Source organism: Treponema vincentii, assembly GCF_010365865.1.
Lineage (GTDB): Bacteria > Spirochaetota > Spirochaetia > Treponematales > Treponemataceae > Treponema.
Window position 1 is genome coordinate 2,647,093 of record NZ_CP048020.1, and the last position, 114,827, is coordinate 2,761,919.

Genomic DNA, 114,827 nt, shown 5'->3' on the forward strand with positions numbered 1-114,827 from the left:
CCGGTGAATCGCACACTCAGGCCGACGCGGGCAAAGCGCAAACAAACACATTTTCTCCTCAAGAGGCGCGGACGTATATTGACGGCTTGCTTCATTTCGGCTTATACGATATGGTCTATCCCCGCATTGTTGCCGTGTATCCGTCGATTTCCGCTGAAGAAGCACTACAAATCGCCCGCACGTTGGCTAGTGAAGGCCGCTATGCCGATTCGATACGGGTGATCCGCTTCTCGTTAAAAAATCAGGAAGATGCGGCAACAAAGGAGCAGCTTGAGCTGTTGTATCCCCGTCCGTGGGGTGAACTTGTCTCGAAATACGCCGCGGAATATGGGCTGCCGGAATATCTGTTGTATGCGTTAATAAGAAGCGAGAGCTTTTTTCAGCATCAGGTCGTATCAGGGGCAGGCGCTATCGGTCTTACACAGCTGATGCCCGCTACAGCTGCGGATATCGCAAAGAAGTTAAAGGTTGCAGATTACAGCCTTACCGATCCTGAAATAAATATCAGATTCGGTGCCTATTATCTTGCGGAAATGATCCGCCGATCCGATAACCGTATTATGCCTGCCTGCTTTGCGTACAATGCGGGCATCTCGCGCGTGCGCGGATGGCAAAAAAAAGCGCAAGGCCTGCCGGAAGATCTCTTTTTGGAAAGTTTGGAATACGCCGAAACACGGGATTACGGACGAAAACTACTGTCCGCTGCAACGGTATACGGAGTACTCTATTATTCGGAAGAGCCGGAGGATATTGTGCGGCTCTTTTTTAAGGAACTGTTATGACGATTATACAAGCAATTTTTCTCGGCGCCGTCCAAGGCGTTGCCGAATTTCTTCCTATTTCAAGCTCCGGCCATCTCGCCGTAGCCGAGTACTTTTTGGGACATACCGATGTTCCCATCATTTTCGATATTCTGCTGCATATCGCGACCCTCGGCGCAGTTTGTATCGTATTTTACAAACAGATATGGCGGCTTTTAACCGTACTCGGCCGGTTTATTATCAGGAAAAATACGATAGAAGACAGCGCAGACCTTAAACTAATCGGTGCGCTGCTCATTTCTACCGTTGTTACCGGCGTTATCGGTATCGTTCTGAAAGATATTGTGCAGGCAAAAAACATGCTGTTTATCGCAGTTTGTTTTATTATTACCGGTATTGTGCTCTTGCTTTCGGCCAAACTGCAACCGAAAAAAAACGTTGCCGTGCCGTCCGTGCTGCAAGCGGTGATTATCGGAGCAGCGCAGGGTATCGGTGTACTGCCGGGTATTTCACGCTCAGGGTCTACCATCGCAGCGGCGCTTTTAACCGGCGTAAACCGCGAAAAAGCCGGAGAGTATTCGTTTCTTCTATCTATTCCAGCCATCCTCGCCGCGTTTATCTTTGAACTGAAATCAGCCGATACCATAAGCGGTTCAATCGGCATCGCAGCACTGATTGCGGGGATGCTGACCTCTTTTATCGTAGGCTTTTTTTCATTGACCTTTTTACTCAAATTGATAAAAGGGGGAAAGCTCGGCTTATTCACCTACTATCTTATCCCCGCGGGGATTATATTATTCGCTGCAGTCGGCATTTTACATTTATAAAAGGCGTTCACGGGAGGGGAGATAACATTAATGGGAAACCGAGAGAATCGATTTAGAGTTTTAGCGGTCATTTTAAGCGTGCTGTTCTTTTGTGCCGGTATTGTCTTGACGCTTGGCATTTTTTTACCGATTGCCGGATTTACTGCATCGCACTATGCGTTATTTGCGATGGGGCAGCGGGTCTTTTCCGTGTATGGGTTCTCTTCTTTTTTAATTCCTCTCCTTTTTTTGTACGGAGCGGTGTTACTGCTTATCCCCGGCTGGTCGCGCGAATCCAAAGCGGTGTTGCTTGGCGTGCCGTTCTATTTTGTTACCGCGATTATCGGTGAGCGGCTCATCTATGCTTTTGTTCCGTCCGTTTCGATTCCGCTTATCCGACAGTTTGTAACCGTTTCAATACTGATCTGTGCGTTGCTGCTTGTCTGTTTTGAAATTTTTTTAATGCTGACGCTGAGTGAAAAACTATCCGGCCGTCATCCCTCTTTAGGCGGTATCCCGGAGGAAGGTAGTGTCCTGGAAAATAAAGAAACAAGCGGCGGCAATACGGACACGGAGGAAGCGTCAGCTTTACCGGAAGATACAACGACCGAGGCATCATCTCCACAGGCACAGGCACAGACAACGGATACGGATACCGAAACTCCTTCGGAACCGGATGCCGCCACAGAATCGGACGGTATTCTCTGCGAGGCGACCGGAACCGGCATTTCGGACATTACAGATGCACAAAGCGAAATACTGCAGCGTGAGCAGATGCTGCCGATTCAATCGGGAGACAGCGCAGAATCGTCGGCTACAGAGGAAGAACTGCCGTTACTGGAAAGGGTCGATGATGAAGACTTGAGCCCTGAGTTTTCCGAACAAGAAATCGAGGTTAACACGCCTAAACCGGAAAAGGATGACAAAACGATAGTAAGAACCGAAGAGCAACCGCTTCCGCTGTCAACACCGTTATCGGCTGTTATGGATATACAGGAACAAGAGGTTGTCCGTCCGGTATTTGACCCATCCGATCCGAACAACCTGTTTGCAAGTTTGGAGGAAATCACCGCTCCCGTTGAGCGCATTAAACAGACTGATCATTCAGAAGCGCAATCTAATCCCTTGCCGCAGGAAGACGAAGCGTCGCCTACACCACCGGTCGAAAATGCACCGACTATGGCAGATAGCCCCGAAGCTCCTGCTCCAGTAGAAGGAGAAACGCTACCACCAGAGAACGATGCACCGGCTACAGCGGAAGAGGTCGCAGACGCCGTTTCTCAAATAGATATTATTCCGGAAGAAACAATTTCGGAAAATGAAACTATAGCAGATGTCTCTCAAACGGAGAGTGATTTTTCGGATACCGATATAACGGCGGAACCGATATCACAGTCGGATATAACCGTAGCAACGGCTGCCGTACCGGAAGCATCCTCTATGCCGCCGGTTGAGAGCACGCCTGCTTCGACGGATAGTCCTGTCTCCGCAGCCGCTTCGTCGGAAGAAGAAACTGCGACCGCGCCGGAGAACTCTGCAGCCGCTGCCGTTCAAACGGAACCTGAGCTACCGCTCGTGTTTGTAAACGGCGTACCTCTACCGAACGGGCGTTCGGATTTACTCGACACAATGGTTGTCATCGATTCAGCAGAAACGGATATTGGAGCCGAAGCACCGATCGTACCGGATGAAAATATGACCGAAGAGAATATCACCCTTGACGACCTCGATGCACAAAATGAGGATGGCATTGCAAGCAACGAAGCCGAAACAGATGCTGAAAGTGACAAAGCGGAAATCGAAAGCGACACATCGAATACCGATGATGAGTTCTTGGAAACCATCGAACAAACCGTACCGATCATTCCGGCGAAACCGGCACCTCCCCCGCCGCCGCGGAAAAAATATGCCATCCCGTTTGATCTTTTAACGAATTATCCCGACGGCGAATATTGGATTGTTGACGATGCAACAAGGCGAGCAGCGCTGATGCTGAAATCGACCTTTAACGAATTTAAAATCGATGTATCCATCACCGGTATCCGTAAAGGGACTGTCGTAACGATGTTTGAAATGCTGCCTTCGCCGGGTATCAAACTATCAAAGATTACCAATCTACAGGATAATATCGCATTGCGTCTTGCTGCTTCCAGCGTTCGTATTGTCGCACCCATACCGGGTAAACATGCAGTCGGTATCGAAGTCCCCAATAAGAAGCGTTCGATTGTCAGCTTTCGGGAACTGATAGAAACCGATTTGCCGGAAGCCGCTAAGATGGCGATCCCCGTTGCCCTCGGAAAAGATGTAACGGGAAATCCGCAAGTCCTTGACCTTGCACAAACACCGCATCTGCTCATTGCCGGTGCGACCGGTTCGGGAAAATCGGTCTGCGTTAATTCAATCATTTTGTCGATTCTCTATAACCGTCGTCCCGATGAGGTAAAGCTGATTTTGGTCGATCCCAAAATCGTCGAGCTGAAACTCTATAACGATATTGCGCATCTTTTAACCCCCGTTATTACCGAACCGAAGCGGGCGTTCCAAGCGTTGCAATATGCGCTCTGCGAAATGGAGCGGCGCTATGCCTTGCTCGATAATATGGGCGTGCGCGACATAAAGACCTTCAATGCGAAAATCAAATCGGAGCATATTGCAACTGAGACGTTGCCCTATATCGTCATCATCATCGATGAATTTGCAGACCTTATGGCCACATCGGGGAAAGAGCTTGAAGCTACAGTCGCGCGCTTGTGCGCAATGAGCCGCGCAGTCGGTATTCATCTGGTGCTTGCAACACAACGGCCGTCCATCGACGTCATCACCGGTTTGATTAAGGCAAATATTCCGAGCAGAATTGCTTTTATGGTTGCATCAAAAACAGATAGCCGAATCATCTTGGATGAGATGGGTGCGGAAAAACTGCTGGGGAAAGGCGATATGCTGTATGTAAGCGCTGCTCGTCCGTTCCCGACCCGTATACAGGGCGCTTTTGTTTCCGAACAGGAAGTAGAGCGAGTCGTTGCCTGTGTAAAAGAATATTGCGAGCCTGAATATATCGATGAAGAAATCTTTGTCGATGATGATGACGAGCCCTATGATAACGCCGTGTTCTCCGACGATAATGATCCGCTCTACGATCAAGCGTTGGAAATTGTTACCTTTGCAGGCAAAGCGTCCGCTTCTTATGTGCAGCGCAAACTGAAAATCGGGTACAACCGCGCGGCACGTCTTATCGAAGAGATGGAAGCCCGCGGCATCGTTGGCCCTGCAAACGGTTCAAAACCCCGCGAAGTTATCAGACACGTGTAGTTTTTTCTTGCTGGACACCTGTAGGTAAAAGGTCTATACTTTTATGTACATAGGGAGAGATCAATAATGAAAAAACGCTTTTCTATTCGATATAAACTTATTCTCATTTTTGGGTTTCTTATTGTGACGGCTTTAACAATAGAAAGTGTTCTAGCCGTCCACACAGCACGCAAAGCTGTAATAAAAAATATTGAAGCGCATCTGCTGGATAAGGCGCATGATACAGCCGAAATACTGGACGGCAGAATTGAGCAGTGGTTTCAATTGCTTGAAGGTATTGCCCAGATGCCGGCATTACAAAGTACCGAATTATCGTATTTTGAAAAGGCGGTATTGTTAAAAGAACTCGCTGATAAAAATACTTCTTTCCAAATACTCAATATTATCACTCAAAACGGAATCGGTTATTTAGCTAACGGGCGAACAAGTGATATTTCTTCTACCGCTTGGTTTAAAAGTTATCGAGGAAAACCTTTGATGTGCGAGCCTTTTATGTCCCTTATCAGCGGTAAAATGATTATCATTATTGCTGTTCCGATTTATGATGATAATAATCAAGCACATGATATACTTGCAGCAACAATCGACGGATTCGCGATGTATGATGCTGTAAAAGATATCGTTATCGGACAAACCGGTAATTGTTCTATGATAGGAGATACAGGGATAGTCATTGCTGATCAAGATACGGAGTTGATAAAGAATCAGTTTAACCCAATAGAAGAAGCTAAAAAGAATCCGGCTTTTACTTCTCTTGCAGTATTTTTGCAAACAGCGCTTGAAGCAAAGGATTCTACAATCGGGTATTATGAATACGACAAAGTACGGAAAATTGCGGCGTACGCTGTAATGAAAACGACCGGATGGACAGTGCTTGTCAATGCACCGGCAGAGGAGTTTATGGGCACTGTCAACACCTTACGCGGAACTATGGTGATTATGGGGCTTATCATTTTGCTGCTGGCAATCGTTATTGTATATATTATCGCCCGTACAATGGTAAAGCCGGTACAGACGGCTGTTAATGCTTTAAAAAATATTGCACAAGGTGAAGGTGATTTGACAGTACGGCTACCGGTGATCGGCAATGATGAGGTAACCGATTTATCCGAATATTTTAACGAAACAATTACTAAAATCGGCGCTTCAATACAAGCGGTTGGTAGAAACAGCAATGAAATGGAAGAAATAGGAAATGAATTATCTACTAATATGATTGAAACAGCCGGCGCAGTGAATGAAATTAGCGCAAATATAGATGGAGTAAAGCAGCAGGTGCTTACCCAAGCAGCAAGTGTTACCGAAACAGCTGCTACCATCGAAGAGATTGTCCGAACGATAAAGCAGCTGAACACCAGCATCGAAACTCAAACGACAAGTGTTGCACAATCTTCTTCTTCCGTAGAAGAAATGGTCGCAAATATTGCTTCAATCGGGCAAACGCTCGGTAAAACCGACGATGTAATCAGGACACTCACTGCAGCGACCGGCGATGGCAAAGCTACGCTAGTTTCCTCCAATACTGTAACACAAAAGATTGCCGAAGAATCCGGTTCGTTGATGGATGCCTCCAGCGTTATTCAACATATTGCGTCACAGACAAACCTATTGGCTATGAACGCTGCGATAGAAGCTGCGCATGCCGGGGAAGCGGGTAAAGGCTTTGCCGTCGTTGCCGATGAAATCCGTAAACTCGCAGAAGAATCCTCCGCGCAAGGTAAAACTATTACTACAACGTTGAAAACGCTCAGCGGAGAAATTGAAATGCTTGCAACCTCTTCAAAAACGGTAGAAGAAAAATTCAATGTAATTTTTACCTTAGCCGAACAGGTAAAATCGATGAGTGATCGACTTACCGAAGCAATGAGGGAGCAAGAAAACGGCAGCAGAGAGGTACTCACTGCTATTAAGAGCATTAACACGGTAACAATAGAAGTGCAGGCAGGTTCTGAAGAAATGTTGAAAGGCGGAGAGAGTGTCGCGCAGGAAATGCGTAAATTAGATGATCTTACCCGCATTATCACTGACAGTATGAATGAAATGGCGGCTGGCGCAGTACAAATTAACAATGCGGTACAGGAAGTCAATCAGATTACGCAGAAGAATAAACACAGTATCGAAAGCTTGGCTCAAGAAGTGGGAAAATTTAAGGTCAATTAGAGGGGATATCTCTTCTATTTGTACCCAACCAGTATCATGGTTCGAGCACGTTCATTATAGGGTGAGCGGTCAAAGTCGCCGTATATTTCGACTGAGGTAAAACCGGCAGACAGCATAAGCTGCCGTAATTCGGTAGCGGCATAGAGGCGCTGCACAAAGGTATGATCGGCTTTGAGGCCGTCTTTTGAATAGAGCTGCCAATGCGATCGTAGTCCTTCCCATGCCCCTTCTACCATAAAATCGGTGAGCACGGTATAACCGGCCCGCTCAAACCATTCTCCGGCGGTGAAGTCCCGCACGGCAATTTCGCGCCCTAACATTTCGAGGATAAAACAGCCACCTTCTTTTAAGGATTGCGCAATATTGCTGATAATAAGGGCATCTTCTTCAATCGTTTTGCAGTAGCCAAAGCTCGTATACATATTGATCGCAATATCGAAGGCCCCCGGCCGTATAAACTCCCGTAAATCGGCTCGCACCCATTCTATCGTTACGTTCTCCGCCGCTGCCGCCTCTGACGCTGCATCTAAAAATGGTTTAATAAGATCGACACCGGTAACCCGCGCACCGAGAATAGCAAGCTCAACGGCAATGCGACCTAAACCACATCCCGCATCAAAAATTTTTAATTCCTGCGGCTGTCGTCCCGTCCCGGCAAGTTTAAAAATACCTTCGGCAACGGCAGGCGCCTCCTTCCATCGTGAAGTGTCAAACATGATAGGGGCATACTGTACCCAAAAAGATTCATTTTCAAACCAATCGTCCATATTGCGACCTTTCGATTCTCCTTTTTAAACCCCACCCTGCTGTTCGTACTACTGCGGATTGGTATCTGTGCCGTTTTGCAAAATAGTATCTAAACCGGAATTCCGATTAACACTGCCGTCGGCAATAAGTTTTTGTTTTAGTACATTTGCTCGGTGGTTTTCAGAATCGAGTTTCAACGACTGATTCAACAATGCGATTGCTTCCGGCATCCCATTGTGTTCGGCATATATCCGTGCAGCTTCGTAGAGCATCTTACTTTTTACACGGTTATCGGAAAGCAACTCTGCAGCATGGGAAAAATACTTAATTGCCATATCCGGTTCATTGCGTGCATCATAGATATAAGCTTGATCAACCACCGCAGGAATTGTATAGCGGTGTTCGTTTTCCACCTCGGTAAAATTCTTTAGTGCTGCAGTCGAGTATCCCTGCACTGCATGCCGGATACCGTTGTAGAATATATCTTCATCATGGTTGTCTGCTTTGTCGATTCCAAGGCAGGCATTAAAATCGCCCGAAGAAGCAAAGTACCAGCGTGCATACGCCTTTACCAGCGGATTATGGGGATGGGCTTCTAGAATTTTCCACATCTCTCCGTTTCCCTGTGCATAGTTTTTCGGCTGCACATAACGGTATCGAAATTCTTCTAGCTGAAACCGTATATCGTCGCTATCGGCAGCCATGGCTTCCTCAAGCACTTGCTCCGCAGAAAGCGTAAAAGCCGAAGACACAAACAAGCCTTTTTCCATCTGTAATGAGAAAAAATCTTTGCTTTGCAGATATTCGTCTAAGGGATTTTTTTGATCATGCCCCGCATTGATAGCGGACCAAGCGCGGACATACTGTGCCACCGCCGGATAATATCCCGGATTTTGCGAAATACACTCGATCAATATCTCTGCTTTTTCGTCTTGGGTAGGAGCGGTCATCGCTAAGTTATAAAAAACTTCGCTTGAAGAATCCGCATAACGGTCGACATATATGTGCCAAAAACCACGCGCCTGCTCCATATCACCGAGCCCCGCACTTGCATCAGCGGCAAGCAAGAGATGACGGCGGGCATATTCAAAAACCTTAGGATTGTTTTCAGGGAGCCCCGCCATGTCGGCATACGCAAGTGAATAGACTAAATCATCCAGTACCGGTTGGAAATTCCCCATATCATAAGCTAAGCACGACCAAAAATAGGGAGACCGAAGCGCTTCTTCTTTAGCAATTCGGAAACGGAGTGCGGCTGCCTGTGCAATGTCTCCTTGGTGAGCAAGCATTACGGCAGCATTCTCCAAGAAAATATGTTCGCCCGTAAGCCGAAAACTTTCTTGCCAAAAAGAAGCAGGCGTCTGATATGTTTGTTTTTCCTTATCTATATGGATAAGAGCCTCCGCCCCAATACCAACATAAGAGGAGCCACGCAAAGATTCGGCTGCTGCTGCAGCATCTTCTATCCGTCCTTCCTGCATCAATGTATGAGTAAGGGCAGCGTTAAGCATCGGGTCATCAGGATACTTTTTTAGACCGGTCTGAATTGATTGTAGAGCTTGTACAGGATAATGCAACTGTAATTCCCGTTTTGCAATGCTTAAATAGTGAATGGGGATCTGTGCTTTTTTACGCAATGCACGTAAGTTATTCAGGGCTTTTTGAGTATTTCCCTCTTGCATAACACCGTCAATGACATTCAGTTTTTGTTGAAAAAGCTCATTTTTATCTGTTTTTGAACATGCTGCGGCAATAACGCAGAGGAAAAGACTTCCTATAAGAAAGAGATTAGTTTTTGTCCTTTTCATAAGAGCAGTCTAAACACTCTCGTTTAATGCTGTCAAGTACTGCGTTTACAAACTTAAAGGAATCATCGGTGCCATACGTGCGGGCAATAGTAACCGCTTCGTTAATTACGATCCTGGGATCGGTGTCTTGTTGAAAAAGGAGTGAATAAGTACTGAGGCGGAGAATTGCCTTGTCGACCAATTTAAGCCGATTAAAATCCCAGTTTTCCAAGTTCTTGGTGATGAGGGTATCGATTTTATTGATATGCTCAACAGTACCTAAAAAAAGAAGCTGTGAAAATAATAGATCTTCGTCATGCACCTCTTTACTGGTACGTTCCGCCCATGGGAAGCGCAATAAATCATCAGGCGAAAGCGATCCCGCATCCCAAGCAAACAGCGCTTGAAACGCAAGAATCCTTCCGCGTCGTCTCCCGATCGCCATTTTTACCACGAAAGAGCTTTTTCAAGATCGGTGCCGGTTTTAAATATGACGAAATTTTCCGATTTACGGAGCTCATTGGTTACCGAAACCAGCGCGTTGTTAAGTGCTTCATTTTGGCGCTGCATAATCACCATCTTTTTTATATATTCGTAGAGACTGACATTTCCGCCCGGTTCTACTACATCACTTAAACCGAGTATCTTCGCATCTTTTTTCGCTAGGACGACAAAACACTGGTAATTAGCACCTGTTTCCGTTATCGGAGACACATCTCCTACCTTCATGTTAAAGATTTTGAGAAGTTCGTCCATCGGAATACCGAGCTGCTCAGCTGCTAATGAGGTTTTACTGACAAAAATCTCTCCGGCCTGATAACCTGAATTCTTTTCCTGCGATTTTGCCCGAATATCGGCGGTAGCCTTCGAGTTTGCCGTCAGTTTTTTTTGAATATCTTTTATCGTTTTTTCCGCAGTACTTGCTTTGTCGCCTTTCGGGGCTACCACAAGGAAAAGCTGTACTGTGTCAGGCTGCACAAAAGACTGTTTATTCACCTCATAATACGAACGGATTTGATCATCGCTCGGACTTGGAATCGATTGCAGCTCTTTTTGTTTCTTCTGCATCACATATCTTTGCGCAGTCAGTTGGGTTCGTAAAAAGCTCTTAAACTCTGCAAGGGTCATGCCATTTTGTGCTTTCATATATTCATCCAGCGACATATTGGTCTTTTCTTTAATCAGTTTTGCAAAATCTGCTTCGGACACCTGCTGCCCCAATTGATTGGATACGTATTCGGTGAAGTAATTATTTACTTCCGAATCCATGATTTTTATTCCGTCTTTTTCGGCAGCCTGTACGATTAAACGCTCATTGATAAGACCGTCCAGCGTTTGCTGCCGCTCTTCTAAAGTCATCTTCCGTCCGATTTCTTTTTCCAAGGCAGAAACACGAGTTTTTAGCTGACCAAGAGTAATCGGTGTCCTTCCTGTAAGCTTCACTTCTGCAATAGGCTGCAAATTGGTTTGGGCAAAGACGCCGCTTATAGACAAACTTAATACAATAAACAACATGATTACAGTTTTCTTCATCGTATCCTCTTCAAGTTTTGATATTTGTAAACAAATGAACCACCGATAAGTTACTTACCGGTGGTTCACATATCTCATTTTATAAGTACCGCACGGATACGCCTGATACCCGCCGATGACGATTGTTCTTTTTGGATTACGAACTTACCCAATACACCGGTGTGTTCTACGTGTGGGCCACCACATACCTCTTTTGAAAAGTTCCCGATGGAGTACACTTTTACGGTATCTTCGTATTTTTCTCCAAAGAGTGCCATCGCCCCTGCACGCTTTGCTTCTTCGAGCGACATTATTTCCATCGTAACCGGTAAATCTGCTTGGATCTGCTCGTTGACAATACGTTCTACTTCCGCCTTTTCTTCGGCAGTCATCGGCTGCGGATGAGAAAAGTCGAAGCGGAGTCGCTCTGCCGTAATATTAGACCCTTTTTGCGCAACATGATCGCCAAGTACCATCCTGAGCGCTTTATGCAAAAGATGCGTCGCGGTGTGGTACGCGGTGGTCTGCTCGGAGTGATCTGCCAAACCACCTTTAAAAATCTGTTCGCTTCCGGCGCGAGAGAGCGCTTGGTGTTTTTTAAAGGCTTCTTCAAATTCCTCTTTATCAACGGTTAAGCCCGATTCCCGCGCAAGCTCTTCGGTAAGCTCAATAGGGAAGCCGTAGGTATCGTAGAGTTTAAAGGCGAGCCTGCCCGGGATAATCTTTTTAGGATTTTTTAACAGGTTTGGCTTCATTTTTTCGTACTCAGTCTCGCCTTTTTTGAGGGTCTCGAGGAAGCGTTTTTCTTCGGCTTCAAGCTCGGCGGTGATGGTTGCTTCTTTCTCTTTTAATTCGGGATACGCGCCCTTGTATTGTTCGATGACAACCTTTGCCGGAATTGCGAGGAAAGTTCCCTCGATACCAAGCTTCCTGCCATGGCGGACAGCTCGTCTGATAATACGGCGAAGTACGTACCCTGCACCGACATTGGATGGCACCACAGTTTTCGGATCTCCCAAGATAACGGTAGCCGCCCGGATGTGGTCACAGATAATACGGACGGATACATCTTTTTCAGCATCGCTGCCGTATTGGTAGCCGGTAATCTTTTCAATTGCGGCAATCAGCGGGGTAAAAATCTCGGTTTCGTACACGGATTTCTTGCCTTGCAGCATTGCAACGGTACGTTCAATTCCCATACCGGTATCGACACAGTGCCGCTCCAACGTGTGATAGGAACCGTCTTGCTCTTTGCGGTACTGCATAAAGACATCGTTCCATATTTCAACGTACTTACCGCAGCTGCAACCCGGGCGACATTCGGCGCCGCACGCAGGCTTTTCCGTGTCGATGAACATTTCCGTGTCGGGATGCGGTGCGTTTCACCAGTTATCCTCGCGGGGTAAAAAGTGAATCCGTTCTTTCGGGATACCGTGTTTTTCCCAAATCTCCGCCGATTCGGTGTCGCGTGGCACTTTATCATCGCCTGCAAAAACGGTTACGGAAAGGAGATCAACCGGAATGTTAAGATATTGTGGGCTTGTCAAAAATTCAAAGCTGAATCCAATAGCTTCTTTTTTAAAGTAATCGCCAAGCGACCAGTTTCCCAGCATTTCAAAAAAGGTGAGGTGAGAAGCATCCCCTACCGCATCGATGTCGCCGGTGCGGATACACTTTTGATAGTCCGTTAAACGTGTCCCCGCAGGATGCGGTTCACCCATCAGATAGGGAACAAGCGGGTGCATACCTGCGGTGGTAAATAGTACGGTAGGATCGTTTTCGGGGATAACCGACTTACCGGAAATTTCCGTATGGCCTTTACTTTTAAAAAAATGCGATATACTTGGAACGGAGTTCGTCTGCTGTAATGTGTTTATTCATATCTTACCATAGTAAGAAAAGCTATTAAGCCTGTCAACTGTACTTTTGAAAATAGGTGGCACATCTGCGTTGTCGCTTAACAAAAAACAGTCCTCGACGTACAACAAGTACGCCTGCGGGTGTTTTTTGTACGCTCCTAGCATCTGTACCGCCTATTTTCAAAAGCGCTGGCTATGCAGAACGGACACGGCTGTCCGGGGTTTTACACAGCAGCGAAAAAAAAGATGGTGGCAGTTCCGGTACACGGTTTCGCATAAGTGTTCTACCGAACACTGCCGGTATTTGCTTGCAGCCTGATAGGTATACGAAATATTCAACGGGGTGTTTACCTCTCGTCTAACCGGTTGAGGGGCGAGGTACGGGGCATCCGTCTCCAATAGTAGTTTATCGTCAGGCACCATGCGTACCAATTCCGCTATTGTGGAAGCTGTTTTCGCATTGTCAGTGTATGTGATGGTACCCGGAAATGAAAGATACCAGCCCCGTTCTAAAAAAGCCTCGGCTTCTTTCTTCCCGTACGAAAAACAATGAATAACGCCTCGGTGCCAGCCTACTTCGTCGATACAACGGAGCGTCGGTTCAAAGCCGTCGCGTGAATGAATAATCACAGCCAATCCGTACCGTTTGGCAAGAGCAAGCTGTTCTTTAAACAGCGTTTCTTCACCGGCGAGATCATCGGTTCCCGTACCCGTTGCTCCGGCATGGTTCCAATACCGGTCTATACCGCATTCTCCGACTGCCGTATACAGCTGCCCGCTTTTAAGAATCGCTTGAATATCGGCTTCAAGCCTTTGCAATGCCTCTGCCGGATGTTCAATAGCGGCACGCCCCGGCCACAATCCCGCAGAAAAATGGATAAAATCGGGTATAGAGCCGTCTTTGCCGCAAGCTTCCGCAACGGTGTTATACCGTGGCGTAAAATCTCCGGCATCGGTTCCGATATCCATTATAAAAGGATACCCTTCTTCCTGCATCGCTTTCAGTATCAGCGGAAAGTGTGCCGCTTTTTGAGAAATATGATGTAAATGACAATGAGAGTCTGTAAACAATCTTGACCGCCTCTATAAATTCCGGTATAGTATATCATCTTTGCCGGAGTGGTGGAATTGGTAGACACCAGGGACTTAAAATCCCTTGACTGGTAACGGTCGTACGAGTTCAAGTCTCGTCTCCGGCACTTCTTTTCATGGAAGTCCCGAGCAACCCCGCTTTTTAATATATTTTCTTATCTGTGCTTTATTCTATGTCTTGAACTATTATACGCGACTGCGTCTAATCTATTGTGAACTTATCGATGGTACGTTTCTGCATTCCATTAAAAATCTCTTCCGACTTTTGCACTTAATTTTTTTTCTTGTTTTCCGATATTGTCTGTATGAAGCTATGGGAGGATCTTATGAGAAAATACCATGTACTGTCAGCTCTAGTGGGGGCATTGTTGTTATTACCCCTTGGAGCGGAAGAATTACTCACAGCAGAAACTTATGCATCTTATTACGGAGAGGCTTTTAACGGCCGGCCGACGTCAAGCGGCGAAATTTTCGATATGAATGCCTATACGGCAGCCCACAAAACACTGCCGTTCGGAACTTTTCTTGAAGTAACCAATCTTGAAAACGGGAAAAAAGTGGTGGTACGCGTAAACGACCGCGGCCCATTTGTCCCAAACCGCGAGATAGATTTATCAAAAGCTGCAGCTAAATCCTTGGGGATGATTAGCCGCGGTATCACACGAGTTTCGATTAAAAGGGTTGATTCGCTTGATCATGCAGCACTCGTTGCAACAACTGATGTTTACAGCGACACAACGACGGAATCCGCACCGAAAGGAGCTCATCCCGTTACCGATTCCCAGCCTGAAGCGGTGCCTGTTCAGAAGGAGGCGGTGTCCGATATACCTGCTAAAGGTTCCGACACAGCGGCAGAAACGGCGCCGTCTAAAGTAACACAAGCTCAAGCATCACAGCCTAACACAACACAAAGACAACCGTCATCTGTAGATCAACAAACAGCAAAGCCTGATACCGTTAAAGGTGTTGCAAACCGTTCAGCTTCCGCACAACCGGCACAAACTCCGGCTCCGGTTTATTCACAAGGTACTTCAGGCGTGTTGTGGAGAATTCAGCTGGGCGCTTTTGCACGGGAAGAAAATGCACTGCGGCTTGTTGTCCAACTGAGAAAAGCAGGGTTCGACCCTGCGTATGAGCGTACTGAAAAATCGGTACGGGTTGTCCTTCCGGGTATACAACCAGACGATCTTGAAAAAGTAAAAGAGGCGCTGGCGAATCATTCTTTCACCGATTACGTAATCAGACAGGAAAGCTGGTAAGCCGATTTTTTTATCAAAGTAAACGTATCAGACAAATCGACAACTCCACGACGCAAGGTGCCGGGGTTGTCGATTGTTATGTGCTATAGCGACCATTAGTGATGAGTGTTGCATCATTTCTTCTTGCTAATACGGCATAGTACATATCAATTCCCGCCAAAAAGCGCTTGAAACGGCTATATAGGTCAGTACAATTTCTATTCGTTGTTTCCTCTTTACTCATCTTCTTCAGCGCTCATTGCTGGAGTTGATTCGCCTAACCACTCACCGCCGGCTTGCTCCGGCAGCGTTTGTACCGGTATGTCGTTACTCATCACATACAACAATATCAGAACCCGCCTGCGTAGCCGGTGTCACGTATCATTTTTTTCGATTTTAATGAAAGTTTTTTGCAGCCTTCAAACACGGAATCATCGTCATATCGAATTTTATGCGAAGGCATTGTAACGGTTGTCAAGTTTTCGCAGTTCTTAAAAGCGCCGGTTCCGATGGATTTTACGGAGTTCGGAATTTCAAGCGTTTCTATCTTCGATTTAGTAAACGCACCCGATTCAATCGTTTCCAATCCTTCCCATAAGGCTACCGACGATACATTGATGCCAGCAAAACACATAAAAAGGGATGGTCGTTTGAGTATTCGGCCATCGTATCGCTTCAAGTGCATTGCAATTTCCTAAGAAGCACATAAGATAGCTGCAATAGCGCGGAAAAAAGATTTTTTTTACCGTATCGGCAAAGGATGTATCTATATAGGTGATCGTGTCGGGAAAGATAACCGACGTAATCGGCGTTTTGACATTTTCGTTATCAAATCCGCATCCAACCGAAACAACGGGAAAATCCTCAATGCTGTCGGGGATGACGATATCACCGCCTTTTCCGACGTACTTTAGGATAACTACTCCCGTACCGTCTCCATTTAAGTCGTACTCAAAGTCCGAAACGGGAGAGACGCTCTGCGCCAATACCGGTATCAAACCGGTACCGCTGATCAAAACAGCAAGCAGTACCGCCATAGAAAAAGGTTTTTTGTTCATTTTTATAGCTCCTTATACAGTAGGTAATGATTCCGGTAAATCGCTATTACAGTACCGGCATTTAACGGCGGCTTTTTTTATATCTTCTCCGCAGTACGGGCAGGTTTTGTATTCATCAGGATGCGTATGTGCATTGTGTTCGGTATTTTCCGCTGCGGGTTGTGTAGGATGCGGCTCGGATAGGTTGCTGTTGCAGTAGCGGCACACGACGGCAATCTTTTTTATTTGTTCGCCACAGTAAGGGCAGATTTTTACATCGTTGTTCGGAGCGTTTTGAGTACCATCCGCTTGAGTTTGCGCGGCTTGTTTTGCCTGCTTCTCTTTTTGAATTGCTTTGTATCGCCATACGGCGCCGTCGGGGTTATCCGCCTGTAAAGAACATTTAGACACATATCCCGACTTTATCAGTTTCTCTTTAAGCCAGTCGTTGCCTTTTATGCCGTAATAAACCGACACACCGAGTAATCCCAGAGCCCTTCCCCAATTAGTTCCCACAACCCCTAACAAAGAAAGTATGGTGAGTGCTATTCCCGTTACGGCTTGCGGAGTTAAATCGTGATACAGTGCCCAAAAACCGTCTAACCAAAATGCCGGATGCGACCAGCCTTTTTTTACCGCCTTAATGTCTCCCGAAGGATGTTCATAAATGACAAATTCTTTCATCGGTATCTCCCGTTTAAAAATAAGCAAGACGACTTATCCGCCTGCCTGATATTCCGTATTCTCTACACATCCCGTTTACAGTACCGGCACTTAATGGCAATCTTTTTTATCTGCTCGCCGCAGTAGGGACAGGTTTTGTATTCGGCATCGGAGATTCCGCTATTTATACCGGCTGCTGTATGTCCACTGCCCTGATCGGACTGTACAGATGATTCTTCCGCTGTACCGATACTTGGTTCTGCAGCTGTCGGGGCATTTTTAAATTCCATAATGGCAATGCCCGCAGTATTGGCTTGCATAATGCCTGCAAATTGGTACCCTTCTTTTAACAGTTTTGTTTTGATCCATGTATTGCCGGTGGCTCCGCAAAAAAAAGCTAAGCACATTGCTACCATGACTAAATACAGAATTGGCGGGTCGTTTACTAGCGCTATAATATATATTAACCACCACGACGAACCGATAAAACCCATTATTATGTATCGCCTAGGCAGCTGTTCACGCAGCGCCCAAAAGCCTCCAACCCAAAATGCCCGATGTGACCAGCCTTTTTTTACCGCCTTAATGTCTCCCGAATCGGGGTGGACATACATAAAAAAATCTTGCATCGTTATCTCCTTATAAATAGTTTTTGCATATTTTATCGCTAATAGGAATCATATCTTCGCCCCCTGTTATACTTGACTGCATCATCGTATTCGATAATGAAATATTTTCCGTATGAGCCGATATCAAAGCCGTTCTTAATAGCTGCAAGTGCTTGATAAGCATCACACTCTTTTTTTGAATCCGACACATAGTTATTATAACTGTTCGCGTGAAAATTATTTGAAAACAATCCGCTGAACGGAATATTGGTAACGGCGGTTCCTTTGGCTGCGTGGGCACGATATTCCGGCCGATAGGTTATAAGAAGGGTAAATCCGTATTCCTGCGTGTATACCAATCTGTCTTTTGCATACTTTCCATCGTAGTCTATACCGAAGTGTTTATATAAAAAGGCGGATATGATGCAACCGAATATTACAACGCCGAATGCCGTAATGCGCCTACGCCGCTTTCGCTCTTCCTGTTCGGCATTTTTAGCCTTGGTATATGCGTTGATTTTATCGGGTGGAATAAACCCCGGATGCGAAATATTCCGTATCTGAGCCGGCTGCGTGTTTTGTGTTGCATGTTGCGCAGTTGTCTGTGCCGCTGCACTTCGGTGTTCCGGTTGTACCGGTGTTTCATTTTGTACTTCAACTTTTTCTACCGCCTCTGCTGTTTTTACAGTTTCTGCCGCAGTTTCAATTGGTGCAGCCGATTCTTCCTTGGGTAAGTCGCTATTACAGTACCTGCACAGCATGGCAATCTTTTTTATCTGCTCACCGCAGTAGGGGCAGATTTTGTATTCGGCACTTTGTTCCATCATTGTATCTCCTCTGTTATAAATCGTATCAAATAGGATTACCGGACTCTTTGACTCGCAAAAATATGTATACGAGTTCGACGATTTTTATATAATGGTGTTTGATCTGCTATTTATACAGATAATAAATAGTTGTTTTATACTGCCGCCATTTTGCAAAATATTCATTTATCACAACATACTCATAATCGACGGTTGCAATGAGCGCCACGCTGACATCGCAGCCGCGCTGTGTCATTAAAGCCTTTACGGAAGATGCCAAATCGGTATTGGGGTTATACACTTCTATATTGTCAAAATCGATAACGTACCCGAGTTGCTCAACCCAGCGAGGGACAATATTGTTGTATATGTCGGAAGCATCTCCGTCATGATATGTTATCGTATCGTACAGCCAGTAATGCAATTTATATCCTTGCACAATCGCATAACCGTCTTGTTCGCAGTATGAATCGGCAAACGTGTCCGATAGCCATGAATCAGCCTTTGCACCGTAAAAACGCCGACCATTCAGAGTTACTACTTCGGTATATGCCCAGTCATACATCGGTGATGCTTCTTGCGCAAAGCATAACGCTGTAATTACAATAAACAGTGCAATCATTATTCGATTTTTCATCTTTAATCTTTCCTCATATAACTTGAATTAACTGTTATCTTATCCCCTGCATCATCTTCTATTTTGACACAGATTATAAAGCCTTCTCTTATACCGGAATCAGGGGCGGTCGTATCTATTAAAATACTGTACACTTCATTTTTGGCGAGATAATATTCCTTAAGCGCTTCGCTAAACAGCCATATTATTTCTTTGGACAATTTCCGAGTATTGTGAACGCTATATCCTAGCCCGCGTGCTCCAGCTTGTAGCATATCCACCGTGCTATCAAGTAAATTACCATCCGTATCATCTCCGATGAAAGTGATTGAAGCTTCTCCGGAATATCCTGTTTCGTCGTCGTAATAGTATTTCCAGTTTTTAGCATGCGCCGTTCCGATGAAAGCAAGCAGACACATGCATGCGATAATCTTTTTCATAGCAACGCCTCCTTTATAGTAAAATTATTTGCCTCCTATCTCCGCTTATTTTGTAATTCACGGATTTTTTCGTTTAGCCCTTTCTGACCGGGAATTCTGATAGTCGGGCCTATTTTTACTGCAAAATTCTTACTGGTGGGATGGAACATTGATGCCCTCAGAAAGTATGCAGAAGCACTGTCAACAGGTATTTCGGAAGAAGTAATGAATGACCCTATGCCGAATGTCCCTATAACGGAAATGCTTATTCCGACACTGCGGGTAAAATAATATTTAAGGTCCAAATCGATCGGTACGGTAAAAGAAATAAAAGATGACTTGCCGAATATACTGACAGAAAGACCAATGCCGCCGGCAGGTGTAAGATAAAAATCTTTTACATTAAAAGTATAACCGATAAGAAGATATCCAGACAAAACCGACGAAAATGCCGCATACGGTTCTCCCCATTGCTTATGAAAAGGTTTCTTTAATGTTTCAACTATTTTGCTGCCTAGCGCCAAATCGGCACCTACCATATATGACCAGCGGATAGGGGGCTGCGCGACCTGCAACCAGTCTATACCGAACGTAAATTGGTTAGTTTTTCGTGAAGCATTGAGGCTATAGTAAGAATAATTATACCCTATGGAAGGAGTAAGCAGAAGGACGCTGTTATTTGTTAATAAATCCGGTGCGGGATATTCTTTTCGCATTTCACGATTAGGAAGATGTCCGTTTTTCACAACATAGTTAAACAGTTTCATATTAGCTGGGCTGACAAAACGACCTGCTTCACCGTATGCATTCCATTCATCGATATCCATGATTATATTATCAGGATGCGTATTGATCTGTTTTATAAAAAGCCCATTTTTAGAAAGCTCCCAACCGTGCATTGCAACAACATATACGGTTCCTTCGCCACTTTGCGGTTCAACATCAACGGCATGGCCGCGGATATTCAGTTGATTATATGCATGGTGCAAGGTGGGATTACCGACGAGCTTGCAATCAATGCGATAATACTTGCACAGCGCATAAAAAAGGAGAGCATAATCCTGACAGTCCACGAATTTATCGTAGTTCATATTGTTGGCGGTTTTAACTGTACGGAAATACTGCGCTGCTTGCGGATTATTTGTACCGGAGGGATTAGTGTACTCGAGCACTTCGGCAATATACGGAAGAATCTTATCTTCTATAATATTATGCTCTTTTATTGCTTTCGGCGTATCAATAAGAAAAGCACCGCGCCTATCTACTGTCATACAGGATATTGCTAAAAGGCAGTATATTACTGCAAGCACTGCCATCATCATCCAGCGCTTTAGTGTTTTCATAACGTTCTTCCTTATAGTTGCTTACTACCTATTTCTTAACCTTCCCGTTCGGAAATTCGGTTAATCAACAATCCACATACGAACGGATACCGAGTCTTAACTAAAACCACCTAAATCCCGATAGAAAAAAAGTATTTCCTACCAGGATTAGTTCATTAAAGGAGACAAAGCTTCTCGCAGTATTTTTCAGCCGTTATTTTTTATACGACTAACAATAAACATTTATTTCTTAGCCGCTTGACCTTTTCCTCCAAGTCTAAACGAGGGGCCTACTTTTAAATTGAAGATATTGGCACTTCCGACCGGCAGGCCTAAAAAAACGGAAGGAATCTCGTTAATCGAAACACCGATACCGATCATATTCGTAAAAAAAAGTATTCAAAACCAACATGAAAAGCCAAGCCTACCGTAATTGCTGTGGATACAGCTTTTGCCTCCGTAACTTCATAACCGAAGGTACCTACGGCAAGTCCGCCTGCTAAACGGAGATATGCATTGTCTTTTGCAAACTTAAACGTATATCCCGGCATTATCCGCGAATTCCATGCTAGCCCCTTACTCACGCTCAGACCTACAGAGTTACCATCAACCTTAGTTGTTACTTTTCCAAAATACTGAAAATCATTATCCATGCAAAGCGTAAAGCCCGAATCCGTCAGGTACGAAAAGTCAAAACCGACCCCAAAGGGAACCATAGACACAGAAGACTTTTCCCCTGTTGAGCCGGAATAATAGCTAAGTCCAAGTCCCGGCACCATAACAAATTCTGCAAACGCATGTGCAGAAACCAACGCAAGACAGAAAAGCATAATAGCAATTTTCTTCATTTAAAAAAAACTCCTTTTTGGTATTAACCATACCGTAAAAAATTATAGACAACCTCTATTCCTATTTTAGAGGTTGTCATTGTAACTGCAAAAATATGTTACGTTTCGACGTAAAATACCCTAGGCCTTTTTAAATTTAAATATGAGAGTATCCATTACATCATCCGATAGTGTAAGGATATTCCCTTCAATCTTGTATTTAAATTTTCTGTTGAAAGGCGTCCCCACGCCTTGAAACCTGGTCAATTTTATTATATCACCGTTTATTGTGTATTTACCGCTGTCCGATGTTTTGATTCCGTATGCAGTAACTGTGACTGTGGCATCCCCACCATTAAGCAGTAAGGTCATGTTACCGGTAGCATCCTCCTCCCACGTAATACCCTCGATACTTGATGCAGTATTTCCGCCTCCGGAGCCTCCGCTACCCCCTCCGGGAATAGCACCGCCTCCGGAGCCTCCGCTACCCCCTCCGGGAATAGCACCGCCTCCGGAACCTAAACCACCCCCTCCGGGAATGCCGCTCCCTCCGGCGGGAGCCCCCTGCCAGCACGCGGTAACCACGAATGCTGTACCGATAAGAGCCGCAAACAGCGCGGCTGTTAAACTAGGTTTTTTGCTTTTCATATAAAGCTCCTTTCAAAATACTTTCTTCCATATTACCTCAAAGTCAAGAGGAAAATTCAAGATAGGCAGGGCAAATATAACGGAAATACTTAAAGCAGACGTATTCTTTCTATATGAAATTTCGGAGGTGTAAGGGGAGCAGCAGTAAAGTTAGCGAGAAAGTTCGATTTCTTGACAATTATTACGTGTATTATTATATTTTATACGTAGGAGAAGGCTATGCAAAAAAAGCTGACACTTAATATCGATGATGAACTCATTAACTTCGCCCATACGTATTCCCGTCAAAACGGTTTATCCATTTCAAAGTTATTTGAACAATATTTAAGCAAATTAAAAACAAATAATCAAACACAGCCGCTCCAGTCAAAGGTGCAGGCTTTATACGGAATCTTTCATAACTCACCCATTCCGGATAAAAACGAATTAAGGCAAATATTCAATGAAAAAAGTACTCATTGATTTAAATATCATTCTTGATTTTTTAAACAAACGAAATTTTCATCAAGAAGCTGCGCGACTCATTAATATGTGCGCTGAAAGTGTATTAACGGGCTACATTTGTGCACATGAAGTTACAACATTATCATATTTCTTATTCAAAGAACAAAAAGATAAAAATAAAGTAGTAACTACTATTTCAACATTGTTTGATATTTTTCAGATTATTCCAATTGATGAAACAATACTGAAAGCTTCATTACTATCACCAATAACGGATTATCAAGACGCAGTAATCGAAGTCAGTGCCGTTAAATTCAATATTGATTATATACTTTCTCGTAATATCTCCAATTTTAAATTATCACGCATTCCGACATGCACACCTGAACAATTTTTTTTATTCGTACGGAGGGTTTAATACCCCGACGCTTGCGTCGTAACAAAGGGTATTAAAGCCGACTGCAACCACCTTATGAGAACAACAACCCCGACGCTTGCGTCGGGGTTGTTGATTGTGATGGGGAATGGATATGCCGGCATCGTCTATTTCCGAAATGCAACTTCCAAGTGCCTTTTTCCTTTTACACAATCCTTTAGATAATAATTAATTATATTCTGATACGGCATACCTGTTTCCTCTGCCATATTTTTAAAATAATTAATTACTTCGTCATCAAGACGGATGGTAATCTGTTTCTTTAATTTATCTGCATAGGGATTTTTGATTCCGTTTGAAAAATCATAATCGTCTCTCATATTAATTACCTCCGTATTGTTTTGATTCCTGCAAATTTGCTTTTACCGGATCCCATTCAAAAATTATTGAATCCATAATTATATTATAATTCCCCCTTTGCTTTCGTCAATATAAAAAGAGCTGTTCCATGATCTGCCGATTATCGATGTAATACCGTATGATAACTTCGGTAAAGGAAACTTGAAGCTACGGAAACAAAATTATCAAACTGCCGGACATCTTGTTTTTGCGCTGATGAGACTGTTTGTTCGCAATTAATTCTTAATTCTGCACCAAGGGAAAATGCTAAAAGATAGGCAAAAACGCTCATTTTGGGGCGTTTTTAGTACATATTTTTAACTTGTTATCTTACACTTTGTCTTACAAAAACATTGTGCTCTCTAACTGTCCTCATACTAAGCTATGCACGCGCTCTTGTCAAGTGTATTTTTATGTTTTTGGTATCTTTTTTGATGATTTTTATCGGTTTTTAGGCCTTTTTAGATGCTTTTTGCAAATTATTTGCATATATCTTACCTGTCAGGCGCATCCGGTGCCGTTCAATAGGGGAGAAACTTTGTATGTGTTAAGTCGTTCTATAGCAGTTTACGCTACAAGACGCTCAATATCGGCGACCGCTTGATACTTGAGTTTATCCATATCAGGGGTGTAGTGGTCGGTGTAACGGTGTACTTCTACTATGCTGTCATGCCGCGTCAGAAACCGGAGCTGCTCTTCCGAATATCCGGCCATGCGTAAAAAAGTCGCAAATGTATGCCGGTAACTGTGAATGGTTAACTTCGTTTTTTTTATACCGAGCTTAATCATCGTCTTGTTAAAATTCTTGTTGATACTTTCGTAACAGAGCGGGATATGGGCACTTTTTGCGGAGCTAAAAACAAACGCTGTCGGCATGTCTTTAAATGGGCTTTTTTCAATGTGCGCTAATAGCTTGGCAGCAAGATCCGCAGCGATTGGTACAATATCTCTTCGTTCCGTTTTCGTACTTTTAATTCGTTTCCCTGCTCTGCAATAGTTTTTATCAATCTTAAGTACATAGCCTTGCTCTGTTTTAGTAACATCCTGCATCTGGAGAGCTTGCAACTCCCCGATACGGCAGCCGGTTTTAAAAAGCAGTTCATTGATCAGTCTGTAAGTTTCAGAATGGAAAGGGTTGTCATTGGCATTAAAAAGCCGCTGTATCTCTTCTTTTGTGAAGATAGCTTTTTCTGCTTCTTTCTTGGCTTTCTTCCGTGTATTTTTTGAAACAGGGGTTATCTGCTGCGCAACGTCACGGGCAAGCAGATTGTTTCGATAGGCAAAATGCAGGGGTTGAATAAAAATATAGCTGATATTTTTCATGGTTTGCTCTTTGAGCTTACCGGCATTTCTAATCGCGCCGAGCGCAATGTCAATCTTTGCGCCGGTAATTTCAGTAAGCGGGCAAGAAGGAATATATGCGGCGTATTTTTTTAATACGCCGGTTGACTGGCGGAAGCGTTCGGGGTTCGGCGGGGTTTCGCCTTTGTTGATGCGCTCTTTTATATCAGGGCTTTCGTCATAGTTCCAATACAGCAAGAGATAGTCATAAAAGGTGAGGGTTGAAAGCCGATCTAATAACGGCTTAACCTCTTCCGGCGCATCTTCGTACTCTGCTGCTGATACGGAATATGGCCGCTGTGTGTTTTTACTACATTGGGTACCCTGCAACGCTTGAGCGATAGCATCTTGACAGGCTGACTGTACCAGTGTGGCTATGTCAGGATTAGGCGGCCGTTTTTCATGGGAAAGGGTTATCATTGAAACATTCTTAACCCATTCGGTGTATTCGGTTGCAATGCCGCTATCAAACTCCATCGCCCGCCGATAGGCTATAAGCGTCGCTTCGTTCAGGTCTTTTGTACCGGTGCTTTTGGCGGTACAATACCGCTTGTTGCTGTAGTCATACAGCTGCGTCTGATAAATACCGTTTCTTTTGTGCATACTCCACGGTTTACGCATAAGGGATACCTCCTAAAAGTAGACATCCCCTCCCAAACCGCATATCGGCATAAGGGGTGATATTCTTTATGGAACTATGGTATCTTTCACTTCTTTAACCGTTTTGAATGCGTTCCACATCCGCACCATCATGGTATTTTCTGCTAAATACTGTAAGCCCTGAAGCGTCAAGCTGATTTCCGATATGTCAATATCGATCTCGCCGTTTATATAATCATCAATTCTTACGCCGGTGATATAACCGGCATCGTTAAGCATTTTGATATAAGCGTTCCATCGATTTTCGGTAATTTTGAGCGCTTTGGGGCTAATTTCTTTTTCGGCGTCAAAATCTTCATAGTCAAGGCCTTTTTCAAGCCGGTTAAGAAGGGTATAAATTGTTTTAAATGCCTTTGTCATATTGGCATTGTAACACACAATCGTATTTTTTGCAGTGTTTTTCATAAAGACCTCCGCATAGTTATGTAAGTTCTTCGTCATACCCCTATAGTCAGGCTGGAGGCAAGAGAACCGGTGCTATAAGCGCAAAATAAGCCCTTGCGCTCCCGCCTTTCTCGCGCTATACTATCAAATGAGGTGCGTTGTATATCCCCTCTCTAAAAATTAGCATTATGACAAAAGAAGATACGTTGAAATTATTAGAAGACTTAAACAATAAAATCTCTCACATGACTGCTAAGGAAGTTCTGGCAAAAGCACAAGAAACTAATGCTTTGCAATATTTTTGCGATAATGATTCTTGCGAATGTATCGGCGAGGGCATACACTAAATAATACAAAGAGGTTGTTTATGGGACTATTCTTTAATTATAAAAAATACGCAGAAGCGCTCCCTATCGTTTTACCAAATATCGATCCTGATGATTACAGAAGATTATCAAAAAATCAGATTTTAGGAGCAATAAAACTCTATCTTATAAATAATATGAAGATTGTGCATGATTGCGCAGAAATCGTCAATAAAACTGAAAATATTGAAACATTCTTAAATCGCTATGATTTATTGCTAAAGGTGTTATATAATATTACTATAGTTGCTAAATGTCCTGTAAATTATCTAAGCGGTGATCTTCAAAAAGATTATGATAGGATTATAGAAAGAAGAAGTGCAACTGAAAAATCAGCATTAGATAGATATATAAACAAAGAGAAAGCAAGTGTCGAGTCTCTTGCTACAGAAAAAAGAAAAGCACAAAAACTTAGCCAATTATACGAAAAACTAACAATGCTCGCTCCCAATTTCACCCTAGAAAATCAAGAATATATAAAGTCTATGGCAAGCGAGATTAGTGAAGCAGTAATATCTGCTATATTAAAAAGTTTCGATTTAGATACATGGTTTTATTCAACATTTGATAAGGATGAGATTGAAATAATTTTAGAAACTTGCCCTTATTTTACGAACGAAATTACAGCTTTTAATTTCAACTCATCGGCTCTTTTACTTGCGTATTGTATACAATGTTTTACCAGCGAGCCTAATTATTCTATATGTAGAAAGTTTGCAAACAAGATAGATGATATCTTAAACATAAAGAAGCCTAAAGCTGAATCATTGCATTTCATTTATATGTTTCTTATTTCTTTTTTTTATAAATATCGAGAGCAAGACGATTGCCTAGATAAAGCAATAGAATATTGTAATAAACAAATAGCAATAGCCAAAAGAGCAAAAAAAGCGCTTGGAGATGTAGAACATCCGGGGTATAAACAGCTTGCTATTATCGAGAAAAAAATTAAAAATTGGTCTCGCGTTATCGAACTTTGCAATCAGGCGAAACAAGAAGGTTGGGCTGGCGATTGGGACAAACGCATCGCCGAAGCAGAAAAAAGCCTTGCAAAAAAAATAGACGCATAAGTTTTATCACGTTCACATATAAGGAGTTTGACCTATGAAAAAGATTGCTGTTTTATTGCTGCTGGTGTTAGCGCTGGCGGGGTGTGGGAAAAAAACAGCAACGTTTGTTGTTCATAATCACTCTGATTGGAGAGTAGTCGTATCTATCACAAATGTAAAAGAATTTGGTAAAAAAGTTGATAAATCGTTGTATACAATACTAAAACGTAACGATCCCTATAGTAGCTCTGCACATTCAAACAGAGTTGTTTTTGAAGTCTATGAGGGCAGTGTATGTGAATTGATTAGTGTAAACGGAGCTAAAATAAAAACACAGACAAGCAATATACTTGTTCTTGAGAATAGTCCGCCTATGAACGTGTTTGTCGTAAACGAAACAGGTAGAAATATACTTCTTAAAAATGATGCCTGTATAAGAAATAATTTAGAAGATTATTTTTATTGTGGAGATCGTGAAACAAGAGACCCTGTAACAAATAAGATCATAACGCTACCGCGGTATTATTATGTGCCTTTGTTCACCACTCAATCAATAACTACTCAAAATACAATCACAAATCCTGTTCCTATTCAGTTTTACGCTTGGCAATTATCGCAGATAACCGATATGTCCGATCAAAAAACGTCAGAAGCTATAAACCAACTTGCTACAGAAACTGTTAAAATAACTGATAATTGGAAACCGTTAAAAACCTATTGGAAAAAAACGGGTGATAAATTATATCTGTTTTTAACTAACTAATTTTTAAAAACTCCCCGTCTCTCCATACAATACCAGAGCCTTTCGGTTTTTGGTTTGGTATATTTTCAATAGTCATAACATAATTTGTCTGTTTCGCACCGATATAGGCGATGAAGTTTAGCATGTCATTTGTTTGCTGTGGAATATATACATCGTTTACATCTTTGCTCCAATAACCATTCTTTTTAAAATTCCAATATACAAGAACAGGTGCCACATCAGGCATATCAGGATAATTTTTATAATGTATTGTATGTATTTCGGCTGCATTGTCATAGAGAGTTAGGGTATATTTTACGGTTTTTAAATTTGCTTCTTCCCAAAAGGGAGAAGGTGCTAATCCTCTTGGATTAAAACATAAACACCACATTTTATTTTTTTCCGTCTTTGTTGTTTGTATTTTATTGAACGCCTTTCCGCCATAAGTACCAAGCACATTAAAAGTATTAAACCCGTTTCGTTCACAAAAAGATTTTACAGTTTCTGTTTCGCTGCAAAAGGGTCTGCCGGCACTCCAATAAGGCAGGTGTTTAAAAAATATATTATTACCCATCAATATACTGCCATCTGGTGCAATTCTGAATATTACATTGTTTTCGTTCTTTATCTTCAACCCATTATCTTTATCAAACCATGCTTCAAAATCCTGATCAGTTGTATCATCGCTATCGATGTGCAACTTTTGTACAATAAGATTTTCAATAAACGTCTTTTTTGCGGCTAATTCAAGGACGTTTATATAGTCTGCTTTAAGCTTCCCATTTACAAAAATATTATCGGACTTGAACTGTATCTGATCCGCCTCAAGGCTTATTTGACTTGCCAGCAAGGCGGCGCGGCGGGCGTCTTCCCAGAGCGGTTTTATCGCAGCTCCGGCATCCGGTTTAATACCGTAATAGTCGGTATCTTTTACCTTGGCGTATACGGCGTTGACTTTTTCTAGGGTGCTTGCTTTTATGAGTTTTTCGCGGGTTGCCTCGTCAATCATAACAGGGAGGTTGAGGGTTAATGCCATTTGTCCCGTTGCCCCGCCGCCTTTTACGAGGGCGTGGATTGCCCCTGCCTGCACGTTTAAAAGGGCGGTAAGCTCGCGGCGCATATCGTCGGCTTTTGCAAGGATTTCGTCTTTAGTAATACCGATAAAGGATTGTAAGCCCTCTTCCGTGTCCGATACCTTCAGTAGTATTTCGTCTTTGGTAATGCTCAATCCGTCTTTGGCGTTGCGGGCGTCCTCGTCCATCTTGTCAATTAAATTTTCAAGAGAGGTTCCATACCCGTTTAGTTGAAAGACATCGGAAAAAGTATCGCCGCGGGCTATTACATCAATCGCTGCTTGAGCGGCTTTTGCGGCCGCTTCAAGGGCTGCTTGCTTTACCGCCTGCTCGTTTACCTTTTTCAATTCGTCGCGGGTTACGTATCCTTTATCGGAAGGGTGCGGTTTAGGGTTTCCATCGGGGATATCGGTAATATTGCTTTTATACTCCGGCAGTTTCCCGTATTCGTAAAGAGCGGGGTTGTAGTCTTTTAAGGTTAAGCTATAGCCGTGGTCTGCCGGTTCTATGTTTACGATTTTCATCGTACGGGTAACCGCTTGAAAGCCGCCATCTGTATCGAGGATCCCAAAACTCAACACATCACCTGCGTGCGGAATACTATCGGCAGACTGCCGCACTTTTGAAACGACCTTGAGTGTGTCGGTTTTTCCGACGCCTGCAACTTCAACAGCACAAATACCATGCCCTTTGTTATCGATGCAATGAATAAGAACGCCGCACCGTTTCCCTTGCGGAAAATCGACGTATCCGTCAAGGGTGATTGTTTTTAATAAGCCGCCCCACCATTTAACCTCTTTAACGGTCGAATGAGAAAGACCGACGGGCAAGGCTCTATGCTGTACTTCAACGCGGCTAAAAAGCGGATAGTATGCGCCCTCTGCTCCAACCTTTACGACGACAGTACGGGGGTGCGCAGCCTCTTCCGCCATCTGCCGCCAGATGTATTTATACGCCATCTTATAATCGGTGATATACTTTAAAGCGGTTATGCTGATGGTGTCGGTTTCGGGGTTGTACTCTTTACCGCTTCGCATAAAAACGACGCTATCGGCGTCGTATCCTGCGTCGCGGTTTATGTAGGTAACTTTTTTACCGTCGGTTTTCCGTTTGAAGTCTTTGCTTGTCTGGATACTGATAATGTTTTCACTATTAAGAAGCGCAACCGAATAAGGCCGGCCGTTATCGATTGCCGCTTCAATCTTGCCGGTAAACTCGTTATAGACTAAGGCGGCGTTTCCGTTTTGGCAGAGGGTATCGATCGTGTTTTCCTTTTTCTCACCGCGGGTGATAACGCCATCGGCATAAAAACCTTCTTTTTCGCAATACTCATACCATGCGCCGAACGAAGCTAGATCAAGTTCCTCATCCTTGTACTGGCTCGGTTTATGGTGGGGGCTGGTAAGGATTTCAAGTACCCATGAAGCGAGGTTCCGTGTCGGCACTTTTGCATCGCTCCAGCGCTTTGCGTTTTTATCCCAGACGCGGACGAGGCCGGATTGAATAACGGAAAAGCTATCGAGCATATCGGCGGTGTTTTCATTCGCGACAACACGGATACCGATCCTTGTACACTTGTCGCGTTTATCGGCTTCTAACAGTTGAGCCGCGACTAATGCTGCTGCGCTTGACTTTTTCGCATCGTAGCAGGTGGTCTGCACGGCTAAAAGAATAACATTTTCTTGACTGTTACTCTTTGCCTTGGGGGTAACGCGCTTAACTCTTACGCTGATTTTCTTGCCATAACTTTGGGAAGCGGTAAAGGTTTGCGTTGCACAATAGCGCATCTGCTTTTTCGTGTTGTACTCGAATGTATTTGAGGCGGTGCCGTTCTGGATAAAGCCTGAATCAAAAGCGTTCCATGTCGGCTCCGCATCTTCGGGGTTGTTTGTCCATTCTGCCTGAAGTGTTACGCTTTGCGATTTCCACACATCCTCTTCAAACTTACGGAGGCCGTCAAAAAGAACAATAACCTCTACCGCCATAGGGTTTGATGCTAATTCCTGAACGACGCCCGCTTTCCATTCTTTTTCAATGCGCGCGTTCTCTTCCGCATCCTCCCCTGCGTGTTCGTGCGGTATCTGCTTATTTACGCTTACGCCGATAATCTTTTTATTAAAGGCATCGATGGCAAAATCTCCGGCTTGCCTAATTTCGATACGGTTGCGGCTATCATAATAGGTACCGGCATCAAAATGGAATACGCCGTTTTGCGGGGTTTCGGTGTCCCACGTTTTAACGGACGTGTTTTTCATTTGAAGCTTTTTAATAAGAATATCATTAAAGCCGCATTCTAAAACCAGATTTAAATACTGATCCTCTCCGCGCGCACCTTCAATAGTGTAATGCGGTGGGCATAAAAGGTAGGGAGTGAATAACGATTCGCCGATGGTGTACGGGAAATACTGACCGGTTGCGGCTCTATTTTGTGCGCCTTTAACAAAAGGGAGACGCTCTATAGCGTTCTTTGCTTTTGCATTTTTCTGTGCTTTCTGCAATGCCTCAAGCTGCTCCCGCTGCTGGTACAGTTTAACACCGACAGCGACACCGGCTGCAATACCGGCAACGGCAAGCACGACAGAAACTGCAATCAGAGCTGAAACGGGATCTTTGGGCAGTTTTCTGATAAAGATAATGTCATCATCCTGCGCTTCATAATCGCATGGAATCGCCTTGCCTGCTTTCAAAATTATCGCGTGTTCCCAATCGATATTGTTAAGCACATCTTTTAAAACGCCGCTTGCTTCATACGTTGTTACGTCCTGCCCGATGCTATTATAAACGTGTATCAATGCCATAAATGCCCCTTATTTTAAAAGTCCCGATACGATTAACCCGACAGCCGAGCCGCGTCATGTGAATAAATTCGGTTTCGTTTAAACAGACGCCGAGATGTAAATCTGTCCCCGATTCCGTGTGTGTTTCCATCTCTAAAAGCGCGCCCTCTTTTGGCGTGTCGATTTTATGCACGTTAAGCGTCGGCGCATAAAGATGGCTTAAATGTACGCTGTGATCTTCATAGTACACGTCGTCTAAGCGGTACCCCGCGCGGCGGGCGACTTCGATACAAAGACCGTAACAGTCATACCCTGATTTATCCCTCCCGTGGTCTTTATACGATGCGCCGATTAAATCGTTTACTTCTATCATACTGATATAGTCATTCTCTTACGCGTTTCCGCGGTTATTGTCGGCGTCAAATATAAACGGCGGGAAATTCATTTCAAGCCTATCATCATTGGCAAAGGAAATAACAACCTTCAAACCGTTGTCGGTGGTAACGGTACCGTATTGATGGTGAAAATAACGGATCGGCGTTATGTCCCCTGCGGCGTCAAGAACGCCGATAACATCAACGGTGAATAGCTCATCGCTTGCCTCTACCATATCGAGGGCGCACGTTTTAACGCCGGTAATTTCAAGGGTTCCGTTCTGGAGAACTCCGCCGACTGTTTTAGGGCGGGTATATTTAAAGGCGGAAGCTTCATACGTTACACCGTGATAGGTTACGTCTTCATTATTATTGATATAGTGCGCCGTCCCGACGTTCGGATGGTGGATTGTAATTAAATACGGCAGGGCATACGCACCGCCTTGCGACAGCGATTGAAAAAGTTCAGCCTTTGTCATACTTCTATCCATTCCATCGATATTGTTTTATACGCTTGCCCCTCAATCGTCGGTGGGCTATCCATCCGGTATACTGTTTGTACTCCCGATCCTTCGAGGTTCGGGGCGCTAAAGGGCTGCCCGTTACCGCCGAGGGTTTTGGTGTACCATTCGTCAAAAATTTGAGCCTGCGCGCGTGTTACGGAGCAGGATACGGCATACTTGCGCTTTACCACCGTATTTTTTTGCCATGCGACGACGCGCCCGGAATCATATTGCTGCTTTACGGCATTATCGACGTATCCGGTTTGAACGCCGTATAGTTTCGTAATGGAAAAGGGAAAGGTTATCATTGAATATTTACCCCCGCGTTTCGTCCTTGCATACCGGCAAAGCCTTTATCATACGTGCCGTCTGCAAAGCCTTTATTGATATGCTTATCGATAATTTCTATAAACACTTCGCCATTACGCTCTTGAGCATACGCGCTGACACGGTTTGACTGCGTATTGTTGACGGTGATAGGGAAAGAGGGCTTATATTGTGCATCTCCGTTCAGCATTGCCCATAATCGTTTCTGCTGCGGAAAGTTGGTAACTATCTCGCCTGAATCAAGATTTGCGTTGATATTATCTCCGTAATAGCTGGAGCCTCCCACTATACCGCCGTGTGCAAAATTCGGAGGTATCGGCTTACTTGCGACGATAGAAGCAATTTGTACCGCGCCGGCCGCTGCAACAATCGGAGCGGTGGCAAGCCCGATAGGAAAGCCGAGCGCAATGGTTTTACTTACCCCCTCGGCAATATTTGCGACGGCGGCAAGCATAGAAGCCGTCCATTGAAACATCTTAACTTTGTATTCTTCTTGCGCCGCTTTCTTTTTTATCTCTTTCATTTTCGCGGTGTACTCGGTTTCTGACATTTCGCCTTTTTCGTACTTTTCGTCGAGGGCGGCAAGTTCTAACTTTTGCTCATTCTGAATGGATTCAAGCATCAGCTTTGCGGCATCTTGCGCAACCTGTAGCGCCTGCTGCGTGTACTGATTGACTTGCTCCATAACGGTGCGGGCGCGCTCTATTTTTGCTTGCGCATATTTTTCGTCTATCTCGTCCTTGGCTTTTTCCTTTTCCTCTTTGCTTAAAACCTCGCTTGCATCGATTGCTTCTTTCAATTTTAGCCGCTGCTCTTGCTGTGCTTTATACTCATCAAACTCACTTTTTCTTATCCCAGCGATTGTCCGTATCTTTTCTTTTTCAAGGGCAATCTCTTTTTCTTTCAGCTGCTCTAATAGCTGTTCCTTCGTATATTTTGTATCGTTTCCTTCTTGCGCTTTTTCGATTGTTGCGTCATCTAAGCCCTTTATTTTATCTCGCAGGGTTTTATACTGCGCAAGCTGCTCGTCGAACCCCTCTAGCGGCGTCGGTGCTATTTTTATATCTTTGATGGTGTTCATTACCGCATGGGTTGTTTCAATCGCAGCCTTTAATTTTTCCTCTGCATCCGTTTGTGCATCAACAGCAGCCTTCGCCTTTTTTACCTGCTCTAATCGCTTTTGTGCAACAGGATAACCCTCTTTGATTTTCCCTTCCGTGTTCGTGAGTAAGTCGATATAAGATTTCAGATAGACATTGAAAAGGTCTTGCGCCTTGACGTTTTCACCCTTTGCCGCTGCTTCAAGCTCAAGGGCTTTAATGTTGTTTTCAAGCTGCTTATTGCTTGCCTCTGCGTAATCGTCGGCGGTCTTTTGTGCTTTCGCTTGATCTTCTGCTGTTTTTGCCGCGGCGTTTTCGGTCGCAATTCTATCTTTTTCGACTTTTTCTTTTTGTGCTAAAAGTGCCGTCGATTTTTCTAAAAGTTCTTGTTCTTTTTCTCCCAACTTCCCTGTAAGCTCTATTTTTAACTGTAGCTGCTCGATTATTTTTTCAAGCTCCTCAATAGAAGAATCTTCAAGCCTTTTTGTAGGCGTTGCTTTTTTATACCATTTTTCAACCGCTTTATATGCCGCCGCTCCGCTGTCAAGCGCATCATTGGGATCGGGTTTGTACATATCCCGCTTCCGTTGCTTTTCTGCTTCCTTTATAGGATCATAATCCATCCGCTCAAGCATATTATGCAAAAAAGCATCGTTATCAGTATTGATAAAGTCAAGCCGTTTTTTTAGCCATTTCATTGCGGCGGCGCCTTTTTCATAAAACCCTTTCCAGAAACGATCCCATAAATCAACGGCTGGAGCAATAAGGGCGCCGACCATCTCTTTAAAATCTCCCTTCGCCCCTTCTGCCTGTACCTTTACATCTGCAAGGTTTTCAGCTAATCCTTTATATTTTTCTGCAACGACTTTGACCGCCTCTCCGTTTTTTAACTGCTCTTCGGTAAGCCCTTTTAATCCGGTTATCTGCTTGCCCAAAAGCCCCGCCGATCCTGAATAGGTTGCGTTTAAGGTTTGAACCGCGCTTTGTATGTCCGTGCCGGTTCCTGCCGCGTAATCGGCGGCCGCTTTCATAATGTCGCGGATTTGCGATTCGGTACGCCCTGCGGCGGCAAGCTGCGCCATCAGTTTAATGCTTGCCTCGTCTCCGATTTCGCTCACCGATTGTAATTCACTTGCGAATGCTTTTAATCCTGCGACTGCTTGCCCGTCTAAATACGGGTTGTTCCGTGCTGCAACCTCAAGGGCTTTCTCTGCCTTTTCCTGTACCTTGTATGCGTCGGTACATTCCCGCATTACCTCGCCGATTTTCTTTGTTGCGGCGATTGCCCCGACGGCCGCGGCAACGTAGAGACCGTTAGAGGAGGCGGCGTTACTGATTTTATTAGCGAAACCGGAGGCGGTGCTTGACGCTTCCTGCATAACGGTATCAAGTTTTTTAAAGTTTCCCGCCGTTTTTTTTGTTGTCTTTTCCGCTTCTTTTTCAATCTTATTTATTTCTTGATTGATCTTTTTAACGCCTTTTTCAACACCTTCGGTAGTGAGCTTCCCATCAATCTCAACGCTTCCATCGGGCATTATTTTTTTCTCCTCTTTTTCTGCAAGCCGTTCAGCCTCGCTTCAAACTCGGCAAGGGCGGCATCTTCGGCATTATCCTTTACTTCAATTTCCCATGCGTCGTGGAGCTTTTGCATTGCGCGGGTGTATTCGTCCTTTTTACCGCTCGTGTTTTCCCAGAGCCTAAAACCGATAACATCATTTAACTTGGTGTCCCGTAAGCCTGCTAACAGTGCGCTAAACTGGTGCCAATGGAGAGGCTCGGTACTTAAATCAATATGATACTGCTGCATAAAGGCGGCATAAATTAAATCGGCGTCAAGGGTGTAGTCGAGTACCGGCGCGCCTGCATCCTCGCGCTTACTCTTGCGGGGTAAAGTGTGCGGCGGGTTCATAAAAGCAACAAGCGCCTTTACGCCCGCTATTTTATCGGGGGGTAACTCTTGAATAAACATAAAATCGCAGTCGTTCGGCTTCATGCCTTTCTCATTGAGCACCTGTTCCAAACGGATAAAATAGCGGAAATCGGTATGAATGCGGTAAAAGGCCCCCGAAACTTCTATCGCTTCGGGGAGCTTTGCTTTAGTTAAATCGATCACTGAACGCCCTTAACTTGCGGGGGTAAACGTATCGCCTGTCCACTCCCCCTTGATAAATTCGGGCTTGCCGCTTGCAAAGGAAAGAGCGCCGATAACGATTTTATTGAACGAAAGGTCAAAATTGATGCTTTCGTCTACCGTATCCATCTGGCTGATTTTTACCAAGGCGTCAACCTTCCATGCCTTGTAAACATCGTCGCTGCCGTTTTTCCCTTTCTCTTGGTAAAAAGCGACCATTACATCGCGGTGTGCATTTTCACCCGTCGGCAACTTAAAGAGCATACCGAAAAACTCTTCATAGTCATCGGAGTTTTTCCACATGGTGAGACTCTGTGCAAGGCTCGGCTGATATCCGGTGATCTCCTCTTCCGGTATATCACTTGAAATGTAATCGTAGGTTTTTACCTGCGGATTGGTCGAAAGGGTGAACGTTTTTGATTTTTCAATACGCCGCCAATCGGGTGCGCTGTCGGTTCCTACGTTGACAAACGGCACGACGTGCGTTTTACGTACTAGTTTCTTTTTTGCCATAGTCTTTCTCTTCCTCCTCTTTGGCATTATTCTTCCAGATAACTACAGGCAATCGCTGCGCTGTAGGTGGTAAAGTCTTTATCATCCTTGCCGATAAATTGCGGCAGGGTGAGCGCTTCGCATGTAATGTCTACATCTTCCCCTTCTATCTCCACTCCGTCTAAGGCGCTGGTAATGGTATAAGCATACTCGCGGGCTTTCTCGGCATCTTTACAGCGGATATAGTAGGTAAGGTTCCATCTTACGAAGCGTGAGCCGTCGGTATAGCGTTGCTGTGCTGCGGGGGCTGGATCGTGCCGGAGCGCTGCCCCGTCTTTGTCGGCGTAAGGAATAAGGTCGTTATAGACGGTAAAAGGAATGAGCCCTTTTTTTTCAACCCACTGATTAACCCGTTCAGCTATTTTTAAGCATTTCATTCACAAACCTCACCCATTTTGAATGCCATCGTGCCTTTGCCGCCTCGAACCATTTCGCGCACGCGTTCGGGTTGCGCTGCTTGCTGTGGTCGAATTTCTCCCCATAATACTGTGCCCGTGCATACGGTGTCTGCCAGATTAATAGCCCGCTTCCCATCGTTGTATTGATGATAGCCGACTTTTGCAGGACGCTTGTTTCAAGCGGGCAAAAGTAGTTACTGTCTTTGACAACAAGGTAATCAAGGTAGCCTTGCACACTTTCAATGCGTTGTACGACATTCGCTTTTATGATTTTGCCGTCTTGGTCAAGCCGCTTTACTTTAAATTCGATCGTCATACAAGCGACACTTCCCAATGATGCACCAGCGAACCGCTTCCAGCGGTGTAGCATGGAGTTACAGCGCGGACGGTGTATTGTTGTCCTTGCCAAAATACCGCGCTGTCGGTTTTGGGTATAAACCCGCGCGGGGCGCTGTTTTCCCCGTCGATAAAAAGAAGTAATTTATCATCCTTTTCTTTACCGACGGCTCCGCGCCTTACGCTGTATGCCGGCACTATCCGCACGTGTTCGAGTAAGATACTTTCCGCATACTCCGCGCCGCCGTCGCGGTTTAACCCGCTTACCTCTTTCACGGTGCAGGAATGGATTAAAAGGTGTCTACCGATCATCGCATTATCCCCTATCGCACTCCGCCGGTGATATGGCAAAAGAGTTTAAGCCATTCGTACTTTTTCGCCTCAAGGCTCTTTTTTGTGCCGCTCCACGAATAGCCGCCGATGCTTTCGCTCGTCGTTACGGTGTCATTGCCGCCCGCCTGATAATCTATTTCAATCATCATACAGATAGCCTTTACGATGCCGTCCGCTTCGCGCTCTACAATAAGACCGTCGTCATACAACCCTTTGACAAAGAGAACGTTTTTTAGGCGGTATGTGTTAAACTCCGCCGCTGATGGGATAACCGCTCGCCCTAATTCGTCCGAGTAAAAATCGTAGGTTACTTTATCAAAGGGAGTCATTGATTGCTTATTCCTTTTTCCCGCCCTTTTTGACGGGATCGTCTTTCGGTTCCGGCGGTGTCGGTGTTCCGGTTCCGTCGTCTTTTGGCTCCGGCGGTGTCGGCGGTTCCGGCGGTGTCGGTGTTCCGCCCTGCTTCGTTACCTTCTGCTTCGCGCCCTCTTCGGGGATATATCCTACTGTACGCATTCTTATTGCCTCCTTTTAAATCTTTTAATAGGGCGAATGAGCGGACGGTTTACCGCCCGCCTCTTTTCCATTACGCTGCCGTATGCAGGTAGATACCGTTCTTCTTGTTTTCGTACACGTCGGCAATACCGTACGAGCGGTAATTGAACGCCCAGCCGTCGGCAAGCTGATTTTCTTCCGGTCTGAAAATGCTTACAACGACATGCTTTGAAAACTGGATAAGGGCGCTTTTATGAATGATCATAAAGTTGACATCCTTCGCGCTGGTATTTTTCTTATACCCGCCTTTTTCCTCTCCGCTGCCCTTGCCGTTCAGCTGGTCAATAGCAGTGTAGAACCGCGCTTGCGGAACTTTGATAATGCGTTTTTCAAATGTCGCTAAAAGCTCTCTTGACTTGGTGGTGTCAAGCGAATGAATAGCGTTAAAATGCGCGGGGGTAAGGAAAAGGTAGCGCCCTTCCTCCGGCACTTCCGCATCATCGAGCGTACCGATCGCCGCGGTAATCGCTTGCATGACAGCTGCTCCATCAGCAAGGGCGGCGGCTTTCTTTGTTCCTGCCTTCAGTGCGTATTTAGCAAACCGGTACGCATCGAGTTCAGGGGTAACCTTGGTACGGATAAACTCGGCGGCAAGGCGGCCGAATGCAACCCCTGCCGTTTCCTCGTTATCCATTGCGTCAACGGTAAAACGCCGCCCGCGGTCAAAGTCGCATTTGACCGTTTCGTTTTTAAGGTCAACACCGCCGGAGACATACCCATCATTACGGCTATAGTCGCCCAGTCCGTCCATATCCAGCTTCGGAATGACAAACTCTCCGGCGTTTGCCCCTTGCGTTATGAGCGCGGGGTTTGTTTCCAATACGGCCGTTTTGGACGAAAGTTTGTACACATCGTCAAGTTGATCGATGTACTTCTTAAAGGTTAAAATAGTATTAGCCATGTTCTTTTCTTCTCCTTATTGAGGCTAGTCTTTTTCAGGCGGTAAGCCCATTACCGCCCGTGCTGCCGCCCGCTCATCGGCTGCGTGCGAGCCGCCTTTCATGCTGCCTTGTACCGGTGGTGCGGGAGCGGTATCGTCGGCAAGGATGTTTTTTTGATCCTTCGTAAGGGCGGCAAATAAATCATCAAGCGATTTGCCCTTCGCCTCTTCACTGCCGAGCTGCTCGGTGAGCTTTGCCGCAAGAGCGTCGCGGGTAATATCATTGACAAACTTTTTGCTGCTTAAAAAATCCTTTACTTGCGCGGAGCGTTCAAGGCTTGCGATCTTTGCTGCCGCTTCCTTTTTTGCCGTCTCCGCTTCCGCTTTGTATTTTTCAACATCGGATTTCGTCTGATCGTAGTCTTTGAAACCTTCAATCGTTTTATTCGCGCTTTCAAGCTGCGCCTTAGTGGCCTTAGCCTCTTCTTGAGCGGCGAGCGTCTTTTGCTTTTCGCGCTCTATGTCCTTGCCGTTCTCTGCCATAATCTGATCGATAACGGCGGCTTCAAGGTTAAGCCCTTCTAAAAATTCTCGCTTCATACATCTCCTCTTTTGTGTTCTTCACGTTACGCATCGTTTTACGGCGTTGCCCGCCGATTGTGAGTGCTGATCTTTTTATTACGCGCCTAGCAGCATCTGCGCATTACACCTTTATAGTCAGATTGCCGGTGTGTTTTTACGGTAAAAACGGAAAAAATCTTTTTAATTTTACGATTGCAAAAACGATAGCTCCAACAAGAGCCGTTGAAAGCATTATAACGGTAACCGTAAGCCGGTGTGTTTTTCGCCTTTGTTTATCTATCACCGTTTGCATCTCCGCTATCTGTCTTGCTGCCTCTTTTTCGTATGCGCTGTAGGATGCTCGCAAATTCTTCAAGGCGTCCCTCTCCGCCTGTAATTGACTGTTCAAGTTTTTCGCTTTGCTCTCGGCTTTCTGTAAGCTCGCCGCTAAGGTTTTCGCTTTGCTCTCTTGCGCCCTCAATCGCTCCGCTAAGCCGCTCGCTTGAGACTGCAGATCCAGTTTGCTTATCTGTAAGCTCTGCGATATGCTCTCTAACTGCGTCAGCTCCGTCTCCGTTACCGTATACTGCCGCTCTTGTGCAGCAACTGGAAAGAGTAAACAGCAAAAAACAGATACTACAAACAATAAAAATCTTCTTTTCATACATTAACTACTCCTTTTGATTTATCGTATTTTTTATACACAGCCATCGCTCTGTATTCTCGAAAATCTTACACAGCTGCTCCGACAAGCCGAAACGTTGCTTGTTGATTTCGATAGATTTTAAAACATCGCCGTCATTATGCCGTTCACTCGCAGCTTTCCAATCAAAAAACATTTTAACTAAATCGGCAAGCGTAAAGTCATCTATTCCATTTTCATAATGCTCAGGGTGATGACTGTTATGAGAATAATGGTGATCAAGGGCAGGTTTCAATTCTGCCAATGCTTGTTTATACTCTTCGCTACCATATGTTAAAGTTTTTAACCGCGGTGTCATTTTATCAAAAAACATTTTTTCCGGTTCATGCAATTTCGATTCATCGTGTGTTACAGCCCTGTTTATCAGCTCTTGCAAGAACTGCAAAAGTAAGGCATTAACACGCTTTATGTGTAGCAATGTGTCTTTAGCAGAATCGTATTGCTGCTCATTCATCAACCGCTCCTTGGTGATTTTCATTTGTACCTATCCCTTCATAAGCTCAAAATGTGGGTTATCCCATCCTTTTCCCCAGACCTGTCCGTATCCGCCTGCACACCAGTCAAGCCCGCATGCTTCACCAATAGCGCCGATTTCTTTCCATACCTGTTCCGGTGCATTCCACCAGACGCGCCCGTCTTTTACCGGCGCAATATCAACGGCATTGCCGCCAAAATGTCTTGACTGCGTCGTCTTTGTTACAATGCGTTTATTCTCGGCTTCCGTTAAAAGGTACAACCCTGCTTTTTTACGCAAGGCGTTTACCTCTTCAAGCGGCTTGCGCCCTTGCGCGTAATAGGCCGTCTGCGTATCGACCGTACGATCTGTTTCAAGGACGATTACCTCTATACCGCGCTTTTTCAGTTCTGTTAAAAAAGCGCGTGTCCTCTTCGCAAGTTCTGGCTTGAGCCGGTCAATATCCCGTATCACTCCCATCGTTAAACCTCCTCAATTTTTTTAGCTTCCAGTTCATGGAGCACTTCAAGCAGCGCATCCGCCTGCTTTATTTTCTTTTCTCGCTTTTCTTTGCAAAATTCAACACGGATAGCATCTCCCAGTTTTCCAAAAAGCGGCTGGTAGGACTCATACATCATCACCTTGCTCTTTACCTCACGTAAATAAATCGCTGCTGCCCTGCGGGTGAACTCTTTTGCTATTGCGTATGTTTTGCTCTTTTCTATCGGTTCAGGCGGGTGCGCGGTGCATCGTCCCGCGTTGTGTATTTCGCGCTGTAGGTGGCTATAGAGTTCCTCGTTCAGTTGTTCGATATAGCCGTTAACCGTCTGAACGGTTAAATCTTCAAATCCGTTTTTGTACAACCGTTTATTAAGGATCGCCTCTGCTCGGTACATACAACAGGAAAGGCGGCTGATGCCGGTTAATAAATACGATATGTCCGGCAATATATCTTCTGCTCGTTCTTTACGGAGTAGCTCTATCCGCTCGCAGGCGTCTTTCATGAGATACATAAGCCCGATGGTGTCTACGGTCTGTTTTTTACCGGCAATCGGAACTTCTAATGTTTGCCCAAAAAGGGTATATTTCCCGCCCTTTTTTATCATTAGAATAAAAGCCAATATGATAACGCCGATGACGATTAGCTCTTTATGCTGGAGTGCCTCTATACTCATGGTTTATTCTGCCTTCGGATAGCGCTGTTTTATTTCTGCTATCTTTGCAAGCCACACGGCTTTGTCTATGTCTCCGCGCATTACCTGCATACCCAGCGGATCCGCTTCTTGTCGATAGGCGGCTTGCCTTAGATTGTCGATGTAAAGATTGTATTCTTCTTTTGACAGCTTACCTTCATCGTAAAGTTCTTTTTTTGATTTTTTTACAATATAATCACCTTCAATTTTTTCATCGGCCTTGAGCTGAATAAGACCGGCGGAAACCTTTTCGGCGTCCGTCATATCGACAAAATCCGTACCGGCTTCATTGAGCTTTTTCCCTTCCGGCACCGGTACGAGCCCTTCTTTAACCAGCTGCGCAAGCGGCTTTTTAATGCCTGTCTGTAAGTCAGTGTACAGACGGACATCATCGCCGATATTGGCCGCACAATTTTCGACGATCCGATACTCAATTGCAGGGTTGTTCTTTTCCGGTATTGCCCCGCAATAGTGTCCCGTAATGATATTGCTTTTGATTTCGATGTATTCCATAACTTCTTACCCCTCTATTTTCTCTAGTTTCCAAATGATAAAGGTTCTATTACGCGTCCGGTTTTCTTCGGCAGTCGGAACGATCCGACTGGCATCAAAGCAAGTAGATTCTGTGGTATATTCCTGCGCGGAAGTTTGCCACGCTTCAACATTCTTAGGCGAAGGGCTTTCTATATAAAAAGGCCCGCCCCGAAGGATTTACACCTCCTTCAATCCCTACAAGCCCTTTAATATTCCTTATTGCATCCCCCCTGTTCATCCCCGTTAAATGGATTAGCATCTTTCCCTTTAGCCCGGAAGAAACAGCCGTCATAGTTTACCTCTGCCCAGCGGTACCCCTTGAAGGAGAAAACCGTCTCGGGTTTCGGCATCCACGGCCACTGAATATACCCATTTTGAAAGATTTTGATTAACAAATCATTGATATAGCGCTTCGCATCGGCAAGCATATCCATATCGCCCTGCGCCCTTGCTTGTGTTTCTGCTTGCACATTCTGATCTGCGTATTTTTTAGCGGCCTGCAATGTATTGGTATCGCCGGTATCAATGCGCTGCTTGACCGCCCCAATCGCATCATCGGTATACTGATTCGCTGATGCGACCGATTGGCTTATATGCTGTTTTACCTCTTCAGTAAGTGCGACATTACCCGTTTCGCCTTTCAAGTTTTTAAAAATAAAGCTGACATTTTTTTTAGCGCCCGCATCCGTTTCGACTATTTCTACGCTCGGCGTTCCAACATTACTATCAACACTTGCCCGTATCTCGTTTATGCCTTCACAGCCAGATCCCACCTTTCCGTTTTTTACTACGAATTGCTGTTGCGTATGATTGGTAAGCGTTACCGTAAAGACATTATCTCCGCCGGATTCGTCGCTTACCTTTGTCTGTTCGATACTCTGGATAAATACACCCGTCGGGTATATCGTTGGTATAAGATTTCCGTATTGCATAGCCTACCCCGCAAAACAAACGTTGATTATCTTGTCAGCCTCAAGGCATGTAACTCGTACCCCTGTTACTGTGCTGGCAATGGTAACGTTTGTATTCTCTGTATATTCGGTATGCGTTTCGTCCGGCGGATCCCAGTAGCCGCCAGTTCCGTCTTGTCCAATATTCCAAGGGCTGCTATAAGTTGTTTCAATGGTAAAACGGGCATGTCCTTCAGGGATGTGAACCGAAACAGTAACCATCGAAACTCTATCAGGAGGTGTTGAAAAAAGCCCTTGTCCTGCTGCAATATTTTCATCTACATTCCATTTACTCGCTCCAATATTGCCCCGCGGAATTCCTTTTATATATTTCATTCGGCGTCCCCCTCATTCTCGCTTTCAAGCGTTTCACTAGGCAGCGTATCGTTATCTTCTGCCTGCTTACTTAATAAGAGTTTTGGAAAAAGAGATACCTTTTCATCTTTTACAAAATGCGCAATAAGTGCCGCATATAAATCATCTGTGATTATTCTCATACCCTTATAGTTAGGCTGAAATGAAAAAACCCGCAAAAAGATGCGGGTTTTTGAAAGAAAAGTGTATTTTTTTTGTTATAAATATTTAAAGTTGTTTTTGAGCTTTGCTATTTTGTCCGTCGACGGTGGTATACATAGCCATGTTTTTTCATTGCCTCTTCCCATTCTTTTTCGTAGCGCTCTCTATCTTCCTGTGTTTCTTCTATCATGTTTCCCATTGTTGAGATATGTCCGGTTGTTTTCCCCGTCCGTGTGTCGTATGTTTCAATGTCGCCGTCTCTTGAATATCTTATGCCTATATGATTTTCTTTACTCATTCACTGCCTCCTAATAAAATTAGTTTTGTACGGTTTAGTATAACCATGTAGTCAGCACGGAACGGGCTTGGGACTGCACGTATTACGTCGTATCCCATAAGCGAGGCAAGAACGCCCTTATCACGATTCCGCCAGCCGTTACTGATGATTTTATCGTTTATTTCTCTTGTTGAATAGCCTTGAGCCTTTAGCTCTTGCGTATATCGGTAAATAAATTCATTTACGACATTCGCTTCATCAATGATCCTTGCACTCGGATCTATTGTCAGTGTTTCGGTCATGGTGTAATGCTCTCCGCGCTGGATCGCTCCGAGATTTTGATAATGCGTCATCTCATCAATCACACGGCGTAAGTCTTTACCTTTCGTATAATCCGCTGCTGCATACATTCCTTTCCCGTGGGCTCTGCCGCCTGTTCTACAGTCGACATAAAAATCGCCGCTTCGCAGCATATTGATATACTCATCAAGTTTGTCTTTGCTCGGTGCGGTGTATGTCCGTTGCGCTATAAAGGTGTCATCTTTTACTGCCTTTAGAAATTCGGTTTTGTTAAGTACGGTTGGCTTGCCGTCAAATCCTTGCGCTTTTAATACCTCGTTTATATCTTTGAGGTCTCGTTTAACAAATAGCTTCCCTGCTAAATCCGTTCCTTCTACCGGCCGCGTTTTTTGTAGGGCTGTCATTGTTTGCGTATGTTGTGCTTTTGTAACAAGATTATCTAGGTTGCTACTTGCAGCATAGAATGTATCAGCCGTGGCGTTCATGTCCGCTATCTTTTGTACAACTGCTTGATTGACCGGTTGGGATTGTGTAAATACGTGCCCTACTTGCGGCTTCAGCGCTTTCGGCTGTTTTTCTCCGTTCGGCATTCCGATATACTCTCTCGCCCTGTCGCGTCTAATACCGGTTTGCTCGGTAAAGTCTCGCGCCTTTGCCTGCCATTCGCCGATTTTACGGCGGGCGGCGGTGTTATCAATTCCCATTGCATCCTGTGTTGCCGCTTCTTTTTTGTAGTGCCGTATTGTCCGTTCAATATGCCGTAATTGCTGTTCCCCTTCATAGCGGCTGTAGCTTTTGCCGTTGTAGTCTACCGTCTCCTTGCTCATTTCGTCTAAATCGTCTTGGCTGTAGTGTTTTTCCATCCCTTCAAAATACGGATAAAAGGAATGTCGGCAGTTGATACCGCAAATACCATCGGCTTCACCGTAACCGCATACACTAAACGGCGGGTATTTTTCGCTTTTGCCGCTTACGCTGTATACCTTACCCTGCCATTCTTCATGTTCAGGTCTTGCTCCTATATGCGCGGTAACCTCTACTAAATCGCAGTCGAGCGCTTCGCAGTTATTCATCGTTTGCCGTGAAGCGGTTTGATTAACGCCGGTTAGGATATTCATACGAACGGCGCTTTCAAGGCTGCGTCTTACGGGCTTGGCATTGTTCGTATAGGTTATCATTGTTGTTACGCCGTTTTTCGCTATTTCATTTGCGGCCATCTTCATTGCCGTATCGTAATCGAATGCGCCGCTTGTTACTTGCATATAGGCGGCATTTGCCTGTTTGAGAAAGGTTTTATTCGTTACCTCGGCGCTGGTAAGCGTAAGACGTGATAAATCTTCATGCGTTTTTTTCATTGTCGCAAGCATCAACTGCGCGTTGTTATCGCTTATGGTGCGGCCGGTCGCTTCGGCAAAAATGCGATTGTCTGCGCGGGCGTTTTTTATTAGGGCGTCGTTAAAGATTTCCTGTATCTCTTGAACAATGCGCTTATCGTATTTATGCAATATCCGCGCAATATCCTGTTTTAATCCGCCCGCCTCGGTTAATACTTGCGCTTGCCATTTGGTTGCCTCGGTGATTTTACCTACCCGTGCAAGACGCCGCGCCATATCGCGGAGTATGTCAATTTCAAGTTGTGAATAAATTTCTACGAGGTCATCCGAAAGACCGGCAAGGTAACGGGGTGAGAGCATGGGTAGGAGGCTTTACTGGTGTTGAGTGTCGCGGTGGAGTTCTTCGTCTGCATATTGCTTTTCATCGTCAACAGACCGCACTGCACACTCTAATGAATCTTGCGCCATGTCTTTCACTTTATGAAAAACGTCCGGTTCATAAAAAATACTATCCCAATCCGGCTCTAATGAGACTAAAAACAAATCCAGTGCAAAATACAAACGCGCAATAAACCATAGCAGCTTCGGCGTGTTCCTTTTAATTCCTGTTCTTCCCGCTTGTTCACCGGCTTTAATACGCTTAAATTTCATTGCTTCTGCCAATACGTTTACGCATTCATTTAGCAATTTTTCAAGTACTTCCGCGTCGCCCCTTGCCTTAATGACTTTCTCTAACTTTTCTACGTGCTGTACGCGTTTTTCAAGGTAGGCGGCAACATCGCGGCATATATCTTCCGTTACGACATTGCTGGTACAGACACATTCATTTTTGTGTTCGTCGGCGCATTTTCGTAACGCATAAATAGCCTCTTCTAAGTTTTTTTCTGTAATTTCCATTTTATACCTCTTTAATTTACGCTAAATCAAACGTACTGGATTGTACCGGCTCAATCGGTACATTCGCTTTAGCAATCATTTCATCTTCTCCGAAAAAGTCCCGCCTGTACTCCCATTTATCTCGTATACCGGCGCTAATCTCTTGCATTTCCAGCTGCTTGGCTTGCATCGTGTCTTTCCGCGTAGCATCGTCGTTCCATGTAACGGTAATATGGCTATCATTGCTCCCGAGGCCGTATGCGGCTGCCATATACGCAAAGACATCGGCGCATTGCTGGTACTTTACCTCTATTTCATCTTCTATGCGGTCAATGATTGCATAGAGTTCCTGCCTGCCGCCTGAATACTGCGTTGCTGTTTGCTGAACGCTTTCCATATCGGAAATCGTCCCCTTGCCGATGTTGCAGGTAAGTTCAATGCGGCGGAGAATTTGTTGAAACATTTCATTCTGTGAAGCGGTGCGGAGGTCGGGGGCGTGTTCGGTAATCTTCTTGCCGTCGGGGCTTCCGTCCCCGTCTATCATCGTAACGAGCCGATCGAGGCTTTTTGTCATTTTCACTCCAACCGTACCGCCGTCCCTTATCACCCGCTTTTCAAACATGTCGCGGTCGGCAAATACCCGAAGCTCTCCGCCTTCCTGCTCCCAGTTCATCCGCTCATACTGTTCGTCTGCATCTCGGATCAGATTTTCAGAACCGGCAATAATTGCAACCGGTACATTTGAGCCGTCAATCTTATTGGTGCTGTGATTGCGAAACTCAATAATCATTGGCTGCTTAACATGCTGCCATGTATAGGAAGGCGTTATGTCGGCGGTTTGCTGGCAATCGGTTAAATTGACCTTGTGCATACTTCCGAGGTCGTTACGGTATAAGGTGCATTCAACCGAATGCGCACCGTCTTTGTAGGTGTGTTGCTCTACCAATAAATACAGCTTCTTGCCGTCTACAATCTGCTTGAATATCAGCGCGCCGGTAAGTGTGCCGTCAAAATCGTAGCTTGTCGGTAAATAGTTTCCTAATGGCAGTGCTTCATATTGGAGTTTTCCCGCGCTGTAAATCGGCCGGATAAGAGCGCTGCCCAAAAGCGTAATATACTCAACGATTTTATCGATGTTTGCGTCTAAATGCTCCAATACCGGCTTAATGGCATCGCTTCGCACTTCTATGGCAATTTCACGCAATACCATCATTGCAAGCCGTCCCGCTATCTGGTCAAGCACACCGCACGGCGGGGCTTTCTCGTTCCATGGAGCCTGTCCCGCGGCCATGTCAGCCCAGAGTTTAATACGTTCGTACATCGCGCTTGAAATATGCGTATCGATACCGGTTACGTCTTTGATGGAGTAACTTTTAAAGAGGTTCAGTATGTTCATAAAAAATCCTTTTATCGCTTCAAACATTGTGCGCCTACACTCCCTATAGTCATCTTACGCCCCCGCCCGCCGGTATACTTTTTCCATTGCATACCGCACCGCGTCCATACAGTGATCCGGTTGCCCGTCTGGATAGCCACTCATTACATCTCCGCTTCGCTTGTCTATTTCGTACTCATAAAGGGTAAACTCATCGGCGGCGTGTGGACATCGTATCGGATCGATAATGATAGCGTCTAAGCCTTGCAGCCACTTAAAACCGGCATCCCTGCTACCCGCTCCCTTTATTGCCCCGCGCATATCAGCTCCGAACGCCCGAAAGTCTGCGATGCTTTTCGGCTCCGCACTATCGGCGGTAATGCGCTCTAGTGCAATCCTGTCTTGCTCACCCTCTTGCCGCGTATCGTACCGGTACCGGTCATACTGTGTATTCATGTGGTCTTTTAAGGCATCGAACGCTTCTATGTTTCCGTGCTTGTAAAGCCGCATTTCATCAAAAACATAGAGCGTCGCTTTTTGGTATGCGACTGCTACATACTGGAACGGATCGGGATAATAGCCCCAGTCAACACCTCGATAGACATAATCAAATGCCTTTATCTGATCGTCCGTAATCGGTTGTAGTTTGATATTTTCAAAGACGTTTAAGCCGGTACCGGTTGCCTCTCCAAGGTAGATATTCCGGTATGCCCGCTCGTTCGTCTCTTTTGTATGCGCTATATCGTGCAGGATTGCTTCTCCCAGCCATGCCGCCGGTATGTCGAGATAGGTGGTGTGTATTACCATGCGGTTGCTATCGGGTGTGCGTGCTTCAATATTACACCAATGCCGCGTTGCACTTGGCGGGTTATAACTTTCAAAGATATAAAATGTCTTGCCGCCGCGTAGTACCGATATACGGACATTGTGTAACTCACCTGCTGAAAATTCAGTCTTTTCTTCTATCCAGAGAATAGCAAAATACCCCAATGCTGTTTTAAGTGATTTTATCTTTTCAGGATTATCACAACCCGCAAACAATATCCGTTGACGTATGCCATTCCCTCGATTATAGATAATCGGTAGGGCGGCAGTTATGCTATTTGGTATTTTAAAGCGATGCTCAAGGTGTAAAATATGTATTGCCCAGACAATTTGTTCAAATACAGACTGTCGCAAGGTTTTAGCGGTCTTTCGGATGACGAGTGCGTTATACTCTGGAAACATAACAATCAATAGGACAATGCAAATCGAGATAAATGATGATTTACAGCTTGTCCGCCCGCCGGTAAATGTATACCGCTCTTTTTTATGCGCCATAATTGCCTTAAATGCGCTATTGTATGCTTTTGCAAAAAGGGTACTACTCTGTAGTGTCATCTATCTCTATCCTCAACGTGTTGTCTTCTGGAGCAGTGCTTTCAGGCGGAGGTGTGTCTCCATACCCCCGCGCCCGTCCTTTGGTTGCAAGGATAAAGCGGATCATTGCTCCGTCTCCGCCCCGCGCTTGCTCGAATGCCTTACCCTCTACGAGGTCAAGCCCTGTTTCAAGCTCATCCCTATACGCCTCCCGTGTTTCTTCGTGCCGGTCTATATTCGCTTTTGCCGTATGCCAATCACAACCGAGCTTGGCGGCAACGGTTGTAATTATGCCTCCCGAACCTTTGACAGCAGTAAGTATCTCGCCTTTTTTGTAGTGCTTTTTCTTTCTGCCGCCCATGCCTACCCCTTCGGAATTTCGGATTTATGAAATGATTTTTGAGCGGATAAAACCTTGTATACCATACCCTTATAGTCATGCTCGATGCGGATTTTTAGGATATTTTTAGATTTATTTACTCCTTTATCCTTTTAAATTCCTAATCAGATCCACTACTTAGCTAAAATGTATATTTCCGTCTTTCTCGAAACCTATAAAAAGTAATAAACCTAAAAAACCACTTTAAATAAATACTTACGCCCTTCTTTATTGAATAACAATCACTGCTATCATCATCACAAATTTCTGCCAAACATTTAGGGCAATAGACACTATATTCTGAACCGTTATAATAATCATAAGAAGTTTCCACTAAACGTAAATCTTTAGAAATTCCTTTATACCCACATTCACTACATTGGAAAGGCCAATAACGCGTTTTATGTAGTTCATTAAACTTTTCAAGTTCTTTTTCTAACATAGAGTTCTTCATTTTTTCTTATATCCCTTTAATCCTTTCTCCTATCCAACGCATGACAGGGACTGCCATGCTATTTCCTCGCTTACCGTATAAGCCCGCTTCTTTACGGGTTGAAAGACAAGCCTTCCTGTTTTAAAAAGGCGAATGCATCTTCAACTAACCGCTCCGGTGTTGTTACCAGCACGGTTGTATCCCTGTTCTTCCAAACAGCAGGGCGCCATTGCAGTGAGCCTTCCGGACTCGGAAGCTGCTCCCATCCGGCGAAAAGAGCCGGACATGTAGAAAAGTCTTCAAGGATAACGATGTGCGACATATAGGGAATCCGCTGCATTAAAGCGACGATAGATGGATTAAGCGTGAAAAATATGCAGAAGTCATAGTTACCTTCGGCTAAAGTACATTCGAGACCGAAAAATTAAAAGGGAGCTGCTGTAAAGCTATAACGAGTTCCCCTGAAAGCCCGTTTATTCAATGCTTGTAGCAGTGTTATTATTTCATCGGTTTGCTGTTCGTCTTTTGTGCGGTCGTCATGATATACGCAGATATTGATTGTCATATTGTACCTCGTTTTTTTATGCGCCTTGATGCGGTTTAGTCTCTGCAAAACCTACAGGCGTAAACCCTAACGGTTCCCATGCAACGCTTACCGCTTCAATACCGGAGCAGACGGATAGATAGGTCATATCATATCCCTAACTTTTTGCATTTTTCTTTATATTCCGTCCAATCTAAATTAATTCCGCAACAAGGACATTGAGTTATTTTGTCGCAATAAAGGGATAGTTCCTTACCTCTGTTTGCAGCCAAGCAAATAGGACAAACACATTTAACTGAATCAAAGGCATCAAACACAGGATTATAACCTACCGAAAGAATAGGTTTTACTTTTATTTCTGTTTCAGGGAAAAGAATCCTTCCATCGTAGTCATCTTGTATAATAGTCAAATTGAGATAAGGATTAACAATTTTTTCTTCAATCATTTACTCCTCCACCAATTCCCCGCAGGGACTGCCATCGTCGGCAAAAACATAATGTTCCAACAGAAAAGAAAAAGGCTCCCAGTATTCGTGGCCAATAATAGTAAATTTTTTTGATTTTAAAGCTCCAATTAAAAAATATCCTTGGGTTGTTTTTGATTTTATCCACCCGCCGTGTTTCCTTATTGCCTCCATCGCTTTTTCAATGCTTTCAAACGGCTTGTACTTCGGTTCGGCGGGCGGTTCGATGAGATAGGCGTAATTATATGTATAAAATCCATCAGAAAACTGAATATCGCCGTAGTCTTCGACGCATCCGTATAGGCCGGTGAATTTTCGTACAACATCTACCGTGTCTCCTGTTTCTACTTCCTCGCGCAAAGCCTTTACCGTATCAGCAAAAACACACTTACTCCCAATCGGTAACTCATCCGCATTAAGCACGGTGTATACTCTCGATTTGTCAAATTCCATTGTTTATTCCTCCTCGCTTTTGTAAAAATCTTCGTTACAACGAGCGAACGCCCCTTGTCCGTCAGCTTTTATTGGAAGATCTCCTTCACATTCAGCCAGCCCTAGAACTTCCGTATATTCACGGTCTGCAAAGCAAGAATCAAAGATCTCATCAGCGGAACATTCAAATATTTTATAGGCATCTTCAATGTTCCTTGCCCACACTTCAACTTCATTAGTAACGATCAGTTTCTCGATAACCCCTGTGTATCGCTTAAACCCTTTTGCTTTCATTTCTTCGATTGTCATTTTGTTTTTTCTCTTATTGTTTTATTCTGTTTCTTATTTGGTGCAGATATGCCGTTGGTAAAAATACATGTTGAAGCATACATTCAGAACTGCAATAGTACAGTGGAATACGCAGTTTCCCATCAGCTGATACCCATTCGCCGCTTTCTTGCTTTCCTTTCGGAATAGGACTGCCACAGATTGTGCAATATCGTTGTTTCATCATTTTTACTTTACCTCCGTAACATTAGTGATATGTATGGCATACACCGGTTTATCGATATGTAAATCCGTATCTTTACCGTCTACAATTTCAATCTTTGTAATCCATGCCTTTAGTATTTCTTTTGTATAGCCTAAGCGAAAAATACAGGGGGCAGGAAAATTATCAAAGATATGTGGCTTCTTATCAAAATCCCAATGATGTTCCCCATATTTTAAAACAGTGAGGGAAATCCTTTGCGTCCAATACGGTTTTATTTCCCGATACTCTACCGTCTTCTCACCGCTTTTGATTTTTTCATACCATTCTTTTTTCAGTGGAAAAGTTAGCATTTTATTTTTCTCCCTCCTCGTCTTAAATCGCTCCCGCTTCCCGTAGCTTCGGTCTGTAACTTTCCCAGTCGAAATTGAACGACTTGCCCTTTTCTTTTAGCCGATCGATTACCGAGCTGTCGAGTATGGTTTTTACCCACTCGTAATTACAGTTCCCTGCAAGCCACAGCGGGCGCTTTCGCTCATGCCGTTCGCGGCAAATAAGCGACAAACAGCGCATCTTTGCATCTTCATTCTTGCCCTTCTCAACTTCATCGATAACAAGAAATGGAAGGGTGCAATAATGAGTAATAAGCTCGTATTCTGTTTTCTTTGCTGCGAAACTATTAAACGTTGAACGAATTTCCATATCTAAAAATTCCCATGTCGTATATACTCCCTTGTTGAGCATCACCGCCGCACTTGCAAGGTGGCTTTTGCCCGTGCCGCTTTTCCCATAGAGCAATACGAACGTATCGCGCGGATTTTTAGCAAGTTCGTAAAGATCGTGAAGATATTGCGCTGCTTTTTCATTTTGAGGAATGTAGTTTGCAAAACTTGCGTTTAAATGTTTGTCGCGAATGCCCATTGCCGTGAGCTGTTTTATTCGCTGCTCTTCAAACTTTTCCCGCTTTTCTTGTTCTTCACGCTCCTGTATACACAAAGGGCATTCAAGAGGCTCGATTGATCCGGCTAGGTGCATTACCTGTACATCCCCATGTTTTTCGCAGTGAAAGGTTTCCTCTCTGCCGCGAAAGCACGGAATATAGTTTTTTGCTTGCTTTATTTCACATGTGCGCATAATTCCTCCTTGAGCTTAAAACGGCATCTCTTCTTGACCGCCGGCTTCGTTGTAGTCGAATCGCTTATTCTTTCCTTCCGGTGGAGAGCGGGTGTATTGCTGTTGCATTTGCAAAAATACCTGCGGATATTTTTCTCGCAGCTTTGAACCGGATATGATATTTGGACACCAGAAGTTCCCCGCCGTTTTAGCCCAACGGATTACTTTTTCAATGTCTTCATAGCTGCGTTTATCAATGCGACTGAGTTTTTCGATATCCCTCGCCCATTGCTCAATATGCTTTTGACTGGTAGTGAAGTGAGGATCTACCTGCCGGTGGAGGTCATAGAGTAGGTGCGCTAAACGCTCCGCTTGTTCCGGAATTGTTTGCGTTTTTTTAACAGGCGCTGGGTTTACATCCCCGTCCGGTTCTTCCGGCGGGGATACTATTTCATCAACATCACCATTAACATCTACATCTACATCTACATCAAGGTTTTCGATATTTGCGTTGGGTTTTTGATATTCAAAAGGGGTTTTTGATATTTGCATAGGGTTTTCGATATTTGCAGAGGGTTTTTGATATTCTTTATCAAAAACTTCTTTTTTGATATATGAGATGCTTGACTGCGCTATATCGTATTTTGCTGCAATTCCTTTTTGTGTCATCCCTGCTTGCAAATCTTCACAGACTGCCTGTTGTATTTCTTGCGGTATTTCAGGCCGTCCGCCTCTTTTCCCGTCTTCGGTGTTTTTTATACGGCGGGCTTTGGCATTGTCTATCGATTCCTGTATTGGAAGCCATGCGCACGCCTCAAGCCCTGTAAAATCAGGCTCCGTACCATAAAGCCCATATTCAATAATCGCTTCATAAAACCGATAGCGCAATTCTTTGTCTAATAGTTTTAATTGTTTTGCAAAGGTTTCATAAAAGATAAAACTCATCGCCATCTTTAAGCTCCCTTAAATTTTATTGTTTACGCATTGATTAACGCTGCTGCGCGGCGTGCTTGCTTTCCTTTTTCTTGCCGCTCTAATTCTGCTTGAATAAATAAATCTCCTTGCGCAAGCGGCAAGAGCTTTTCATAAAAGCCTTTGACATACTCTCGCTTTATTTCAAAGCCGTATCCTTTTCGCCCGAGGTTTTTACAGGCGAGTAATGTTGTACCGCTTCCGGCGCACGGATCGATTACGACATCGTTTATGTCGGTAAAGATATTGATATAATTGTTGAACCCGTACTGCTTAGCCGCTTCAATCAATTCAAACTGCTGCTCAAACGCGCAAAACAAAATCATACACGGCGCCTTCCCTTTTGCTTTCGGCTCTTTGATTAAAAGGTTGTTGCAGAAGTGGAAAAATTCAGCAATTCTAAAACCCGCCTTGCTATCGGTGTCAAAAAATGAATAACGTGCGTTTTTACTTTCTCCATTTTTATTATCCCCTCCAATGTACCAACTTGGATTAGAACCGTATGCGTTCGCTCCGAGCTGGTACGGTAAATCGGATAATACGAGCTGTGCTTTTTCTATATAGTGCGCTTTCCAATTTTGAAATGAATCATGATAGAGTAGTATCCGTTCCATTTATTCGTATCCATTCACTTATTTTGAAATACTCCCTGCCGATATGAAAGCAGCAGGGAGTAAAGGTGTTAAGCAATTACCGATACTTTGATATGTTCTTTCAAGTATCCTGCAATCCGTAAACGCGCTTCATTACGCCACACCCCACCATCAGCCTCGAATAAGGCAACTTCCGCATTTCCTCTGTCGTCGGTGCGGATACGCAATAAAAACTGACTCTCCGGCTGTTCGATCTCTCTGAATGTTCGGTACGGAGAAAGTCGAACAATCGGCTTAGTCATACTTGATTCCTTCAATGCACCGCTTATACCCTTTTTCACCGTTACGTGCTGTGTAATGCCATCATCGAGTGTGTCCGCAGTATTTGCCTGCGTTACTTTTGAAACGATCATTGCCACATATTCAAAATCATCGCCCTCTTTCTCCTCAAAAAGAGAATGCAGCTTGATGATAAATTCTTCTTGTGGCATGAAAGTTCCGAACGGAAATGTTTTCATGTTACTATCAAGGCTTGCAGTTAAAAGAATTTCGCGCTCTCTCTGTTGATCTAAAAGAGTAGAACACAAAGCGACCGATTGCGGACTGTCGATAACGGCAATGTAGGAATTGATTAAATCAAGTTCATCAATATTCCGTTCGACAAAATCGACAAACCCCGTAAGCGTTGCAACACCAACCGCTTTTGCTTTCGGTTCATACAACACAGGATTCAAATCCCGCGCGCTGTACGTTTTGCCGTCTACTTGTACGATAAAGCTGTCCCTTACCAAACTTTCAATCTTTTCGATTGCTTCTTTCCCAAAATCCATACGTTTAAACTCCTATTGCGGAAATATTTCCGCTTGTAAAATCTAATGTGTGCTGCTCAGGGTTATCCTCATAAGCCGCAAGAATGCCATCGTCGCTATCAAGATAGAGGGTGCTTTCTGCCGGTTTTATCGGGGCAAGGTGGCTTGATACCGAAATGCGGCACTCTGCGTCTCTGCGTGTTTTGCCCGGTTTTACCTCAATCTTAATTGTGATACTTCGCGATGTAGTAGGACTGGTGTTTTCGTCGTTGATATTTGCAAGCATTTTTTCAAACTCAACATTGAATAAGTCGATTACTGCACCGCTTTTCAGGGTTTGCAATGAAACCTTTTCCATAGATTACTCCTTTCAGCGTCTGTTCCGCTGTGTCATATATGTTTTACAATCGCAAAAAAACAGAATTAGATTTTCCCGCTTTCTTCATTACGGACGAAGAATGAAGCATGGCGCATTTCTGCGATTTTATTTTGATAGTGCCGATACACATTCCGCCAAAAGATGTACATATTTTTATCTTCATGGAAGTAATTCATTTGCCGTATCGCATTATCACGATATGCAATTAAATAAGCCTGTGTCATACATTCCCCCTTCGCTATGAATAAAGCGCGTTTGTCATATCGCAGTAGATAATCGCTGCGTCGATTTTCCGATGATAAAAAAGTTCATACTGGACTCTTTTATACAGGTATGCCGTATAGCTTTTTTTTATGTAGAACGTCGGCCGCTTTAAGTATTGTTCGATAATGTAGCTTGAGGCGCTATGCGCTTTCTCGCTCCGCTCCATCCGCGCAAGGCTTTGAAGGTGCCGATTCGATCCAGCAAACTTGTTAATCATTTTAAGCGCAACTCTCACACCGAGCTGGTACATATCGGCGAGCGCTTTTGTATCGTTATCTATGATGTAGCGTTTTTGCATATTCATAAATCTTTGATTGTCTGTTTGCGCTTCGCTGTAGTACGGAATATCGAACAATAGCGAAAGCTGCCTACTGTCTACCCGTTTGATATTTGAGCGCCTCCCGCTCGTAAATCGCTTTACAAAGCGCAATACAAGCGCCCTCGTTTCGGCTAATGTCAAGCGCACCATTGCACCGCAGGCTACACGTCATGCCGATATTTAAAATATGGTCGATAATAAAATCGCCGTATTTCGCACGGTTTGATTTTGTGTTTCCGATCCGGTGCGCCCCTTGCAACGCTCCACATAAAGGACGCTGCCCGCATACTTCACATACCCCGCTGCTTTTTGCCAGTGCATAGCGACGCTGTTTTTCTTGCTGCTCTGTCATCTGTTATTCCTCTTTTAGGATAATGCCTAAGTCAGCGGCTAATAAATGCGCTGCTTCTATTAGATACGCGCATTCCTCCGTACTCGCTTTTGATTCACCTTGCGGAACGATTACACCCTGGAACTCGGTATACGGATAGCCAAAACTTTCGCAGGCGATCATTTTAACCTTCGCCTTTACCGTTTCGTAATCGTTGCCGGTGTCCGCGCATATTTGCATGATATGCCCGTTTAGATGATGGTTTTGCGAGTGGTCTCCCGTACTACGCGGCCGACGCGGAGGCGTCAGGGTAACGCTGACATAATCGTTTTTCTTATCGCGGCAATAAGAAAGGATTTGCCGTATTCCTTCCTTGTCTGCGAGGTTATTGGGAAGCTCAAAGCAGAGATGCCCTTTATTAAAAACTCTATGCAGCGTTACCGTGATGCTTTTCATTTCCGCATTTCCTTAGTACAGGTCTTCGCGCGGCGGCTCATCGTTCTCGCAACGCTTTACCATCTCGTCATAAACGATAGCAATAAGCTCTTTTGCTGTTTTATCTTTCCGCATGGTACTGAATGCCTGTATATCACTGCGTGTAAACACCGGTTGTCCGTTCTGGTGTTTGTAACGGAACATTTCATCAAGCTGTTTCCGCTCATCCGGTGTTGCCTCTCCGCCCTTTGGTGTAAACTCTTGCGGGGCTGCTTGCTGTTTTTGAGGTGTATTCGGTTGGCGTTGTGCTTGTGGTTCGCTATTTGACGGCTCCGGCGAGTCGGTATACCTTGTTCCATCCCATCTGCCCTCATAGATTGCCGCCGCAACGCCAAGCATTTTAAGGCTGGTACTAAAGGCATCCGTTATCGCCATCTTAAACCCTTCATCATTGCTCACCAGCTGCCCTTTCTCAAGTTGTACGAGCTTTGAACCGCCAACACCGATAATCGGATCGCTCCATGTATCGCCGGTTTTAACGTATACGGCAACTTGCGCAAAACCTAATACTTCGCCGCCCGCTCCGGTCTCCGTCCAAAGACGCATGATTTCATATTTCCAACCAGTGCCTACCATGCCGAAAGTTTCAGTCATTGCCCTATATCGCCATTGCGGATTTATATCTGTTTTACCGGATAATTTGCCGCCGGTGATTTTTCGCAGCATATTTTCAGGCGGGTGTGATAGCTTGTTATAGATTTCCATTGCGTCCATCATTACCACCTCCTAAAACGGTATGCACTCGTAATCATCTTCATCGGCGGGCGGAGTGCTTACCATACCGCCCGTATTGCCATCGCGGGCGCTTCCAAGAAGCTGGATTGTTTTTGCAATGATAACAATCTTGCTTTTTGTCTGCCCGTCTTTTTGCCAGCGCTGTTGTTGTAGTGTACCGGTAATAGCAACCTGCTTACCCTTATACAGATACCGACACAAACCCTCTCCCTGTCGTCCATAAAATACTACGTCAAAAAAGCTTGCTCTTTCGCTCCATGCGTTACCGTTTTTGACGCTTTCATTTACCGCAAGGTTAAAATTCACAACCGCCGTACCGCTTTGCAAATATTTGATGTCGGCATCTTTCGTCAGGCGTCCGATAAGCGCAACAGAGTTAACATCGTTCATAGCGCGCCACCTGTACTGTCCTCTTGCATTTGTTTATAGAAATTGCAAAAGTCTTTACACGTGCAATAATCATTGCACTTTCTGCTGACCGCGGGGCGGTGCTCTACGTAATGTTTTTCGCCGAGCTCTTTAGCGTGCGCATCTGCATCATCTTGTGCGTCAAAAAGTTTAACCGCTGTTTTCCTGCCAATTTTCATAACCGCCCATTTTTCACCGTCCGCCCAACGTTCAGACGCTGTGCAGGGCAAAATATCATCGTCGCTCATTTCCTCCGCGGCTTCTATTTCTTTTACTTTTGAAAGAATTCTCGCTTCGGCTTCTGCAAGCATTGCTTTTGTTACGTCAAACTCATAGATAAAAACAGGGCTTTGCGGATATTGCCTGTCTGTTTTTGCTTTCGTTTTACTGTGATCTTTTAACAATGCGATAAAACGGCACTTATTAACGGTAAGTCCGTTTTGAGTTAAAAGCCATGCGTATGTCATTCCCTGCTTTTTCCAATCTTCAAAGTCCGACACAATAACTTTCCATACCGATGCGGTTTTCCAGTCGTTGATAATTCCTTTTTCCATATCATAACTATCAACTTGACCGGTAACGACGCTCTGCAATACAGGAATGCTAAAACGCTCTTCATGGAAGCAGTTGTCTTTTTGCGCTTCAAAAAGCGCATGAACCGCGGTACCCCATACCGCCCAAACGCGATCCGCTACATCATCCGTAAGCTTGTCCCAATGTCGTTTGGTTAAGATGATTTCTTTTACTCCCTTGTTAAGGGTTGTCGCGCTATACTCACCGTCTTTGTTATGCTTTTCGGTTGATACAGCATTAACGAATGCGAGCGGTAAATTTTGTTTATTGGTTATCTGCATCGCTCGCCCCTCCATTTTCTGTTTCTAACTGCTCCGGTGTTTTTTGCACTGCAATTTTCAATGTCCAATACGACACGCCGTCTGTACCGATTTCTTTTCGTGCCTCAACAACATCGAACGATACCTCGCCGCCTGCATACGCAAATCTTGACGCAATCTCGAAAAATTCATTCATAGCCATACTCCTCGTACAAAGTTTTTAAGCTCTTTAGACGGCCGTCTTTTAGCTTATAAGATGCGCGGGGCTTGCACCCGTTCAATTCCCTTCCGGTGCATCTTTATATACAGCCCGCTTTTTTCAGCTGCTGTAATGCGGCTTCTCCACTCGTTACCACGAATGCAACGCCGCCCTTTTTGTTTATGTCGTTAATTCTGTATTTTTGCTCTGCCGATAAACGCCCTCCAACCGGACGCTTGCACTCGATACCGACGAACCGCCCGCGGTTATCGTAGCCTTCAAAATCGAGCGTTCCTTTATTTGCTGTACGGATAAAGCGGCGGGCTTTACCGGTACCGATTGCAAAAGCACCGGTATTTATCCGCTGGATTGCAAGGCCGGTTAATTCGATTACGGCTTTTACCTCGCGGATTACCGCATCTTCTGTAATTGCTTTTAACGTCGCTTTTGTCATGCTGCTATTCCTCTATAGGTTCGCTGTAGTACACCATGCAGGAATAGACGGCGTGATCATGCCGTGTACACGTTGTTTGATATTGAATGTCGATGATGTTGAAACCTCGCGTCATCTCTTCTGAAAGAAATCGATTAACATGTTTTTCTAAATCCCAAGGGTCTGCTACTGTAAAAACCCTCACCTTCTTAACGTATGTCATGCTGTTATCCTCCGCTGGAGTTTCTCTGATAGACGGCACTCGCTCCAATCAATAGCTTGTGAGTTGATAGATTTCCAATTCACACCGAAGCCGTAGTAATGCCCTCGCAGGAAGAGATTTGCAAAATCGTTATTTTTAATATTAGGCATATCGCTTTTTTCAAGATGGGCATCAAAACATGCTACGTATAAATTCTTTCTGCAACTTTCTATTACTACTTCCATAGTGATATGCTCATCTGTGATAACAAGGTGATCTATCACACGCGCTTTAAATCGTTTCCATTTTTTCATAAGAACCTCCTATCCTTAGGGCAAAGGATAAAAAAAAAGCACGTAAGGTTGACTTGCGGTTTCCCTACGTGCTTCCGGAGTGCTTATGGCTATCCGTCTCGCGTTTTAAGCGATTAAACAGACAACCGCAATAACCTGTTTAACCGCTCAAAAACAACCGATACAATCGGCTTTTCTGATTGATGACAAGGCAAGCCGTTTGCAAGCCAGCCGTAACATGGTCTTGCGCGTCTTACCTTTACTCTTACAGTCAGAGGTCTGTTTTCGTGATAAAATGTTGTGATAATTTGTTAAGGTATGTACTAAAGGCTATCTATTGCATTTTCTTAAATTTTGATACACAATCAATTCTTAATTATTAATTTGTACCTCTATTCACAGCAACTCTAAACAGTCGCTCAGCAAAACGATTGACGCAGGCCGCTGCCTCCTGTTTATCGGCAACGGGAGCGGGATGTTCGTAGCGGAAATAGCTGCTGCCGTCTTGGCCGATAAGACTGAGCCGGATACTGCTTTCGGCAATGTATGACGGACGCGCCTGCGGAATAACCGAGGTTTCCAGCGCCTCCGCACGGCGTAAATACCACCGCGCCTTAAACGGTACCGATTGAAATGCCCGATAATAGAAGCTGTTTTTATACAACCCGTGCGTATTGCCGTCCGTATCCGCTATCGTGTACTCCTTTGCCAATTTCAAATTATGTATACTAAAGGCCGCTCGATAATATCGAATCAAGGCAGAATACTTTGTAAGCCTTGTTGTAGGAATACACCGAAGCCGAGTACAGCGAATCGTTTTGCAGCGCGAGTTCAATGCCTTTCCGGTAATAGAGCGCCGCATTCCTGTAAATTTTTGGGAAAACAACAGGGCATCTTGAAAGCCTTAAAACGGTTTTTCAAGAGCCCGGATGGGGTTAATTATACCGCTGCTTTCAAAAACTTGTCAACGAAAAAATCATATCTGTCCAAGATAAAATAGCAAGTGTAAAAAGTCTGCCCTCAACAATTACGAAAGCTTGTATCAATCAATGAAAAAACAATTGCCCCCCCCTCAAAAGTCAAGAGGAAAATTCAAGGTTTTCAAAATTTATTGACAATTACGTACATACACTATATATTGATGAGAGGTTGTAGGCCATGTTAAAAGGTGAACTTGTTCAGTCTGGCAGATTCGAGTGGTGGTCTGAAAAAGAAAATGCGAACATCAAGAATCATAAGGATGCAAATAACAATGGGATTTCGTTTCGGGATATTTTGCCTATTTTTGACGACCCTTATTCGTGCGGAGGGTTTAATACCCCGACGCTTGCGTCGTAACAAAGGGTATTAAAGCCGACTGCAACCACCTTATGAGAACAACATACCCCGACGCTTGCGTCGGGGTTGTTGATTTTTATGAAATATACGACATAAAACATTCCGACGCCGGACAAGATAGATATAACGGTTTTGGGTATGTGGAAAAATCCGGTTTAAGCATTGTGCAAGTTGTGTACACGGAGACCAGTCGAATCCATATTATCTCAGCTCGTCCTGCAACAGCGCAGGAAAGGAAAATGTATTATGACAGACTTAGACGAATATATCACCAAATGTGAGGCTTGTGCAGTTCCCGACAGTCAAATTAACACAACAGATATTCCGGAATTAACTGAAGAAGATTTTGCGCGGGGACACTTTAAGTATTGGAAACCGCTTAAAATAAACGTTCCTAAATCGCCTACCTCACCGCAACTCTAAACAATTGTGCAGCAAAACGGTTGACACAGGCAGCTGCCTCATGTTTGTCGGCAATAGAAGCGGGATGTTCATAGCGGAAATAGATGCTGCCGTCTTGGCCGATAAGACTGAGCCGGATGCTGCTTTCGGTACATACTGCCGTGATGGAAAACGGCGCGTGTGCGGAAACCGTAAATAACGATTTGTTTAAAGCGGCGGCAAGGCGTTTCTCGGTTCGTTTGCCGAGCCGTTCGTCTGCACCGGTACAGGCCAGCGTAACCGGCAACCGTATCCAATGTTCCGGAAAGCAGGCCGGATTGCTTTGCAGCAGCTCTTGATAGAGCGCCGTTTGCAGTTCGGCGTTTCTCGTGCAGAGTATCAGCGCCGCGGCAGCTTGTTCCCGCAGTTCTTTCTCCCACACCGGGTCGAGGGCATCCAGCGCTTCCCGCAACAGTTGTTCATCGCGGAGCAGGATACCTTTTTCGGCAATGTATGACGGACGCGCTTGCGGAATAACCGAAGTTTCCAGCGCTTCCGCACGGCGTAAATACCGCCGCGCCTTAAACGGTACCGATTGAAATGCCCGATAATAGAAGCTGTTTTTATACAACCCGTGCGTATTGCCGTCCGTATCCGCTATCGTGTATTCCTTTGCCAATTTCAAATTATGTATACTAAAAGCCGCTCGATAATATCGAATCAAAGCGGAATACTTTGTAAGATTTTTAGACCGGACAAAAAAATCCTTGGCGCTTTCAGGTATCCGCATCTTTTCCGCCGCATATTTTTTTTCGTATAACGTCTGATACAGACCGTACAACTCAGTATAAAATTGCGCCGTACTCATCCCGAAGTTCGCAATCCACGAATAGTCGGTAACCCGCTCGATCTGTGTAATATAACGCTCCGCTTGCTCCCAATGCCCCATCCGCAGATAGATTTTTGCAAGATTGATCAGCGGCAATGGCGTATAATTATCTTTTGTCGACTGCGCATAATAGGCAATCGCACGGTCAAAATTATTTTTCCGCTCTTCAAGCTCTCCGAGAATCAAATATCCTGATGAGCGTGAAAAATAGTCGGAAGCATTGCGGGCGTCTTCTTCAGCTTGATCAAAATGATAGAATTCGGTTTCCAAGATCGCCTTGTTGTAGGAATACACCGAAGCCGAGTACAGCGAATCGTTTTGCAGCGCAAGTTCAATGCCTTTCCGATAATAGAGCGCCGCATTCCGGTAGTCGAAGAGTTCGCCGTACAGATTTCCGAGCGCGTTTGCAATACAGCCGTCGTCGCCGTAGCTGCTGCGGGCATCGAGCATCGCTTTAATCCCCTCATCGGTTCGGTGCGTTTTAAAACAGAGCCATCCGTACGTTGACCATCCGAAAATATCGGTAGGATTATACGAAAGATATTCGTGCAAAAGAGCGCGTGCCTCCTCTGCTTTATTCAACGCCGCCGCTGCGCTCGCTGCACCGTACAGGAGTTTGATGTTGTATCGGTTGATACGCAGGCCTTCGGTGAAGCGGCGGTATGCCGGTTCGTACAGTCCGTTGCTAAAATACATATCGCCGAGCTTGAGTTGGAAAAGCTCATTTGTCGGGTATCGCACGATACCTTCTTCGAGCAGCGCAGCAGCGGTATCCCAGTTTTCAGCTTGTACCGCCGCGTCCGCTTTTTGCAGCAGCTCATCAGCGTTCGATGTGTTTGATGCAGGGAAAAGATGTAATAGTAATAGAAACAAAAACACCACGAGGAGCAGCCCGTTCCGTGATGCATGGCCGTTATGATGTGTATCGGTCTGCCGGTATTTTCGGTATTGTGCTTTCATTTGCCGTCCCTCCGACTTCGCTTCCAAGCCTTTTTTCCCTGCTTTTTCTCCGAGCGGTAAAGTTGCTTTGCAATCGCAACATCTTCGTCGGTACAGGACGGCGCAAACTTTGCTTTTTGAGTGAGTGCGTAAAAAGCGTCGCTCGGATGTTTATAGAGCTGTTTCAGCGTAAGGATGATTTTTCGGTTATTCCTTGAAAATCTGATAATCAGATACGGATAGGCGCGGAAGGCGCCGTACAAGAGAAGCACAACGAGCACAGCAATGCAGAACAGTATTCCGCGGTGCATTTTAAAGAACTGCGAAACACGCTGAGCAACGGTTTGGGCTTCTGCCGCCGAAAGCGTTCCACCGTGCCTGATACGGAGCGCCGAGCGGTTTAATAGGATTTCGTCAAGGAGCTGCGTAAATTGATCGCCGCCTGCCTGAAAAGAAAAATCGAGCGATTCACCGTCCGCGAGCTGTTCGGTGGTCGGGTCTATATCCACCCAGCCGAGATAGGGGAAAAAAACTTCCACCCACGCATGAGCCATATTCGCCCGCACCGGATAATAATTGAGGATACCCGATTCAGGCTGTAGAAAAAAACCGGCGGCGAGCCGCGCAGGAATGCCGAGGCTGCGGAGCATGAGGCAGTACGCAAAGGCGAAGTACGAGCAATAGCCCTTTTTCGATTCGGTTACAAAATACCGGAGCTGATCGCCATCGGGAGCCTGCCCGGGACGAAGCGAATATCGATACTCGCCTTCGCGGAAATAGTCGAGCAAGGCGTAGACCTTATCATAGTAGAGCGCAAAGGGGGCGGTAACCGATTCCGCGATAGGAAAGAGCAGCGCCTTTGTGCCGGAATCTACGGTCGTATAAAAACGCAAGGCTTCCGCCGAAAGCCCCTCAGCTGGATTTCCCGACGGAGGTTCCGCCGTAATAAGGTCGAGCGGCACACCGTACAGCACCTCGCTTTCCGCCTTGTAAGCGCCTTTAAAACTCACCGTGTCCCAAACCGTATACGGCGTTACCGACAGCGGATAATCGAGCGCGACCAGGGAATCGGGATCGAGGTTGACGGTAAATATTTCTTGACTGACCCGCTCGCGGCACAGGAAAGACTGATGCGGAAGTTCCGCCGGTTGCTGAGTGATCCGCAGCGGCTGCTCCGGTTCGCCGGGCGCCGACTTTTCATAAAATCCTTTTTGCGGACTCCAGCCCGACAGATACATACGGCGGAACAAGTGCGAATCATATTCCTGATCAACATGCACCACCATCACCAGATTGGTGTTCATTTTTACCTCATCCTGCAACTGCAAAAACTGAGAAAAATCGAACTCGAAAAGCTTTTGTTCGAGCAGTCCGCCGTTATTGCCGACAGAGCCTTTATTAAATGTCCTGATGAGGAGCGCAAGCAAAACCACCGTTAAACCGATAAAGATGAGTGCAAACGCTGCGAACCGTCTGCGTTTTAAAAAAGGAATGCAGAGCAAGGCTGTTTGAAGCAGCATGAAAACACCGGCAAAGCCCGCCGCAAAGAGCGGATTGGAAAAGACTGTCAGACGATAGTGCTGCTGCGGAAAAAACAGCAGGGAGAACACGAGAATAGCAGCAAGCGGTTCATAACGCCGCCACCGTTCGGTAGAAATGAACAGCGCCGTTGAGGTAACGCTGATGAAGGCGGTGAGCGCAAGTAAGCTGAATATCAGCTTGATGCGCAAAAAGAGGGTATCCGCAATAAGCTGCGGTATCAACGCGAGCAAGCCGAGTACACATGCAGGGATAAGCAGCGCGGCGAAAAAACCGATAATCGCTGCCGCTTCCGCACGAATTCCCTTTCTATGCAGAAAGTGAATTGCCGCCGTGCAGCAAAGCCCCCATACCGGCAGCGCCGCTGCAGGCAGAATACCGGCAAGATAGCGGTACGGTACCGAAAGGAGCAGCAGGAGTGAGCATATACGGAGCACGGCGGCAGGTTTAGAGTAATTCTGCATGGCAATTTCCTGCGGTAAAGATACGGAGTTCCCGTTCGGCAGCTTCCTGCACCTTTCGATAAAAAGCATCCTGCCGTGCGGAAGCGGCGGGAGCGTACAGCAGCCGGTGTATGTACCCCCGGCTTAGGACACGATGTGCTAGCTCATCGGCCTGCATAAAGTCTTCCGATGCCGGCGGCGCGGCAAGGCAAAAAAGCGTTTCAACGCCGATTATACCTTCTGTATGCGACGGGCGAAACGACACAGCAGCTGCATTTCGAGGAACACTCCCTGTCGGCATATAACAGTATAACAATCCCCCGCCGTCCGGCACTGCTTTAAAGACCGCCGCCGCATCGGGAAGCGCTTCCGATGCAGCACGGAGCGCCGGTATGGCTAGCAGATTTTGTATCTGCGCAATCGCGGCGGCTCCTTCCTCGGTTATCTCGTACCGCTGCAAGGACTGCTGCGGATAATCATATAATAGAAGAGAGCATTGGATACCGGCATTGAGCAGCTCTATAATCACGCCGGAAAGGCGGCCGATAAAGGCGTCAAACACGGAGGCTGTCAAAGCTCGTTCTTTTTTTTTAACGCACACCGGCTCTTCTATATATATCGTTAAGCGCTTGACCGGCGGCGGTTCAAAAGCGCCGAGCTTTATGGAAAGCGTATTGGTGTGTGCATAGAGCTTCCAGTGAATTTTCCGCGGATCGTCGCCGGGAAAATACGGACGCGATTCATAGAGTTCATTCGTGCGCTCTTGTGAGGGCAGATCGTTTACGGCACGGGAACGGAGATCGGGAAATACCGTTTTTTGCGGCGAAAGCACCGGCTGTACTACGATATAGGGTACGGACAGACAAGGCGGCTGCGTATATACCGCGGCAAAAAAACCGGCAAAGTCCCGGATATTGAGATACTGCCGTTTATAAAAGTACCGCCCGCGGGTCAGATTTTCGGGATAATATTTTGTTTGTATTCCCTGCAAGGGGATGGAAAGACGTGCGGCCGTCTCTGCGGTAGGTTCAGGCGATAGTGAAAACTCAATAGTATAAAAGGCTGCGGTTCCGGGAACACAAGGCGGGAAGGTCTTTGCAGATTCTGACTGCACGGTTTTGGAACAGGCGGGAGTAACCGTAAAGCCGCCGCCGTCTGAGGCAAGGTCAGGTTCTTCCGATTTCCAACACAGGGCGGTAACCGCTACAGCAGCGGCAGCGAAACCGGCATAGAGCATAAGTACCCCGCCGCATACCGCGCTCAAAAGCTCTCCGCGGAGCAAGCCGCTTATTAAAAGCAGCGCACCCATCACGGTGTATACTGCGCCGTGCCTCGTAATCCGTATCCGCATCATGCCTTATTGTGCCTCAGCCGGTTTTGTCCAATCCGTTTGTTTGTCGGCGGTGCGGATAACCGCTTCGGTGATGCTGCTGATGAGTTCCGAAGCCGAGCCGTCGCCGGTTTTTATCAAGCACCGGTGAGCAAGTACGAGGGAGCTAAGTGTGCGGATATCTCCATCCTCAACCCAATTGCGTCCGTTGACAAGCGCAAAGGTGCGGGCGAGGTACAGTAAATGCAAACCGGCGCGAGGCGATGTGCCGAGCCTAAACGCAGGATGGGCACGGGTCTCTTTTCCGATTCGCGCGATTATCTTCTCGAGTACGGGATGCACAAATACCTGCCGCTGTTCTTCCCGCGAAGCTGCGATATCCTCTATGGAAACAACCGGCGTAACCGGCTCCGGTTCTGCAGCGGGAAGGTGCGTTTGTTCATGCAGCAATTCGGTTTCCGCTTCTTCATCGGGGTAGCCGATCGACAGGCATATACTGAACCGGTCTAACTGAGCAGCGGGGAGCGGATAGGTACCTAAACTTTCTACAGGATTTTGCGTAGCCGCTGTAAAAAAGTAGGGGCTTAACGGACGGGTTACCGTACCGGCAGTTACCTGTCGTTCAGCCATCGCTTCCAGTAAGGCAGACTGTACCTTCGGCGGAGTGCGGTTCAGCTCATCCGCAAGCAGGATGTCTGCGAACACCGGACCTTCCATAAATTCAAAGGTATTCAGCCCTGCATTAAAGACTTCCACGCCGGTGATGTCGTAGGGCAAAAGGTCGGGGGTGCATTGGATACGCCTGAACCGCGCCGCCTGCCCGTCTTTTTCGATAAGTGCTGCAAATGTTTTTACCAGTGTGGTTTTCCCGACGCCCGGCACATCCTCTAAAAGAACATGCCCGCCGGTCAGATATGCGGTAATAAAAAGACGGAGAACATCCTTCTTTCCTTTAATCGCTTTTTCCAGTGCGGAAAGAAGCCGTTCCGCCGTTTTTTCGGTATTCATAGCGGAGATTATAGCATAGTATGCGGAACACCTCAACTTTATGAAAAGAGGTACTGTCCTATCCTATTCGTGATGATGTTCCCCATGATGATTGCATTGAGCGTTCGGATTATCCTGTAATGTGCCTGCTAAAAAAGCTGCGACAGCTTCATCCGGAGAGCCGGTAAGGCCGGCAAGCTGATGAATTCCGGCGTTGTTCAGCGCATCAATCGCACCCTGTCCGCGGTTTCCTAAGATGAGCGTTTCAACTCCAAGGCTTTTAAGATAGGTTGCCAAATCGTGATGACCGAAACCGCCGTTATCGATTACTTCGGTTTTCGTTACTTTTCCGGCTTCAATTGTGTAAACCTTAAAATGCTCTGTTTTTCCAAAATGCTGGAAAATCAAATTCGTTAAAATATCATAAGTCGCTGCGATTTTCATATTGGTTGAGTGTATCATAATTCATGAGGGCTGTCTAAAGGTTGGTATAATCATCGAGGATCAATACCCCTCACGCTTTCCCAGATAATCCGATAAAACCGGTCACCCCATATCTATGCAGCGCCGTAATTTTTCGGTATGATAGCGGGATGGTCGAATTATTAGCACCGGCGGGGAATCCCGAAGCATTGGAAGCAGCGATTGCGGAAGGGGCGGACGCCGTTTATTTAGGTTTAAAGAGCTTTAATGCCCGTATGCGGTCTTCAAACTTTGCGTGGAATCAGTTTGAGGCAACGGTTGATGTACTGCATAAGCGGAATAAAAAAATATATGTTACCGTCAATACGGTTGTAACCGAGAATGAGATGGAGCGGCTCTATCGGTTCTTGGCATATCTCAACAATGTCGGCCCGGACGGCATTATCGTGCAGGATCTCGGGCTGATTCAAATGGCGCACAAACACTTTCCGAATCTCAAGCTCCACGCCTCAACACAGCTCAATATTGCAAGCGCAAAAGCAGCCAATGCGATGAGCCGCTGGGGGGTATCACGGACGGTACTGGCACGGGAACTGAGCTTGGAAGAAATCCGTGCCGTTCATGCAAACACCTCCTGCGAGCTGGAGGTATTCGTACACGGGGCGCTCTGCGTAAGCGAATCGGGCTTGTGCCTTTTTTCAAGCTATCTCGGCGGCAAGTCGGCGAACCGCGGAATGTGTACCCAAGCGTGCCGCCGCCTCTACACGGCGCATGAGCCGGAGGGCGACCGGGAAGGCTACTTTTTCTCTCCGGCGGACTTACAGCTCATCGAGTATATCCCCGATTTGATTCAGGCAGGCGTTGCCTCATTTAAAATAGAAGGAAGAATGAAAAGCGCCGAGTATGTCGGCACAGTGGTATCCGCCTACCGGTATGTCATCGACAACTGGGAAGCCGATAAAAAGGCGGCGGTCGAAACGGGCAAGCGTATCTTAGCGAACGACTTTGCACGGAAAAAGACCGGCTACCGCTTTAAAAGCACCCGCGCGGAAGAAGTGCTCAACCCCGATCAGGCGGGCGGCACCGGCATCTACCTCGGCATTATCGACGGCATTAAAAAAGGCGCCGTGGAGGAAGTCCCGTTTAAAGACGGCACGAGGGCGGTACACTATGTACAGCTGAAAGACGGGCACTATACGCCGGAGAAAGGCGACTCGGTGCGCATTCATAAGAAGGACGACAGCGGACGCGAAAACTGGAAAATTCAGGATATAATGGAAAGCAAATCCGGCGCATGGCTGCAACTGCCTGCGGATTCCGGCAAAGGCGACAGCGTATATCTCTTGCAGACCAAGGCGATGACCAAACGCTACCCTCGTTTGCTGCCTGCCTCGCTCGAAAAATACCGCAAACAGCCCAACGACGAAGCGCTGCCGATGCTGACGCTCGAAGCAGGCTTCCCGACGCTCGGCGATACAAGCAAGTCTGCGCCCTCAAAATCAGCATCTACGACACCTACCGGAGATGCACTGCCGGTGAGATCAACGGCTGCGGCAACCGCACCATCTGCAACACCCGTCAAAAAGAGCCTTGCGAAAAAGCCTGCGGATATCTTCCCCGAAGGGCTCTACGTTCAGGTTTCTTCCATTGCAGATTTACACACCATCCTTGCGGATAAACCGGTACGAGTTATTATCAATTTGAATGAGGATACCTATCCGGCGCTGACTGGACAACAGCCCAATCCGCAGCAGCAAAATCAACAGCAGGCAAAACCGCTGCCGTTCTCCAAACGGGAAATCTTTATTTCGCTTGATCCCTTTGTGCCGCAGGAACAGGAGCCTATCCTTGCGGAGCAGCTTGAACAGCTAACCGCACAGGGGTATACGCAATTTATCGTGAATAATCCGGCGCATATTTCCATGCTCCGCAATAAAAAGAACTTTTTAGTTGCGGGGCCGTACCTGTACACTTTTAACTGCTGGGCTGTTTCGTGGCTGCAGGAGAACGGCATCTGCGCCTACATTCCTCCCGCCGAAAGCTCTCAGGCGAATATCGAAACGGTGTTTGCGCCGGAGCTGCGCCCGCAGGTACTGCTGCCGCTTTTTTCGTATTCCGTACTGTTCAGAATGCGCTTTACGCTGCCGAAAAACTATAACTTCCTCTACTTTTCCGACAAGCAGGGCGAGGCGTTCAGAGCTTTTTCTACCCCATCCGCCTCTTTTGTGCTATCCGACAAGCCGTTTTCGGTTGTAGACCGATACCACGCCTTACAGCATCATCAGTTCTCACGCTTTTTGCTGGATTTTTCGCATACGAGCGTTGAACGCCGCGCTTATCGGTTTATTTTACAGTCGCTGCGGAGCGGCACTCCCTTCCCCGACTCGGTGCGCTTTAACTGGAAGGAAGGCTTCTACGATCCACAGCGGGTAGAAGAGCTCAAACAGCTGGGGCAAAAATCGGCGGCAGAGCGCGGCCCCAAAAACTCCGGCGGACGAGCAAAACCGCCTAAAGGACGTTCACAGAACCGTCGGCACAATCAGACACACCGGAAATAAATAGCCCCGTCTCTTCATTCCGATGCTGTACGATAATCGATGCATCGGGGGCATTGCGCTCGGCTAAACCGCGCTGTATCAGCGGATAGAGCTTTTCGTGCGGCTTTTGATTGCGGTACAGGATAAGCAGCAATGCCTCATTTTTGAACGCATCCATCATACAAAAATCGCCGTCACTGTCGCCCGCAATAAGGATGGGAGCTTTCCCGCCGTGCCGCGGAGCAATCAACGTCCGTATCGCATCCGCCTTTCCTTCCCGCCACGTTTGCGGAATGGAGTAATCCCGCTCATCGGTAAACACGCCGTCGGCATTCCGCAGCCGCCGTCTGCCGAACACTTGTTCGGGACGGAGGCAGTAGCCATACGCAGGATTACAGGCAAACACCCGCACGCCGTCCTCCTGCGAGGCAGAACAGATATAGGGAGTAATGCCGTGTTCTTCAAAACGGCGGAACAGCTCTTGTATTTCCGGCTGTATCCGTATCCCCTTCCGGTACGTTGCGGTAACAACACCGGCTCGCCCTGCCTGCCGCATGGGTGATACGAGCGTGTATTGTTTTATTTCAGCGGTAAGCGCTTCGGCAATTGTTTTTTCTACAAGACTATTTAATTCGGGGAGCGTCAATCCCGTGCATACCGATTGAGAAATATCGGTATCGCAGACCGTTACCGCATACCGCATCAGCGTCAGAATTTTTGCCTTAAAATCGAGGTATTCCTCGGTTTGCACGACTTCCTCGAGCGGGAGCGTCCCGTTCAAATGTTGATATGCATGATATAAGAACCGATAGCGGTCATCCAAATCCGCCGAAAGATCTGCTGCAGTGAGCTGACGCCCTTCGCTATTAAAGCAGCCGACGAGCGGAATATCCTGCGGAATTTCGTGCCGAATGGTAACGGCAAACTGTTCGGGCGCCAGGTTAAAACAAAGGTGTTCAAGCTGATACAGAAAAAGGCTATCCTGTATATCGTAGAAGATACACGTATAATCCCAATCAAAGACGGCATAATTGTCCGCAAAAGCTTTTTCCGCAATCAAGCGTTCCAACCGCAGTTTGTTCTGCGGCTCCCAATTCCCGGTTAATGCCGGTTTATTTGTTTTATGAGTCTTATCCGTTGCCTTGGTTTCCATGTCTGATGTTCCGATGAGGTTGTTCTGAAAGGCCCGATTATCTTATTTAAGCAAAACCTGTGCGCTGTGCCAGCTCAGTGTCGCGCATTTAATACGAGCAGGCATTTCGGCAAAATAGCTGAGAATCTGCGCATCGCCGAGGCTCTCCAATTCTTCCTCGGACTGCGGCTTTCCTGCCATCATATTAAAAAACACCTCAAGACAATGCTGCGCCTCTTTAACCGTTTTGCCTTTGATTAAATCGATCAGCATATTGGTGGAAGCGGTTGAAACCGCACAACCGGCACCTAAAAAAGAAGCGTCCTCAACAATCCCGTCCTTCTGCTTAATCAGCAAGGTTAAATCGTCGCCGCAGCTGGGATTATGCCCGCGCTCAATACCGGTCGCTCCGTCCAACTGATGTTTATGTTCGGTTCTCCGCGAATAATCCAATAATGTTTGTTGATATACCGTTTCGATGCTCACGTCCCGCTCCTCTATTGCTATCACCTAAAAGATTCAATCTAAAAAGTTCGGTGATAATTTTACACAAAACAGTTCCATTAGTATAGTAAATCATGTTAATGAAGCATTACCGCAATACAAACTTATTGAAAGATAAATGACGCTCAATAAGCTAGATATGCTTTCACAAAAGGGCTATCATAATCAGATGAAATTCACGTTTCGAATAGAAACAAAAACGCGACTCGACATTTTCCTACGTTCGGAACTTGTTCAGGCCGTATCCGTTCCGGTTAAAAACGCTTCTATTACGCCTCTGTCAAATTCAAAAATACGGCGGATGATTATCGCAGGAGCAGTCAGTGTTGACGGACTACAGATTCGCCGCCCTTCATATGAGCTTTTGCAAGGGCAGATTGTCTGCGCCGAATTCGATAAAGAAAAATTCTTCTTTGAAAAGCAGGCGGATGATATTGCCTTTGAATTGACTACTGCTGATGTGCTTTATGAAGACAGCAATTTGATTGCCGTGAACAAGCCGGCATTTTTTCCGACGGAAGAAACGATTGTCGGCGGCGAAAAGCGGGACTGCCTGCACGCGGCGGTTGTACGCTACTTATGGACAAAAGCCGCGCTCCGAAATCCTCCTTACGCAGGGATCATGCACCGCCTTGACCGCGAAACCAGCGGCGTTATTATGTTTACAAAAAACCGCGCTGTAAATGCTGCCGTTCACGAAATATTTGAAAAACGTACCGCGCAAAAAATCTACCGCGCCGTATGTGCCGTTGCAGGAAACAAGGGAAATACGCAGCGATACCGTAATTTGGAGAAAGGCTCCGAGTTTTTTGTAGAAAATAATATCGGGCGCATAAGCCCTAAAAGCACACGGGCAAAGTGGGGTGAGCTGAGTACGGCGCACGGCGGATTGTATGCGCGCACGGATTTTACGGTTTTGGAATGCTGCATGATCGGCGGTATTCCTGCCGTCAAGATTGAAGCGCGTCCGCTTACGGGACGCACACACCAGATCCGCGTTCATCTTGCGTCGGTCGGTTTGCCGATTTTAGGCGACACGCTTTACGGCGCACCGGAATACAAGCGCACAATGCTCCATGCACAAAGCTTGACATTCCCGCATCCCATTAGCAAAAACACAATGACGGTGAGCGCACCGCTGCCGGATGGCTTCTAGCGGCAGCCGGTCTATTCAAAAAGGCTGCCGGTCTGCGCCGCTGACGCCGGAATTTTTAGTCCGAGATGAGTGTATGCTTTTTCCGTAACCATACGTCCGCGGGGAGTGCGCTGCAGCAATCCCGTTTGAATAAGATAGGGTTCGTAGTAGTCTTCAAGCGTATCTTGCGACTCCCCGATTGAAATCGCAAGGGTCTCCGCCCCGACCGGTCCTCCCCCGTAGTTTTCGATAATGGAGCGAAGAATTTGCCGGTCATAGTTTTCCAAACCGAGCCGATCAATGTGCAATTTTTCCAAACCCTGCGCAACGGTTGTTTCGCGGATAGTATCACTGCCTTCAATGAACGCAAAATCCCGCATACGCCTCAGCAGCCGATTGGCAACGCGCGGCGTTCCGCGGGAACAGCGGGCAAGTGCAACGGCCGCTTTTTTCCCGATGTTGATTTGAAGGATATCGGCGGAACGCATAATAATAAAAGCAAGCTCTTCGTCGCTGTAAAATTCAAAGCGCTGCACGATCCCGAACCGGCTAATAAGCGGACTGGAAACCATACCGGCACGAGTTGTCGCACCGATCAGCGTAAACGGCGGCAGCGGAATACGAACAGTCCGCGCCCCCGGCCCTTGCCCGATAATCCAGTCAAGCTCATAATCTTCCATAGCGATATAGAGCATTTCTTCGATGGCGGGCTTTAACCGATGAATTTCGTCGATAAAGAATACGCTCCGTTCGGACAGCGTTGTCAAAATACCCGCCAAATCCTTAGGTTTATCGAGGGCGGGGGGCGCCGGTGATCTTGCATTCAACGCCAAGCTCTTGCGCGGTAATTTGCGCAAGGGTAGTTTTTCCCAGCCCAGGAGGCCCAATCAAAAAAAGGTGATCAAGGCTCTCTCCCCTACTCCGCGCCGCTTTGATAAAGACCGACAGGTTTTCTTTGATGTTTTGCTGTCCCTGAAAATCCTTCAAAAGCTGCGGGCGCAACGCGCGGTCTTTTTCATCCCCCCGCACGCTTTTCTCCGCGTATAATGCCGAATTCATCTATTTCATTATCCTGATATATTTCGCCGTTCATCTGCATTGCTAAAAGATACTCATCGTATTAAAATAGTAGGAACCTCTAAAAATCTCGTTTTTTTGAGGTTTCCCTTACATGTAATTTGAGTTATGCGTTTTTCTTTTTATTTACTTTTTCCATAAAGCGGTCGACATTGATAATCGCCCGTTCATGAATACCGCTGCCTATCACGCCGCGCTCATCACGCGCTTCAACCTGAAAGGTCAGAAATTTCCCATTTGCATTGATCTCTACCAATTCGGTATGGATTGAAACCTTCATCCCCTCAGGGGTTGCATCAAGATGCCGTACATCCACATGGGTACCGACCGTTGCCTGCCCCTCGTCCAAATACGGCATCACGCTGCGCGTTGCCGTATCTTCCATTCGAGCAATCATAGCCGGTGTCGCAAATACCTCCACCGTCCCGCTCCCCACCGCAGTTGCGAGCATCTCCTTTGTAACAACAAAGGTATAATCTCCTTTAATCCCGACTTCCATAGCTGCCTCCAACTAGTTGTACATCAGGGTAATCGCATTGGCACTATTTCAAGCGATTGCCTTGCTTTTTACATAGTTATAGCCGAAAATACAAATCTATGCCAGACAAACAGGAGCCGTTTCGCTATAATATCCGCTATGAATTTTCGTTATTCGGACTATGACGTGATTGTCGTCGGCGGAGGGCACGCGGGCATCGAAGCCTCACTCGCCGCTGCACGGATGGGCGCACAAACCCTTCTTATTACACAAACGGTTGATACTATCGGCAGGATGTCCTGCAACCCCTCGATTGGGGGCGTTTCTAAAGGCAATATCGTGCGGGAGATAGACGCCCTCGGCGGCGAGATGGGAAAACTCGCCGATGCTTGTATGATTCAATACCGCCTTCTCAATAAAAAGCCGCGGGCCGGCAGTGCAATCACCCCGCATTCAGGCGGACAAATTCTTATATGCGCAGACTGCGCAATACACACTCGAAAAAGAAAAAAATCTCCATATTTATCAAGATACGGTTGTCGATGTTATCTCCTCGCAGACTGCGGAAAGCGGGCTTGTGGAAGGCGGCAGCGTACAGGCGGTACTGACGGCGCGCGGCAGGACAATTTCCGCACGGGCGGTGGTGCTCACAACCGGAACCTTTATGGAAGGGAAAATCTACATCGGCGAGTTCGAAGCGGAAGAAGGCCGCCTCGGCGAAAAAGCGGCGATCGGTCTTGGCAGCGCCCTTGCACGCAAGGGCTTCACGATGAGCAGGCTTAAAACCGGCACCCCCTGCCGCGTACTGAGAAAATCCGTTGATCTTTCTCAGCTGGAAATACAGGAAGCGGATGCCGTGATGCGCCCGTTCTCCTTCGATACGGCGGAAATATTCCGCCCCTCGGCAGTGTGCTATGTCTGCTACACCAACGAGCATACCCACGAGGTTATCCGGCAAAACTTTCACCGCTCGCCGCTTTTTCCGGGGAAAATCCACGCAACAGGCGCCCGCTACTGCCCTTCCATCGAGGACAAGGTACGCAAGTTCTCCGAACGCACGCGGCACCAACTGTATATCGAACCGGAAGGCCTGATGAGCGATGAGCTGTACATCAACGGATTTTCATCTTCGCTGCCGGAGGATGTGCAGGATCAAATGCTCCGCACCCTCACCGGTTTTGCCGATGCCGTAATCACCCGCCCCGCGTATGCAGTCGATTATGCAGTTGTCTCTCCGCTGCAGCTGGGGCCAGACTTACAAACCCGCCGGATCGCAGGGCTTTTTACCGCGGGGCAGATTAACGGCACCTCCGGCTACGAAGAAGCGGGCGGCCAAGGCCTCATCGCCGGAATCAACGCAACGCTGTACGCCCGAGCTTTCAGCCACAGCAGCGCACAACCGGCAGCCTACGAACCGTTCACACTCCGCCGCGACGAAGCCTACATTGGCGTAATGATCGACGACCTTATCACGCAAGGGGTCGATGAACCCTACCGAATGTTCACCGCCCGCGCCGAATACCGGCTCAAGCTCCGGCACGATACTGCCGATGAGCGGCTCACCGAGCGTGCATACCGCATCGGCTTGCAAAAGCAAAGCTCCTTTACCCGCCTGCAGGAAAAACTTGCACAGCGCGGTGAGCTTATTAAACACTGGCGGGAGGTGAAAATTACCGGCAGCATTGTGGAGGCGGAACCCGCGTTGCAGTGTCATCTCGGCAAGTCTTTCGCCGACGCGCTGCACGATCCGCTCATTCCGCTTGAGCTGATCTGTCGATGCGATCCCGCAAGTGCACAGTATTCCGAGACAATTAAAAACTCGGCGGAACTTGAAATCCGCTATGAGCATTACATTATTGCGCAGGATAAACGAATTGATAAAATGAAGAAGATGGAAACGAGCCGCATCCCGCCGAATTTTAACTACGATGCGGTTTCGGGGCTTTCGACGGAATCGCTTGCACGCTTAAAGCGGGTAATGCCCACAACAATCGGACAGGCAAGCAGAATTCCCGGCATCCGCCCTTCGGACATTATGGTATTGATGGTCGCGATAAAATAAGAAAAGATTAGTTTCGTATATTCTCCGGCTAATCGCAGAGAAGACGAATCACCTAGCCCCGCACCGCCATCAGCATCTCAGCATCAGCATCGGTAATAAGCCCGCATTCCAGCATATCGTAGAGTTGATCGCTGTTTGTCTTGCCGAAGAACAACAGATCATCGGTACCGAGCCCTATCGGAATTCCCGCATCGATCATTTTTTTGATGGGGTGCTCTTTTAAACTGGGGACGGCGCTCAGCATCACGTTGCTCATCGGACACACATTACAGCGTATTTTACGATCGGCTAAAAATTTCAGCACCGAATCGTCAGAAGCGGCTCCGATACCGTGCTGCACTTCATCCAACTCAAAAAATTCAACGAATTTACGAACCGATTGTGCATCCGAAAATTCTCCGATATGCGCTTTCTTTTTGATATTATGTTTTTCGGCCAGTTTAAAGATATAACCGAAATCCTCGATCCCTTCAAAAACCTCGGTGCCATATAAATCGACATTCTTAAATACCTTGCTTTCAAAAAGCGGATACACCCATGTGCGAATAAAATCTCGGTCGAGTGTTTTTGGAATGCCGACTTCGGGGCGTATTTCAATTTGTTTTTTGTATTTTGATACAAGCCTCGAAACATCGGATAAGAACTTATCAATATTGTTGTCGTAATGCTTTATAAAACCGATATCAATTGACGTTTCAAGCCAAACAACGTTGTCGGCAATCGCATCCTGAATGGACATTTCGAAAAGGGCTTTGACGTCTTTTGCCGTTTTACAGCGCGGGCGGGTATAAGAACCGATTACTTGATGCATTTCATCGAGACCTGCCATTTTGCGGGGAAAATTCGGAATAACCACACCCGCCCAATGCTTGTAGTGTTCATACTTCATGCTCAAATTAAGATGATTATGCGTATCCGACTTTGGTCGCGATTTTAAATACTCAATATCTTTCATTCTAAAACCCTTTTTGCGCCTCTACTGATATCCGACATGCATATTCCGACAAGCCGACGGTATAATTATCGGTAAATATCGGGAAATCTTGAAGCCCCTGACTCTTATAGTATTCGCCGGAATATCCTCCGAGATACTCCGCAAGTATATCATTTGTACGGCATCAATACGACAGTTTCAATTCATTCACTCACCATGCTTGAGAAAACAGCAATCGATCGGCGCATCTACCCATTAATTATTTTGACGCCGCTACTAGTGCCAATCCTTGAACACCCTGCTTCAATATATTTAAGCGCATCCTCACGACTGCGAATACCGCCTGACGCCTTAATCTTGGTATCTTTTTTGAGATATTTCTTAAATAAAGAGATATCTTCAAGCGATGCTCCGCGCGAACCGTAACCGGTAGAAGTTTTAATAAAATCCGCCCCGGCCTGTTCAACCGCAACACAGACATTTGCAATATCCTTTTCGGACAAATAGCAAGTCTCCACAATGACCTTTAAATGAGCTTTTTTTGCATGGCAGATTGAGGCAAGCGCAGCAATTTCTTTTTCAACATAGCTTGTATTGCCTTCCAGCAATTTTCCGATATTAATCACCATATCGATTTCGTCAGCACCATCTTTTAACGCTTGTTCAGTCTCAGCACATTTTACTTGGGTTGTCTGTGTGCCGAATGGGAAACCGATAACGCTGCACGTCATAACATCGGAGCCTGCAAGTTCTTTTTTTACCAACGCAACATTGCAAGGATTCACACAAACCGAAGCAAAATGATATTCCTTCGCTTCTTTGCACAAAGTAACAAGCTCTGCCTCGACGGCATTAGGCTTTAATAAAGTATGATCGATATACTTATTTAATTCCATGTTATTCTCCTAAAAAATAACAGACACCTATTTGGTATCTTTGCATCTTATGATAAGTCAGGCAACACCGCCGACATATTCGCCATTAATTGTTCCAATTCTTGTCTTACTCTTATCCCCAAATCCTGATCCGGCAACTCAATACTTAAATCACGTAAATAACTCAGCAATTTAAATACTGATACATCATCATATGGCGGCTGAGCACTCGCTACGCTGCAGGCCTGCTTAATAAGATTCGCACGTTCTTTAAGTCCCAGTTCTCCCGACAACCGGGCAATAATATAATATATCTGTATTCTTTCACTGCTGTTAAGAAATATTTCGAGTTCTTCTTGCGGAAGATAGGCGGCTAAATCACGCAAATACAAGAACAACTGAGCAAGCTGTTCGGGATCGGTAGTATTAAGATATTGCTCAAATGAAGGTGAGTCTTTAATCTGATGTTTTGCATGGCACCATAAAAGATTTTGCTGTTCCTGATCAAGGACAAATGGCGTTTGGTTATCACTCGACTCATATTCTTCCTCTATCTCGGAATCTTCGGAAGCAGCAACTTCTTCATCCTCAACGGCAACTTCTGCGTCACCTTCTTGATTTAGATCAGATTGAATATCAACAGGTTCTTCCTCCACTGCACCTTCTGTAACCGCTTCGGCATGATCTTGCTCCATTATTTCATCAATCGGAACAGTTTCGGTTTCAAGTGAAATTGCCTGATTTTCCTCGGTGCCAAAAATATCTTCTTCCGCAGTTTCGACAACCTGAACACTATCATCATTCACCGATACATCCTTATCAACCGGCACACGATCTTCTTCCGTATCCGGGAAAGTTTCCTGTGGTTCGGCAATCTGTAGACATTCCTCCCCTTCTGTTACTGCAACAGCTTCCTCTTCTACGGGAGTGTCTTCGGATTCCTTTTCTGCTACAGCGGCAGTATTTTCTTCTTCTGCGGCTGCGACGGCAGAGTCTTCGACTTCTTCTGTGGTAGCGGCTGGTACTCTGTCTTCTTGAGATATTTCCGCCGATTCTTGCAATGTTTGTTCTTCCGATTGAACCGGTTGCTCCTCAGGTTCTTGCTTTAGAGCGGTCGATTGAAGCGGTATTTTTCGACTAAGATTTTCAGCTATCCTTTCAGCCAAAACCTCGACTGCCTGCGCATATTGGTTTTCATCCAGTTGCTTATCAATATCTGAAATGACATCCTGTAAAAAACCGATTGTCGTTCCGTAGATATCCATATCTTTTAATCTTTCCTGTATTACCTCGTCACGAAGAAGATCTTGGCGTTTATGCAATGCGCGTGCATTTTTTTGAGAGATACTGCCTACACCAAAGGTGGCACTATTTCCAAGATGATTAGGATTAAGATAAAGTTCATCGACAGGAGAAGCAAAAGTCTCACTGGCTGCTACACCTACTTGGCCATCCGACAAGCCGGTTTTTACTTGCGGAATGTCACCGGCACTACGACCTGTTGCTGCAAGCCCGGTAGCATCAAAATTCCCGGCGCCGAATGCATGGGGTACAGATACCGTGCTTGGATGGGACGGAAATACGGGCTGACCGGATATATCCGATTGTTGACCAGTTGTCAACTGTATACCGTCCATAGAAACATCGTCTTTTTCCGACGGGAGTTCTTTCACTTCTTCAGTCCCTTCGATAAGCATTTCAAAAGGGAGTTCTCGCTCGGATATTGATATATCTCGTAATGAAGGAATTCTCTGTTTTGGCTCCGGGTTCAGCTCAGCCGGAGAAATATAAAGATCCGAATCGTCAGATTTCAGCTGTTCAAGGTTTTTGGTTAACAACGGATCCGCTATATAGTTTTCTGCTGCCTGCTCATAGAGATCGAGTGAGGCAGCCATATCTTGTCCCGGTTCATCAGATTCGGAGTCGCTCTGCATATTAAGGATCTCATTTGCCGTTTTTAATGCCTCAAGCGTATCCCCTCGTTTTTGAAATAACCGCGAAAGAGCAGATCGAGCTTCAATAGCATTCGGTTTTAATTCGAGTACTTTTTGATATTCTTGATATGCAGCCTGAGGATTATTCAGCAATTCTTCGGTTCTACCTAATGCCATCAATGCGGAAATATCGATCGGCTTTTGCTTCAAGAAGAGCCTCAGCTGCTCCTTAGCTTCCTCATATTTATGCGCCAAAAGATACTGCTCCGCGAGTTCTTGGCGGAACTCTATCGCTGACGGCGCTATGTTTAATATTTGTCTGAATGTCTCTTCAGCTCGTTCAACCTCGCCTGTAAGGGCATACAACTCTCCCCGTAATTTAAGAGCATTGAGACTGTTATTGTGTTCTGTGTCCAGCCGTCCAAAAAGCTCATGAGCCTTTGCATAATCTTTAGCATATATGCACATTTGGATAGCCTTAAGCCGTAGTGCATGATTGTCGGTATTTACCGGAGCAGATTCCGCAGCAAGTAAAATTGGAAGCGCTTCATTATACCGCTGTTTCTTTTCTAAAAGATTTGTTAAGGCAAGTGCAGCAGGAGCATATCCAAAATCGATTGCTAACGCGTCATAATAATATTGCTCGGCTTCTTGTTGAAGCTGTTTCTTTTCAAAAAGATAACCGAGCTTAGTATAAAGCGGAGCATTTTCACCGGCTATACGAAGCAACGATCGATAGGTATTCAATGCATCATCAAGTTTATCCAGTTGTAAATAGGCAGCAGCGATGCCCGTCAATACTTCCCCCCATGCCGGATTAACACGAAGCGCCGAGTTGTAATATACAATCGCTTCTTCATACCTCTTTTCTTGGCATAAAAGTCCGGCAAGGTGGAAATTCAAATAGGGATGATTAGAGTCTACGCGGAGACCCTGCTTATATATTTCAATTGCTTTATCCGTTTCACCGGTTAAAACATACAGATTACCGAGCCGATCATAGGCATGGGCATGATCAGGTTTAACTTCGATTGCGCGGGAAAAATACTCAGCAGATTTTGCATACTCCCCCATCTTTTTATAGGTTTTTGCAAGACTGTATAATACTTCATCGGTATCGCCGCCGATCGCCTGTGCTTTCTCTAATATCTTGAGTGCTTCTTCATAACGCTCCAAATGGCGATAGATACGGCCGAGGTTCAGCATCAGCTCAATATTATCGGGAGCACGTTCATATAAGTAAAGATAAGTCGCAAGTGACTGCTCAAGATTACCTTCATCACCATAAACGCGCGCTAACAAGTTCTCAATTTTTTCCTTATCACTCGGTAGTATGTCCGGATGTTTTTTCAGCACATTGGTCAACAACCGTTCGGCATATTCGAAATCTTGAGTAATTAAAGCTGAATTCGCACGTTCAAAGATAAAATCAAGTGAGTCTGACATAATCCCTCTGACCGCTATTCCTTCCGCGGCCTTGCCCATACTTCTTGAGAAAACGCCCCTACCCGCGTACCTGCCTCGTCATCATAGGCAGCAACGGCAAAAAAATAAATTTTACCGTTATGCAAATTCGGTATGCGATAAGAAAGAACTTTACCCACATTCAGAGGTGAGCCTGCCGAAAAATATTCTCCTCGGCGTTCTCCATAATATACCATATAACCTTTTACATCAAAATCAATCGATGGCGTCCATGACAACTCGATACTACCGTCTTTCGGTTCTGCAAATAAGCGCGCAGGAGGCAGCGGTTCTGAGTCTTTTTCATATTCAAGGCTGATGGAATGTACAATAGGCGTTTTCTGTCCCTCTGCATCCGGATACAAATCACCCGCAATTTGGAAGAACCGCCCTCGCATCCCCGTAATTGCCTGCCCGCTGCGTATAGGTTTCCATGCCGGCTCCGTATCTGTCCATGCATAGCGGTTCTCTCCGGAGCGAATAAAAAATACAGCATCCGTTTGTACCGGCGTATCTGCAGAGACGGTTAACAGTTTTGCCTCAGACAGAGAGCCCCCCGAATCAATAATCAGAGATTCGAAACGCCCTCCATTAAGGTGGTACCGGTCAAACAGTGCAGTCTGCTCGGCAAAAGTCGGCGGTTCAATAAATCGCTTGGTTATTTTCATTTCATCAAGTAATCCCGAATAATGCACGCCGATTGAAAGGTCTGCGGCGTGCCCCATTTTTGATAATAAGATGGCATCGCTTTCTCGCCCATTCTCGGTAACGTAGACGATATTCTCCGTATGTCCATTCATCCGGTACTCTAACAGCCCGATTTCTTCATCATACGTAATCAGATGATGTGACCACTGCGATGGAATTAAATTGGTGCGTCCCCGCAGCAAAATGGAAATACCGTTATTATATTTATCTTGCCAAATGTTAAAAAAATCCCATTGCACCTTGTTTTGAATAATCTGTGCAATGATATGTTGATCGGTCAAGCGTTCTTTTTCAAAATATGACGAATACCACTGTAGAATAATACTACCGCTCTCGGTAACCGCCGGCGCTATCCAGAATTCAATCGTAAACGATCCGGCAGAACTTTCGCCTGCAAAAAAAGAATCGTCCTGCGGTTTTAGCACTAACCCTGCAGTTTTTATATGGGGACTGCACATCGCCGCCCCTGCGCCGAGCTTTGCCTGTTCAGCTCCTATGAAACGCATATTCGAAGAGACAACCGTATAGGAACTAGTCTCCTCTACAATAGAAGGGGAATCGAAATTGAGATAAAGATCGGTTTCCTGCGTTATTTTTGGAGCACTGCTGCTGAGTGAAATACCGGGATTCCCATATTTTCCCGGACACATCTGTATATTTTCGGTATACTGCAACATTCCCCAGCCATGTTTTCCGCCTAATTCAAACACTGCGGGGTCGGTAAAGGAGACAGTAAGAACGCTTGAGAAAAAAAACAGCACTGCAAAAATCTTTTTTATACACATCATCGCTTTCAATTATCGGCCAGAAGTATATATCATTTAAGGAAGTTTTAATAGACCGGAACGTTAGGACAAACGCATCAGTTTATTTTTTAACAGTCCCGCAGAATCAACAACCTCGACGCAAGCGTCGGGGTATGTTGTTCTCATAAGGTGGTTGCAGTCGGCTTTAATACCCTTTGTTACGACGCAAGCGTCGGGGGATTAAACCCTCCGCACGAATAAAGAGGCCGTTCAACCAGAGTTGAACCTCTTTGCGGTTCAAATTGTCTCACAACCTCTTTATTCTACGGAATTGGATTTATTCATCTGATGCGTTTATCCTTCTCCTAAAATAAACTGTGCAAAATTTTGCTTAAAATTTCGCACAAACGGGGAAACCTGTTTAGCATATTTTCAGTGCGGTTGTCATGAGGAGAGTGTAACGGCCTATCGTAATATTTTCTTAAATATTATACTTGACAACATATTATATTATGAATAATATTATAAAAGTTGCAACCTAAGATGAGAGTATCTCTAACAACTTGGTTAGATTTTTCCACAAATGGTTGCGTATATTTAGAAATATAAACCTCAGGAGGTAAAAGTGCTTTTTTCAATTAACTCAGGATTGCTTGAAGCTTGCGTGCTCGCCCTCTTGAGTAATGAAGACTCCTACGGATATAAGTTAACACAGGATGTAAAGGACGTCATGTCCATCTCCGAATCGACACTCTATCCGGTATTAAAACGCTTGCAAAGTGCCGGTTTTTTAGAAACATATGATATGCCTATTGATGGGCGCAATAGAAAATATTATCGCATAACGTCCGCAGGAAAAAGGCAGCAGAGCTTATACTGCGACGAATGGAAGTCTTACAAGGAATTGATTGAAAAAATTTTTAAAGGAGCACAGCATTCATGACCCGTAGAGAATTTATGACTGAGCTGGCTGCACGGCTGCACCGACTGCCAAAAGAAGATTTACAAGCTGCATTACAGTATTACGAAGAATACTTTGACGAGGCCGGCAGTCAAAATGAACAAGAGGTAATACGGGAACTGAGAAGCCCCGCACATGTTGCTTCAAAAATTTTATCCGATTATGCCGTAAAAGAAGCAAAGAAAGCCCGAGCTTCTACAAAAAGCGGCTGGCGCGCTTTTTGGTTTACCATATTGGCTATTTGCGCCGCGCCCGTTGCGGTACCGCTTATCATTGCCGCAGTAGTAACCATCGTAGCGCTCGGATTTGCCGGCTTTGCAGTTGTCTTTGCTTTGATAATTGCCGCCGGTGCAATTTTTATCAAAGGAATCGGCAGCTTGTTTTTCGGCTCTGCCACAGCCTTATTATTGTTCGGCAGTGCATTAATACTTGTCGGTTTTGCACTTCTGATCTTTTACGGCATCAGCGCCTTAATTGTCGCTATTGGCAAGCATATTAAAAACAAATCAAATAAATAGATGAACGAGCATTGCTAAAAGCTCAAGTGAGCTTTTAGTGATCCTCAAAACCACATACATTGGAGGCTTATATGGACAAGAAACTCTATCGAAGTGAAAGCGATAAGAAAATCTGCGGCGTATGCGGCGGTATTGCCGAATACTTTGACATCGACTCAACCGTTATCCGGTTGCTGTGGATTCTTGCGACTCTTTTTTTCGGAAGCGGTATTTTCTGCTATATTATCTGCGCATTGGTAATGCCTATTAAAAAAGAAGAACCGCTCGAATACGAGTATATCAGGAAAAACACAAGCGATACTGACCGGTAAGGAGAGGAAAATGCTGATGATCATTATTTTGTGCATTCTGCTTAGTCTGTTCGGAATAGGCGGATTAGTCTTTGCCATCGCAGGCGGTCTCCTGAAATTCTCATTCAAACTCTTAATCTTTAGCATTACGTTGATTATTATGATTTTATGCAGCATCCCTCTCCTATTGGCAGGATTATTTTTCAGCGGTTTAGCATTCTTATTTTAGAATATTGCTAAGATATGTTTTTAGAATATTAGGATTATATCGATGAAAAGAAGAATAAGAACGGTATTTACAATTATTGGAATTGGAGGACTCCTCATCATTATTGGAATTCTGATGGGTGGCAACGTGAAAAAGACCTTCTACGACAATGGTTATCTCGATGAGGGATGGTGTATGGACAAGGAGGAATTGAGTATGGATAACGAAAATACAAGTAGTGCCCTATCGACACATACGAATGAAACACAGCTCATATCTGATGCTTCCGTTCTAAAACAGCTAAAAGCGGATGTTTCTTATGCCGCGCTGCGAATTGAACCGCATGATAAGCAATCCATTGCCTACAGCATCACAAATAACACAAAAAGGATCGGAGCTTCCGTACAAATTGACGGCGACACCTTAGTAATCAGCACAAAAAAGAACCACACATGGAGTTGGCCATTCGGATGGAAAGGCGACAGGCTGGGACGTTCTAAAACAGCCATCACGGTTAAGATACCTCAAAATACACTGTTTGATACCGCTAACATCAATATCGGGGCTGGCTTACTGATACTTGACGGTTTTACTGCAAATCAACGGTTTAAATTGAATAGCGGAGCAGGTAAAGTAGACGTCAAAAATATTACCGCCTCAAATGTAAACATCGAAACAGGCGTAGGAGAAACAGTCTTTCACAATTGTAGTTTTACGGATACTGTGATGAACACCGGCATCGGAGAGACCGTCTTTGACGGCAGAATTTTTACGAAACTTGAAATTAACGCAGGAATCGGCGAAATAGACATGCGCATAAATGGAAAAAAAGACGATTATTTGATCAATGCTACCTCAGGGATCGGTTCGATACTGATAGACGGACGCAGTGCGACAGGGATCGACTCCACATTCCGTATCAACAATCAAAATGCGCTGCATACCATCCGTGTTAAAGCCGGTATAGGGGAAGTCAATATCAATTTTACCGAATAACGTTATATATACGAAAGCAGAAACGCATCCTGCTGTTTTTGAATTTTCCGATAGAATAAAAAATAAAAAAGAGCTACTTGACAATAATGTTTTTTTGAGATATAAATATATCTCATTGTTGAGCAATGAATACTAATGTCTCCTTCGTCTAGTGGTTAGGACATCGGGTTTTCATCCCGACAACAGGGGTTCAATTCCCCTAGGAGATGGTTAAAGCCTGAAATAAACAGCGCGGTTTATTTCAGGCTTTTTATTTTCCAGACAGTCAGCTTACTTCTCGCTCAATCTCATACTGAAAAACCTTTTTTCAGCTAGCGCCCCACTTCATCGCTAAAAAAATCTACTAAATCACGGCATTATGCGCTTACATTTTTACTGAAGCCTTTCCAATTTTTCAGCAAGCTGAAGATACGTTTTATTATAAGGATCAAGCGCAATAACTTGCTGCAAATAATAATATGCTTTGCGATAATCCTTATGCTTAAAATACCACTCATATAGAGCAAAGAGCGTCAACGAGCTACGCGGATCGGACAAAAGACTCGACCGTAAGAGGGTCAGTTTCTCCTCATCGCTGGGCGCAAGTAATGCTTGATAATAAATTAAAATTGACTTTAAGGCAGATCGAGCATCACTGAGATGGCGGTTAATAACTTGCCTAAGCGTACCGTATTTTTTTGCACCGTAAAGAACCTGTAAATACAACGCGATAATTTCGTCAGAAGGCCGCTTTTGGGCGGCAGCCATATATGCAGCTTGCGCCGTATTCATCGCTTCTTCCCAGTTATTCATCCCTGCGCAGACACGGGCATATAACACGATATCTTGCTCAGAAGGATTATTATTATATAGATACTGTGCGCGTTCAAAGGCGTTTCCCCATCGTTTTTCAGCTATATCTTCTTTGACCAAAAGGCGGATTGCAAGAATATTACGCGGATTTTGTTTTAAAAGTACACTGAGAAAATCATTCGTAGTCTTCCCGTTAACGGTATTTTTTGTTTCAAAGCAAAAATTTGCACAAGCGAGAATAACATCAGGAGATTGCGGATAAAGAGAGTCAGCCTTTTCAAGGCATTGTTTTGCATCGACAATATTCTTACTCCATTCGAGTAATACACGGCTCCGCAACAGAAGGTAAGCCTTATCAACCTTATTTTGTTTGGCAAACTCATCAAGCAGAGTATTTGCAGCTAAATATTCTTTTTTTTCTACATATAGCCGGACTTGCAAAAAGAAGGCACGCCCAAAATCATTATCTTTTTTGATGACCGCGGAAACAAGTTCCTCAGCTTTTTCAAAATTCCTTTTGTCAAGATATGTTTCGGCAAGTAATAGTCGAATTATTACAGCATCAGGATAACGAGTATACAATCTTTCAGCAATTTTATATGATGTTTCAATGTTATTACTAAAGAGGGCTAAATAAGCAAAGCGCATACCGGCCGGATAGCAGCTCTCATCTTGCGCCCATGCCATCTGATAGTAATTCTCTGCATCTGAAAGCCTACCAAGCTGCTCATATAAAAGCCCTAAAAGATAAGGGGGCAATACAGAAGAAGGATTTAAGCCTCTTGCAATAAAGAGACGTTTTTCCAATACAGTAGCGTATTCCTCCCCCCCGACACCCTTTATCAAAATCATTGCCGGAATAACCGCATCGAAAAACGTATTTGTTCCAAGGTTTTGTGGATAATTGCTTTTCTCAATTTGATCCAATGCATCAAGATACGGGTCAGCTTGTTGATAATTCGGAGTATTCCAATCGATAGACTCGAGCGGATATAAAAGGCGCATCAACCGGGTAGCCAATGTCAATTGCAATTGTTTTTCCTTCATTAAACCTTGAGAAGTCGCATATACACGGGTTACGGCACTACGAATGCTTGCCGGCGAAGCTATTTCCATATCAGTTTGAACCTGTGAGTCGATACGGTTTGATGCCAAATCAGCGGCAGAAGGTAATGGCAGGATAGTGGCCGAAACAGTCTGTCCAGATATAGAATCAGTATGAGTATTATTTCTTGCCGTAGCACATGATATAAAGAGAAGAATCGGAAATAATAAATGCAATACACAATATTTTGAGATAGGGCGAGGAAACAACATCATCAATACCTACCTTTATCCCACTCAGAGGAGTAAAAAAAAGCCCGGCAGCTACCTACTTTCCCACTCTGGATGAGCAGTATCATCGGCGTAATGAGAGCTTGACTTCCGTGTTCGGGATGGGAACGGGTATGACCTCTCCACTATGGCAACCGGGCAATAAAAGACGAAATAAAAAAGAAACGAAATTTATTAAATAAAGGGAAGCGCTTTATTATTGATAAGCGACAGGAAAGAAAGTAAATAAAAGAGAATAAAGAAGAGAAGATAATATGGTCAAGCCTCACGACTTATTAGTATTGCTCGGCTAGAACACATTACTGTGCTTAGACCTGCAACCTATCAACCTTGTAGTGTGCAAGGAGTCTTTAGCGGGGTTAAACCCCGAGGGATATGTAATCTTGAGGTGGGCTTCCCGCTTAGATGCCTTCAGCGGTTATCCCTTCCGAACGATAGCTACCCAGCACTTACCCTTGGCAGGATAACTGGTACACCAGAGGTTCGTCCACTTCATCTCTCGTACTAAAAGCAGCCCTCTCACATATCCAACGCCCATAGCAGATAGGGATCGAACTGTCTCGCGACGTTCTGAACCCAGCTCACGTACCGCTTTAATTGGCGAACAGCCAAACCCTTGGGACCTACTTCAGCCCCAGGATGCGATGAGCCGACATCGAGGTGCCAAACTTTCCCGTCGATGTGAACTCTTGGGGAAAATCAGCCTGTTATCCCCGGGTACCTTTTATCCGTTAAGTGACGGCGCTTCCACTCGCGACCGCCAGATCACTAAGACCTACTTTCGTATCTGCTTGAGCTGTCACTCTTGCAGTTAAGCCTCCTTGTGCCTTTACACTCACTGCGTCGATTTCCAACCGACGTGAGGAGACCTTCGCGCACCTCCGTTACATTTTAGGAGGCGACCGCCCCAGTCAAACCGCCTGCCTACCACTGTTCCCATTCCGGCTTCACGGAACGGGTTAGAAACCTAATTCATCAAGGGTGGTATTTCACTTGGCAACTCCACTCACCCTAACGAGCAAGTTTCACTGTTTCCCACCTATTCTACACATGATAAACCAAGTCCCAATAGTAAGTTACGGTGAAGGTTCACGGGGTCTTTCCGTCTAACTATGGGTAACCGGCTTCTTTACCGGTATATAAATTTCACCGAGCCTCGCGTTGAGACAGTGCCCAGATACGTTACACCATTCGTGCGGGTCGGAACTTACCCGACAAGGAATTTCGCTACCTTAGGATAGTTATAGTTACGGCCGCCGTTTACCGGGCTTCAATTAACAGCTTCGCATTACTGCTCACCGCTCCTCTTAACCTTCCGGCACCGGGCAGGTGTCACCACCTATACGTCTCATTACTGATTCGCAGATGGCTGTGTTTTGATAAACAGTCGCCTGGTATGCTTTATGCTACCTCCACTCATTACTAAACAGAGGCCACACTTTTCCCTAAGTTACGTGTGCATTTTGCCGAGTTCCTTAACGCGAGTTCTCTCGAGCGCCTTAGATTTCTCATCCTACCTACCTGTGTCGGTTTACGGTACGGTCTTTTATAACCTAGCCTTAGACAGTATTTCCCGGCACCATGACTTACCCCGCTTCGCTTCTCTCATCGATCCACTCGCTGTCGCTTCTCACCTTGGATAGCGGATTTACCTACCATCCTTCATAACGGCTTAAATACTTCGACCGGAACAACCGTTCTCCGGCCGGGGGTCGCCTCATGCGTCCTGCCATCGAAATTATAAAAGGTATCGGAATATGAACCGATTTCCCATCGACTACGGCTTTCGCCCTCGCCTTAGGAGCCGACTAACCCTGGGCAGATGACCTTTACCCAGGAAACCTGAGGTTTTCGGCGGAAAGGAATCTCACCTTTCTTTTCGTGTACTTATACCTGCATTCTCTCTTCCATCCCTCCAGTGCCCTGTCAGGTACACCTTCATCAGTCCATGGAATGCTCCCCTACCGCCTTATGCTTTTAATGCATAAGACCCGTAGCTTCGGTATACTGCTTAGCCCCGTTACATTATCTGCGCATGTATACTCGACCAGTGAGCTATTACGCACTCTTTTAAGGAATGGCTGCTTCTAAGCCAACCTCCTGGCTGTCTAGGTATCCACACTTCATTTCACACTCAAGCAGTATTTCGGGACCTTAGCTGACGGTCTGGGCTGTTTCCCTTTTGACTACGAACCTTGTCGCACGCAGTCTCACTCCTATACGTTGATTACCGGCATTCAGAGTTTGATTGGGTTTGGTAGGCGGTGAAGCCCCCTAGTCCATCCAGTGCTTTACCTCCGGTAATTTTGTATAAGGCTGTCCCTAAAGGCATTTCGGGGAGAACCAGCTATTTCCAGGTTTGTTTAGCCTTTCACTCCTAGTCACAAGTCATCCAAACCTTTTTTAACAGATTGTAGTTCGGTCCTCCACAGCGTTTTACCGCTGCTTCAACCTGCTCATGACTAGATCACTCTGGCTTCGGGTCTACGACATGCAACTCTTACTTCGCCCTTTTCAGACTCGGTTTCCCTCCGGCTCCGGAACTTCTATTCCTTAACCTCGCTGCATACCGTAACTCGCAGGCTCATTCTACAAAAGGCACGCTACCACCCATAAAGGGCTGTAACATCTTGTCGGTTTATGGTTTCAGGTTCTATTTCACCCTCACCGGGGTTCTTTTCATCTTTCCCTCACGGTACTTGTCCGCTATCGGTAGCCAACTCGTATTTAGCCTTGGATCGTGGTCGACCCGGATTCCGACAGGATTTCTCGTGTCCCGCCGTACTCAGGTACTGCACCGGCAAGACGACTGTATTTCGCGTACGGGGATTTCACCCTCTCTGTCAGGCTTTCCCAAAACCTTTCCGCTATACATTCGCTTTATCACTTGCTGTACGTAAGCCCGTGCAGCCCTACAACCCCCGTTTAACGGGTTTGGGCTCTTCAATTTCGCTCGCCACTACTTTCGGAATCTCTTTTGATGTCTTTTCCTTGAGTTACTTAGATGGTTCAGTTCACTCAGTATTGCTTTACCTCTCTATTTTATTCAAGAGTGTAATGATAGAATCACTCCTATCGGGTTACCCCATTCGGCTATCTCCGGATCACAGGATATGTGCTCCTCCCCGAAGCTTTTCGCAGCTTATCACGGCCTTCTTCGCCGGTTGGCTCCAAGACATCCACCATAAACCTATTCTTCGCTTGACCATATTATGTTCTCTTCTTAAAACGATCATCTATTCAATAACCGTCAAGAATTTTTCTTTTCACCTTATTTTTCACTCTCCAGTTCATCCCTTTACTTTAAATAAAGAAAATTCACCTTCAAGCATTCTTTCTTTCCCTTCCCTAGCTTTTCAAAGATCTTTCCGCGCAGCAAAATTATTTACACTGCACAATTTTGGAGATAAGGGGATTCGAACCCCTGACCTACGGCTTGCAAAGCCGCCGCTCTAGCCAGCTGAGCTATATCCCCTTACTACAAACCAAAAATATAAAAAAGGGAGAGAAAGAAGAGGAGATAAGCGGACGCTTTGTGTACAACTTACAAAGCATTTAGTATTTACCTTTCTCTAAGAAAGGAGGTGATCCAGCCGCACCTTCCGGTACGGCTACCTTGTTACGACTTCACCCTCCTTACCAAGCGTACCTTCGGCACCGTCCTCCTTTGCAGGTTAGACAAGCGACTTCGGGTACCCCCAACTCGGATGGTGTGACGGGCGGTGTGTACAAGGCCCGGGAACGTATTCACCGCGCCGTGCTGATGCGCGATTACTAGCGATTCCAACTTCATGAAGTCGAGTTTCAGACTTCAATCCGAACTACGATTGCTTTTTTGCGGTTTGCTCCACCTTACGGTCTCGCTTCGCTTTGTAGCAACCATTGTAGCACGTGTAGCCCTGGACATAAGGTATGATGACTTGACGTCATCCCCACCTTCCTCCGATTTGTCATCGGCAGTTCCGCCAGAGTCCTCAAGCTTTACCTGTTAGTAACTGGCAGTAGGGGTTGCGCTCGTTGCGGGACTTAACCCAACACCTCACGGCACGAGCTGACGACAGCCATGCAGCACCTGTCTAGCAGGGTATTGCTACCCGGCCTTATCTCTAAGACCTTCTACTAGATGTCAAACCCAGGTAAGGTTCCTCGCGTACCATCGAATTAAACCACATGCTCCACCGCTTGTGCGGGTCCCCGTCAATTCCTTTGAGTTTCACCCTTGCGGGCATACTCCCCAGGCGGTACACTTATCGCGTTTGCTTTGGCACTGAAGCTCTTGCCCCAACACCTAGTGTACATCGTTTACAGTGTGGACTACCAGGGTATCTAATCCTGTTCGATCCCCACACTTTCGCATCTCAGCGTCAATTATCGGCCAGAAACCCGCCTTCGCCACCGGTGTTCTTCCAAATATCTACAGATTCCACCCCTACACTTGGAATTCCAGTTTCCCTTCCGTAATTCAAGCTATACAGTACCCAATGCTATTCTAGGGTTAAGCCCCAGGATTTCACATCAGGCTTACATAGCCGCCTACATGCCCTTTACGCCCAATAATTCCGAACAACGCTCGCCCCTTACGTGTTACCGCGGCTGCTGGCACGTAATTAGCCGGGGCTTATTCGTCGATTACCGTCATCAGATGAGCATTCCCTCTCACCCTTATTCTTCATCAACAAAGGATTTTACAACTTTTCAGCCTTCTTCATCCACGCGGCGTCGCTCCGTCAGACTTCCGTCCATTGCGGAATATTCTTAGCTGCTGCCTCCCGTAGGAGTTTGGGCCGTATCTCAGTCCCAATGTGTCCGTTCACCCTCTCAGGCCGGATACCCATCGTCGCCTTGGTGGGCCTTTACCTCACCAACTAGCTAATGGGACGCAAGCTCATCCTCAAGCGAAGCCGTAGCTTCCTTTCCTCAACATCTCTTGTGATATGCCGAGTGTATTCGGTATTACCTGCTATTTCTAGCAGCTATCCCCATCTTAAGGGTAGATTACCCACGTGTTCCTCACCAGTCCGCCACTCTAGGAGAGAAGCAAGCTCCTCTCTTGCCGTTCGACTTGCATGCTTAAGACGCGCCGCCAGCGTTCGTTCTGAGCCAGGATCAAACTCTCCATTATTTTATTTCAAACACCCCGAAGGGCGTCTGATCTCAATAATTTTGAAAGCAAGTCCCGTTTCTTTTATTTTAGGAACGTTGACCTTTATGAGAAAGAAAAAAAATAACAATGCACAGCAATTATTCATCACCCCGCACACCCTCTTTCTCTCTCAATTCTTTGTTCTACGCTTATTTCCTTACCAAAGATTTTTCACTCTTTGGCTTTTTCTTCTTTCCCTTCCCTTTAATTTCAAAGACCAGTTTGCTTAACTGCGCTTCGCCTTGGCATCGCAGCAAGCGAAAAAGAATATATCAAAAAACCATTCGTTTTGTCAAGTACCTTTTGTTCTTTTTTATTTTTATTTTTTTAAGTCAAGACCGAGTTAAAGAACGCAAGAGAACGGCGACAAACTCACGAACATGCAATGCCCACAATATGAAAACACTATAGGCAAATTTCTCACCAAACCACTAAGCCGTTTTGAGAAAAATTCCTTCAAGAATTAATTGCAATATAAATTATTATAGAAAGGAATAAAACTATGGAGAATAGGGGATTCGAACCCCTGACCTATTGATTGCGAACCAATCGCTCTACCACCTGAGCTAATTCCCCAAAGCGGTATTGAGTATATAGTTTTTAGATAAATTGAGCAAGTGCTTTTTAGGACATACGAAAAATTTTTATGTACTATTAAAACAATGTGGCACGTTATATTATAAAGAAATACCCCTAAAGACCTCGGTTTCTAGAGCTGCCTAAAGGTATAAAAATACAAAATATAATCCTTGACTTTTCCAGCAAAGTCCCGTACACTAAACATATGAACTTGAAAACCGTTTTGACACCTGAAACTGTCAATCTCCATTTAAAAGGAACCTCTAAAGAGGAAATTATTGATGAATTACTTGAAATGCTTGTTCAGGCAGGAAAAGTAAAAGATAAAGCCGTCGCCCGCGCTTGCGTATTAGATCGTGAACGAAAAATGTCTACGGGAATGAAGCATGGTATTGCAATCCCGCACGGAAAGACCGATTCGGTTAACGATCTCGTTGCCTGTATCGGCATTTCGGATCATCCGGTCGATTTCGATTCACTGGATCAAGAGCCATGCCGTATTTTTATTATGACACTTTCACCGATTGACAAAACAGGATCGCACTTGCAGTTCTTGGCAGAAGTCAGTCTGCTGTTCAAGAGTGCCGAAAAACGGCAAGAAATATTGAATGCAACTGACAAGTCCGATATTATCCGTATCTTGACCGAATAGTGTACACGACTGGAGCAAATGCACTTAAACTAACAAAGCATGAGGAGGTTTTATGCTTGTAAATGTATTAACAACAGGAGACGATGTAAGTGAAAAACTAAAGACATACTGCAATGGGCTGCCTGATGTCGATAAGAAGGTTATGGATGCTGCATCCGATGAAGGAAAAAGCTTTATGGGTGCGCATGGCGTATCTGCAGCTCCGATGGTTGTCGTACTTGATGAAGACGGAAAGGATTTGTTAAAGACTACCGATATGAGCGAACTTGAAAAGTTCTTTTCTTAAATTTCTGCAAACTTAATTTAAAAACCTCTCGGAAGCATTATTCCGAGAGGTTTTCTTTTAATATATGGCTATATTTTCTCTGCTTTACAAGCAAAAGTGCCGCACCGTATTTAAAGATTTTTATACATATTCCAAGTTGATTCAATCAATGTTTTGATATCGGAGTATTTCGGATTCCAGCCTATCGTTTCGCGGGCATGCTGAGATGTTGCATAAAGCTCGGCGGGGTCTCCGGCACGGCGGCCGACAAAGCGTGCGGGTATTGCCTTTCCGGTAATAGAGCGCGCTGAGGTAAGCATTTCGCTGACAGTAATGCCAACTTCGCTGCCGAGATTGACGATAAGGCTGTTGTCGGTTTTATCGATATAGTGCAGCGCGTCGGTATGCGCTTTCGCAAGGTCACTGACATGTACATAATCACGGATACAAGTGCCGTCGCGTGTAGGATAATCATTGCCGAAAATCTGAAGTTCTTTCCGCATACCGGCAGCGACCTCCATAATAATCGGCAAAAGGTTTTGCGGATTCCGCTCAAGCCCCTTAACAGCACCCTCCGGATCATAGCCTGCGGCATTAAAGTACCGCAACGATGCAAACTTGAACCCCTTGAGCCGGTCATACCACTGCAAAAACTCTTCGGTTTTGAGCTTGGTAAACCCATAATAACTTTCAGGATTTTTCGGATGCTTTTCGTCAATTGGTAGATATTCCGGCGAGCCGTAGACGGCTGCCGATGACGAAAACACAAAGCGGAGGCACCCATGCTTAACCGCGGCATTTAAAATGTTCATCGTTGCCGAAATATTATTGATGGAGTATTTTTCAGGGGTAACCATCGATTCCCCCACCGCTTTAAATGCAGCTAAGTATACAGCCCCGTCAAATCCGCGGGCAAAAGCTGCATCAATATCGTCACTGTGTCGGGTATCTCCTGCAATAAATTCCGTACCCGGGAAAATATTGCATAATTGTCCCGTCGATAAATTGTCGAATACCGTAACTGAATGCCCGGCTTCCAGCATCGCTTTAACTACGTGGCTGCCGATATATCCGGCTCCACCGATAACCAATACACGCATAATAATCCTCTTATAAATCCGCTCTATTTGAGCGCTATATATATGAAACCTCCAAAAAGCTGTAGATTTTAGAGGTTTTTCTTCGGCGGATTCCGTAATGCCGTTATACTCCGCAATCGTTTTATCAATTCTTTATCCTTGCTTAAAGTTTCTATCGGAAACGACAGTCGGTATGTCCAGTTCGAATCACTGACCGTACCGGGGATGTTAATCCGCTCATCCTGCGGCTTGACCGTATGTATTTCATCAATCATGAGTCCCAACCAATCTTGTATGGGAAAGATAGCGAAAACCGACGGAACTTTGACTAAAGCGCTCAATAAGGCTGCAGCTAAGTCCGCCGTATAGGTCGGCTTTTTCCCGTCGATAGGACACAGGGCTCTCCGTATATTACCATCAATACGCAGAGCATTAAAGAACGAAAGCATATCTGCATAAGACAATTCTTCCTCCCACCATTCCCGCAGTGTCGAAGAATCATGCACGGAAGTTACCGCAACCGCTTCTTGAGGATAGTCGCACAGCGGAATAAAAGGAGCACCGTCCTTTTTCCATTCACGTTCCCAGCGGAATACCCGCAGGCTCAAAATATGTAATTTTCCCAGAATTTCCGGCAATGCCGCAGGTTTCGAGCCCAAATCTTCGGCGCATGGCTGCATATCGACGGAAGCACATAATTCCGACAAAATATCTTCTGCCTGCACTGCCCACAGTTTGTTTTGCTCTGTTTCTTTCTCTTCGACCAACAATGAAAATCGTCTTTGTTCGTCCTCCGATAGCGTTCCCCATGCGGTTGTATTCCGGTATAGATATGCCGCAGTATACACAACTGTTCCCCGTAAGTCTTTTCCGGCTTTTACAAGCATACGGTCAGTCCATTTTTGCCGCAAAGCTGTTTCTACTTCCGGCGGCAGCCCGCAACGACGTATATCCACTTCGCTTTGTATTTCATCTTTAAAAAGCCAGAGCTCTTCCGTACCGACTCTATCGGCAACTTTATACAATAACCCATGCGCATACAAATAGTCGCCGTTCACCGCAGTTTGAACGATATCGGTATTGATATGCGGCTCTGCCATCCATCGAATACGTTCTTGGGAAAAACCTGCTTTTCTTAAATCTTTCATTGTAATTTCCGCATAAGGGATGGGTTTTCCCAAAAGCCCTGTTGTTTCCCCTTCGGGAATAGCCCAAATTCTAAAAAAACCTAAGATATGATCAAGCCGGTACGCATGATAATACTGCGATGCATGGGCGAGCCGTTCCTTCCACCAACGGTAGCCGGTTACTTTCAAATTTACCCAGTTATAAATGGGGAACCCCCAATTTTGTCCCGTAGGATTATCCCCATCAGGAGGACTGCCCGCACGGAGATCACCGCGGAAATATTCGGGATGTGCCCACACCTCTACGGAATCTTCGTTCATCAAAATCGGAATATCGCCTTTTACCGAAATCCCGTTATCGGCACAATAGGCAATGGCTTTTAACAATTGTTTATGCAGATGCATTTGTACCCACGCATAGAACAGATGTTCTCGTTTCAAGACAGAATCGTTCCATGCAGCAGTGATTTTCGCCGTTGAAGGAGAACGCATATCGGCACATTCTTTCCAGTCCTTCCACGAAGCGTGATAGTTTTGCCTCTTGATATTTTTAAACACTGCATATTCGATTATCCACGGATTTGCCTTTATCCATTCCGCAAGCTCACCGGTCTGAGAATCCGCAATAATCTGTGATTCAGCCTTATTAAATACAGCATGCAGCAGTACATTTTTTTCGTGAAGTATATCCCGGTACCGAAAATGCTCCGCCGGAGTGTGCGGTCTAAAGGCAGTGCATATTTTTTTAATCTCAGCCTTGAAGCTATGTGCTTCCGGTATATCATCCAAGCAGATGTAGAGCGGATGCAATGCAAAAGCCGAAAGAGCATTATATGGGGAACTGTCGGTGCCTGTATCATTGACGGGTAAAAGTTGAATAATGCGCAGTCCTACTTTTTTGCAAAAGTCTGCAAAAGGAATGAGGTCGGAAAATTCGCCGACGCCGCAACTTTTTTGACTGTACAAAGCGGAAACCGGTACGGCAGCCCCGCATAAAGCCTGATTAAGCGGTGAACATTTCATCTCAATCCTCCTAGTCAACTGAGGCTATCATAGACCAAAAACGTAAAGTTAGATAGAGGGGAATAGCAATCAATACAATTAATATCATTTCATTTGACAAAACGACGTATGCGTATTACCGTGTAGAGAGAAACTTCAAAATCCGCCGATTTTTGGAAATCTCCCTATAATGCTCTATAAAGGAAAGATATATGAAAAACGTACCGGCAGAAACTCTCCGACACAATATAAAGTATTTGGATTTACTCTCCCGCTCATTTCCCAATGTTACTACCGCAGTGGAAGAAGTGGTCAATCTAAAAGCCATCCTGAATTTACCGAAAGGCACCGAACATTTTTTGACGGATATTCACGGGGAAGCGGAAGCGTTTAATCATGTGATGCAAAATGCGTCGGGCGCTATCCGGCGGAAAGTATCCGAGGAACTCAGCTCAACGGTCAGTATTGACGATTTGGAAGAACTCACCACGCTCATCTACTACCCTAAGGAAAAACTCGAACTAATCAAAGCGGAAAAAAAGGCCAATATTACAAACTGGTACGAATTAACTATTTATCGGCTGGTACGGGTGGCACGGGCAACAGCGTCAAAGTATACACGATCAAAGGTGAGGAAACTGCTACCGAAAAGTTTTGCTTACATAATGGAAGAGCTGCTGCAGGAGGATGAACACCGCTTTAACAAGAAGGATTATTACAGCGAAATTATCAAAAGCCTTGTGGAATACGGACGTGCGGATTTATTCATCATCGAGCTGTCCGAAGTGATAAAAAAAAATGCACCATCGATCACCTGCATATTATCGGCGATATTTTTGACCGCGGCCCGTCCCCGCATAAGGTGATGGATACGCTGATGGCGCAGAACAGTCTTGATATCCAGTGGGGCAACCACGATATCCTCTGGATGGGGGCCGCCGCTGCGGGATGCCGTGCATGTGTTGCAACAGCGATACGGATTGCACTCCGCTATTCCAATATCGATTCCATTGAGGACGGATACGGAATTAGCCTCTTGCCGCTGGTGAGTTTTGCACAACACGTGTATAAGGATGATCCGTGTATACGGTTTATGCCGAAAGTAAACGAGAAAAAGCCCTTCGATGTCGATGCGGAACTGCTGGCAAAAATGCATAAGGCAATCAGTATCATTCAATTCAAACTTGAAGAAAACATCATCGAGCAGCATCCTTCGTATAATATGGAACACCGGAGGATACTGCGTACCCTTAATCCTGCGGCGGGCACCATTGAAATTGAAGGAAAAACCTACACGCTGAACGACACCTCGTTCCCGACCATCGATCCCGCGCACCAAACAGCGCTTACCGACGAAGAACAATACCTCATCGATACACTGACCAATACGTTCATGGCAAGCGAAAAACTCAAGCAGCATGTCAGATTCTTGTATGCAAAGGGGAGCATGTACCGACGCTATAACGATAACCTGCTCTTCCATGCGTGCCTGTTGCTGAACGAGGACGGCAGCTTTAAGGAGAAAGAGATAGACGGCGCCGTATATTACGGCAAAAGCCTGATGGATAAATACGACCAGATGGCGCGGGAAGCCTACTTTTCCGGGCAAAATGCGGATTTTCTGTGGTTCTTATGGTGCAATCAGGATTCGACGCTGTTCGGTAAGACGAAGATGACCACCTTTGAGCGCTACTTTATCGATGATAAGGCAACGCATAAGGAGCCGTCCTCGCCGTACTATAAGCTGATGGAACGGGATGACGGAACACTTGCCGCACGGATTCTCAAGGAGTTCGGACTAAGCGGCAACGCTCATATCGTTAACGGGCATACACCGGTCAAAGTTGTAAAAGGCGAAAGTCCGATTAAAGCGGGCGGCAAGCTCTTGGTCATCGACGGCGGATTTTCAAAAGCCTACCAAAAGACCACCGGTATTGCAGGCTATACGCTTACCTATAACTCTTATGGGATGACGCTGATAAGCCACCACCCGTTTGAGTCCGTTGACAAAGTTTTACGCGAAGGCTTCGACATTGAATCGACCAAAGAGGTAATCGAAACTTTAGTTGAACGAAAGCGGGTTGCAGATACCGACACCGGCGCCGATATGAAGGAAAAAATCCAAAATTTGGAAATGCTGATCAGCGCCTACAACAAGGGCATTTTAAAACAGCAGGATTAACGACGCGAATACTTTTCCGTATACCGCTGTGCAGCAGTCGGTTCCGGTTCGTAGTACCGTTTGATGCGGATAAGCCGCTGTGCGATAGCGGCAAGGTTGTCTCCCCTACCGAGACCGTAGAATGCCAACGCCGCATCACCGATCAACTCTCCGTCGGCAAAAGCGGGAAGCGCGAAAGTTCTGCCGGTCATATCGGCCTTCATTTGGCACCAGATAGCATTATGCGCCTGCCCGCCGGATAAGGTATACACAGGATGAAAACCGGAAGCCTGTTCAAGTAAATCACAGCCGTGCCGGATACGGAACGCAAGCGCCTCTACAAAGGTACGCCCTTGTCCCGCAAAGGTCGCAGGATATGCACCTGATACCACAAACGGTTCTGCGGCAATCCGCTCCATTGCGGCGATATAATCGTTCCCGCGTAAGCCGTGCGCTATTAAAAAATCGGAAAACGCTGCGCCGGATGATGGAATAACGGAAGAAAGGTTCCACAAATCAGGCATAACCGATGGCAGCAGCAGCGTTTTTTCAGCGCGGCGCGGCTGCGAGATGCAAACGTTAATGCCCTCACTTGAACCGGCACGGTCGCAGGCGGTACCCGCCGTCAGCGTTCCCGTCCCGATAAGCGCCGCGATAAAATCCGGTACACCGGCGATAACCGGAATACCGCAAAAGTATCCGATCACCGTACCGGCGGCTGTGAAAGGAGGCAGCAAACCGGCTAGTCTTTCCGTATCGATATGCAGCGCTTCCGAAAACCGGAAAAGCTCTTCTTTACTCCAATATGCTGCCTCGTAGCGCGGATCAGGGAGGCTGGTTACCGCCGCGCCGGTTAAAAGGTAAGAGACATATTCCGGCCCGGAAAAAAGCTGCGCGGCGCCGGCGAATACATCAGGATACTTTGCACGGAAAGCCGCAATCCGCGGCAAAAAAAGGGACAGCCCCGTCGGCGGGATAGATGCAGCTCCATCTTGCGGCGCCGGTATAGTAGCTCCCTGCTGCCCCGATACGGTAAGCCCTTGCGACACAGGTTCATTCCATAAAAACAGGGTATCGTTTTTTGCCGCATCAATAATACCGTTCATAACATCATCGGGGGGGAGAGACGCGGAGAATAAATGCCTGTCAACGTTGATATGTATCTTGGGTACGCGTCCGGCAGAGTTTATGTTTGCTTCCGGCACACGGCGGTTTTGAGGTACGGCAACAAACGAAGGACCATTTCCGGAAACACAAATAGCTTCTACCGTATAATCAGCGGGTAAGATATGCCATGCAGCAAAAAAGGCCTGCACCCAGTCTACCGCCTGAACAGGCTGAGGGAACAGCAAGCGTATAAACTTGAGTACTGTTCCGGCCTCGGTAATAAACGCTGCTTTTAGCGACGACGTACCGATATCGGCACATAAAATACCACTTTGCATGAACCTATTGAGCGCCGCCGGAGAAAGATTCGTCGTTTGCAAGTATTTGGTTTATATCGCCGTCATCAACTTCCGAACGAGTATGTACAGAGGCAAAACGGGTACTATACCAATCAACCCGCCGAGTAAGGAACATCAACAGTGAAACAACACAGAAAATACCGATACTGCCGATAAGCAGTGCATAATCTTCCGATTGCAATATGCCGAACAATAAAAAATAGGATATGGCTTGCACCGCCGTTAACAAGACACCCCAACGGATTTGCTTAAAAATTGCCGCAGTATAAAATCCGACAACGGTACACACACCAGCCGTCGCAATCAAATAGCTAAGGCTAAACGAAACATGTTCGGAAAAAGACAATAACAGCAAGTAAAATAACACATCAGCAAGCCCGATAAGAAAATACTGGATGGGATGAATCCGCACCGCGCTCCACAATTCACATAAAAAGATCGCTAAAAACGGCACCGCTAAAAAAAGGAGCGCATAAGTAGTGCACCGCTTTACTTGCGAATAATGATTAACGGGAGTGATAAAACCGATCTTCACCGTTTCGGGCGAACTGCGGAGACTTGGAGAAGCTTCTGTCGCATAACCGTCGTATTCATCGTACACATCCGTATCTTTGGATATACTGAAATCTTGAGCTCTCCAGCTGCGGGGAAATACCGTACTTAACCCGGAAATACGCCAGTCGGCGGAAAAGCCCGAATTGTCGAGTGTTCGGTTTTTCGGCAGCCATCCTCCCGCAAAGCTGGGAGCAGACCATGTCGACTGTACGGCAAAACTGTTGTCCGCAGCAAGCGGTACGATACAAAGGCTTTAACCCCCTTGGATGGAAACGGAACCTTCTATCGAAAAGCCGGAACGCACAATATCTTCCGGCACCATGTAATACACGGCATTGCGGAACGGAGAGGCTCCGGCAGGGGCAGTCAGCGCTTCAAGCAGCGGTTTACCGTTTCCATAAAGCGCAGGATAAGCGGTTAATGTCTTTTTATCTTTTATCCCAAGGATAAGTACCGCATCCTTATAACGGATATTTTTTTCCGCGATATTGAATTGACTAAATTGGAACCCTGAGAATGAGGCGGTTACCGCGAGATCACCGTTAAAAACAGGCACGGTAAATATACCTCGCGAAAGGCGATAGGGATCAATCTGTGTTACCAGATTATATGTTTCAGGAACCGTGAGAATATAGTCCGTTTTTTTCCCTTTTTGCACAACCTTCCTTGACGAATCTGTGTATTCGACTAATTCATCATACGGCACGGCAAGCAAAAGCCCCTCAATAACAGGCTCCCCCCCTGCCGGTTCCATGATAGACGCTTCGGCAGTCCGTCGATACCCCTCCCGATCATTAACAAGTGAGCGGATAAATGCAAGCGGGATAAGCAGTACCAACATCATAACCAAAATGATAACAGGCTTTATCCACGCTGCTTGATGGGGAAATAGTGATTTCTTCGGTATAGCAGCGATAATCTCTGTTGATTGTTTTACATCCATATCAACCACGGCCTTGCTTAATCTTGTTTATTATCCGTCTTATGCTGCGCGTTCGAATCCGCAGTATGGAGCATCCGTTCGATAATATCCCTATTATCCAATAGACCGCTTAAAGACTGATTATGATGCAGCCGCGAAATAGTCTGTGCAAACAGTCCTGAAACATCAGTTGAAATATACCATTCTTTCTTGAGCAACTCTTCATGATATACTGCATTGGTACCGATGATGCGATAGAAAAAACCTTTTTGATAGGCTTCATCAAAAAGTTGGGTTGCATCACCGGTGAAGAACGGCAAACTCACAGCTGCAATAACTTTTTTTGCGCCCTTGTTTTTAAGGAACTCCATCGCCTTTAATAAGGTTCCGCCTGTACCGAGCATATCATCAGCAAGGAAGGCGGTTTTGCCGGTCACATCCCCTAATAAGTTAATATTGACAATATTGGATTGCTTTGCATTTTGCGTAACGACGGAATAGTCCCGCTCTTTATAAATCATCGCAAGCGGTTTTTTTAGGCCGCTGGAATAAAATTTATTCCGATCTACCGCACCGCTATCGGGAGCAACAATAACAAACTCTGCATTGGGATCAGCAAGATTTTCAATCTTTGAAAGTTCGCGCATAATCTGATAACTTGCATGGAGGTTTTCGATACGAGCCGTATGAAAGGCATTCTCAATCTCACGAGAATGGATATCCAGTGTAATGATTTGATCGACGCCGAGTGTTTCGTAAAAATGGCCTAACATACTAGCAGTTAGTCCTTCACGCCCCTTCTTTTTATGTTGCCGACTATATGGATAGACGGGAACTACCAGTGTAATATGTGCAGCTCCGGCATAGCGTACGGCGTCGATGGTTACCATCATCGACATAAGATGATCATTTACCGAAAAAACATGCTGATTTTTACCTTCATTCACCCAAAGCGGATAATGGTTTTCTACATCTTGAAAAATAAATACGTTCTTACCGCGGATACATTCCAATATTTCAGTCTTAAATTCACCGTTTGTAAAATAGGTAAAACGAGCATTCACTTTAAATCGGGGAACGCGAATTTTTTCAATCTCGTTATTTTCATGTAATCCGGAAGAAATAAGGTCGTTATAAAAATTGATGTCCCGGATAAGTCTTTCTTTTTGTAAATTATATCGTTTTATTAACTTGTCTATCTTTCTATTAAGTTTTTCTACATAAATATGTTTTAAGTGTTTAATTACCGCATCGGCAAAATGTTCGCCGCCCGGACACGCCAGAATTGCCAAATTCGCAGAACCGGAGTATGTCATACCCGCCCCCTCATGTCGGAATAAATTTGAGCATTAGTTTACATGTTTTTAAAAAAAATTCAATCGGTCGTTGTAGGGTAAACGCATCAGGTTGCTTTTTAACAACCCCGCGGAAAGATTGATACTATTCGACCAGAGTTGAACCGCTTCGCGTTTCAAATGGTCTCATAGTATCAATCTTTCCGCGTTTTTTATCTACTCTACCTGATGCGTTTACCCGCTTGTTAGAAAAAATGTACGAAATTTTAAGCAAAATTTCATACAAAAGGAAGGCAAACGCATTAGGGCACACACGGATTTAGCTTTCCGTTAGCCTTTTGAAAATAGCTTGTTGAGAAGCGTACATCCGTGTACGCTTCTCAACGACGAGATTTGTGCATACCACAAATCTCGCTTCTGTTAAATTTTACAGACATCCGTGTCCGTTCTGAAATTACAAGGCGCGAGCACAAATTAACCGCAAGCGTATCTATGATACGTTGAGGACACTTTTTTGTCGTATGACGCAGTAGATGCGTCGTATATTTTCAAAAGATCATCCTAGAAACCAAGACCAATACCAAGCTTTATCCCTAGACCGGACAGCGTTGTAAATGCCCGCTTGAAATCTTGTGAGGCAACGGATGCAGCAAGGCTAAAAGTAAACCAGCGCGAATCTATAAAAAGACAAAACTCATGCTTCCACATCCGTTCGACATATCGGCTATCCAAATATACGCCGAGCACCTTTGCAAAACGGCTTTCAATTTTAAGCCCTCCGTCTACATAATACGGCTTTGCATTAAGAATCGGAAAAGCAAGAAATGGTGATAAAATCAAGTAATCATTTTGAAACGGCTTAAAATCGGCGCCGATACTTACCTTACACGGGCGCATAATTTTCTTTTTAGCCAAGGTACCGGAAAGGCTCGTTTTTGTTGTTTGGTTAAAAAAGGAAGTACCCCCACTCGTAATACCGTCTAAAAGGTTAGCCACAGAACCGTCATAGTTAAATGTCGCCTGCATACCTTTCGTCGTTACGATCGGCATAATCGGTAAGTAGTCGATACCGCCCGTAATCGCGACCCAACCTGTTGGCCGGAATACACCGGTTAAACTTAAATCAACACCGCCGTTTTTTAAAACCTCAAGTATAGAAAAATTTCTATTGGCTAAATAATCCGGTAGATACCCATAAATATTTGCAGTACCTTGAGCTTTCAGTGTAATACCGTCAACCACACCGCCTGTCATATGCGGAGACAGCCTATATGTTCCGCTGGGATTTTCCATATATGCGACAGGTGCAAAATATGCAACCCGTGCCGAAAAACCGTAAGTCGGATTATTAAACTGATACATTAGTCCGGCATCAGCGAACACATTGCTCTTTGCATTCAAAGTACCATGAATTGTCTGACCGGTTGCAATCGCCGGGTTACCGTTAGCTGCAAGATCAAGCAAACTCTTCGGTAAATTTCCCCATACGTCCCCATTAGCGGTAATAGAAAACTTTACCGTATGTTTTTCCAATACGGTAAACCGGAAAAATGTGTCAACATCCAAAAGCGCACCTACATGTATGCCCGATTTCATCGTATCTTTTGAAAGTTGATTAAGGTCGATAACCAATTCAGGCCGAAAAAAATCCAACACAGAAACCATATTATTGGCAGCGGTAGCCGAAACAACAAATCCCGTATGCAGAGAGAACGGACGAACCTTCTTAGTCTGCTGTGTCGGTTCATTCATTTCAACCGACTGTGATACATCTTTCTGCTCTTGCGCTTTATTGTTCTGTTCCGGAGCAATTCCCGTTCCGGTGCCGGAAGATTCGTCTTTAGCATTTGCGTTTGGAGCCGGCGAAGCCGGGAATTCAGTCACTCCGGTATCCGTATGAGCTGCCGGCGCGGCAGAAACGTTTTCGGCAGCAGCAGGCAGTGCGGTACTGCCGTTATCAGCAGCAGAAACGGCAGCGGACGCTTCGCTTTCGGGTAGAGCAGCCGCATGTTCTTGGGGAGACTCTGCCTCTTCTGCGCCAGTCGCTTGAGCAGGAACGATAGCTCCATCGGCTTGATCACGATCAGTTGTTGCTGCTTGTTCGGTTACTATTTTAGAATCGGTACTCGTACCTACCGCATCCTGTCCAAACGCCGTAACAACGCCTAGTACGATATATAATACAATAAACCATTTTTTTTTCATTTTACTTTCCTCAGGATATTCCGGTAATTAGTTCACTTTCATCGAATAATTGATATCCGTTTCCGCTAAGACAGTAATCGATGCTCCCAGTTTAAAATCACGCTTCAACGAATATGAGCCTTGCGGTAGTTCCAACACCAACTCCGGTGAGACGGGATACTTTTCGAGAAGCTTTTTCAATTCTGAAGAAGTGAGCTTTACCGTCTGCTCTCCTGCAGCCGCTGCTATTTCTTTTTTAATGGGTTTGTCAGAGTCACCCTTAATAGCATTGCCGGAACCGTCTTTGAATCGCAATATACATTTAGGCACAGGACCGCTCAAATCATTTTTTAAGTTAATATGTACATTAAGTGCCTGTAATGAATCTAAAATCTGATCATCAAGGCCGAAAGGTTTATCATGAACACTACGCCTGCCGAATAAATCGGTGCCGGACATATTTATACCGAACATATCCATCAATGAAAGCGGATGATCCGACTCTACTTTAAAACCTACCGGCACATCCAAAACAAGATCAATACTTACCTTAGGCTTTTTATCTTTGAGAGTATTATACTCCGCACGGGTAATCGGAATTTCCCCCATATTAAGCGTACAGGTAAGTTGCAAATTTTTCGGATAGTCATTCATAATGCCCGCCAAGGTATTTGTAATACCGGATTCTCCCTGCTTTATAGAAAGCATAGCATTCGGAATAGCGCCCGTAAATATTTTATCCGAAGGGAATGTATCGGCAGGAAGTGCTTCTAAGGTAATATCACTCGTGTTTACCAAGTCTTTCGATATATCGCTCGTCTCTTCCGTCTTAATATATGTTGCCGTTAATTTTACACGCATTTTTGTACTTCCAAGCAGCCCCGAATCGGAGCCCGCATAAAAATACGCAGGGATTTCTTCTAGTTTTATGCCGGAATCTTTCAATTTTGAAGTCAGCTCGGATAAGTCCATCCTGCCCGTCTGTGGGAAAGAAACGGTTTGATTAGCTTTTGCCTTTAAAATAATTTCTTCCCAATCGGGATTAAACTGAATAGAACCGGATAATGTTATATCCTTGCCTGTCTCTATGTTCTTCAAGGTAAAGGTAGTGCCAGTAGTATTCGGTAAAATAATCTGAGCGTTTAAATCAAACTTAGACAGAGACTCAATATCTAAATCGAAAGCAGCCCCGCCATTACAGCTATACTCTTGTTCCGTTTTGCCGGATACGAATACTTTTTCCTGTGGTAGCAGCATTTTAAAACTCGTTGAAGAAAGCCTTATTTTTATATCATTTTCTGTAGGCAAACCGTTATCAAGTTTAATTTTTGCAGATACTGTCTTAAACTTTATCGTTTTAACCCAGTCTTTCATATCTTGCGGAACATCCTGTTCCCTATTAACTGTAAGATCGGAAGGATTTTGCAGTGTAATTTCTTTAAACTTTTTAATATCAAGCGCTAAGGTAATAGGCAGACTGTTCTGTTTCGTATATGTTGCATTATTCAGCTTTACTTTGAATGCAGGAGTATAGGAGAGCTGCTGCTTATTCAAATTTTGATTTTCCAGAGGAATGGTATTTCCTAACGGCCGATAGTCCGAAGGGATAATAGAGAAGCCGCCTACTCCACCTTGTTCTACCTTCATTTTTTCTTCTATCGTAATGCCTGACCACTCGTTCGGCATTTGCGCGGTAAACTTCATCGAACCTGCGGCAATCGTTGCCTTTTCAAATTCAGCAGGTAAGGACAGAGGGATGGCTTGAGCTGCCAAAGAAACATCAATATCAGCAGCATTTACGCCAGTCACTTTTTTTATGACACCTTCCAACTTGGTTTCCAGAGAAATAATACCGGAACCGCTTGTAAGATTTAGCGTCAATTGAAAACTTACCGTGTTGTTTATAATAATACCGTCTAATGAAAATTCAATCTTCTTTCCATCAAGGGATATAGTTCCCGGAACAGACGCTCCATTACTTTCCATCGTTGCTGCTGTAATGGTATAAGTTACAGTCGCAGAGCTTGATGATAACGTGAGCTTTGCACCGTTTTCAAAAGAAATCGCATTAAAACCTGTAAAACTGACATTAACAGACTGCCTATGTGAGAGGAACGGTGCTATACCTGGCGGGATAGTAATAGGGATTGCAGTGCCGGTATTAAACCGATTAAGTAATTCCTGATTGATACCAGACACATCTATAGGAACATCTTTCTTTTGCTGTAAATCGGGAACAGAAATCTTCTTCTCAAAATTTTGAGAAAGTGCGGCATTGTCTCCCGATCCGCCGTTTCCCAGCGGATCCCCATTGAAATACTTGCTTATATCAAGCTCTAAGGTTTGGAGCGGATAATGCACTAAATAGCGGAGTTTATCATCCCCTCCGGAAGGCTGATACCGGTACAGACGAATGTTTTTATTGTTCTTTTGCAGCGTTTCTTCAAGTTTTGTGAATACTTCAGCTTCAGTAATACTTTTTTCACCCAGCGGTACATAAACCGTCGGTTTTGCCTTTATTCTAACGCTTGAAAAAGGCTGTAAACCACAGGCGGCAGTAAAAGCCAAAGCAATAAGTATACTGATACACATAGGATATTTGCTATATTTATGATAAGACATCTTTTCCCCCTTACTTTACAGGCAGGATGCTGCCAAAAAATCATGACGGTTTAGAACGATGGTGCTATTTAATAGTTTATAGAATATACCATGTTATCTATGCAAAAACAAGAAGTTACGATAAAGAGCTACACCTAAAATAGCGTCGGAGCTTTTTATCTCGAATTTGCATAGGCAAACTCGAGTATTTACGTGTACGCGTAATGCGCGCACGACTAAAAGCTTTTTCGGAAACTGATGTTTCCTGTAAAAGTTTTTATGGGAGCAAGAAAGATAATTACATCAGGTTGTTTTTAATCTATCGAGAATTATTTTCCGATACTCATACTGAGGCTTATTGTTATGAACATAAAACTGAAAATCGGAATCTTATCGGGCATATTGGTGTTGCTATTGCTTATTGCGGCCGGAACTTTTATGCAGATTTCTAAACCGGCTGATACGCTCGAACATCAGATTGTGCTACTTGCCGGTTACGAACGTAACATACTCTACGTACGCGGTACTATATATCGTTATGGTGTTGCCGGTGTACATATCCCTTCTTCTGTTACCAGTGCGTTAAGTAAATACGAGCCCACATTAGTTGCCGTGGAATATGCAGCGGAAAAATATACGGAAAAGGATGCTGTATTGCGGAACAGCCTTTCGGAATATTTTACTTCAGCCCGTTCAATAAATGCGGAATTTACCACGCTGGTTAATGACTATAACCAGTTGGGCGCAGCAAAACCGAAGCCGTTTGATGAAAGGAAGTTGGAAACAATTGAAAAACTAATCAACACTCATGTTAATAACTTTGACACAGTATCAGGCGCATTAGAGAGCACCGCCAGCCGGTATCGTAAACAGGCAGCAATTCTTTCGGGGATATTGATTTCGGTAACCTGGCTGTTAGGTCTTTTTTGTTACATGGGCACTGGTACAAACTATTTATACCATCTTACTTGCCCGCAATGCGAAAAGACGAATTGTGCTGAAAGCGGGGCCAAAAACTGATGTTTCTGGGCAAAGATTGACGACCGGTTTGAGTGGGGTGCAAAACAGGACGGATAGAAACGGCTTATATGTTCATAAAGCAGATGGGGAATTGGTGGATGCAGGTGGTGCTTTGAAAAACTACGGCTCGGCTGATGCCACATCACAGCTACAACTTGCTTCCGAGGTATTACCTTTCCGGTCGTCTCAATCGGGACAATCAGCACAGTCGACACGCTTCACGTTCGGCAACCATGAAGCAGGGGTATCTGCAGAATCCGAGGCATCGATAACATCGTGGAAAGCGAAAAACCGTAGCGATATGGAAAACCGCTTTACTGGTAATACGCAGCCCGATACAAAGAATAGTGCTTTTGCTGAAAAACAGGCAGATCTTCTTGAGCGAAATACACAGCTGGAACAAAATCTTACCGAACTCCAACGTAGCTATGATTCACTGGAAAAGAAACACGCCGATCTGCAGGCAACATATAAAACGATGCAAGTAACAGCCGAGAAAGAGCGTACCGGATACCACCATTCGGCCGCTCAGATGAAAGAAATTCTTTCTTCGGTACAACAAACCGCTGAAAATCACCGCAGCGATTCCGAAGCGGCAAAAAAACTAGTGGAAACATTTAAAACAGGGCATCAGCTGTTCAAAACAACCCATGAGCATTTGCAGTTTATTATCCAAAATGTTTCGAAAATCCAAGAAATGTCCGAAATTATAGAAAGTATTGCAGAACAAACAAAGATGCTGAGTATGAATGCGGCAATCGAAGCGGCACATGCCGGCGATGCCGGTAAAGGCTTTGCCGTTGTTGCCGAAGAGCTGAGCCGTCTCGCCGCTGCCGCGCTGGAAAGTTCACACGATATCGGCGGAACGATAAAACAAGTAGTAACCGTCATTACCGGCATTGGAACCACCAGTGATGAACTCGATCAATCTTTCGAAAAAATTCATTTGCAAACGGATACTATTTATACATCGCTAGTAGACTTTTCATCAATGATTGAAAAAACCGGCGACGAGGCAAAAACGGCTTTAATGCACTTTTCCACCTTAGAATAGATGTTTTTGAGATTGTTGAGTCATGAGAACCTCTGAAAGCTCCGTCCGCTTTTGAGGTTCTCGATAGAGGAAATGTTTACAACTGCATACTATCCAATAATGCTTTGAGTGCGGTCACCTCTTCTGTAGTGAGCGTAACCCCCTTGCCCATCTTTTCGTGATCGGGAGACCAACTACGAAGGTCATATTTAGGGCTGCGTCCATTCCATGCTACTGAGTTTAATTCCATTGTCCATCCGCTTTTTGAAGTAGAAAGAACCCCATATTTTTGTGTAATTTCATAGCTGAATTCATCTGCCATACCTACCTCCATGTATATTGAACAAACGCATTATAAAATTTTAAGCGTTTGCTTTCATTTCTACACAAAATTTTGAACAAAATTTTGCATATTTTTTCAGGGTAAGGGTAAATGCATCAGATAAATAGATAAAAATCGCAGAATGAGGAGGCCGGGCAACCATTTGAGCCACAATGCGGCGAAATTCTGGTTGAACAGCCTCATCATTCTGCGGGGATATTCAAGAAATCTCTGATGTGTTTACCCTGTTATCCATGTATGTGTTATAACATAATCTCATCGATAGGACTAGCAAGTAAAAATTATTTTGTTATTTTTGTTATATATGCTTGACATTAATGTAATCTTTTGCTAACATAACAGTATACAAGAACTTTCTTGTAAGGAGGTTGCTATAAGTCAAAGGCGTTCGTAAAAGTATTGATAAGTGTGAATGATTTATACTCTATTTTAAACCGCTCCATCTTGCATACTCCTGGAGCGGTTTTTTTATGTAATCACCACCTCCGGCACAGAGCGTAGGCGAGAAGCCGCACCCGGTTCAACCAAACCGTTGTTCAGGTTACAGATAATGCAGTATGTTTTCAGAAAGACAAATCTCAATTATAATAGTTACCAGAAATTATATCCATTTATAATATAACATCCGGAGACTTTGATAATGTTTTACGGTGCCGTTATGCAGTTCCGGATTATTGGACAATCGGCGCAGTATACGAACGCCTTATTGAAGATATTTGTGCAGAGAACGAATCTATTGATTTTATTGTTGACACATTGGTCTCTGTTTATTCGTCATGGATTGACGGAGCAATTTCAAATTATAATACTGATTTTTTCTATCAATCCCGTGAGTATATTTTTGAATCGTGGAAAGAGGGAACTCCGCTGGAATAAGAATCAAACTTCCTAGCAGGCGCCTTTATAGTGGCTAAAATTCGCTTTTTCATCTCATTTTAAAAGAAACCGAAACAGTCTTAGTCTACCAAAATCATATCAAACTTGCCTCGCGTAATTCGGTTACTGTATATTGGTCAAGATGGATTTTCCCTGCTAATGCAAAGAATGCTTGCTTATCTTTAGGCTTTGCTTGCTTAGTATAATTTTCCGTAAAATCACCCGCCAATAGCGGCTCCGGCAGCATTTTTACTTGTTCAATAACTGACATTGGGGAGTTCTTCCTTTTGTAATTATGTTCCCATCATCCTATCATAATGCTTTTTAGATCAAAATAGGTAATTCAGAGTATTTATTTTCATTTGAGTAAAGTCACTTGACAACATGCGCATAAATACATATCATAAATTATGACATTTAAAGAAATAGAAAAGTTAATAAAAAAAGACGGCTGGTATTTACAATCTACAATAGGCTCTCATTATCATTATGTGCACGATTCTAAAAAAGGAAAAGTAACAATTCCATTTCATGGTAATAAAGAATTATCAAAATATGTTGTAAATAGTATTTTGAAGCAAGCAGGCTTAAAGGAGTAAAGAATGTATATATACCCTGCATTTTTCTATAAAGATAATGACGGTTATTCAGTTGTTTTCAAAGATTTAGAACTGGCGACCGGCGGCTCTACTTTACAAGAA

At 45.2% G+C, this 114,827-nt stretch carries 119 protein-coding genes, 4 tRNA genes, 3 rRNA genes and 4 pseudogenes (2 of these 130 only partly in view); 30 read left to right on the forward strand and 100 right to left on the reverse strand.

Going from position 1 to position 114,827, the window contains the following annotated elements; genetic code table 11:
* The 4 genes from GWP43_RS12465 to GWP43_RS12480 all read left to right on the forward strand — a co-directional run.
* A protein-coding gene (locus tag GWP43_RS12465) for a flagellar assembly lytic transglycosylase (RefSeq protein WP_162664417.1) crosses the window boundary here: on the forward strand, positions 1-782 show its 3' end. It extends 1,459 nt beyond the left edge of the window; only the last 782 of its 2,241 coding nucleotides appear in the window; its start codon lies beyond the left edge, outside the window; its stop codon occupies positions 780-782.
* On the forward strand, positions 779-1,588 hold the full coding sequence (locus GWP43_RS12470) for an undecaprenyl-diphosphate phosphatase (RefSeq protein WP_162664418.1): 810 nt from the start codon (positions 779-781) through the stop codon (positions 1,586-1,588). The genes GWP43_RS12465 and GWP43_RS12470 overlap by 4 nt, the downstream gene beginning before the upstream one ends.
* A 30-nt stretch (positions 1,589-1,618) precedes the next feature.
* Positions 1,619-4,876: a DNA translocase FtsK gene (locus GWP43_RS12475; protein WP_162664419.1), complete on the forward strand. Its 3,258-nt coding sequence runs from the start codon at positions 1,619-1,621 to the stop codon at positions 4,874-4,876.
* A 66-nt stretch (positions 4,877-4,942) separates the two neighbouring features.
* Positions 4,943-7,036: a methyl-accepting chemotaxis protein gene (locus GWP43_RS12480; protein WP_162664420.1), complete on the forward strand. Its 2,094-nt coding sequence runs from the start codon at positions 4,943-4,945 to the stop codon at positions 7,034-7,036.
* A gap of 14 nt (positions 7,037-7,050) precedes the next feature.
* On the opposite strand, the gene GWP43_RS12485 is transcribed toward GWP43_RS12480, so the two are convergent.
* From GWP43_RS12485 to GWP43_RS12510, 6 genes and pseudogenes are all read right to left on the reverse strand, one after another.
* Complete coding sequence (locus GWP43_RS12485; protein ID WP_162664421.1) at positions 7,051-7,803, reverse strand: class I SAM-dependent methyltransferase; 753 nt, start codon at positions 7,801-7,803, stop codon at positions 7,051-7,053.
* 48 nt (positions 7,804-7,851) lie between these two features.
* Positions 7,852-9,591 (reverse strand): tetratricopeptide repeat protein, encoded by a 1,740-nt coding sequence (locus GWP43_RS12490; protein ID WP_162664422.1) that lies wholly within the window; start codon positions 9,589-9,591, stop codon positions 7,852-7,854.
* A complete protein-coding gene (nusB, locus tag GWP43_RS12495; protein ID WP_162664423.1) occupies positions 9,572-10,015 on the reverse strand; it encodes a transcription antitermination factor NusB in 444 nt (147 codons plus the stop codon). The genes GWP43_RS12490 and nusB overlap by 20 nt, the downstream gene beginning before the upstream one ends.
* 2 nt (positions 10,016-10,017) lie before the next feature.
* Positions 10,018-11,103 (reverse strand): MOSP complex formation periplasmic protein, TDE1658 family, encoded by a 1,086-nt coding sequence (locus GWP43_RS12500; RefSeq protein ID WP_162664424.1) that lies wholly within the window; start codon positions 11,101-11,103, stop codon positions 10,018-10,020.
* Between the two features lie 74 nt (positions 11,104-11,177).
* Positions 11,178-12,963: pseudogene (locus GWP43_RS12505) on the reverse strand (alanine--tRNA ligase).
* 158 nt (positions 12,964-13,121) lie between these two features.
* Positions 13,122-14,012, reverse strand: coding sequence for a TatD family hydrolase (locus GWP43_RS12510; protein WP_162664425.1), 891 nt, complete (start codon positions 14,010-14,012; stop codon positions 13,122-13,124).
* 42 nt (positions 14,013-14,054) lie between these two features.
* On the opposite strand from GWP43_RS12510, the gene GWP43_RS12515 reads away from it, so the two are divergent.
* Both GWP43_RS12515 and GWP43_RS12520 read left to right on the forward strand, forming a co-directional pair.
* A tRNA-Leu gene (locus tag GWP43_RS12515) sits at positions 14,055-14,140 on the forward strand.
* Between the two features lie 219 nt (positions 14,141-14,359).
* Positions 14,360-15,292: a septal ring lytic transglycosylase RlpA family protein gene (locus tag GWP43_RS12520; protein ID WP_162664426.1), complete on the forward strand. Its 933-nt coding sequence runs from the start codon at positions 14,360-14,362 to the stop codon at positions 15,290-15,292.
* Positions 15,293-15,620: 328 nt separating this feature from the next.
* Here GWP43_RS12520 and GWP43_RS12525 read toward each other — a convergent pair whose 3' ends face one another.
* The 10 genes from GWP43_RS12525 to GWP43_RS12570 form a co-directional block, all read right to left on the reverse strand.
* Entirely contained in the window at positions 15,621-15,857 is a 237-nt protein-coding gene (locus GWP43_RS12525) for a leucine-rich repeat protein (protein WP_230977718.1), read from the reverse strand.
* Positions 15,844-16,329, reverse strand: a complete 486-nt coding sequence (locus GWP43_RS12530) for a leucine-rich repeat domain-containing protein (protein ID WP_162664428.1) — start codon at positions 16,327-16,329, stop codon at positions 15,844-15,846. Before GWP43_RS12530 ends, GWP43_RS12525 begins: the two co-directional genes overlap by 14 nt.
* A 12-nt stretch (positions 16,330-16,341) precedes the next feature.
* Entirely contained in the window at positions 16,342-16,992 is a 651-nt protein-coding gene (locus GWP43_RS12535) for a zinc ribbon domain-containing protein (protein WP_162661910.1), read from the reverse strand.
* Between the two features lie 62 nt (positions 16,993-17,054).
* Positions 17,055-17,600 carry a zinc ribbon domain-containing protein gene (locus GWP43_RS12540; protein WP_162661911.1) on the reverse strand — a complete coding sequence of 182 codons (546 nt, stop codon included), beginning with the start codon at positions 17,598-17,600 and terminating at the stop codon, positions 17,055-17,057.
* A 38-nt stretch (positions 17,601-17,638) separates the two neighbouring features.
* Complete coding sequence (locus GWP43_RS14300) at positions 17,639-18,406, reverse strand: hypothetical protein (protein WP_203232416.1); 768 nt, start codon at positions 18,404-18,406, stop codon at positions 17,639-17,641.
* 106 nt (positions 18,407-18,512) lie between these two features.
* Positions 18,513-19,022: a hypothetical protein gene (locus GWP43_RS12550; protein ID WP_162664429.1), complete on the reverse strand. Its 510-nt coding sequence runs from the start codon at positions 19,020-19,022 to the stop codon at positions 18,513-18,515.
* A 2-nt stretch (positions 19,023-19,024) separates the two neighbouring features.
* A complete protein-coding gene (locus tag GWP43_RS12555) occupies positions 19,025-19,441 on the reverse strand; it encodes a hypothetical protein (RefSeq protein ID WP_162664430.1) in 417 nt (138 codons plus the stop codon).
* Between the two features lie 35 nt (positions 19,442-19,476).
* The gene (locus GWP43_RS12560; protein ID WP_162664431.1) at positions 19,477-20,763 is read right to left on the reverse strand and encodes a DUF2715 domain-containing protein; all 1,287 of its coding nucleotides are present in this window, start codon (positions 20,761-20,763) and stop codon (positions 19,477-19,479) included.
* Between the two features lie 356 nt (positions 20,764-21,119).
* Entirely contained in the window at positions 21,120-21,590 is a 471-nt protein-coding gene (locus GWP43_RS12565) for a DUF2715 domain-containing protein (protein ID WP_230977719.1), read from the reverse strand.
* Positions 21,591-21,710: 120 nt separating this feature from the next.
* A complete protein-coding gene (locus GWP43_RS12570; RefSeq protein WP_162661912.1) occupies positions 21,711-22,217 on the reverse strand; it encodes a hypothetical protein in 507 nt (168 codons plus the stop codon).
* Between the two features lie 219 nt (positions 22,218-22,436).
* On the opposite strand from GWP43_RS12570, the gene GWP43_RS12575 reads away from it, so the two are divergent.
* Together GWP43_RS12575 and GWP43_RS12580 are read left to right on the forward strand one after the other, a co-directional pair.
* Positions 22,437-22,679, forward strand: coding sequence for a DUF6364 family protein (locus GWP43_RS12575; RefSeq protein ID WP_044014234.1), 243 nt, complete (start codon positions 22,437-22,439; stop codon positions 22,677-22,679).
* Positions 22,660-23,079 carry a PIN domain-containing protein gene (locus GWP43_RS12580; RefSeq protein WP_162664432.1) on the forward strand — a complete coding sequence of 140 codons (420 nt, stop codon included), beginning with the start codon at positions 22,660-22,662 and terminating at the stop codon, positions 23,077-23,079. Before GWP43_RS12575 ends, GWP43_RS12580 begins: the two co-directional genes overlap by 20 nt.
* Positions 23,080-23,204: 125 nt before the next feature.
* On the opposite strand, the gene GWP43_RS12585 is transcribed toward GWP43_RS12580, so the two are convergent.
* From GWP43_RS12585 to GWP43_RS12595, 3 genes are all read right to left on the reverse strand, one after another.
* Positions 23,205-23,417 carry a BrnA antitoxin family protein gene (locus tag GWP43_RS12585; protein WP_162664433.1) on the reverse strand — a complete coding sequence of 71 codons (213 nt, stop codon included), beginning with the start codon at positions 23,415-23,417 and terminating at the stop codon, positions 23,205-23,207.
* 586 nt (positions 23,418-24,003) lie between these two features.
* Complete coding sequence (locus tag GWP43_RS12590) at positions 24,004-25,398, reverse strand: tyrosine-type recombinase/integrase (RefSeq protein ID WP_162664434.1); 1,395 nt, start codon at positions 25,396-25,398, stop codon at positions 24,004-24,006.
* 66 nt (positions 25,399-25,464) lie between these two features.
* On the reverse strand, positions 25,465-25,842 hold the full coding sequence (locus tag GWP43_RS12595; protein ID WP_162664435.1) for a YjcQ family protein: 378 nt from the start codon (positions 25,840-25,842) through the stop codon (positions 25,465-25,467).
* Positions 25,843-26,009: 167 nt separating this feature from the next.
* Between GWP43_RS12595 and GWP43_RS12600 the strand changes: the two genes are divergently transcribed.
* Genes GWP43_RS12600 through GWP43_RS12610 form a run of 3 tightly spaced genes read left to right on the forward strand, consistent with a single transcriptional unit; the run spans position 26,010 to position 27,998 of the window.
* The gene (locus GWP43_RS12600; protein WP_162664436.1) at positions 26,010-26,168 is read left to right on the forward strand and encodes a hypothetical protein; all 159 of its coding nucleotides are present in this window, start codon (positions 26,010-26,012) and stop codon (positions 26,166-26,168) included.
* Between the two features lie 20 nt (positions 26,169-26,188).
* Positions 26,189-27,256 (forward strand): hypothetical protein, encoded by a 1,068-nt coding sequence (locus tag GWP43_RS12605; RefSeq protein WP_162664437.1) that lies wholly within the window; start codon positions 26,189-26,191, stop codon positions 27,254-27,256.
* 34 nt (positions 27,257-27,290) lie between these two features.
* Positions 27,291-27,998, forward strand: a complete 708-nt coding sequence (locus GWP43_RS12610) for a hypothetical protein (RefSeq protein WP_162664438.1) — start codon at positions 27,291-27,293, stop codon at positions 27,996-27,998.
* On the opposite strand, the gene GWP43_RS12615 is transcribed toward GWP43_RS12610, so the two are convergent.
* From GWP43_RS12615 to GWP43_RS12880, 53 genes are all read right to left on the reverse strand, one after another.
* Positions 27,991-31,848 carry a phage tail protein gene (locus tag GWP43_RS12615; RefSeq protein ID WP_162664439.1) on the reverse strand — a complete coding sequence of 1,286 codons (3,858 nt, stop codon included), beginning with the start codon at positions 31,846-31,848 and terminating at the stop codon, positions 27,991-27,993. The two genes, GWP43_RS12610 and GWP43_RS12615, sit on opposite strands and share 8 nt — an antisense overlap.
* Entirely contained in the window at positions 31,826-32,200 is a 375-nt protein-coding gene (locus tag GWP43_RS12620; RefSeq protein WP_162664440.1) for an NlpC/P60 family protein, read from the reverse strand. Before GWP43_RS12620 ends, GWP43_RS12615 begins: the two co-directional genes overlap by 23 nt.
* 18 nt (positions 32,201-32,218) lie before the next feature.
* On the reverse strand, positions 32,219-32,680 hold the full coding sequence (locus tag GWP43_RS12625; protein WP_162664441.1) for a hypothetical protein: 462 nt from the start codon (positions 32,678-32,680) through the stop codon (positions 32,219-32,221).
* Positions 32,677-33,012 carry a hypothetical protein gene (locus GWP43_RS12630; RefSeq protein ID WP_162664442.1) on the reverse strand — a complete coding sequence of 112 codons (336 nt, stop codon included), beginning with the start codon at positions 33,010-33,012 and terminating at the stop codon, positions 32,677-32,679. Before GWP43_RS12630 ends, GWP43_RS12625 begins: the two co-directional genes overlap by 4 nt.
* A complete protein-coding gene (locus GWP43_RS12635) occupies positions 33,009-35,666 on the reverse strand; it encodes a hypothetical protein (RefSeq protein WP_162664443.1) in 2,658 nt (885 codons plus the stop codon). The genes GWP43_RS12630 and GWP43_RS12635 overlap by 4 nt, the downstream gene beginning before the upstream one ends.
* A complete protein-coding gene (locus tag GWP43_RS12640; RefSeq protein WP_162664444.1) occupies positions 35,666-36,244 on the reverse strand; it encodes a Gp15 family bacteriophage protein in 579 nt (192 codons plus the stop codon). The genes GWP43_RS12635 and GWP43_RS12640 overlap by 1 nt, the downstream gene beginning before the upstream one ends.
* A 9-nt stretch (positions 36,245-36,253) precedes the next feature.
* On the reverse strand, positions 36,254-36,775 hold the full coding sequence (locus GWP43_RS12645) for a hypothetical protein (protein ID WP_162664445.1): 522 nt from the start codon (positions 36,773-36,775) through the stop codon (positions 36,254-36,256).
* Positions 36,776-36,801: 26 nt separating this feature from the next.
* A complete protein-coding gene (locus GWP43_RS12650) occupies positions 36,802-37,191 on the reverse strand; it encodes a phage tail terminator protein (RefSeq protein ID WP_162664446.1) in 390 nt (129 codons plus the stop codon).
* Positions 37,169-37,528, reverse strand: coding sequence for a minor capsid protein (locus GWP43_RS12655; protein ID WP_162664447.1), 360 nt, complete (start codon positions 37,526-37,528; stop codon positions 37,169-37,171). Before GWP43_RS12655 ends, GWP43_RS12650 begins: the two co-directional genes overlap by 23 nt.
* Positions 37,525-37,860, reverse strand: a complete 336-nt coding sequence (locus GWP43_RS12660; RefSeq protein WP_162664448.1) for a putative minor capsid protein — start codon at positions 37,858-37,860, stop codon at positions 37,525-37,527. The genes GWP43_RS12655 and GWP43_RS12660 overlap by 4 nt, the downstream gene beginning before the upstream one ends.
* A gap of 11 nt (positions 37,861-37,871) precedes the next feature.
* Entirely contained in the window at positions 37,872-38,210 is a 339-nt protein-coding gene (locus GWP43_RS12665) for a hypothetical protein (protein ID WP_162664449.1), read from the reverse strand.
* 7 nt (positions 38,211-38,217) lie between these two features.
* Positions 38,218-38,397, reverse strand: a complete 180-nt coding sequence (locus GWP43_RS12670; protein WP_162664450.1) for a hypothetical protein — start codon at positions 38,395-38,397, stop codon at positions 38,218-38,220.
* Between the two features lie 70 nt (positions 38,398-38,467).
* Positions 38,468-39,337 (reverse strand): hypothetical protein, encoded by an 870-nt coding sequence (locus tag GWP43_RS12675; RefSeq protein WP_162664451.1) that lies wholly within the window; start codon positions 39,335-39,337, stop codon positions 38,468-38,470.
* A 24-nt stretch (positions 39,338-39,361) separates the two neighbouring features.
* The gene (locus tag GWP43_RS12680; RefSeq protein WP_162664452.1) at positions 39,362-39,916 is read right to left on the reverse strand and encodes a phage scaffolding protein; all 555 of its coding nucleotides are present in this window, start codon (positions 39,914-39,916) and stop codon (positions 39,362-39,364) included.
* 136 nt (positions 39,917-40,052) lie between these two features.
* Positions 40,053-40,541, reverse strand: a complete 489-nt coding sequence (locus tag GWP43_RS12685) for a hypothetical protein (protein WP_162664453.1) — start codon at positions 40,539-40,541, stop codon at positions 40,053-40,055.
* A 7-nt stretch (positions 40,542-40,548) separates the two neighbouring features.
* Positions 40,549-41,058: a DUF5662 family protein gene (locus tag GWP43_RS12690; RefSeq protein ID WP_230977720.1), complete on the reverse strand. Its 510-nt coding sequence runs from the start codon at positions 41,056-41,058 to the stop codon at positions 40,549-40,551.
* Positions 41,059-41,064: 6 nt separating this feature from the next.
* Positions 41,065-41,514 carry a M15 family metallopeptidase gene (locus tag GWP43_RS12695; protein WP_162664454.1) on the reverse strand — a complete coding sequence of 150 codons (450 nt, stop codon included), beginning with the start codon at positions 41,512-41,514 and terminating at the stop codon, positions 41,065-41,067.
* Positions 41,515-41,516: 2 nt separating this feature from the next.
* A complete protein-coding gene (locus tag GWP43_RS12700) occupies positions 41,517-42,209 on the reverse strand; it encodes a hypothetical protein (RefSeq protein ID WP_162664455.1) in 693 nt (230 codons plus the stop codon).
* Positions 42,210-42,212: 3 nt separating this feature from the next.
* On the reverse strand, positions 42,213-42,740 hold the full coding sequence (locus tag GWP43_RS12705; protein ID WP_162664456.1) for a hypothetical protein: 528 nt from the start codon (positions 42,738-42,740) through the stop codon (positions 42,213-42,215).
* Positions 42,741-42,967: 227 nt separating this feature from the next.
* On the reverse strand, positions 42,968-43,693 hold the full coding sequence (locus tag GWP43_RS12710) for a hypothetical protein (RefSeq protein WP_162664457.1): 726 nt from the start codon (positions 43,691-43,693) through the stop codon (positions 42,968-42,970).
* A 3-nt stretch (positions 43,694-43,696) separates the two neighbouring features.
* Positions 43,697-44,047 carry a hypothetical protein gene (locus GWP43_RS12715; RefSeq protein ID WP_162664458.1) on the reverse strand — a complete coding sequence of 117 codons (351 nt, stop codon included), beginning with the start codon at positions 44,045-44,047 and terminating at the stop codon, positions 43,697-43,699.
* On the reverse strand, positions 44,044-44,208 hold the full coding sequence (locus GWP43_RS12720) for a hypothetical protein (RefSeq protein WP_162664459.1): 165 nt from the start codon (positions 44,206-44,208) through the stop codon (positions 44,044-44,046). The genes GWP43_RS12715 and GWP43_RS12720 overlap by 4 nt, the downstream gene beginning before the upstream one ends.
* A 107-nt stretch (positions 44,209-44,315) precedes the next feature.
* The gene (locus GWP43_RS12725; RefSeq protein WP_162664460.1) at positions 44,316-44,525 is read right to left on the reverse strand and encodes a hypothetical protein; all 210 of its coding nucleotides are present in this window, start codon (positions 44,523-44,525) and stop codon (positions 44,316-44,318) included.
* A complete protein-coding gene (locus tag GWP43_RS12730) occupies positions 44,522-46,498 on the reverse strand; it encodes a phage minor capsid protein (protein ID WP_162664461.1) in 1,977 nt (658 codons plus the stop codon). Before GWP43_RS12730 ends, GWP43_RS12725 begins: the two co-directional genes overlap by 4 nt.
* A 12-nt stretch (positions 46,499-46,510) precedes the next feature.
* On the reverse strand, positions 46,511-47,035 hold the full coding sequence (locus GWP43_RS12735; protein WP_162664462.1) for a hypothetical protein: 525 nt from the start codon (positions 47,033-47,035) through the stop codon (positions 46,511-46,513).
* Between the two features lie 16 nt (positions 47,036-47,051).
* Complete coding sequence (locus GWP43_RS12740; protein ID WP_230977721.1) at positions 47,052-48,410, reverse strand: phage portal protein; 1,359 nt, start codon at positions 48,408-48,410, stop codon at positions 47,052-47,054.
* A gap of 54 nt (positions 48,411-48,464) precedes the next feature.
* The gene (locus GWP43_RS12745) at positions 48,465-49,769 is read right to left on the reverse strand and encodes a PBSX family phage terminase large subunit (protein ID WP_162664464.1); all 1,305 of its coding nucleotides are present in this window, start codon (positions 49,767-49,769) and stop codon (positions 48,465-48,467) included.
* Positions 49,753-50,109, reverse strand: coding sequence for a hypothetical protein (locus GWP43_RS12750; RefSeq protein WP_162664465.1), 357 nt, complete (start codon positions 50,107-50,109; stop codon positions 49,753-49,755). Before GWP43_RS12750 ends, GWP43_RS12745 begins: the two co-directional genes overlap by 17 nt.
* A 160-nt stretch (positions 50,110-50,269) precedes the next feature.
* A complete protein-coding gene (locus GWP43_RS12755) occupies positions 50,270-50,569 on the reverse strand; it encodes a hypothetical protein (RefSeq protein ID WP_162664466.1) in 300 nt (99 codons plus the stop codon).
* Between the two features lie 103 nt (positions 50,570-50,672).
* Positions 50,673-50,882: a hypothetical protein gene (locus GWP43_RS12760; RefSeq protein WP_162664467.1), complete on the reverse strand. Its 210-nt coding sequence runs from the start codon at positions 50,880-50,882 to the stop codon at positions 50,673-50,675.
* A 102-nt stretch (positions 50,883-50,984) separates the two neighbouring features.
* On the reverse strand, positions 50,985-51,125 hold the full coding sequence (locus GWP43_RS12765) for a hypothetical protein (RefSeq protein ID WP_162664468.1): 141 nt from the start codon (positions 51,123-51,125) through the stop codon (positions 50,985-50,987).
* Positions 51,126-51,253: 128 nt separating this feature from the next.
* A complete protein-coding gene (locus tag GWP43_RS12775; RefSeq protein WP_162664469.1) occupies positions 51,254-51,550 on the reverse strand; it encodes a hypothetical protein in 297 nt (98 codons plus the stop codon).
* On the reverse strand, positions 51,551-52,021 hold the full coding sequence (locus tag GWP43_RS12780) for a hypothetical protein (protein ID WP_162663083.1): 471 nt from the start codon (positions 52,019-52,021) through the stop codon (positions 51,551-51,553).
* A 3-nt stretch (positions 52,022-52,024) separates the two neighbouring features.
* On the reverse strand, positions 52,025-52,309 hold the full coding sequence (locus GWP43_RS12785; RefSeq protein WP_162664470.1) for a hypothetical protein: 285 nt from the start codon (positions 52,307-52,309) through the stop codon (positions 52,025-52,027).
* Between the two features lie 13 nt (positions 52,310-52,322).
* Positions 52,323-52,514, reverse strand: coding sequence for a hypothetical protein (locus GWP43_RS12790; protein ID WP_162664471.1), 192 nt, complete (start codon positions 52,512-52,514; stop codon positions 52,323-52,325).
* 2 nt (positions 52,515-52,516) lie between these two features.
* On the reverse strand, positions 52,517-52,843 hold the full coding sequence (locus GWP43_RS12795; protein ID WP_044015327.1) for a hypothetical protein: 327 nt from the start codon (positions 52,841-52,843) through the stop codon (positions 52,517-52,519).
* 22 nt (positions 52,844-52,865) lie between these two features.
* Positions 52,866-53,624 (reverse strand): P-loop NTPase family protein, encoded by a 759-nt coding sequence (locus GWP43_RS12800; protein WP_162664472.1) that lies wholly within the window; start codon positions 53,622-53,624, stop codon positions 52,866-52,868.
* 15 nt (positions 53,625-53,639) lie between these two features.
* A complete protein-coding gene (locus tag GWP43_RS12805; RefSeq protein WP_162664473.1) occupies positions 53,640-54,554 on the reverse strand; it encodes a DUF6291 domain-containing protein in 915 nt (304 codons plus the stop codon).
* Positions 54,555-54,580: 26 nt separating this feature from the next.
* The gene (locus tag GWP43_RS12810) at positions 54,581-55,189 is read right to left on the reverse strand and encodes a DNA methyltransferase (RefSeq protein ID WP_162664474.1); all 609 of its coding nucleotides are present in this window, start codon (positions 55,187-55,189) and stop codon (positions 54,581-54,583) included.
* A 68-nt stretch (positions 55,190-55,257) separates the two neighbouring features.
* Positions 55,258-55,998, reverse strand: coding sequence for a hypothetical protein (locus tag GWP43_RS12815; protein ID WP_162664475.1), 741 nt, complete (start codon positions 55,996-55,998; stop codon positions 55,258-55,260).
* 4 nt (positions 55,999-56,002) lie between these two features.
* Positions 56,003-56,335, reverse strand: coding sequence for a hypothetical protein (locus GWP43_RS12820; RefSeq protein WP_162664476.1), 333 nt, complete (start codon positions 56,333-56,335; stop codon positions 56,003-56,005).
* Between the two features lie 65 nt (positions 56,336-56,400).
* A complete protein-coding gene (locus tag GWP43_RS12825) occupies positions 56,401-56,580 on the reverse strand; it encodes a hypothetical protein (protein WP_162664477.1) in 180 nt (59 codons plus the stop codon).
* 14 nt (positions 56,581-56,594) lie between these two features.
* Positions 56,595-56,975: a hypothetical protein gene (locus GWP43_RS12830; protein ID WP_162664478.1), complete on the reverse strand. Its 381-nt coding sequence runs from the start codon at positions 56,973-56,975 to the stop codon at positions 56,595-56,597.
* A gap of 13 nt (positions 56,976-56,988) precedes the next feature.
* Positions 56,989-57,291, reverse strand: coding sequence for a hypothetical protein (locus GWP43_RS12835; RefSeq protein WP_162664479.1), 303 nt, complete (start codon positions 57,289-57,291; stop codon positions 56,989-56,991).
* A gap of 3 nt (positions 57,292-57,294) precedes the next feature.
* On the reverse strand, positions 57,295-57,726 hold the full coding sequence (locus GWP43_RS12840) for a hypothetical protein (RefSeq protein ID WP_162664480.1): 432 nt from the start codon (positions 57,724-57,726) through the stop codon (positions 57,295-57,297).
* 12 nt (positions 57,727-57,738) lie between these two features.
* On the reverse strand, positions 57,739-58,482 hold the full coding sequence (locus tag GWP43_RS14305; protein WP_203232417.1) for a hypothetical protein: 744 nt from the start codon (positions 58,480-58,482) through the stop codon (positions 57,739-57,741).
* A gap of 9 nt (positions 58,483-58,491) precedes the next feature.
* Positions 58,492-58,890, reverse strand: a complete 399-nt coding sequence (locus GWP43_RS12850; protein WP_162664481.1) for a single-stranded DNA-binding protein — start codon at positions 58,888-58,890, stop codon at positions 58,492-58,494.
* Positions 58,887-59,762 (reverse strand): DUF2188 domain-containing protein, encoded by an 876-nt coding sequence (locus GWP43_RS12855; RefSeq protein ID WP_162664482.1) that lies wholly within the window; start codon positions 59,760-59,762, stop codon positions 58,887-58,889. Before GWP43_RS12855 ends, GWP43_RS12850 begins: the two co-directional genes overlap by 4 nt.
* A complete protein-coding gene (locus GWP43_RS12860; RefSeq protein WP_162664483.1) occupies positions 59,746-59,937 on the reverse strand; it encodes a hypothetical protein in 192 nt (63 codons plus the stop codon). The genes GWP43_RS12855 and GWP43_RS12860 overlap by 17 nt, the downstream gene beginning before the upstream one ends.
* Before the next feature lie 103 nt (positions 59,938-60,040).
* Positions 60,041-60,394, reverse strand: a complete 354-nt coding sequence (locus GWP43_RS12865; RefSeq protein ID WP_162664484.1) for a VRR-NUC domain-containing protein — start codon at positions 60,392-60,394, stop codon at positions 60,041-60,043.
* A 4-nt stretch (positions 60,395-60,398) separates the two neighbouring features.
* Positions 60,399-60,596, reverse strand: coding sequence for a sporulation protein Cse60 (locus tag GWP43_RS15660; protein WP_162664485.1), 198 nt, complete (start codon positions 60,594-60,596; stop codon positions 60,399-60,401).
* Entirely contained in the window at positions 60,593-60,889 is a 297-nt protein-coding gene (locus tag GWP43_RS12875; RefSeq protein ID WP_162664486.1) for a hypothetical protein, read from the reverse strand. The genes GWP43_RS15660 and GWP43_RS12875 overlap by 4 nt, the downstream gene beginning before the upstream one ends.
* A 358-nt stretch (positions 60,890-61,247) precedes the next feature.
* Positions 61,248-61,586 (reverse strand): hypothetical protein, encoded by a 339-nt coding sequence (locus GWP43_RS12880; RefSeq protein ID WP_162664487.1) that lies wholly within the window; start codon positions 61,584-61,586, stop codon positions 61,248-61,250.
* A gap of 440 nt (positions 61,587-62,026) precedes the next feature.
* Between GWP43_RS12880 and GWP43_RS12885 the strand changes: the two genes are divergently transcribed.
* Complete coding sequence (locus tag GWP43_RS12885; protein WP_162661913.1) at positions 62,027-62,206, forward strand: BrnT family toxin; 180 nt, start codon at positions 62,027-62,029, stop codon at positions 62,204-62,206.
* A 246-nt stretch (positions 62,207-62,452) separates the two neighbouring features.
* Positions 62,453-62,629 carry a hypothetical protein gene (locus tag GWP43_RS12895; protein ID WP_162661914.1) on the forward strand — a complete coding sequence of 59 codons (177 nt, stop codon included), beginning with the start codon at positions 62,453-62,455 and terminating at the stop codon, positions 62,627-62,629.
* Here the strand turns inward: GWP43_RS12895 and GWP43_RS12900 are convergent.
* The 5 genes from GWP43_RS12900 to GWP43_RS12920 form a co-directional block, all read right to left on the reverse strand.
* Positions 62,610-64,436 carry a tetratricopeptide repeat protein gene (locus GWP43_RS12900; protein WP_162664489.1) on the reverse strand — a complete coding sequence of 609 codons (1,827 nt, stop codon included), beginning with the start codon at positions 64,434-64,436 and terminating at the stop codon, positions 62,610-62,612. The two genes, GWP43_RS12895 and GWP43_RS12900, sit on opposite strands and share 20 nt — an antisense overlap.
* Entirely contained in the window at positions 64,433-66,418 is a 1,986-nt protein-coding gene (locus GWP43_RS12905; protein WP_162664490.1) for a transglutaminase domain-containing protein, read from the reverse strand. The genes GWP43_RS12900 and GWP43_RS12905 overlap by 4 nt, the downstream gene beginning before the upstream one ends.
* Positions 66,402-67,751 carry a DUF58 domain-containing protein gene (locus GWP43_RS12910; protein ID WP_162664491.1) on the reverse strand — a complete coding sequence of 450 codons (1,350 nt, stop codon included), beginning with the start codon at positions 67,749-67,751 and terminating at the stop codon, positions 66,402-66,404. Before GWP43_RS12910 ends, GWP43_RS12905 begins: the two co-directional genes overlap by 17 nt.
* Before the next feature lie 3 nt (positions 67,752-67,754).
* Positions 67,755-68,735, reverse strand: a complete 981-nt coding sequence (locus GWP43_RS12915) for an AAA family ATPase (RefSeq protein WP_162664492.1) — start codon at positions 68,733-68,735, stop codon at positions 67,755-67,757.
* A gap of 63 nt (positions 68,736-68,798) precedes the next feature.
* Complete coding sequence (locus tag GWP43_RS12920; protein WP_230977722.1) at positions 68,799-69,176, reverse strand: NifB/NifX family molybdenum-iron cluster-binding protein; 378 nt, start codon at positions 69,174-69,176, stop codon at positions 68,799-68,801.
* Positions 69,177-69,307: 131 nt separating this feature from the next.
* On the opposite strand from GWP43_RS12920, the gene GWP43_RS12925 reads away from it, so the two are divergent.
* Positions 69,308-71,695: a peptidase U32 family protein gene (locus GWP43_RS12925; protein ID WP_162664493.1), complete on the forward strand. Its 2,388-nt coding sequence runs from the start codon at positions 69,308-69,310 to the stop codon at positions 71,693-71,695.
* On the opposite strand, the gene GWP43_RS12930 is transcribed toward GWP43_RS12925, so the two are convergent.
* Entirely contained in the window at positions 71,646-72,827 is a 1,182-nt protein-coding gene (locus GWP43_RS12930) for a haloacid dehalogenase-like hydrolase (RefSeq protein WP_162664494.1), read from the reverse strand. The genes GWP43_RS12925 and GWP43_RS12930 overlap by 50 nt on opposite strands.
* 42 nt (positions 72,828-72,869) lie before the next feature.
* Positions 72,870-73,292: a Fe-S cluster assembly sulfur transfer protein SufU gene (gene sufU / locus GWP43_RS12935; protein WP_162664495.1), complete on the reverse strand. Its 423-nt coding sequence runs from the start codon at positions 73,290-73,292 to the stop codon at positions 72,870-72,872.
* Between the two features lie 157 nt (positions 73,293-73,449).
* Between sufU and GWP43_RS12940 the strand changes: the two genes are divergently transcribed.
* Entirely contained in the window at positions 73,450-74,466 is a 1,017-nt protein-coding gene (locus GWP43_RS12940) for an RluA family pseudouridine synthase (RefSeq protein WP_162664496.1), read from the forward strand.
* Between the two features lie 11 nt (positions 74,467-74,477).
* On the opposite strand, the pseudogene ruvB reads toward GWP43_RS12940, so the two are convergent.
* Both ruvB and GWP43_RS12950 read right to left on the reverse strand, forming a co-directional pair.
* Positions 74,478-75,504, reverse strand: a pseudogene (ruvB, locus tag GWP43_RS12945) (Holliday junction branch migration DNA helicase RuvB).
* 124 nt (positions 75,505-75,628) lie between these two features.
* Positions 75,629-76,021, reverse strand: a complete 393-nt coding sequence (locus GWP43_RS12950) for a thioesterase family protein (protein ID WP_162664497.1) — start codon at positions 76,019-76,021, stop codon at positions 75,629-75,631.
* Between the two features lie 138 nt (positions 76,022-76,159).
* On the opposite strand from GWP43_RS12950, the pseudogene mnmG reads away from it, so the two are divergent.
* Positions 76,160-78,062: pseudogene (mnmG, locus tag GWP43_RS12955) on the forward strand (tRNA uridine-5-carboxymethylaminomethyl(34) synthesis enzyme MnmG).
* Between the two features lie 52 nt (positions 78,063-78,114).
* Here the strand turns inward: mnmG and GWP43_RS12960 are convergent.
* From GWP43_RS12960 to GWP43_RS12975, 4 genes are all read right to left on the reverse strand, one after another.
* Entirely contained in the window at positions 78,115-79,017 is a 903-nt protein-coding gene (locus GWP43_RS12960) for an amidohydrolase family protein (RefSeq protein WP_162664498.1), read from the reverse strand.
* A 227-nt stretch (positions 79,018-79,244) separates the two neighbouring features.
* A complete protein-coding gene (gene deoC / locus GWP43_RS12965) occupies positions 79,245-79,892 on the reverse strand; it encodes a deoxyribose-phosphate aldolase (RefSeq protein WP_162664499.1) in 648 nt (215 codons plus the stop codon).
* Between the two features lie 47 nt (positions 79,893-79,939).
* Positions 79,940-83,251 carry a tetratricopeptide repeat protein gene (locus tag GWP43_RS12970; RefSeq protein WP_162664500.1) on the reverse strand — a complete coding sequence of 1,104 codons (3,312 nt, stop codon included), beginning with the start codon at positions 83,249-83,251 and terminating at the stop codon, positions 79,940-79,942.
* 14 nt (positions 83,252-83,265) lie between these two features.
* On the reverse strand, positions 83,266-84,765 hold the full coding sequence (locus tag GWP43_RS12975) for a hypothetical protein (RefSeq protein WP_162664501.1): 1,500 nt from the start codon (positions 84,763-84,765) through the stop codon (positions 83,266-83,268).
* Between the two features lie 583 nt (positions 84,766-85,348).
* On the opposite strand from GWP43_RS12975, the gene GWP43_RS12980 reads away from it, so the two are divergent.
* From GWP43_RS12980 to GWP43_RS13005, 6 genes are all read left to right on the forward strand, one after another.
* Positions 85,349-85,666, forward strand: coding sequence for a PadR family transcriptional regulator (locus GWP43_RS12980; protein ID WP_162664502.1), 318 nt, complete (start codon positions 85,349-85,351; stop codon positions 85,664-85,666).
* Complete coding sequence (locus GWP43_RS12985) at positions 85,663-86,202, forward strand: DUF1700 domain-containing protein (protein WP_162664503.1); 540 nt, start codon at positions 85,663-85,665, stop codon at positions 86,200-86,202. Before GWP43_RS12980 ends, GWP43_RS12985 begins: the two co-directional genes overlap by 4 nt.
* Positions 86,203-86,273: 71 nt before the next feature.
* Positions 86,274-86,513, forward strand: a complete 240-nt coding sequence (locus GWP43_RS12990) for a PspC domain-containing protein (RefSeq protein WP_162664504.1) — start codon at positions 86,274-86,276, stop codon at positions 86,511-86,513.
* 10 nt (positions 86,514-86,523) lie between these two features.
* Positions 86,524-86,721: a hypothetical protein gene (locus tag GWP43_RS12995; protein WP_162664505.1), complete on the forward strand. Its 198-nt coding sequence runs from the start codon at positions 86,524-86,526 to the stop codon at positions 86,719-86,721.
* 42 nt (positions 86,722-86,763) lie between these two features.
* Positions 86,764-87,696: a DUF4097 family beta strand repeat-containing protein gene (locus tag GWP43_RS13000; RefSeq protein ID WP_162664506.1), complete on the forward strand. Its 933-nt coding sequence runs from the start codon at positions 86,764-86,766 to the stop codon at positions 87,694-87,696.
* 137 nt (positions 87,697-87,833) lie between these two features.
* Positions 87,834-87,905: transfer RNA gene (locus tag GWP43_RS13005), tRNA-Glu, on the forward strand.
* A gap of 163 nt (positions 87,906-88,068) precedes the next feature.
* Here the strand turns inward: GWP43_RS13005 and GWP43_RS13010 are convergent.
* The 6 genes from GWP43_RS13010 to GWP43_RS13035 form a co-directional block, all read right to left on the reverse strand.
* Positions 88,069-89,604: a tetratricopeptide repeat protein gene (locus GWP43_RS13010; RefSeq protein ID WP_230977723.1), complete on the reverse strand. Its 1,536-nt coding sequence runs from the start codon at positions 89,602-89,604 to the stop codon at positions 88,069-88,071.
* Between the two features lie 243 nt (positions 89,605-89,847).
* A 5S ribosomal RNA gene (gene rrf / locus GWP43_RS13015) occupies positions 89,848-89,962 on the reverse strand.
* A 115-nt stretch (positions 89,963-90,077) separates the two neighbouring features.
* Positions 90,078-93,030: ribosomal RNA gene (locus GWP43_RS13020) — 23S ribosomal RNA — on the reverse strand.
* Between the two features lie 194 nt (positions 93,031-93,224).
* Positions 93,225-93,298 (reverse strand) — tRNA-Ala (locus tag GWP43_RS13025).
* Positions 93,299-93,400: 102 nt separating this feature from the next.
* Positions 93,401-94,945, reverse strand: a 16S ribosomal RNA gene (locus GWP43_RS13030).
* Together the 16S, 23S and 5S rRNA genes with 1 tRNA gene alongside form the textbook arrangement of a ribosomal RNA operon.
* Positions 94,946-95,469: 524 nt before the next feature.
* Positions 95,470-95,542, reverse strand: a tRNA-Ala gene (locus GWP43_RS13035).
* Positions 95,543-95,750: 208 nt separating this feature from the next.
* On the opposite strand from GWP43_RS13035, the gene GWP43_RS13040 reads away from it, so the two are divergent.
* Together GWP43_RS13040 and GWP43_RS13045 are read left to right on the forward strand one after the other, a co-directional pair.
* On the forward strand, positions 95,751-96,197 hold the full coding sequence (locus tag GWP43_RS13040) for a PTS sugar transporter subunit IIA (RefSeq protein ID WP_162664508.1): 447 nt from the start codon (positions 95,751-95,753) through the stop codon (positions 96,195-96,197).
* Between the two features lie 52 nt (positions 96,198-96,249).
* On the forward strand, positions 96,250-96,483 hold the full coding sequence (locus GWP43_RS13045) for a thioredoxin domain-containing protein (RefSeq protein WP_162664509.1): 234 nt from the start codon (positions 96,250-96,252) through the stop codon (positions 96,481-96,483).
* 110 nt (positions 96,484-96,593) lie between these two features.
* Here GWP43_RS13045 and galE read toward each other — a convergent pair whose 3' ends face one another.
* Both galE and GWP43_RS13055 read right to left on the reverse strand, forming a co-directional pair.
* Positions 96,594-97,562, reverse strand: a complete 969-nt coding sequence (gene galE, locus GWP43_RS13050) for a UDP-glucose 4-epimerase GalE (RefSeq protein ID WP_162664510.1) — start codon at positions 97,560-97,562, stop codon at positions 96,594-96,596.
* Between the two features lie 68 nt (positions 97,563-97,630).
* Positions 97,631-99,691 (reverse strand): 4-alpha-glucanotransferase, encoded by a 2,061-nt coding sequence (locus GWP43_RS13055; RefSeq protein ID WP_162664511.1) that lies wholly within the window; start codon positions 99,689-99,691, stop codon positions 97,631-97,633.
* A 191-nt stretch (positions 99,692-99,882) separates the two neighbouring features.
* Here GWP43_RS13055 and GWP43_RS15325 point away from each other — a divergent pair, with 191 nt between their 5' ends.
* Both GWP43_RS15325 and GWP43_RS13060 read left to right on the forward strand, forming a co-directional pair.
* Complete coding sequence (locus tag GWP43_RS15325; RefSeq protein WP_269138861.1) at positions 99,883-100,536, forward strand: fructose-bisphosphatase class III; 654 nt, start codon at positions 99,883-99,885, stop codon at positions 100,534-100,536.
* Entirely contained in the window at positions 100,503-101,852 is a 1,350-nt protein-coding gene (locus tag GWP43_RS13060; RefSeq protein WP_269138886.1) for a fructose-bisphosphatase class III, read from the forward strand. The genes GWP43_RS15325 and GWP43_RS13060 overlap by 34 nt, the downstream gene beginning before the upstream one ends.
* Here GWP43_RS13060 and GWP43_RS13065 read toward each other — a convergent pair.
* From GWP43_RS13065 to GWP43_RS13085, 5 genes and pseudogenes are all read right to left on the reverse strand, one after another.
* Positions 101,849-103,276 carry a xylulokinase gene (locus GWP43_RS13065; protein WP_162664512.1) on the reverse strand — a complete coding sequence of 476 codons (1,428 nt, stop codon included), beginning with the start codon at positions 103,274-103,276 and terminating at the stop codon, positions 101,849-101,851. The two genes, GWP43_RS13060 and GWP43_RS13065, sit on opposite strands and share 4 nt — an antisense overlap.
* Positions 103,277-103,280: 4 nt before the next feature.
* Positions 103,281-104,795 (reverse strand): annotated as a pseudogene (gene creD, locus GWP43_RS13070) (cell envelope integrity protein CreD).
* Positions 104,796-104,812: 17 nt separating this feature from the next.
* On the reverse strand, positions 104,813-106,090 hold the full coding sequence (gene prs, locus GWP43_RS13075) for a ribose-phosphate diphosphokinase (protein ID WP_162664513.1): 1,278 nt from the start codon (positions 106,088-106,090) through the stop codon (positions 104,813-104,815).
* 540 nt (positions 106,091-106,630) lie between these two features.
* Positions 106,631-108,274, reverse strand: coding sequence for a hypothetical protein (locus tag GWP43_RS13080; RefSeq protein ID WP_162664514.1), 1,644 nt, complete (start codon positions 108,272-108,274; stop codon positions 106,631-106,633).
* A 27-nt stretch (positions 108,275-108,301) separates the two neighbouring features.
* Positions 108,302-110,845: a hypothetical protein gene (locus tag GWP43_RS13085; RefSeq protein ID WP_162664515.1), complete on the reverse strand. Its 2,544-nt coding sequence runs from the start codon at positions 110,843-110,845 to the stop codon at positions 108,302-108,304.
* Between the two features lie 372 nt (positions 110,846-111,217).
* Here GWP43_RS13085 and GWP43_RS15085 point away from each other — a divergent pair, with 372 nt between their 5' ends.
* Together GWP43_RS15085 and GWP43_RS15090 are read left to right on the forward strand one after the other, a co-directional pair.
* On the forward strand, positions 111,218-111,874 hold the full coding sequence (locus GWP43_RS15085; protein ID WP_230977724.1) for a hypothetical protein: 657 nt from the start codon (positions 111,218-111,220) through the stop codon (positions 111,872-111,874).
* Positions 111,875-111,911: 37 nt separating this feature from the next.
* Complete coding sequence (locus GWP43_RS15090; protein WP_230978163.1) at positions 111,912-112,928, forward strand: methyl-accepting chemotaxis protein; 1,017 nt, start codon at positions 111,912-111,914, stop codon at positions 112,926-112,928.
* Between the two features lie 76 nt (positions 112,929-113,004).
* On the opposite strand, the gene GWP43_RS13095 is transcribed toward GWP43_RS15090, so the two are convergent.
* A complete protein-coding gene (locus GWP43_RS13095) occupies positions 113,005-113,229 on the reverse strand; it encodes a YdbC family protein (protein WP_162664516.1) in 225 nt (74 codons plus the stop codon).
* A gap of 991 nt (positions 113,230-114,220) precedes the next feature.
* Complete coding sequence (locus GWP43_RS14310) at positions 114,221-114,397, reverse strand: hypothetical protein (RefSeq protein WP_203232418.1); 177 nt, start codon at positions 114,395-114,397, stop codon at positions 114,221-114,223.
* 139 nt (positions 114,398-114,536) lie between these two features.
* On the opposite strand from GWP43_RS14310, the gene GWP43_RS13100 reads away from it, so the two are divergent.
* Positions 114,537-114,725: a type II toxin-antitoxin system HicA family toxin gene (locus GWP43_RS13100; RefSeq protein WP_162664517.1), complete on the forward strand. Its 189-nt coding sequence runs from the start codon at positions 114,537-114,539 to the stop codon at positions 114,723-114,725.
* A 3-nt stretch (positions 114,726-114,728) separates the two neighbouring features.
* Positions 114,729-114,827, forward strand: the 5' portion of a protein-coding gene (locus GWP43_RS13105) for a type II toxin-antitoxin system HicB family antitoxin (RefSeq protein WP_162664518.1). Its footprint extends 285 nt past the window's final position; only the first 99 of its 384 coding nucleotides appear in the window; its start codon is at positions 114,729-114,731; its stop codon lies off the right edge, out of view.

Coding starts and splice junctions, on each gene's coding strand:
- GWP43_RS12930 (WP_162664494.1), bottom strand. CDS start 72,827: ATGGAAACCAAGGCAACGGATAAGACTCATAAAACAAATAAACCGGCA.
- GWP43_RS12690 (WP_230977720.1), bottom strand. CDS start 41,058: ATGAAAATCACCAAGGAGCGGTTGATGAATGAGCAGCAATACGATTCT.
- GWP43_RS12530 (WP_162664428.1), bottom strand. CDS start 16,329: ATGAACAAAAAACCTTTTTCTATGGCGGTACTGCTTGCTGTTTTGATC.
- GWP43_RS12560 (WP_162664431.1), bottom strand. CDS start 20,763: ATGAAAACACTAAAGCGCTGGATGATGATGGCAGTGCTTGCAGTAATA.
- GWP43_RS12575 (WP_044014234.1), top strand. CDS start 22,437: ATGCAAAAAAAGCTGACACTTAATATCGATGATGAACTCATTAACTTC.
- GWP43_RS12850 (WP_162664481.1), bottom strand. CDS start 58,890: ATGAACGATGTTAACTCTGTTGCGCTTATCGGACGCCTGACGAAAGAT.
- GWP43_RS12550 (WP_162664429.1), bottom strand. CDS start 19,022: ATGAAAAATCGAATAATGATTGCACTGTTTATTGTAATTACAGCGTTA.
- GWP43_RS12905 (WP_162664490.1), bottom strand. CDS start 66,418: ATGCAGAATTACTCTAAACCTGCCGCCGTGCTCCGTATATGCTCACTC.
- prs (WP_162664513.1), bottom strand. CDS start 106,090: ATGACATACTCCGGTTCTGCGAATTTGGCAATTCTGGCGTGTCCGGGC.
- GWP43_RS13095 (WP_162664516.1), bottom strand. CDS start 113,229: ATGGCAGATGAATTCAGCTATGAAATTACACAAAAATATGGGGTTCTT.
- GWP43_RS13000 (WP_162664506.1), top strand. CDS start 86,764: ATGAAAAGAAGAATAAGAACGGTATTTACAATTATTGGAATTGGAGGA.
- GWP43_RS12875 (WP_162664486.1), bottom strand. CDS start 60,889: ATGAAAAAATGGAAACGATTTAAAGCGCGTGTGATAGATCACCTTGTT.
- GWP43_RS12820 (WP_162664476.1), bottom strand. CDS start 56,335: ATGGAAAAGGTTTCATTGCAAACCCTGAAAAGCGGTGCAGTAATCGAC.
- GWP43_RS14305 (WP_203232417.1), bottom strand. CDS start 58,482: ATGATGGACGCAATGGAAATCTATAACAAGCTATCACACCCGCCTGAA.
- GWP43_RS14300 (WP_203232416.1), bottom strand. CDS start 18,406: ATGATGGAACAAAGTGCCGAATACAAAATCTGCCCCTACTGCGGTGAG.
- GWP43_RS12655 (WP_162664447.1), bottom strand. CDS start 37,528: ATGACGATCGAATTTAAAGTAAAGCGGCTTGACCAAGACGGCAAAATC.
- GWP43_RS12650 (WP_162664446.1), bottom strand. CDS start 37,191: ATGAAATGCTTAAAAATAGCTGAACGGGTTAATCAGTGGGTTGAAAAA.
- GWP43_RS12485 (WP_162664421.1), bottom strand. CDS start 7,803: ATGGACGATTGGTTTGAAAATGAATCTTTTTGGGTACAGTATGCCCCT.
- GWP43_RS13045 (WP_162664509.1), top strand. CDS start 96,250: ATGCTTGTAAATGTATTAACAACAGGAGACGATGTAAGTGAAAAACTA.
- GWP43_RS12855 (WP_162664482.1), bottom strand. CDS start 59,762: ATGCAGATAACCAATAAACAAAATTTACCGCTCGCATTCGTTAATGCT.
- GWP43_RS12910 (WP_162664491.1), bottom strand. CDS start 67,751: ATGATGCGGATACGGATTACGAGGCACGGCGCAGTATACACCGTGATG.
- GWP43_RS12970 (WP_162664500.1), bottom strand. CDS start 83,251: ATGTCAGACTCACTTGATTTTATCTTTGAACGTGCGAATTCAGCTTTA.
- GWP43_RS12780 (WP_162663083.1), bottom strand. CDS start 52,021: ATGGAATTTGACAAATCGAGAGTATACACCGTGCTTAATGCGGATGAG.
- GWP43_RS12760 (WP_162664467.1), bottom strand. CDS start 50,882: ATGTCGCACATCGTTATCCTTGAAGACTTTTCTACATGTCCGGCTCTT.
- GWP43_RS12665 (WP_162664449.1), bottom strand. CDS start 38,210: ATGACTCCCTTTGATAAAGTAACCTACGATTTTTACTCGGACGAATTA.
- GWP43_RS12670 (WP_162664450.1), bottom strand. CDS start 38,397: ATGCGTACAGTAGGATATATCCCCGAAGAGGGCGCGAAGCAGAAGGTA.
- GWP43_RS15660 (WP_162664485.1), bottom strand. CDS start 60,596: ATGACATACGTTAAGAAGGTGAGGGTTTTTACAGTAGCAGACCCTTGG.
- GWP43_RS12800 (WP_162664472.1), bottom strand. CDS start 53,624: ATGCGCACATGTGAAATAAAGCAAGCAAAAAACTATATTCCGTGCTTT.
- GWP43_RS12725 (WP_162664460.1), bottom strand. CDS start 44,525: ATGAGTAAAGAAAATCATATAGGCATAAGATATTCAAGAGACGGCGAC.
- GWP43_RS12920 (WP_230977722.1), bottom strand. CDS start 69,176: ATGATACACTCAACCAATATGAAAATCGCAGCGACTTATGATATTTTA.
- GWP43_RS12645 (WP_162664445.1), bottom strand. CDS start 36,775: ATGGCAAAAAAGAAACTAGTACGTAAAACGCACGTCGTGCCGTTTGTC.
- GWP43_RS12805 (WP_162664473.1), bottom strand. CDS start 54,554: ATGGCGATGAGTTTTATCTTTTATGAAACCTTTGCAAAACAATTAAAA.
- GWP43_RS12590 (WP_162664434.1), bottom strand. CDS start 25,398: ATGCGTAAACCGTGGAGTATGCACAAAAGAAACGGTATTTATCAGACG.
- GWP43_RS12895 (WP_162661914.1), top strand. CDS start 62,453: ATGACAGACTTAGACGAATATATCACCAAATGTGAGGCTTGTGCAGTT.
- GWP43_RS12535 (WP_162661910.1), bottom strand. CDS start 16,992: ATGAAAGAATTTGTCATTTATGAACATCCTTCGGGAGACATTAAGGCG.
- GWP43_RS12745 (WP_162664464.1), bottom strand. CDS start 49,769: ATGACACTACAGAGTAGTACCCTTTTTGCAAAAGCATACAATAGCGCA.
- GWP43_RS12700 (WP_162664455.1), bottom strand. CDS start 42,209: ATGAGTATAGAGGCACTCCAGCATAAAGAGCTAATCGTCATCGGCGTT.
- GWP43_RS12540 (WP_162661911.1), bottom strand. CDS start 17,600: ATGCAAGATTTTTTTATGTATGTCCACCCCGATTCGGGAGACATTAAG.
- deoC (WP_162664499.1), bottom strand. CDS start 79,892: ATGGAATTAAATAAGTATATCGATCATACTTTATTAAAGCCTAATGCC.
- GWP43_RS14310 (WP_203232418.1), bottom strand. CDS start 114,397: ATGTCAGTTATTGAACAAGTAAAAATGCTGCCGGAGCCGCTATTGGCG.
- GWP43_RS12595 (WP_162664435.1), bottom strand. CDS start 25,842: ATGAAAAACACTGCAAAAAATACGATTGTGTGTTACAATGCCAATATG.
- GWP43_RS12615 (WP_162664439.1), bottom strand. CDS start 31,848: ATGGCATTGATACACGTTTATAATAGCATCGGGCAGGACGTAACAACG.
- GWP43_RS12975 (WP_162664501.1), bottom strand. CDS start 84,765: ATGATGTGTATAAAAAAGATTTTTGCAGTGCTGTTTTTTTTCTCAAGC.
- GWP43_RS15085 (WP_230977724.1), top strand. CDS start 111,218: ATGAACATAAAACTGAAAATCGGAATCTTATCGGGCATATTGGTGTTG.
- GWP43_RS12730 (WP_162664461.1), bottom strand. CDS start 46,498: ATGCTCTCACCCCGTTACCTTGCCGGTCTTTCGGATGACCTCGTAGAA.
- GWP43_RS12605 (WP_162664437.1), top strand. CDS start 26,189: ATGGGACTATTCTTTAATTATAAAAAATACGCAGAAGCGCTCCCTATC.
- GWP43_RS12940 (WP_162664496.1), top strand. CDS start 73,450: ATGCTTTCACAAAAGGGCTATCATAATCAGATGAAATTCACGTTTCGA.
- GWP43_RS12885 (WP_162661913.1), top strand. CDS start 62,027: ATGTTAAAAGGTGAACTTGTTCAGTCTGGCAGATTCGAGTGGTGGTCT.
- GWP43_RS12790 (WP_162664471.1), bottom strand. CDS start 52,514: ATGATGAAACAACGATATTGCACAATCTGTGGCAGTCCTATTCCGAAA.
- GWP43_RS12520 (WP_162664426.1), top strand. CDS start 14,360: ATGAGAAAATACCATGTACTGTCAGCTCTAGTGGGGGCATTGTTGTTA.
- GWP43_RS12795 (WP_044015327.1), bottom strand. CDS start 52,843: ATGCTAACTTTTCCACTGAAAAAAGAATGGTATGAAAAAATCAAAAGC.
- GWP43_RS12630 (WP_162664442.1), bottom strand. CDS start 33,012: ATGATAACCTTTCCCTTTTCCATTACGAAACTATACGGCGTTCAAACC.
- GWP43_RS13055 (WP_162664511.1), bottom strand. CDS start 99,691: ATGAAATGTTCACCGCTTAATCAGGCTTTATGCGGGGCTGCCGTACCG.
- GWP43_RS12865 (WP_162664484.1), bottom strand. CDS start 60,394: ATGACAAAAGCGACGTTAAAAGCAATTACAGAAGATGCGGTAATCCGC.
- GWP43_RS15325 (WP_269138861.1), top strand. CDS start 99,883: ATGAAAAACGTACCGGCAGAAACTCTCCGACACAATATAAAGTATTTG.
- GWP43_RS12950 (WP_162664497.1), bottom strand. CDS start 76,021: ATGGAAGTCGGGATTAAAGGAGATTATACCTTTGTTGTTACAAAGGAG.
- GWP43_RS12840 (WP_162664480.1), bottom strand. CDS start 57,726: ATGAAAAGCATCACGGTAACGCTGCATAGAGTTTTTAATAAAGGGCAT.
- GWP43_RS12555 (WP_162664430.1), bottom strand. CDS start 19,441: ATGAAAAAGATTATCGCATGCATGTGTCTGCTTGCTTTCATCGGAACG.
- GWP43_RS12620 (WP_162664440.1), bottom strand. CDS start 32,200: ATGATAGAAGTAAACGATTTAATCGGCGCATCGTATAAAGACCACGGG.
- GWP43_RS12775 (WP_162664469.1), bottom strand. CDS start 51,550: ATGATTGAAGAAAAAATTGTTAATCCTTATCTCAATTTGACTATTATA.
- GWP43_RS12740 (WP_230977721.1), bottom strand. CDS start 48,410: ATGAACATACTGAACCTCTTTAAAAGTTACTCCATCAAAGACGTAACC.
- GWP43_RS12735 (WP_162664462.1), bottom strand. CDS start 47,035: ATGGAAATTACAGAAAAAAACTTAGAAGAGGCTATTTATGCGTTACGA.
- GWP43_RS12680 (WP_162664452.1), bottom strand. CDS start 39,916: ATGAAGCGAGAATTTTTAGAAGGGCTTAACCTTGAAGCCGCCGTTATC.
- GWP43_RS12500 (WP_162664424.1), bottom strand. CDS start 11,103: ATGAAGAAAACTGTAATCATGTTGTTTATTGTATTAAGTTTGTCTATA.
- GWP43_RS12915 (WP_162664492.1), bottom strand. CDS start 68,735: ATGAATACCGAAAAAACGGCGGAACGGCTTCTTTCCGCACTGGAAAAA.
- GWP43_RS12810 (WP_162664474.1), bottom strand. CDS start 55,189: ATGGAACGGATACTACTCTATCATGATTCATTTCAAAATTGGAAAGCG.
- GWP43_RS12490 (WP_162664422.1), bottom strand. CDS start 9,591: ATGAAAAGGACAAAAACTAATCTCTTTCTTATAGGAAGTCTTTTCCTC.
- GWP43_RS12475 (WP_162664419.1), top strand. CDS start 1,619: ATGGGAAACCGAGAGAATCGATTTAGAGTTTTAGCGGTCATTTTAAGC.
- GWP43_RS12635 (WP_162664443.1), bottom strand. CDS start 35,666: ATGCCCGATGGAAGCGTTGAGATTGATGGGAAGCTCACTACCGAAGGT.
- GWP43_RS13040 (WP_162664508.1), top strand. CDS start 95,751: ATGAACTTGAAAACCGTTTTGACACCTGAAACTGTCAATCTCCATTTA.
- GWP43_RS12995 (WP_162664505.1), top strand. CDS start 86,524: ATGCTGATGATCATTATTTTGTGCATTCTGCTTAGTCTGTTCGGAATA.
- GWP43_RS12705 (WP_162664456.1), bottom strand. CDS start 42,740: ATGGAATACATCGAAATCAAAAGCAATATCATTACGGGACACTATTGC.
- GWP43_RS12815 (WP_162664475.1), bottom strand. CDS start 55,998: ATGGATTTTGGGAAAGAAGCAATCGAAAAGATTGAAAGTTTGGTAAGG.
- GWP43_RS12625 (WP_162664441.1), bottom strand. CDS start 32,680: ATGACAAAGGCTGAACTTTTTCAATCGCTGTCGCAAGGCGGTGCGTAT.
- nusB (WP_162664423.1), bottom strand. CDS start 10,015: ATGGCGATCGGGAGACGACGCGGAAGGATTCTTGCGTTTCAAGCGCTG.
- GWP43_RS12715 (WP_162664458.1), bottom strand. CDS start 44,047: ATGAAATATATAAAAGGAATTCCGCGGGGCAATATTGGAGCGAGTAAA.
- GWP43_RS12765 (WP_162664468.1), bottom strand. CDS start 51,125: ATGACAATCAATATCTGCGTATATCATGACGACCGCACAAAAGACGAA.
- GWP43_RS12470 (WP_162664418.1), top strand. CDS start 779: ATGACGATTATACAAGCAATTTTTCTCGGCGCCGTCCAAGGCGTTGCC.
- GWP43_RS12695 (WP_162664454.1), bottom strand. CDS start 41,514: ATGGGAGTGATACGGGATATTGACCGGCTCAAGCCAGAACTTGCGAAG.
- GWP43_RS12900 (WP_162664489.1), bottom strand. CDS start 64,436: ATGAAAGCACAATACCGAAAATACCGGCAGACCGATACACATCATAAC.
- GWP43_RS12825 (WP_162664477.1), bottom strand. CDS start 56,580: ATGACACAGGCTTATTTAATTGCATATCGTGATAATGCGATACGGCAA.
- GWP43_RS13100 (WP_162664517.1), top strand. CDS start 114,537: ATGACATTTAAAGAAATAGAAAAGTTAATAAAAAAAGACGGCTGGTAT.
- GWP43_RS12685 (WP_162664453.1), bottom strand. CDS start 40,541: ATGAAAAGAAGATTTTTATTGTTTGTAGTATCTGTTTTTTGCTGTTTA.
- GWP43_RS13085 (WP_162664515.1), bottom strand. CDS start 110,845: ATGTGTATCAGTATACTTATTGCTTTGGCTTTTACTGCCGCCTGTGGT.
- GWP43_RS12985 (WP_162664503.1), top strand. CDS start 85,663: ATGACCCGTAGAGAATTTATGACTGAGCTGGCTGCACGGCTGCACCGA.
- GWP43_RS13065 (WP_162664512.1), bottom strand. CDS start 103,276: ATGCAAAGTGGTATTTTATGTGCCGATATCGGTACGTCGTCGCTAAAA.
- GWP43_RS12835 (WP_162664479.1), bottom strand. CDS start 57,291: ATGACAGAGCAGCAAGAAAAACAGCGTCGCTATGCACTGGCAAAAAGC.
- GWP43_RS13010 (WP_230977723.1), bottom strand. CDS start 89,604: ATGGAAATAGCTTCGCCGGCAAGCATTCGTAGTGCCGTAACCCGTGTA.
- GWP43_RS12710 (WP_162664457.1), bottom strand. CDS start 43,693: ATGCAATACGGAAATCTTATACCAACGATATACCCGACGGGTGTATTT.
- GWP43_RS12720 (WP_162664459.1), bottom strand. CDS start 44,208: ATGAGAATAATCACAGATGATTTATATGCGGCACTTATTGCGCATTTT.
- GWP43_RS12570 (WP_162661912.1), bottom strand. CDS start 22,217: ATGAAAAGCAAAAAACCTAGTTTAACAGCCGCGCTGTTTGCGGCTCTT.
- GWP43_RS12755 (WP_162664466.1), bottom strand. CDS start 50,569: ATGTTAGAAAAAGAACTTGAAAAGTTTAATGAACTACATAAAACGCGT.
- GWP43_RS12600 (WP_162664436.1), top strand. CDS start 26,010: ATGACAAAAGAAGATACGTTGAAATTATTAGAAGACTTAAACAATAAA.
- GWP43_RS12610 (WP_162664438.1), top strand. CDS start 27,291: ATGAAAAAGATTGCTGTTTTATTGCTGCTGGTGTTAGCGCTGGCGGGG.
- GWP43_RS12565 (WP_230977719.1), bottom strand. CDS start 21,590: ATGAAGAAAATTGCTATTATGCTTTTCTGTCTTGCGTTGGTTTCTGCA.
- GWP43_RS13080 (WP_162664514.1), bottom strand. CDS start 108,274: ATGAAAAAAAAATGGTTTATTGTATTATATATCGTACTAGGCGTTGTT.
- GWP43_RS12480 (WP_162664420.1), top strand. CDS start 4,943: ATGAAAAAACGCTTTTCTATTCGATATAAACTTATTCTCATTTTTGGG.
- galE (WP_162664510.1), bottom strand. CDS start 97,562: ATGCGTGTATTGGTTATCGGTGGAGCCGGATATATCGGCAGCCACGTA.
- GWP43_RS12585 (WP_162664433.1), bottom strand. CDS start 23,417: ATGAGAGACGATTATGATTTTTCAAACGGAATCAAAAATCCCTATGCA.
- GWP43_RS12925 (WP_162664493.1), top strand. CDS start 69,308: ATGGTCGAATTATTAGCACCGGCGGGGAATCCCGAAGCATTGGAAGCA.
- GWP43_RS12990 (WP_162664504.1), top strand. CDS start 86,274: ATGGACAAGAAACTCTATCGAAGTGAAAGCGATAAGAAAATCTGCGGC.
- GWP43_RS12750 (WP_162664465.1), bottom strand. CDS start 50,109: ATGGGCGGCAGAAAGAAAAAGCACTACAAAAAAGGCGAGATACTTACT.
- GWP43_RS12960 (WP_162664498.1), bottom strand. CDS start 79,017: ATGAAAGATATTGAGTATTTAAAATCGCGACCAAAGTCGGATACGCAT.
- GWP43_RS12675 (WP_162664451.1), bottom strand. CDS start 39,337: ATGGCTAATACTATTTTAACCTTTAAGAAGTACATCGATCAACTTGAC.
- GWP43_RS12785 (WP_162664470.1), bottom strand. CDS start 52,309: ATGACAATCGAAGAAATGAAAGCAAAAGGGTTTAAGCGATACACAGGG.
- GWP43_RS12580 (WP_162664432.1), top strand. CDS start 22,660: ATGAAAAAAGTACTCATTGATTTAAATATCATTCTTGATTTTTTAAAC.
- GWP43_RS12660 (WP_162664448.1), bottom strand. CDS start 37,860: ATGATCGGTAGACACCTTTTAATCCATTCCTGCACCGTGAAAGAGGTA.
- GWP43_RS12860 (WP_162664483.1), bottom strand. CDS start 59,937: ATGAATGAATTTTTCGAGATTGCGTCAAGATTTGCGTATGCAGGCGGC.